A 94,961-nucleotide genomic window follows, 5' to 3' on the forward strand; every position below is an offset into this window, starting at 1 on the left:
CGGCCAGAACTTCTGATATGGGGTATTCATCCCGATTGTAGCGGCAAGTGTGACACTACAGATACAGAGAAGGAACCCAACAATTGTGAGTAATACTGTCTCAATATTGCTGATAGAACTTCCGACCCCAAGAGGGACGGTAACGCCCAGTAGTATCGGTACACTAACTGTGGTGCCAGCGAGAATAGTCCCCCGAACGAACTGGCGACCGGAAACCGACGTGAGTGTCATCGGTAGCGTCGGGTATTCGGAGCTAAGCAGTTCCAGTCCAAACGCAATCCCGATTCCGACAGCCACCACGAGCGCAAAGAGTAGCGGCGAGCTGGGCAGTATTTTGCCACTAGCCAGTATAGGGAGATAGACGATTGGGAGAATCAAAAGCATATATCCCGCGATCAACAGCCCTCTCGGAACGCGCCGTTCCTGAAGCCAGCGCTTTCGAGCAACGGTTAATACCGGTCGTGAGATATGTCCGACGAAGAGGTGTTCTGCTGCTCCTGATCCTACGAGCGACCGAGACTGATGGAGAGTCGCGGAATTAACAGGCACAGTGTTCCATACTCGCTTGGCGAGAGCAGTCGCTGTTATCGTCAGCACTGGTATACCGCCAACAAGCATGGCGATAGCACCTACCCCGCGAAAGAACTCTGCTTGTCCACCCGGTATACTTAGCAGGACGAAATCGACGAACCATGCCAATGGAAGATTAGCGAGAATGCTTATGGAGAGCTCAAGATCCATTAGTTCGCTTGCGATCGGCCACACGAACACGACGAAAATGGTCGCTACCAAGAAGATCCGTCGTTTATATCGTTGAAAGAAGATTGACCGACTGGTCACGTAATCGATAGCAAAGGAAAGGTTGATACTGATAACTACTGCGAGCGCAAGTAAGCCAGCCGCGGCGATGACGATCGAAAAGGCACTAGCCATCGATCGAGTGCTAAGACCGAATCCGATTGCGACGCCAAGTGTGGGTAATACGAACTTGGCTATCGCTGAACTGTAGACGAAAAGCACCACTCCAAGGAGGAGATCTCGTTCAGGGACTGTCATCAGCAGATGGTCTACGTGGATGTGTTCTAGTCGTTTAGAGGCTTCTCGTGTGAATTCAATAAGCAATGCGAGGGTGCTGATCGTTATGGCGATCCGTACTGTTTCAATCGGTAGCGTTGCACCTCCGGTATAAAGCTCATCTCCGAGACTATACGCTACGACTCCTCCCACGATCGAGAACACGGTAAGTCCAGCAACGAGAGCAGCTTGCCACGTCCGTGAGCGGTTGAGTTGCCGGCGACGACGAGTCCATTCGGCTTGTGTGATTTGTACACTGTGGTAAAATCTGCTATCGATATTCATATTATTTGTTCTACTATATACAATATTGCTCACAGAGTAGAGTACCCACCTTCTGTGGCAAGATACACTGCTCCGACGCCGCTAAGCATGATCCCAAAAAAGAGGCTTTTGACCATCCAACAATTCCGAGACCAATCCACGCGATACTTCGCAACAGTTCTTCCCGTATGATACGCCGTGGTTGTAGTTTCATATTTACAGGTCAATCAAGTATTGCTGCTGATAAAGCAACGTTGAGAATTTTGCGTCCGAATGGTAGAATTTTGCGGGCAGAAAACGCACTTTGTGTCCGCAAAGGTAGGATTTTAGGCTCTTCCGGAGCAATTTTTCGTCTTATTGAGCGACTCAAGGAACTTGATTAAGATTCTTCTATCGGCTCGAGATACGCGCGCCGTATTCAGAACTTAGTTCTTATCAAAGTTGGAGGATTTAAACGGATCCTCTCTGTGGATTATTGTCGCGTATGTCTCAGTGATTGACATTACCGTTCTCTGGTACTGTTTGTGGGCTCAGATACCGTTGACACTCCAATCACGATATAGTCCCTTCTCTGGGACAGCGACTTCAGGCCAGTAACTCACAGACCCATCTCCCCAATCCGAAACGTCCATATCTCCCTGATGAATTATCGACAACAGATGTCACTCCCTCCACGAATCTCTGAGCAATTGCCGGAAAACAGGAGGGTGAATACGAAGCTCACGCAACGGCACGTTATTGAGAGGATGTATCAGTCCGATCGGCCATTCTTTTCACTACAGCAGATTCAACAGCAGATCAAACCAGATGTCTCAAAGGTTACACTCCGTAATCGGTTGAACGAACTGGAAGAACGCGGAGTTATCGCAACAGAAACGCTTGCTGACTCACTGACTCTATATTATATCAACCATCCGGAGTCAGAATGGCCGCTCTCACCAGAAGGAAAGCAGGCACTGAACCAGGAGTCGGCCGAGACAAGGAATCCACTCCGTGAATTCCTACAACATCCACAAGTCCACCTGATCTTTCGTGAAGAGTTTCTACGGAGTATTGCGTGGGCCGGACTCGGTTTATTTGGTTGGGCTATACTAGTCAGCACATCCGATCAGTTGTCAGCAACCGTCTGGACGGTAGTCGGCCTCCCAATTCTCACGTGGGCATCTCTTACAGTCGGAATGATTGTGGTTCGGCTGATAACTGGCAATAACCTACAAATTCAGTCTACAGAGGGACTACATATCAGTTTGCTTAGTGGTGTTGTGTTAGGTGGTTTCTGCGCCGTATTTTTGATCTTCGTACTGGAGTGGTCACCTCTGTTGACGAGTGGAATGTATCTTTTCCTCACGATCACCTATTTTGTCTTTTACAACCGGGTGAGTACTGGTCGTTAGATTACTTGTTCAAGATTGTGAACGGTACACGCAAGAGCGAGTTCACAGAACTGCTTCCACCAGCGTCGTGGACGGAAAAACGCCCCCTCAACAAGCCGGAGCAACCGAGACTTTGGGAGGATTTGGCTTTGTTGAAATCCTCAGCAGCTGATAGTTTTTCACCCCAACCGCTCAGTACGTACTCTCGATCGCTCACTATATTGAATCTATTTTGTCTTTGAAACCGTAGATGATTATAACCGCACATGTTGAGAGTGTGACTGTACTAATCATTGACCAAGCAAACATTTCATCAGGATTATTTCCCAATAAAGCGCCTACAGTAACCACAACGATTAGAATCGCTATTGTCCCAATACCGCCAACTACACGAACAAATAAATCTTCATTCATATCTGGTCTGCCTGTTGAGCGAATTCTATTCTCTTGTGTATATCTCCTTCGCCGTTCAATTCGCACTCTTCAGCGACCGGCTGTTTCAGACAATAATGTATCTAAAGAATAGGATTTTAACAGAGCCATTCTCGAACATCAGACAACTCTTGTGGGCCTTGTTCCGCGCCCCCCTCATTTGGAGAGATGTCATGAACACTTTCTGTCGTTCGCAACTTAACACCGGCGGCACTCGCTAGTACAAGGGGTAACGAGCGATTGTGAGTCGGAGGGGCTCGAGCAGCATCGCCCGGCTATCCTACGGGGGACCGTCGCCGATCGATCGCCCGGTTCAACACACAGCAGTTTCACGGGTAACCCGACGGCGATCCGTTGTAGAGGGCCCCTGCGCAACCCTTTCGATAGCGAGTACGGCCCGCCAGATCAGTATATCAATTCGCCGGAAATGAATTTTCGAGTGCGACTATCCGTTGGGTCCTCGAAAATCACGTCGGTCGAAGCGACCTCCGTGATACCGTCATAGAGCAGTACCGCGACACGATCCGCAACCCGCCGTGCCTGATGCATGTCGTGTGTCGCCACGACGACCCCGATCCCCCGGTTTCGGGCCTCGGAGATCGCCTCCTCGATGACGGCGGTGTTTCGTGGATCCAGGTCCGAAGTCGGCTCGTCGAGCAGTAACATGTCCGGATCGTAGGCTAGTGCACGGGCGAACGACACCCGCTGAGCCTCGCCACCCGAAAGTGACTCACTGTGTTGATTCATTTTCTCGGTCAACCCGACGATGTCGAGGGAAGTACGTACCGCGTCAGCAGTTCCATTCGAACGAACGATCGAGTGGAGTTCACTTCGAAGCCTATCGGACCACGATCTCCTGATTCGGAGTCCGTATTCGACGTTTCGGGCGACCGAAGCGTCGAAGAGGCTCGCCTCTTGGAAGACCATCCCGATACGCCGTCGCAAGGAGAGGCGTTCTGTTTGATCGACTGCCCACACGTCCCTGCCGTCAAAGACGACGGATCCATCGTCCGGTTCGAGCGATAGCGCCAGCATGCGCAACAGCGTCGTCTTTCCGACGCCCGATGGTCCGATTATCGCGACAACTTCCCCGGTTTCGATGTCGATGGATAGGTCTCGAAAGACCTGTTCGCCTTCGTACGACTTCGACACCGTCATCGTGCGGAGCATCAGCGATGCACCCCCCGGTCGCCGAACCGGACGACGATCGCGTTGACGGCCAACACGAGTACGACCAGGACGCCCCCAAGGATCATTGCAGTCTCGTAGCGCCCCTGACGGGCTTCGAGTTGGATGGCCGTGGTCAGCGTCCGGGTCTTCGAGATACCCTCGGCACTCGTGATGTTTCCCCCGACGATGAGGACGGAGCCGACCTCGCTGATTGCGCGACCAAACCCGGCCAAGATCGCCGTCGCGATCCCGTATCGGGCTTCCTTGAGAACGACCAGCGCCACGTCGGTGCGCGTCCCACCGAGGACGCGGGCGGCGTCGCGAACGCTCTCGTTTACGCCACTGATAGCAGCGAGTGTGATCGCCGTGATCGGCGGCGTCGCGAGTACGAACTGCGACATGATCATGGCCTCCTTGGTGAAAATGAGCTCCAACGAGCCCAGTGGTCCTTGATTGGAGACGGCGAACAACACGACGAGACCGACGACCACGCTGGGAAAACCCATCCCCGTATTGATGATCGATTTCACCAGCTGCTTGCCACGGAACTCGGTAAGGCCCATCACGACGGCGACCGGTACGCTGAACAGCGTACTCAGCGCGACGGCAATGAGGCTCACGTACAGGGAGACGTACACGACACTCCAGACGTAGCCGTCCCTGAACGGGAGGTCGAGAATCGCCGGCAGCAGTTGTGCGATCTGTTCGAGTGGCACGGTTATCCCCCGGATGGGCCGTTACGCCACTCCTCCGGAACGTACTGTTGGAAGTTTGGGTCATCGGAGACCGCTTCGGGGAAGAACAACTGTTCTTCGTTGATCCGATAGCTCGAGATGGCCGTTTGCGCTTCCGGACCGGTGATCCACCCGATGTATGCCATCGCGAGATCGTAGTTCGCGTTGTCGTGTACGCCGGGGTTGACCGCCATGATTCCGTACGGGTTCGCGAGGAGCTCCGGCCCGCCCTCGATGGGACCCTGAACGTGGATCACGAGGTCGAGCTCCGAGCGCTGAGAGATGAATGTCCCGCGGTCCGAGAGCGTGTACCCGGCCCGCTGGTTGGCGTTGTTCAGCGCTTCCCCCATTCCGGTCCCCGTCTCCTGATACCAGTCCCCACCCGGATCGGTTCCTGCGGTCTCCCACAGATTGAGTTCCTTCGTGTGAGTTCCGGAGTTGTCCCCCCGCGAGACGAACGTCGTTTCGGCCTCGGCTATAGCCGTAAGTGCCTCCGTCGCCGAACCCATCCCCTGAGTACCCGCCGGATCGCTCTCGGGACCCACGATGACGAAGTCGTTGAACATGATACTGCGACGGTTGATCCCGTACCCGTTTCGAATGAACTCGTCCTCGAGGCCTCGGGCGTGGACGATTACGACATCGGCATCACCGTTACGAGCCGACTTGAGAGCCGCACCCGTTCCCTGTGCGATCGCATCGACCGAGACGCCGTACATTTCCTCGAAGTCGGGGTGAATCTCGTCGAGCAGCCCAGTATCGTACGTGCTCGTCGTCGTCGTGAGCGTGAGGGTTTCACCGGTGATTCCCGGCTGTTCCCCGCTCGAAGCCTCGTTGCCACCACCGAACCGGACACACCCTGCGGTGCTTGCGAGTGCTCCCGCACCCATCGCCGTGACGAACTCCCGGCGTTGTATCGACATAGAAACACCGTTGAACTGATACTAAATATACCTTCCGCAACGGAATCAACTGATAACAGTTACGCGGGACGGTGGGTCGACGTCCGTTCGTCACCGTCGAGTAGTTCCGATAGGGTTGGTTTTACACGATCGCGATCCACTATCGAAACGAGCGAGTGCCCACAATTAGTTACGCCGACTTCGCTGGTTGGATCCGGCTGTGCGAACATACTATATATATACGCGAACACCATCCAGTGGATGGACGAAACGAGGGGGAAAGCGCGAGCAGCGATCATCGTCGACGGTACCGAGTTCGACGCACGCGACCGCGCACTCTTGGAATCGATTCATCGCACCGGCTCCGTCGCCCAGGCGACCTCGGAGCTCGGTCGCTCGCGCGCTCGGTCTCTCGCTCGAATCGAAACGCTCGAAACGGCGTTCGGCACGCTCGTCGAACGCCGACGCGGCGGGAGCGGTGGCGGCGGAAGTCGCCTCACCGATAACGGTCTTTCGATACTGGACCAGTACGACCGCCTGGCGATCACGCTCGAAGCCGCGGCCCGCGTACCGGAGACCGTCCTCGACGGCATCGTCACGTCACTCGACGGCGAGTTGGCGACCGTCGATACTGACGTGGGCGCGATCAGGGGACTCCACGACGGGATCGGTGTCGGTGATGGGGTACAACTCCGAATCGGTGCGGATGCGATCACGGTCCACGGCAGCGAGACGACTCCCGACCCGGACGTAACGAGCGCCCGAAACCGATGTTCGGGCCGCATCGTCGGGATCGACCGCGGTGAAACGGTACAAACGGTGTACGTAGATATCGGTGGAATCGACGTACCGGTGCTCGTCACGGAGACGAGCGTGTCCACGCTCGGACTGCGAGACGGGTTGCAGGTCGCGATCACCTGGAAGGCGACGGCGACGCGACTCGTTCGCCGGGCGAGCTAGCAAACGTCACGGCGACCGATCCGTTACGGAACCTACAAGATTGACGGCAGGTCACGCTTACGTATGTCGGTTTCTTTCGACCGAGCCGGGGTCATCGCGGGGTTCTGGGCCGGGCTACCGGTCGCCGTCGGCGTCGGTGGGTACGGGATCGCGTTCGGCGTCATCGCTCGACAGTCGGGGCTCTCCGTCGCGGAGGCGACGCTCATGAGCGCTGTCGTCTTGGCCGGGGCGTCACAACTCATCGCGGTCGAGCTGTGGGGCTCGCCGCTGCCGATCGTCGCCATCCTCGTCACGACGCTCATCGTCAACTTGCGCTACGTGTTGATGGGTGCGTCCCTCCGACCGTGGTTCAGACACCTTTCGGGTGGCCGTGCGTACGGGAGCGTATTTTTCATCACTGATGAGACGTGGGCGCTCTCGATCGCGGATCTCCGAAGCGGCGCGGGGCGCGGGGCGTTCTTGTTGGGCGCCGGTCTCGCCCTCTGGTCGCTGTGGGTGGCGACCACGGCCGTGGGTGCGGCTGTCGGGAGCGCAATCGCCGATCCCGAACGTTTCGGGTTAGATTTCGTGCTGACGGCGATCTTCATCGTCCTGGCGGTCGGACTCTGGCGCGGCCGCGAGGATATCACACCGTGGGCGCTCGCGGCCGCGCTCGCGCTCGTCGGTGTGGAATTCCTTCCCGGAAATTGGTACATCATCCTCGGAGGGGTCGCGGGGAGTCTCGCGGCGGTGATCCGACGTGATTGAACTCGATGGCCTCGTCGTCGCCGTCATTCTCGGGATGGGCGTCGTGACCTACGCCACGAAGGCGGGCGGGCTCTGGCTACTCGGAATAATAGACGTTCGCGAACGGACCGAGGTAGCTCTCGAAGCGCTACCGGGGGCGATTATCGTCGCCATCGTCGCACCGGAACTCGCCGCCGGTGGGCCAGCTGAGTGGACGGCCGGGGCAGTCGCCGCCGTCGTTGCCGTACGGACGAAAAATCTCCTCGTCGCACTTGGTGCGGCAATCGGAGTCGTCGTGCTACTTCGCGGCTTCTGACTGGCCGTGGTGTCACTCGCGGTCGACGCCCCCGTCAGCCATCGTTCGTTCCCCGCGCGGGAACCACGCGAGTTCGTGTTCAGCGTCGAGGCTCACGAAGACCGGATCCTCGTGTGACACCTTGTCCGCGTGGTTGTGCATACAGCCGACGACGTCCCCGGTGTCGATCTCGACGCGATAGAGCACGGTCGGTCCGAGATACCGGCGGTGGACGACCTCACCGTTCGCGGCTTCGGGGTCGACGCGGCGCGCGCGAACGTCGTCCGGCCGGACCATCAGGTCGATCTCCGAGCCGTGGTAGGCGTCCGTGAGCCCGTGGACGCGGTCAAGCGGCACACAGCCGACACCCGTCTCGACGCAGTCCTCTTTGACGTGCCCCGCGACGAACGACGCGTGTCCGAGGAACCCGGCGACGAATCTCGACTCGGGCTGTTGAAACACCTCCTCTGGCGTTCCGACCTGTTCGAGGTTGCCTTCGCTCATCACCGCGACGCGGTCCGATATCGACATCGCCTCCTCTTGATCGTGCGTGACGGACACTGCGGTGACGCCGGCCTCCTTCAGGATTTCGCGGACTTCCTCGCGCATTTCGACTCTGAGGTCGATGTCGAGATTCGAGAACGGTTCATCGAGGAGGAGGAGGCGTGGTTCGGGCGCCAGCGATCGAGCGAGTGCAACCCGCTGTTGTTGACCGCCGGAGAGCTCGTCGGGGGATTTAGTACCGTGATCGGAGAGGCCGACGAGTTCGAGAAGGTTCTCGACCCGCTCGTCGCGTTCGGCATCGGGCCACTCCTGTATCCCGAAGGCGATGTTTTCGCGGGCCGAGAGGTGTGGAAAGAGTGCGAACTCCTGAAAAACGACGCCGACGTCACGCCGCTCGGCCGGCACGAAATCGCGTCCGGTGACGGTCTCCTCATCGAGTCGAACGGCGCCACTGTCGGGGCGTTCGAGCCCCGCGATCAATCGGAGCGTCGTCGTCTTGCCGCACCCGGACGGTCCGAGAAGCGTCAGCAGTTCACCCTCATGGACGGCCAACGAGAGATCGCGGATCACGTTTGTCCCGTCGTAGGATTTATCGATCGAATCTAGTTCGAGGACGGTCTGTGACTCCGGTTCGGTCTCGCCAGCCGAAGCGCTCCCGGTGACCTCTCCCATCTGCGGGCTTCGCTGTTGAAGTTCACTGGACACCGCGCCCACCTCCGCGGATCCGATCCGACGCAGCTGCGATCATTAGTTCCCATTCGTTTAGGTAGGCCAAAAACCCTTCCGTTCGATCCCGGCTTCAGGCATCCGATCGACGAGTCCGAACGTTTACTGTGCCGCCGTATGAGTCAGCATCCATGCCAGACGTAGCAGTCATCGGTGCGTCGATGACGAAGTTCGGCCAGCGGGACGCGTGGATTCGCGAACTGCTCGCCGAGGCCGGTCAGGAGTGTCTCGACGACGCAGGCGTCGATCCAGACGAAATCGAGCACCTCTACGTGTCGAACATGGCCAGCGGCGAGTTCGAGGGACAAACTGGCGTTCCGAACGCACTCGCCCACGATCTCGCGGCGATACCCGCCTATACGCAGCGTATCGATCAGACCTCGTCGTCCGGCGGGGCCGGCATCTACGCCGCGTGGCAATCGGTCGCGAGCGGTACTTCGGAGATGACGCTTTTGATCGGTGGCGAGAAGATGACACACCGGACCACGAGCGAGTCGACCGACGTTATCGCATCGCTTACCCATCCCGTCGAGTACAAACAGGGCGTAACGTTGCCGTCGTTCGCCGGTCTCACGGCTCGGCTGTACCTCGATCAGTTCGACGCGCCGAGGGAGAGTTTGGCGAAGGTCGCGGTGAAAAACCACGCAAACGGCGTTCGAAACCCCCACGCGCAGTTTCGAAAGGAGATCGACGTCGAAACCGCGATGGAGGCCCCGATGATCGCGGATCCACTTCGGTTGTACGATTTTTGCCCGATAACCGACGGCTCAGCCGCGCTGCTGTTCTGTCCCGCTGAGATGGCGAGGTCGTACGCCGACGAGTACGCCGTCATCTCGGGGATCGGAGGCGCGACGGATACCCACGTCGTCCACGAACGCGTCGATCCGACGACGATGGGCGGCGTGGTCGACTCCGGCCGACGGGCGTACGAAATGGCCGGGAAGGACCCCGACGACATCGACGTGGCGGAACTCCACGACATGTTTACGATCCTCGAATTCCTGCAGATGGAGGGACTCGATTTTGCCTCGAAGGGGGAAGCGTGGAAGGAGATCGAGGCGGGGACGACGACCATCGACGGCGAATTCCCGATCAACACCTCCGGCGGTCTCAAATCGAAGGGCCACCCGCTCGGCGCGTCGGGCGTCGCACAGGGCTACGAGATTTACAAACAGGTCATCGGCGATGCGGGTCCGAGGCAGGTCGACGCCGACGTCGGATTGGCCTGCAACGTGGGCGGATTCGGAAACTGTGTGACCACCGTGATTATCGAGGGGCGACGATGACCATGGAAGCGTACCGCTATGAGGACGGCTCGATCACCTATCCCGGCCATCCGCGCGGCCCGAACGGAGACGAACCGGTCGACACCGTCGACTTGAGCGAGTACACTGCGGAGATCGTCACTTGGACGACCTCACACGCGACGCCGCCAGGCGTTCGAGAGCCGAACCACCTCGCGATCGTCGAGTTCGAGATCGAGGGCCAGGCGGTTCGGGCGCTGTGTCAACTTACCACGGGAGACGTTGCGGTCGGTGACGAGGTGCGGCCCGTCTACTGCCAGGAGTTGCGGGACCCCGACGCCGGTATCCGGGAGCCGGCGAGTCAATCCTGGGACGGATACCGGTTCGAGCCGGTCGAGTAGGCGATCGATTACGGCTCCTTGGGCGGACCGTCGTTCTCCGAATCGGAATCCTCATCGACCGAGCGTTTTATCGACGCCAACTCCTCGTCGACGTCGATCTCGACGTGATCCGGGTCGGACCCCCCTCGTGTGTTCGCGGAATTATCGCCCGCTTCGTCGACTGGGGCCGAGTCACCGCCCGCGTCGGTGGCTTCGGCCAGTCGAGCGTCGACCTCGGATCGGAGGTCGCGCGCTTCGGCGAGCAGTCGCTGAAGTTCGGGATTCGACGGCTCGCCGCGTGCGGCCGATTGGAACTCCACGAGCGCGTCGTCGAGTCGGCGGAGCGTTTCGCGGCTCGTCTCGGCGAGTCGATCACGCCCGCCGAGCGGCGATCGAGAACTCGTCTCTCCCGAGACCGCATCCATTGGTCTCCCGTCGACGACGCGGAGGACCGCGGCCAAAAGCTCCAACGACCGGATCGCCGCTTCCAACAGCGCGATTGTCGCCGGAATCGTGTGATGTTCGGTAAACCGGAGGAGTTCGGTCGGCGTCGGCGGACGGGGGAGTCCAGGCGGGCGATCGCCTCTCGGCCCGTTCACCAGCTCCGCCCGGAGCGATTCGAGGGTGTCGGAGAGTTCGGTCGTTGCCTCGGTCAGATCGCGCTCGCGCTCGTCCATGGTTACGTTGAGGGCCGGACGGTGAAAACGGTACGGTCGCCCGATCCGAAGCGTGTTTAGGCTGACCGAAAACGTTTAGACCGGACATCCCCGAGACTGGACCAATGAGCGCTATCGACGCGAACGAGGCGATCGGGCTCCGTGTTCACGCGACCTCGCCCGACCGAACGGTTTTCACCGAACCGGACAACTGCGACGGGTGGATCTCGACTGATCTCACCGTCGACGTTCGACGATAACTACAACAGCCGCTTTTTCATTAGTTTGTTGCCGACTCGAGCACCAGCGTGTCGTCTTCGAGGTAGTGTTCGAGGTGGTGTGCGTGTTCCTCGACGACTTCGAGCGTATCTCTGAGTAGCTCTTCGGTCGTGTAGTCCCCGAGTTGATTTGCCAATCCGATGTGATCTCTGAGCGATTCGATAATGACGCCGAAGGCCTCGACGTCGTTCTCGAGGGAAGTGCGAACCCCGTAGACTTCCTCACCCTCTGGCTCGATCGGAGCGTGTTCCTCGAACGTCGCGCCGCCGGAGAGCGGCACGCCCCCGATTGCCTGTGCGCGTTCAGCGATCGCGTCCGCGTCCTCCTCGAGATCCTCGGCCACATCGCCGAGGTACTCGTGGACGTCGAGGAACTCCGCGCCTTCGACGTTCCAGTGGTGCTTTTTGATCTGGTGATACAACACGTACGTCGCGGCGAGGTCCGTGTTCAACGCGTCTACCAGTTGCTCCGCTTTGTCGGGATCGATTTTGAGGGCGGTTTCTTCCACGCTCCCGGCTCGACGGCGAATGGTCTCTTGGGTGCTCATACAGGCAGTACTTCGGCGTGTACCGTATTAAAGCTTCCCAATTAAGGAAATTATACTTTCTATCCGAGAAATTTTTTTGGTTATATTGGAGTCCATCCGCCGAGCTCCGTCCGATCGAACGGGCCCCTGCTGCCGGTTCGCACGCGCGAGTCCGTTCATAAGCGCTTTTATGCGGTGGTGCAGTACGGTGGTGTACAGCCTACGCGGGGTTGTGATGCTCCTAGCCAGACAGGACTTACGCACCGACTCGGTGCGAAGAACCGGCGTTCGAACGAGTCGGTTCGACGGCGGGGGAGCGCGAGCCCGCGCGTAGGAGGAGTCAACAATGTCAGTATACGTAGATTTCGACGTGCCGGCCGATCTCGAGGACGATGCCATCGAGGCCCTCGAAGTCGCCCGGGACACCGGCTCGGTAAAGAAAGGAACGAACGAAACGACGAAAGCGGTCGAGCGCGGCAACGCCGAGCTCGTCTTCATCGCCGAGGACGTCAGTCCCGAGGAGGTCGTCATGCACCTCCCCGAGATCGCGACCGAAAAGGACGTACCGTACGTCTTCGTGGGGACGCAAGACGACATCGGCCATGCAGCTGGCCTGCAGGTCGGCAGCGCTGCTGCCGCTATCGTCGACGCCGGCGATGCGAGCGACGACGTCGAGTCCATCGCCGAGAAACTCGAGGAACTCCGGTAGGTGACGTAGTATGAGTGCTGAAAACGAAGGGGACGGCGCAACCCCTGCCGAAGTGATCGAGATCGTCGGCAAGACCGGCATGCACGGCGAAGCCATGCAGGTCAAGTGCCGGATCAAGGAGGGCGAAAATCAGGGGCGAATCATCGCTCGCAACGTCCTCGGACCGGTCCGCGTCGGCGACGTGCTACAGCTGCGTGAGACGGCCCGTGAAGCCGATTCCATCGGAGGACAATAATGGTTCAAAAACGCACCTGCGACTACAGCGGTCAAGAAATCGAGCCCGGAACCGGCACGATGTACGTCAAAAACGACGGCACCGTACTCTGGTTCGCCGACTCGAAGTGCGAGAAGAACTACCTATTGGGTCGAGAGCCCCGCGAACTCGAGTGGATCGGTGACGACGAGACGGTCGTCGCCGAGGAGGACGAGACCGACGTCGAGGCCGACGAGGCTGAAGAAGAGACCGAGGTTAAAGCGGATACCGAGGAGGTTGACGCGGACGCCGAAGAAGCCGATGAAGAAGCGGACGCCGAAGAAACCGACGCCGAAGAAACCGATGAAGAAGCGGACGCCGAAGAAACCGACGCCGAAGAAACCGACGAAGAGGAGGTCGAAGTCTAGATGGCCGACATCGAACGCACCTTCGTCATGGTCAAGCCCGACGGCGTCCAGCGTGCACTCATCGGTGACATCGTCTCGCGGTTCGAAGACCGCGGACTGAAACTCGTCGCCGGTAGATTCATGAAGATCGACAACGAGTTGGCTCGCGAACACTACGCCGAGCACGTCGACAAGCCATTTTTTGACGATCTCGCTGATTTCATCACGTCCGGCCCGGTCTTCGCGATGGTCTGGGAGGGTCAAGACGCTGTCGCACAGGTCCGCACGATGATGGGCGAGACGGATCCCGCAGAGTCCGCACCGGGGACGATTCGGGGCGACTTCGGCCTCGACCTCGGCCGCAACGTCATCCACGGATCGGACACCGAGGAAGGCTCGGCCGAGCGCGAGATCGGGCTGTTCTTCGGCGAGCATGAACTGCTCGATTACGAGCGGATCGACGAAGCCTGGCTGTACGAGTAGCGTTCGTCACTCGCTGAGGCTCATCTGCGGTATTTTTATCCGTCTGTGTCGTAGTGGTGGGTATGCTCTGGAACGTCCTCGCAGTCGTCTACGGCGCGTTCGTCGCGCTTTTTCCCGAACGTACGCTCGAGTATTTGACCAGGATCGTTCTGGTCGGGTACGAAAACCCGGAGGAACTCGAACCAAGCGAGTGGTACGTCTCGCTCACCCGAATCGACGGTCTTCTTCTGGCCGCTGCGGGACTCCTCGCGATCGCGTTCGAACGCGGCTGCTCGAAACGCCAACGCACATCGGACGACGACACCGAACGGTAACGGCGAGTGGAGAACGGAAAGCTAGCCTCTTACCGACGATCACACCGCGTTCCGCGAACCGATCACTCGCCGGCGTAGCCGACCGTGATGTCGCCGGCGTCGAGTCCCTCTTCGACTTCGCGGGCCGCCGTGACCATGTTCTCCATCTTCCGGTAGGCGATCTCCCGTGGCAACAACTTCACGCCACAGTCGGGTGAGACGGTGAGTCGCTCCGGCGGGACGATCTCGAAACCCCTGTTGATATTCTGCTTGATCTCTTCGACGGTCTCGACTTCGGTCGTGTGCACGTCGACGACGCCCAACGCGAGATCCTTCTCGAACGCCGGTTCTTTGAACACATCCAGTTGCTCGTAGTCGCCGTTCGCGAGTTCGAGGTCGTACTCGTGGACCGGCATGTCGAGGATCTCGGGGTAGATGCGCGAGTAATCGCCGTAACAGACGTGCAGACCGAGCCTGACGTTCTCGGGGACGCCGTGGGCGATGTGTTCGAGACACTCCCCGACGATGGCGTGATCGTCGGGCGTGGTCGCGAGAGCCGGTTCGTCGATCTGGATATAGCGTGCGCCCGCAGCGACGAGGGCTTCGATCTCCTCGTTGACCAGCCCGGCGAGTTCGTAGGCGAGTTCCTCCTCGTTCTCGTAGTGCTCGTTGAACGACCACGATGCGAGCGTGTAGGGTCCAGTGATCGGCACCTTCACCGGACGGTCGGTGACGCCCGTCGTGAACTCGAACTCGTCGACGAGCCACGGCTCGGTGTAAGCGACCTCGTCCGCAACGGAGGGTTTATCGAAGTAGTTGTGTCCCCAGACCTTGACCGGGCCGTTGAACTCGTAGCCCTCGATCCGGTGGGCGAAGTACTCGACCATCTCGTTTCGTCGCATCTCCCCATCGACGACGGCGTCGAGACCGGCGCGAACGTGCTCTTCGGTGATGAGCCGCGCCGCGTCGTCCATCGCCTCCTCGAGATCGGTGTCGTCGAACTCGCGGTTCTCCTCCTCGGCGAGTTCTTTCGCGCGGTTGAGCCACTTCGGTTTAGGGTAGGACCCGACGACGGTCGTCAACAGGAAGTGTTCTGTCGGGTGGTCGGCCGGACGGAACTGTTCGCGGGTGTTCGGGAGTTCGCGGTTCATCGGGACACCTCCGCGGGCGCGGCGGCGAGCGCATCGAGTTTCGCCTCGGCCTTGTTCGTCGGCAGGTAGAACAGTTCAGTGTTCGACGTCGCGTAGACCGTGTCGAACTCAGCGACGGGAATTTGCGATTCGACCCACTCGATCCGCTCTGCGATCTCCTCGGGACGCTCGACGAGCGTGTTCTGACCGTCGACGACCCCGAGCGCGACGTCGTCTTTCGTGCCGTACTCTTGGATGTTGTAGATGCTCCCTTGGTGGTCGGAGACGAAATCGAATCCGATCGCGTCGATGTCCGCGTCCATGAGGTGCGCGTAGGGTTTCTCCGGGATCGACCCCCAGTAGGTGTGGACGACCACGTCGGCGTCGGCCGCGGCCGCGACGGTATCGATCGCATCGCTCACGCGCTCGTCTTCACCGTCCCCGGGTGGATCCGTGACGAGGGACGGTTCGAGGAGAAACAGCGCCTCGACTGTCGGGAACGCGTCGATCTCCGCGGCGAGGAACTCGGCGACCGCGTCGAGGAACGCTTGCTCGTCGTCGTAGTGCTCGTCGGTCGCGAGTTCGGCGAGCGAGTAGGGTCCGGGGAGGACGGCCTGCGTCACGTCCGAAACGGCGTCGAGTTCGGCCGCCACGTCGCCGTCCGGCGTCAGCTCCCCCCGAACCACCGGCTCGCGGTAGAAGTTGTTGTTGTCGTAGTACCGAACGATGCCCCGGGTTTCCACGTTGTCGTGAACGCAAAGCGGATGGGCGAGCATGTCGTCCCACCGAAGCTGCCCCTCGCCGATCAGATCCAATCCTGCCTCGAGTTGTCGACCGACGGCCTCGTTTCGGGCACGGTCGTAGGCCTCGACGATGTCTTCCGTCTCGTCGCCGGAGATCAGGTCGTCCTTTTGATGTCCTTTGAGGTTCGAGAGTTCGTCCTTCGCCCAATCCGGAAGCGGATACAAACCGGGTGTCGTAGAGAGTACCTCCGTCATTACTCGCGGCTACGAGATGACGGTGTTTAATATTTCCTACTCAGGTATTCTCGAAGGTAATATCCAGGACGACAAGGCGTTCGAAAGGGAACGATTCCCCGGTGATTTCCTCGGCTCTCAGCCCCGCACTTTCGGCGAGTTCGACGACAGCCTCGATATCGGTCAGCGTGGAAACGAGCAAGTACACGTGGCCGTTCGGACGCAGAACTCGGCCGACATCCGCGAGGAACGGCCGAATTACTCGGCGGCCGTCCTCACCGCCCGACAGTGCGTATTCGAGCGGATCGTCCCACTCCTCTTCGGGTGGCGTCGGCAGATACGGCGGGTTGAACACCACCACGTCGAAGCTATCGGCGGCGAACGGATCCGTCAGGTTCGATCGTATCACGTCGATCCCCGCTGCGTTTGCGCTCACACACGCCTCCGGGTTGATGTCACAGCCGACGACCTCCGCATCGGTCTCCGAGGCGATCCGCGACGCCACGACTCCCGATCCGATCCCAACCTCGAGAACCCGCTCATCCTCGATTCGCTCAAGTGCGGTCTCCGCGAGCAATCGAGAATCTTCCGCCGGCTCGTAGACGGTCGTCATCCCGCGCCGTTCGGCAAGTCTCATCGGACCGCGTCCTCGTCGGCGGGAGGGTTCGTGATCGACTCGTCGACATCGTCTCGAACTTGCTCGACGTCCTCTTCGACCGGCTCCGAGACCTCCGCGCCGGCTCCCCGATACGGTCGGATCGCGGCTTCGCGCTCGTCCTGCGAATCGATGGATTTCCCATCGGCGATTCGGAGGCCACCGAGTTCTTCACGCCCCGTCAGTTCGCGTTGCGGGAACGGGATCTTGATATTCTCCGACTCGAAAGCGTCTTTGACCGCTTCTATCACCGCGTTTTGGGCCCGCCACTTCTGTTGAATCGACGGGGTCGTGATCCAATACCGGAGTCGTAACACGACCGACGAGTCCGCGAACTCCTGTCTGATGACGTCGGGCGGCGGCTGTGCGGCGACCTCTTCGACCCGTTCCATCGCTCCGACGGCGACACGGGCGGCCCTGCTGATGTCCGTCCCATAATCGATACCGACGACGGTCTCCACTCGGAGCCGGTTCGTTTTCGAGTAATTAACGACCTCGTTTTCGGTTATCATGTCGTTCGGGACCATGACGTGTTCCTCGTTGAACGTTCGGATCTGGATGTTGTACACCGTGATGTTCGTAACGATTCCTTCACGATCCTCGATGCGGATCCAATCGCCGACCTCGAACGGTCGCGAAAAGAGGATGACGAACCCCGAGAGGATCCCAGAGAGAGTCTTTCTGGCCGCGAATCCGAGGACGATACCCAACACACCGGCTCCGAGGAAGATGTTGGTAACGGGGATCCCCCACAGCGCGATCACGAACGCCAGCGTCGGAATGAGAATCGTGATTTGGACGGCGTGATGGGCGAGTTCGCGTTGATGTGGGGTGATCGCGACGCGACCCGAACCGTACTTTATGGAGCGTTTCGTCAGCCGTGTTACGGTGATCGCCACCGCGAACACGATGAACGTCACGAGGGCTTTGATACCCTCTTCCGGTGTGATCGATAGGAATCCGAGCGCTTCGATAACTTCACCGGAGATGCGCCAAACCGCGACGAGAAAACCGCTGATGAGAATCGCGAACGTCGTCACCAAAATCGACTGTACGGCCTCGACGGCGTCCGAGTTGTACTCCTCTTTTAGTTGTCGACCGACGCGATAGATCAGAACCATCGAGAGCGCGAAGATGACGATCGCACCGATCGTCGCCGCGTACCTCGCTCTCATCGATCCGAACGCAGACTGGATCGCGTGAATAGATTGCCAGTACCACGGGAGCTGTAGCGTACCGTTCATCGCAGTAGTCTGCGTGGAGGATCTTCGCTACGTCGACCAGTACGGCCGTCCTGACGATCGGTCACGAATCGACCTCCGTTACCAACCGGGCCAGTCGCGCGAACTCGCTCGGTGGGACGTTTCCCGCCCGTTTTCGCATTAGCTCTTCGCCCGCCGCGTCGATCAGCGCGTCCGAATTCTCGATTCCGGAGATGTGGACGGTGTTTCGGATCGCGTTTCGCATCGTCTTTCGGCGCTGGGTAAACACCGCCCGTACGAGCGCCATGAATCTGTCGTCGTCAGGTACTTCATAGTCGGGGGCGCGCGGTATCGCAAGAACCACCGCACTCTCGACTGCGGGCGGTGGTGAGAACGCTTCCTTCGGGACCGGCTCGACGATTTCGATATCGGCGTAATGGCCGGCCGTCACGGACAAGCGGCCATACTCGTCGGTTCCCGGGGCCGCAGCCATCCGCTCTGCGAACTCCTTTTGAAACATCAACACGAGCGGTCGCCCCTCGGGAAGCAATCTGAAGGCGATCTCGGATGAAACGCCGTAAGGGAGATTCGAGACCGAGGCGGTGAACGATGGCAGATCGACGTCGAGTGTATCACCTTCGATAATGTGTAGACGTTCCTTGGCGATCTCCTCGTCGAACTCCTCGCGCAAGAACCCTGCGAGCGTTGGGTCGCGTTCGACGACGGTAACGCGGTCCGCGACGGTGAGTAATCGATCGGTGAGCGCACCGGTCCCGCCACCGATCTCCAGCACGTGACTCGTGTCGGTCCCGTCCGGGAGATATCCCGCAAGCCGATCGAGCACCCGATCGTCGACGAGGAAATGCTGGTCACGCTCCGGGTCGCCGCGAACACCCGCTCGGACGATGAGCGCATCGGGATCGCGCATATCGACTGCATAACGGCCGCCCCGGTATATCCTTCGCGTTTTCGAGTGACTCACTCCGATTCGCGGCGGGCGAAGATCCGATATTTGAGGTCTTCCTCGCGTAGCTCTTCCAAGATACGCTCTGCCAGCACGCCCCTCGGATCGTGAAGCCCGGACACCCGCGCTCTGATATCCTCGAAGCTCTCGAAGGGACCACGCTTGCGGGCGTCGAGAATATTATTTCGAAGCTTCTTACCGATACCCGGTAGCAGGTTCAGGACGTGAAGTCTCGTCGTGACCGGCTGAGCGTCGTTGTAAAAATCGACGAACCGGCGCTCGTCAGCGTCGATGATCTCGTCGATCGCGTACTCCAGTTCGGATGTCGCGGTGCTCGAGAGGTCATCGTACGATACCGATCGGATGTGCGTGACGTTTTCGCCCGGTGGTTCGATTTCGATCCGGTCACCTATGTTGACCCCGGCGTCGTCAGTCAGGGCCGCTTCGACGAGCCGAAAGTCGGTTTCCCCGACCGCGAACGCGACCGGTGATCGCTCGTACTGTGGCCGGTCGTCGTCCGGTCTCCCCCTGGGAAGAAAATCCAACACGACCGCGGACCGTGGTGCGGCGTCGTCTCCATCGTCGCTCATATGTCTCCGTACGGGGAGACGCTATTTAAAATACTGGCAGATAGCCGACGGCCGGCTCGTCGGCGCGCGTTCTCGAAAATCAACAGTTCGGTCACCGAAAGCATCGAGTACCCGCTTTCGTCGGTCGAAACACCGCTCGAACCTGGCGAACCAGTTAGGCGTACTTTGCGACGACGTCGAGGATCTCGTCGAGTTCGTCGCCGGACAGCGTATATCGACCCTGCGCAAAGACCGTCCGGAGTTCGTCGCGATCTTGCGGGAGGAGGTCCGTAATTTTATACGCGGTGGCTTCGTCGACTTTCTCGACTTCGAGAAGCTCCTCGACGAGTTCTCGCGATTCCTCCGCCTCGAGTACGGAAAACCGGTTGACGTGCTCGATCGCTCGTGCAAGCTCGTAGCGCATCTCCCGATCCTCGTCGAGCGCTCGGTCGGCCTCGACCTCCGCGAGTAGCTCTTTGGCCTCCGGCGTCGTGAGATACTCCTCCCCGAGAACTTGTTTGAAGATCGTCATGCCTGCTGGCGTCGGAGGTGAGCCGGGGCGGCGATCAGCGTCTTCGTCACGCCACCGTCTTTGATTTCGACTTTGAACGCTCGGCCCTGCTTGCCGACGACCGTTCCGGTCCGTCCGTTGAATCGAGGGTGGAACTGCCCCTTCGGAACGGAGGGGTCCAGCTTCAGGTGAACCCTCTCGTCGTTTTCGAACTGCTCGATCGATCGCTGTGGCGGGGACGCGCCACGGTCGCGCGCGTCGTTTTTCAGTTTGTTGCGGGTCGCTTGTCGGGGTCCGTTCGAACTAGGCATTCTTGTGCCCGTCTAAACGGGTCCGACACATAAAGGGTGCGTTCCGACCGCGTCAGTTTTCCGCACGTCTCGTCGAAATCTCGTCTCCGTCCCGGTGAAGTCGATGGGGTTAAATCCGGCCGACTTCGTCGACCCCAACGCTCTCGACGCCTTCGACGCCAGCGAACGCCTCCTCGACTGTGTCCGTTCCCCCCGCTTCGTCGGGAATGACGACGGTCGGAAACAGCGCGATCAGGCCAAACGCGACGTCCTCGCGGTCGACGCGGCTGATCTTCGCGCCCTCGGGGAGGGAGTTCTCGAGGCGCTCTTGGAGGTCGTCCAGGTCGACCTCGGGGCTTTGCGGCATTACTTTCATCTTGGCGGCGACTTTTCCCATGATTATGGACCCGTGAACCCGCAGTCGGGGCACTCGTAGAGGTTGCTCTGTTTGCGACACTTCGAACAGCGGTAGATCAGCGTTCCACACTCCGGGCAATCGAATCTCGCCGCCGACGTTCCGGAGATATTGATCCCACAGGAGATACAGGTGTGTTCCCTGCGTTCCTCGGATTTACTACTCATACATCGTCGTGCGTCGGCGCGACATTTAACCCTTATCAAGCATACCGGTGGAGACTTCTCGGTTCGTCTCGTAGGTCGGACATGAAAACGGTTCGAGAGACGATTCGCGCGCTCCGGGCCGAAGCCGCTGTCACCAACGAACGACGGCTACTGGTACTCCACGGAGACCGTGATACCTGTTACAGGGAGGCGAGACGCGCCGTCGAATCGGTGGACTTCGAAGGGGCCGTGGCGAGCGTTTCCGATCGGGATATCGTTGGCGAGCGTATCGGCTACGATCGGACGGACGCGTTGCTCGGGACGACCTTTGATTGTATCGTGCTCGATTGCCACGATACGTGCCGACCGAACGCAATCGGGCGAACGACCGGGGTCGTCGATGGCGGCGGAATTCTCGTCCTTCTGTTTTCTCGCCTCTCGGAGTGGCCAACCACTCACGGCCGGTTCGATGAAACGCTCGCATCGCCACCGTTTTCCATCGAGGATGTCGACTCACGGTTCAAACGACGCATGATCGACACGCTACGCGCTCACAGGGGTATCGCGATCGTGGATGTCGATGCAGGGGTGCGAACGAAGCGAGGCCGTATCGATCAACCACCGCGTCGTCGATCCGCAAACATCGTTCCGCCAGTGGCGCACGCGTTTCCCGATCCGGTGTACGAAGCGTGTCGCAGCGCCGATCAACGAGACGCGGTCTACGCCTGTGAGCAGTTGACCGAGGACGGGGCAGCCGTCGTACTCGAAGCCGACCGCGGGCGCGGGAAGTCGAGCGCGGCTGGTCTTGCAGCGGCGGCGCTCGCTGCAGCCGGATACACGGTTCTCGTGACCGCCCCAAGCTACCGAAACGCCGCCGAACTCTTCGAACGTGCCGTCGAGACGCTACGGACACTGGATGCATTAATCAAGGATGGCAGAGATGGCCAAAGGACGCCGTACCTTCGGACAGATACGGGTGGGATACGGTTCCGAACCCCTTCTGAGGCGGTCGTCGAATCCGCCGATATCCTGATCGTCGACGAAGCTGCCGCACTCTCGGTCGGGCGGCTCGAAGCGCTCGTTTCCGTGGCCCCGAGCGCGTGCTTTGCCACGACCGTCCGGGGATATGAGGGTTCCGGGCGCGGATTCGACATCCGGTTTCGAAGCGAACTCCAAGCGGTCCGCAACGTTACTGAGTGCGTTCTCTCCGAGCCGATACGGTACGCCGCTGCCGATCCGATCGAAGTGTGGCTGTTCCGCGCGCTGTTGTTGGATTCGACCCCACCGCCGGAGGAACTGGTTGCGGACTCGATAACCGACGACGTAACCTACGAGCGAATAGAACAGGACGCTCTGGCTGTCGATGACAATCTCCTTCGAGAGGTGTTCGGGCTCCTCGTGTATGCACACTACCGGACACAACCAGACGATCTCGCTCGATTGCTCGACGCGCCGAACGTTGCGGTCAGGGCGTTTTTGCGCGACGGCCATCCGGTTTCGGTTGCACTCTTGGCTCGCGAGGGCGGACTCGATGACGAAACCCGACTGACAGCCTACGAGGGGGACCGAATTCGCGGAAACTTGATCCCGGATCTGTTGACGAGTCAACTCCGGGATCCCGAGGCGGGAATCCCCGTCGGATTTCGCGTGTTACGCATCGCGACGCATCACGCTGTTCGGTCCGAGGGGTTCGGGTCGAGACTGCTCGCAGAGATCGAAGCTGAGTTCGCGTCGGATCGATCAGTGATGTCCGATGACGACCCGGATCACGATCGGTTCGGCACGATCGATTATTTGGGCGTGAGCTACGGCGCAACCCCGGAACTGTGTTCGTTTTGGGCGACGAACGACTACCGGACGGTACACCTCTCGTCAACCAGAAACGAAGCGAGCGGCGAACACTCGGCCGTAATGCTTCGTCCGATCTCCGAACTCGGGCGTGTGCTCACGGAGCGACACACCGCGTGGTTCTATCGGCGGATTCCGGACGTCCTTTCGGGCGCCCTCTCCTCTCTCGATCCGGATATCGTCCGCGGTGCGTTCGAATCCGTCGACATCGACACCCGACCCGAACTAAACGATTTCGAGTGGCGGCTCGTTGCGAGTTCGGCCTACGGTCCCGGACAGTACGAGACGGCCCCTGGTCCGTTTCGACGACTCGCACTCCGGGCGCTCGTAGACGGAGCGCTCGAAGACCCCGACACGGAACGACTACTCGTGGTGAAGGTGCTTCAAAACCGAACGTGGGAGGAGTCCGCCTCGATATTGGAATTCGTCTCGAAACGCGCGTGCATGCGCGCCATCGGGAGCGCATTTCGACCGATCGTCGATCGATACGGTGAGGATGTCGCGCGGGCGGAAGCGGATCGGTACCGATCGGAGTCGGAACTACTGTGAAATCCGATCAGGGATGGGCGAAGTATGCGACGGACTCCCCGTCGTCGTGGCGATCGATGCGGGCGAACCCGACGCGCTCGAACTGTACGGTATCGCCGCTTGCATAGCTCGTGAGCCTAGGTTCGGCGTGGCCGAACTCGTCGCCCTCCATCGTCCGAAGCCGCAGCGGCGTGCCCTCTTCCGCTGGTACCCAGTGGATGACGTCTACGTCTCCTTCACGTACAATATCGATGCCATCGTCGGTGAATTCGAACGCATCGCCGCTGTATCTGACTGGCCCGAGGCCTTTCAGCCAGATCCGTTCACCCGTTTCGGGGAGATCATCGGTTTCGACTCTGACGGACGTTCCGACCGGTATTCGTCTCCGTCCGCGGTCATCGTGGTCGGGGTGGACGAGCGGTTCGGCGAGTTCCGGTGCACCGGAGACCGGGACCTCGACGCCGGCCCGAACGAAGAACAACCGATCGGAATCGTCGTCGATCAGTTCACGATTTTCCGCGTAGACCGAGGACATCGCGAGATCTACGTTCGACGTCGACGTCCCGAGTTGCACCATCGCCTTCACGATGGCATCGCCGCGGATCCCCCGACGCTTGAGACTCGCGACCGTCGGCGCACGGGGATCGTCCCACCCGTCGAGTTCACCCCTCGCTATGAGCTCCTTGATCGTCGAGGTGGACAGCGCCACGTCGTAGGCGTCGATCTGAACGTGCCCCCAGTGGATTACCTCCGGATACTCCCAATCGAAGTAGTCGTAGACGAACTGCTGGCGCTTCGCCGAGTCTTGGAGATCGATGCCGCGAATGATATGCGTGATCTCGAACTCGTGGTCGTCGATCCCAGACTGGAAGTCCAACATTGGCCAACAGCGATACTCGGCGGCTTCCGGCCGCGGATGGGGCGTATCGACCATCCGAAACGCGACCCAATCGCGTAGCGCGGGGTTTTTGTGTTCGATGTCGGTTCGAACGCGGAGTACCATCTCTCCTGATTCGTACTCCCCATCGACCATCGCCTCGAACTCGTCGTGCGTCGTCTCGGTGTCCTTCTCGCGGTGGGGGCATGGCTCACCGGCGTTCTTGCGCTCCGAAAAGGATGCACCGTCACAGCTGCAGGTGTAGGCACCTCCCTCGTCGATGAGGTTCCTGGCGTGGTCGTAGTACAGTTCGACACGATCGGATGCTTTGGCCGTTTCGTCGGGTTCGAACCCGAGATACTCGATCGCATCCAGTATCTCCCCGTACGCGTCGGTGTCGGGGCGTTTCGTCTCCGGATCTGTGTCGTCGAATCGACATAGCATCCACCCGTCGTACTGTTCTTTGTACGTCCCGATGACCGCGGGCATTCGAGCGCTTCCGAGATGCCACGGGCCGTTCGGGTTTGGCGCGAGCCGCATCCGTATCTCCTCGTACGATTCGACGTTGGGGAGATCGGGAAGCGGTCGATCTTCTCCCTCCTCGTTCTCGGTATCGAGCTCCTCCAACAGTTCCGGGGCGAGCGTGTCGAGTCGGTCACGCATTTCGGCGGTCGAAAGCGTGTTCACCCTGTCGATGACGGGCGCGACGATCCCCGGAATCTCGTCACCGTGAGGTCTGAAATCCGGATTCTCACCCATCATCGGGCCCATGATCGCACCGACCTGTGCGTCGCTATCGTGTTTGAGCGCGTTGAACAGCGCAGCCGTCTCGGCCTCGCGCTCGATGCGTTCGCGGAGGTCTTTGTCCATCAGCCGCGACTACTGAGGGAAGCACCAAAACCTCGCGGATTTAGCCGTGCTCGGGACATGGCGAACAGGTGGATCGCGGAGAGACGCATTCGACAACGGTGATCCACGCTAGCTCGGACCGACTGTCGGTCTCTGGCTACGTCACGGGGGGTCTGTCCCCGTGTTCGTATTTAAATCCGGGTATCGGCGAGCGCTCGCCCGTCAGTAGCCTCGTTCGACGAGGAAATCCGCGATCTCTTCGAGGAGATCACGGGATTCGTTGTCCGGGAGTACCGCCAGCCGTTCCTTTCCGCTTTTGATGAGATCCATCGCGAGCGCTCGGGCGAAGTCGATGCTTCCAGCGGCTTCGAGCCGTTCGACGGCCGCTTCTATCTCGGCTTCGCTCGGGTCGTCCGGAACGAGCGACTCGGGATCGATCCCCCGATCACGAGCGTGAAGGGTGATCACCGTTCGCTTTCCTTCGATCAGATCGGAGCCACGCTGCTTTCCGAGCTTGTCGCTCGGGACCGTCAAATCTAGCAGATCGTCCTGTATTTGGAACGCGCGACCGATATCGAGACCGTATCCGTGGAGTTCGTCGATGGTTTCTTGCTCGCACCCCAGTAGAATCGCTGGGATCGCCGCCGCCGCCGCGTAAAGTACTGCGGTTTTGAACTCGATCATCTCGAGATACTCTTCGGTCGTGACGTCGGTACGTGTCTCGAACTCCACGTCGAGCGCTTGCCCCTCACAAATTTCCGTACAGGTGGTCGCCAATTCGCCGAGCGCGGTGACGCTTCGATCCGAAGGGGCACCGGTCTCAAGGATATACTCGAACGCTTTCGAATAGAGCGTATCGCCGGCGAGAATAGCTGTTTCGAGGTCGTATTCTCGATGAACGGCCGGGACGCCGCGCCGGAGATCGTCGTCGTCCATGATGTCGTCGTGGATCAGCGTGAACGATTGGATGACTTCGATCGCCACCGCCGCCGAGAGGATATCGATGGACTCGCTATGCGGGGTCGGAAACGCCCGATAGTCGTCCGCTGGCGATTTCGTGTCAGAGACCGATTCAGCGACCAACAGCAGGACCGCCGGTCGCAGACGTTTTCCGCCAGCGTCAAGCAGATACCGCGACGCCGAATACAGTCGCTCGGGCTTTCGTATCGGGAGCTGTTCGACTATCGCATCGTTGACAATCGCTCTGCGAGCTTCGATAGCCGACTCGACGCGTTCTGAGGTCGTCATTCCGTGAGCTGAATCGTGTTCCCGTTTTGGGTGACGTGGAGATCGGTGCCGAGGCGGTAGCCCTCGTTGCCTACCAGATCGACGTACGGCGAGAACCCTTTCATATCTTGGTGAGCGGGGATAATGTTCTTGGGCTGGAGGGCATCGAGCATCTGGTAGTGACCCTCGGAGTTCAGGTGCCCGGAGACGTGGATGTCGTCGTATATCCGAGCGCCCTGCATCCCGAGTAGCTTCTCGGCCTGGTACCGCTGGCCCTCGTTGGTCGGCTCTGGAATGACCCGCGCGGAGAAAATGACTTTGTCGCCGTTATCCAGTTCGTACGGCGTCTCCCCGCGGGCCATCCGCGTCAACATCGCCCGGGGTTCGCCCTGGTGGCCGGTGACGACGGGGAGGTAATCTTCTTTCCCCTCGTTCATGATCCGCTTGAACGTCCTATCGACCGATTTTCGGTGTCCGTACATCCCCAGATCGCTGGGGAAGTCGATGAAGTCGAGCCGTTCGGCCGTTCCGGAGTACTTCTCCATCGATCGACCGAGGAGGACGGGCTGTCGGCCGATGTCCTCCGCGAACTCGACGAGCGACTTCACGCGGGCGATGTGGCTCGAAAAGGTGGTCGCGACGATGCCGCCGTCGTAGTCCTCGAGTGAGTACAGCACGTCCTTAAGCTGTGCGCGCGCGACGGATTCGGAGGGTGTCTTCCCCTTCTTTCCGGCGTTCGTACAGTCCTCGATGTAACACAGGACGCCCTCACGGCCGATCTCTCGGAACCGCTTCATATCGATCGGATCGCCGATGACCGGGTTGTGATCCATCCGTTTGTCGAGGCCGTAGACGACGGCCCCCTCCGGAGTGTGCAAGACCGGATTGATCGCGTCGATGATGGAGTGGGTGACGTTGACGAACTCGAGTTCGCACTTTTCGCCGATCGGCATCGTCTCGCCGGGATCCATCTTGATCAGATCGTTTTGGACGCCGAACTTCTCCTCGCTTTGGATCTGTTGTTTGGTCAACTCGATCGTGAACGGTGTCGCGACGACCGGCGCGTTGTATCGGTGCGCCAGTTTGGAGATCGCTCCGATGTGGTCGAGGTGACCGTGTGTCGGCACGATCGCTTGGACGTCTCCCTCGATGTCGGACATGACCCGGTCGTCCGGGATCGCGCCCATGTCGATGAGGTCGAGACTGTGCATCCGTTCGGTTTCGACGTTGTCGTGAATGAGGACCTTCGACAGGTTCAGCCCCATATCGAAAATAACGACGTCGTCTCCCGCACGAACGGCCGTCATCTGTCGACCGACTTCTTCGTATCCGCCAATTGTTGCGATTTCTACTTCCATTGTTTATCCTCCGAGAGGCCGCTCACCGCTCAGCCACTGAGCGACCGGCGATATACACGGCCGTCTGTGACGGACGCGACACCGATCGGATCGGTGCGCCGACGGTCGGAACCGGAAAGGCGTGCGGTCGATCGAACCATCCCGCCTCGCCCACCCGGCCGTCTCCCGTCCGCAACTGCCGGTCGCCCGTTCGAGTCCGGGGCGACCGTCGCTCGGTTATCAGTGACTTCGATGGCTGGGGTTAAAAAGTGCGTGGGTCAAAGATTAGGGCGCCATCGGGACGAGAACGGCGATGGGGCCGAAGATCCCCGATCCCCCCATAACGGGCCGGATTTCGGTATCCCGTCTCGCGGATACCGGATCGGCTTCGGTACCGTCCGCGATGAGAAAGAGGCCCGCGTTCGAATGTCAATCATCTGCCTCCTCTCGTATTTGATAGGCGCGCTCACCGAACTCCAGGCTCTCGATTCGCGTCGCCGTTCCGCGAACATACACTTGATCTCCGGGGTGAATGATCCGCTAGCGGTACTTTCTGTCGCCCGTCTTGGCTCCCTACTCGAGCGCCGATAACAGCGATCCGCTCGCCTCGCCGGGCGTCGAATCGAGTTCGACGAACCGCCGCACCTGTGGCGGTGGCTCCTCGTGTATCCCGACCTCGATTGTTTCACGCTCGGCCGTGTGTTCGATGTTGGCCCCGTCAGAATCGACGCGGACGCTATCCGCTCGGTCATCGACCGAAAGCCGCACGCCCAGCGCACCGCACCTGTGAGTCCGCTACGAGGAGTGTTTTCCAGACGTGTTCCACCCCTCGATCACCCACTCGGTGAACAGCCACTCCGCCTCCGGGAACGGTGTTATCATCGCTCCATCATCGATCGGTTCCGCTGTCCGGTACACTTCTCTCGCCCCGGGTGTCACCGCGAGCGCATCGGTCGTCTCGCGTACCGTGATTGTCTGCCGTTCGCGTCGCCGCGTCAATCCCGATCGTGCGACGAATCCGCCGTTCGCGGCGATTCCGGCGAGGAACCACACCGCGCGCATACCGTACTGCCGTCGGATCGACACGCCGACCACTCCACTTCGAACTGTGCCCTCTTCGGCGTACCGCCTCCGATCGGCAGGTGGGAGAAACGTCCGAACGTGGATTAGAGAGCAGCGGCCGACCTCGCAACGTCTCGGCCACGATCTCCGGATGAACGGGCCGCCCTCGTTTAATCGCTCCAACGAGTTCTCAGAGAGGACGTGTGCGTTCTATCATCCGATTTTCGTCCCCGGATCGCCCCCAGCGGCGAACGATTCGAGCCCGTGGATATCGAACACGTACGCCGGCGCATCGAGGGACAGGAGCTCGCGGACTTTGCCAGCCATCCCACCCGTAACGTCCGTCGCATCGCTTTCACCCACGGCACCCGCGACGTCCTCGAACGACTCGATCCGATCAAGAACGTTCCCGTCAGCGTCGTAGACGCCTGGGACCGACGAACAAACGCCGACGCGGTCGGCATCCAGCCCAGCCGATAGCCTGACGACCAATTCGTCTCCCGAGATTATCGTTGCGCCGATTCCCTCGTGTGTAACCGTATCGCCGTGAAGAACGGGGACGAACCCCTCGCCAATCATCGCCGCTTCGGGATGCGTTTCCAACTGCAACGATCCGTTCGATCGTCGATGCGCCGCAGAGAACGGGTGGACCGGAACCGCCGAAACGCCCGCGTCAGCGAGCGCGTCGACGACGATTCCGTTCAGTCGCTTCATCGCGCCGTGAATCGCTCGAACCGCGTCGTCGTCGCGGGTCCCTTCGGTCGTCGATACGCCATGTGTCGCGGCGTGATGGTGACCGAAGCTTCCCCCGCCGTGAACGAGTATGACACGGTCCGGGATCGTCGCCACTGCCGCCGCAGCTCGTTCGAGCGCGGCTCTGTCGACCGTTTCGGGCCGATCCTTTTCGGTAATAACGCTCCCCCCGAGTTTGAGAACGGTCGTCATCGTTCGCGCCGAACCCCATCGGTGTCGAGTTCTGCTCGGAACGCGTTCTCACAGCCGGGCGTATACTCCAAGGCGGTGTGCGTCTGCTCGGTCCGGTCGAGGGCGACTATGCAGCCGCCCCCGCCCGACCCCGTCAACTTCGCGCCGAGTGCATTCGCCTCACGAGCCGCCCAGACCATGGCATCGAGCGACCGTGCGGAGACGCCGAGCGCCGACAGCAGACCATGATTGAAGTTCATCAGTCGACCGATCTCCTCGACGTCGCCCTCGTTGAGTGCGATCTCACCAGATCGCACGATGTCACCGATCGATTCGACGGTATCGGCGGCGAAGCCGTACGTCTGCTTCAGCTTTCGGACTCCGGCTACGAGCTTCCCGGTATCGCCGGTGTTGCCGTCGTACCCGACGACGAACGGAAGCGTCGGGACATCATCGATTCGTCGGCAATCGTCACCCTGAACACGAACTGCTCCGCCCATGGCAGAGCAGAACGTATCGGCTCGCGACGCCTGTCCGTCCTGTACGTCGTATTCGACGCGATAGGCTCGATCCGCGATCGTTTCGGCCTCCAACCCGACGCCGAGTTCGCGCGCCGCCGCATCGATGCCGGCGACGACGACCGCGGCCGAGGACCCGAGGCCGGCTCCCAGCGGAATGTCACTTTCGACGGTGACGTCGAACCCGACGCCGACCTCGCCTGCGGCGTCGAGCGCTTGCTCAATCGCGCCATCGATGTATCCCATCGCGGCCTCGACGAGCGGCGTCGGAACGTCGACGTCCGGTCGACTATCCGATTCACCACCCCATGTGACGGTGAATCCGTCGAGCGTGAGGTCCCTGGCTTGGACCCGACGCTGATCGTCATCCCGCCGTTCGACCGTTACTCTCGCGCGCCGTGCTATCGCACACGGGACGGCCGGTTCGCCGTAAACGACGGCGTGTTCGCCGAACAGATAGACTTTGCCCGGTGCGCTCGACGTGGTCATATCCGGTGGTTACGCGGACGGATAAAAAGCGTATCCGAACGGGCGGGACGTTGAACGGGCCGTCGATCCATCGACGCCCGCCCGACACACAGCAACGCACAAGCCGCTTGCGAACACAAGTAGACCCGTGACAGCCGACCTGTGCCGCCACGTCAACGCCCTCATTTCGGACCTCGTAGCCGAGTACGGCGAGATCGACCTCGTCGGCCGGCGAGTCGAGTGCAGCTACGAGGAGTACGACGGACTACTCGATTCGTTCGAATCGTTCGGGGTCGTCGGTGGGGCCGGCGTTCGGATCGTCCGGGATGGGCGGGTGTTGTTGGTGCGGTACGAACACGCCGAGGGGTGGATCGATCCCGGCGATGGGAGACGTCCCGGGGAATCGTACGTCGAGTGTGCCAAACGGGGCGTCGAAGAGACCACTGGCCTTGAGGCGAGCATCGACGGACTCGCACAGATTCAGCTCGTGTACCTCGACGATTCGACCGGTCGGCCGCCGATTCCAAACCCGTACGTCTCGTTCTTCGGATCAGTCGTCGACGATGCCGTGTCCCCCGGTGACTCTGCCGTCGCGGTCAGGTGGGCCGACGAGCTACCGGCGGAGCTGGCCTACGACGAACTCGCGGAGCTCCGACTCGACGGATGACGCAGAAAAGACGCAGAAAGCCAGCGAATTAAGGTTCCGTCTCGAAATCGTCGAGCGCGTATGTCGGCTCCGCCCCACGGCGATCCAGTGTCTCGTTGGCGAGCAGCCAGTAAACGACGCTGAGCGCCTTTCGACCCTTGTTGTTCGTCGGAATCACGAGGTCGACGTTCGACGTCGTGTTGTTCGAGTCACACATCGCGATAACCGGGATACCGACGGTGATCGCTTCCTTGACCGCTTGGGAGTCACCGATCGGGTCGGTGACGACGACGACGTCGGGTTCGATGTAGCCGTCGTAGTCGGGGTTGGTGAGCGTTCCGGGGATGAATCGTCCGGTGCGCGCTCGTGCGCCGACCGCGTCGGCGAACTTCTCGGCCGGGAACCGGCCGTACTGGCGCGAGGACGCGACCAGAATCTGCTCCGGATTGTAGTTCGCGAGGAACGACGCGGCCGTCCGGATGCGTTTGTCCGTCTGGGAGACGTCCAACACGTACAGCCCGTCCGTCCGGACCCGGTGGATGAACCGGTTCATCGACTTCGTCTTCTGTTGGGTCCCGATGTGCACTCCGGCCGCGAGGTAATCCTCCACCGGGATGAGGAGGTCCGCCTCATCGTCCGGCATGACGTCCTCGTCGAGGACCGGTTCCTCGTCGACCGCGTCCTCCGTTTCGACCTCGGGGTCAGTTTCAGCCGCGTCGGACGCCTCGCTGGCGTCGTCGTCGGCGGTCGGTTCGTCCGCTGTGGAATCGGCTTCCGATTCTTCGAGTTCCCCGTCGAGCTCGTCTTCGAGCTCGTCGAGTTCCTCGTCGAGTTCGGAGGCGTCGTATCCCTCTTCGTTATCGCTCATGCGTTTGCCTCGATTCTTATGAGTTCGTTCAGCTTTGCAGTTCGCTCGCCGCCGACCGTCCCCGTCTTGATGAACGGGGCGTCGGTGGCGACGGCGAGGTGTGCGATCGTCGTATCCTCGGTCTCACCGCTCCGATGCGATACGACCGGATCGTAGCCGTTTCGAACCGCCAGCTCGATCGCGTCGAACGCGTCCGAGAGCGTCCCGATCTGGTTCGGCTTGATGAGGATGCTGTTGGCCGCGTTCGATTCGATCCCGCGCTCCAATCGCTCGGTGTTCGTCACGAACAGGTCGTCGCCGCAAATAAGCGTTCGCGAGCCTACCCGCTCGGTCAGTTCGGCGAACCCGTCGTAATCGTCTTCGTCGAGCGGGTCCTCGACGTACACGAGTCCATACTCGTCGACCAACTCGGCGATGTAGTCTATCTGTTCGTCGGGCGCCTTCGTTTCGTCACCGTAGCGGTAGACGCCATCTTCGTAGAGTTCGGCACCGGCCACGTCGAGACCGAATCCGATCTCGAAACCGACCTCGTCGGCGACCGTCTCGACGGCTTCCTCCATGATCTCGAACGCCGTCGCGTCGTCGATCGACGGTGCCCACGCGCCTTCGTCACCTTTCGCGGCCGGAACGCCTCGATCGGCGAGGATCTCGCTCACTTCGCTGTGAATCTGCGCGTTCGCGAAGACGGCATCGGCCACCGATGGCGCGCCGACGGGGGCCGCGAGGAACTCCTGGATGTGCGTCGCATCCACGGCGTGCTCGCCGCCGCCGATGACGTTCCCGAGGGGGACCGGAAAGTCCCGACCGCGGAACGCGCCGCCGAGATGCTGATACAGGGGCGCGCCGAGCACGTCGGCCGCGGCTTTCGCTGCGGCCATCGAGATCGCGACCGCGCTGTTGGCACCGATCTCGGAGAAATCGCCGGTTCCGTCGGCCGCACGAAGGGCGTTATCGACGCCACGTTGATCCCCGGCGTAGACCTGCCCTTCGAGCCGTGGCACGGCGATCTCCCGTGCAGTCGCGATCGATTCGGACGCCGGCCGCTCGATCGCCTCGTACTCGCCGGTCGACGCTCCCGAGGGTGCGGCACCGCGGCCGAATCCACCGCTTTCCGTTCGTATCTCCGCCTCAACCGTCGGATTTCCGCGACTGTCGAGGATCCGCCGTAGCCGAACTTCGGTGATGAGCGTCATTTCTTTCCTCGGCGAACCGTGAACGGAAGCGCGTCCGCGTCGTACTCCTCCGCCGCGACGAGAATCGGTTCTGTCTGGTTGGTTTCGATGAGTACCGGCGCGCCGTAGGACACCTGGAGGGCTCTCGCTCCGAGAATCCGTGCCTTCTCGTATCGGTTCGTTCCTCTCATTGGTAGGGGGAGACGATGTCGACGAGGTCTTTGTGCGAGACGAGCATCCGGCGGCAGCAGGCTCGATCGACGCCGAGTTCGTCGAGGACTTCGGCGGGATCATCGTCCCCCTCGCGCGTGCGCTCTTTGAACTCGTCCCAATGCTCGCCGACGACGTTACCACACGTGAAACACCGTACCGGTACCATCATGCGTGCATCACCTCAGCGGTAGGATTTCTGGTAGCGTGCCCGTGCGCCGGGGCCGCCCCACTTTTTTGGTTCGGACTGGCGCACGTCGTTGACGAGCAGCGAGCGGTCGAAGGACATGAACGCGTCCCGAAGCTCGGCGTCGTTCGTGTGTTCGACGAGGCCGCGGGCGATCGCCGTTCTGACGGCGTCTGCCTGTCCCGCGAAGCCGCCACCGGAGACGATGACGTCGATGTCGACGCCGTTGCGGAGCTCTTCCTCCGCGACGCGAAACGGTTCGAGCATCTTCAGCCGCGTCTGTTCGGGGTCGACGAGTTCGACCGGTTCGGAGTTGATCCGGACGCGACCGATCCCTTCCGAAACCGTCGCGCGTGCGACGGCCGTCTTCTTCTTTCCTGATGTGTTTGTTACCATGTGACGTTAGCACCCAGTTTCTCGCCGATTTCACCGAGCGAGATGAATTTGATGTTCGACAGTCGGTCGAGGGAGGTCCCTTCGAGGACGGTCGGTTCGATATCGTCGTACGGGTTGCCGAGATAAATCCGTACGTTCTCGAAGGCCTCTCGCCCTCGCGTCGTCTTGTACGGCAACATACCGCGAACTGCGCGTTTGAACAGTCGATCCGGTCGTCGGGGGTAGTGCGGCCCCCGGTCAGATCCGACCTCGTTGCGCTTTCGGTACACCGACATGATGTCGTCAGCGTTACCGGTGATGACGGCGTCCTCGGCGTTGATAACCGCGACGCGCTCGCCATCGAGCGCGAGTTCGGCAACCTGGGAGGCGGTGCGGCCGAGGATACAGTTGCGGGCGTCGATAACGACGTCCGCGTCGAATTCCGCGTAACTCATCGAATCACCCGCACGTTGGAACCGTCGGGGTTGTTTTCGAGTGCCTGTTCGAGTTCGATTGCTTCGCCTACCTGTTCGATCTTCGTCTGGGCCGTCGACGAGAAGTCGACGGCTGCGATGGTGACTCCCTTTCGGAGTGCACCGGACCCGAGCACCTTGCCGGGCACGATCACGGTCTCGTCTTCCTGTGCGTACCGCTCGATGCGGCCCAAGTTGACTTCCGCGTGCGTGCGCCGTGGCTTTTCGAGGCGCTCGGCGACATCGCTCCAGACCTCGCCACCGCCGTTTCGGGCGGTCGACTTCAGGTCGGCGATGAGACTGGATAGCCTCGGGTTCGTCTTGCTACTCATCGTTATTACTCCTGAGAAATGGATGCAGGGAGCAGGATTTGAACCTGCGGACCTCTACAGGACAGCGCCCTGAACGCTGCGCCGTTGGCCTGACTTGGCTATCCCTGCACGCAGTGATACGTTCTGTACCCCCAGTGAAACCCCTTTCGATCGCTACGGCTCCAGTACGCGCGGCTGCGCCGCCGTCCCGGCCCGAATCGATCGTCGTTGTTGGGATGAGGGGGTACATCTGTTAGGTTATAGTTGAACCGCGTCTTCGAGCTCGTCCGCTCGAATTCGAAGCGTTTCGACCGCTTTCAGCACGAGTTCGTCGATGGACATCGAGCCGTCGGTCTCGGCGTCGAACACGAACGCGTTCGGCACGTCTTCAACGGTGACCTCCTTCCCGGGGTATCGCTGGCTGAGATCGTTGTCGAACGACTCCGTCTCGATGAGTTCGCCGTCCTCCTCGATGACACCGCGGATGATCTGCGGGTCGTCGTCCTCGTAGTCGCCCTTTTCGGCACCGATCTCGACTCGCTGGAGGTGCCGGTAGCCGACGGCGACGCCACCTTGATATTTGGCGTGGTCTTTTCCGTATCCGAGTCCCGCATCGGCTTCGAGTTCAAGCCGTTGGCCCTCTTTGAGTTCGATGATCGGGACGTTCACGTCCGCCGGCTGTACCTGATCGTCGCTGGAGACCAAATCGCCCGAGTACGCCGTCGCCGGACCCTCGACGTCGATCGCGAGCGTCACGATGTCGTCGGGTTCGTAATCGTCCGGCGTCGTCAGCGGTATCAGACCGAGCCGAAGCGCGATCTGTTCGTCGAACATCACCGAGGAATTCTCGATGACTCGGACGGTGTCGACCGAAAGCGTGGGCACGTCCGCGATCATCGCTCGGCGGATGCCGTTGGCGAACGCGGGCGTCACGCCCCGAACGAGGAACGTCGCGCTCCGTTCGTTGCGCTCGATGAACGTTACCTCATACTCGTCAGTCATGTTAGAATCCGGCGTTTTTCGGGGCCCGAGTACCGTCGTGCGGGGTCGGTGTTACGTCCTCGATCCGACCGATCTCGAGGCCGGCGCGGGCCAGGGCACGGATCGTCGCCTGTGCGCCCGGCCCTGGGTTCTTTTGTAGGTTGCCGCCGGGGCCGCGGACGCGGACGTGGACGCCGTCGATACCGGCGTCTTGGACTTCGCCGGCGACGACCTCAGCCATCTGCATCGCCGCGTACGGCGACGCTTCGTCACGGTTTTGTTTCACGACGGTGCCACCGGACGATTTGACGATCGTCTCGGCACCGGTTAGGTCCGTTACGGTGATGATCGTGTTGTTAAACGAGGCATACACGTGTGCGATGCCCCAGGTGGTTTCGTCTGCCATTGTTATTGTCCCTCCGCGCGTTCCGGGTGGAGATCGTCGGCGAGCGGGCTCGTCTCGTCGAACTCGATGAGGTTTTCCTCGGCGACCTCGACCTTGTACGACGGTGCGCCCACGCGAGCGCCGTCGACGGTGATGTGTCCGTGGACGATGAACTGTCGAGCCTGATTCGGCGTGTTTCCGAGTCCCTTTCGGTATGCGACCGTCTGAAGCCGTCGTTCGAGGATGTCCGTCTCGTCGAGCGAAAGGACGTCGTCGAGGCTGTCGCCTTCGTCGAGAACGCCGATGCGCTTCAGACGCGTGAGGAACTCCAGTCCCGCGTCCTCGGCGACGTCGGTGTCACCCTGCGCTTCACCGATGAGGCGGCGGGCCTCGCGCCGGTAATCACGGAGCTCGGACTGTGCGCGCCAAAGCTCCTCTTTGTTGGCGAGCCCGTACCGCGAGAGGAGATCACCCTCCTCGGCGATTCGTTCTCCCTGGAACGGGTGGTTCGGCGTCTCGTAGAATTTGGTGTTGCTTCCGAGTGCCATTATTCGTCCTCGGCCTCCTGCTCAGCCTGCTCCTCTTTGATCGCCTCGATGTTGACGCCGATCGTTCCCTCGGTCCGGCCGGTGGATTTGGTTCGCTGTCCGCGAACCTTCTGGCCGCGCTGGTGACGAACGCCCTTGTAGGAGTCGATCATCTGCATGCGGTTGATATCCTGTCGGCGGCTCATCTGGAGATCGTTGCCGACCTCGTGGGTGGTCTCGCCAGTAAAGAAGTCGCGCTGGTGGTTAGCGAGCCACTCGGGGACTTCGTCGGCGTACCCCTCGACGAGGCTGACGATCTCGTCGATCTTCTCCTCATCGAGCGCACCGAGTACGTCGCGGCGGTCGACGTTCGCTTTGTTCGAGATAATGCGAGCGACGCGTCGACCGATGCCGTTCATATCGGTCAACGCTCGCTCGACGCTTTTCGTCCCGTCGAGGTCGGTTCGGCCGATTCTGACGAAGTACTGGATCTCTTCGCCGTCATCGTCCGCGTTGGGTTCTTCCGTGCTCATGTGTGGTTGGGTTAGCGTCGTGGCGGGGATTTGAACCCCGGAGGCTTACGCCACAGAGTTAGCAACCCTGCGCCTTGGGCCAGGCTTGGCTACCACGACTCGCGTCCGCGTATCTTCGCCCTCCCGGACTCGGGGCCGGTGCCCCTACATCTATTGCATCCATCGATACCCGACCGCGGTACTTAAACTGTACGAAAGCGTCGCCCCGTGTCAGCCGCCCACGTAGCCGCTAGAGCGGTGCTACTCGAATCGCCGAGCCCTGTCCGGCAGCCCCCCACGGGCTCTGATCTCTAAGATGTTTTGTGCGTTCCGATAGATCTCCTCTGACGTCGTCTCCTCGTCGGGACCGCACGGGTCGGAGACCCGATGGAGAATCGCCGCTAGCTGTTCGCTCTCGGAACTGTCTCCCCGAACGTCCGCTGCGATCGAACGAACGAGTGCTGTGGTCTTCGGATCGGGAACGATCCCCGCCGAATCGTCCGTTATCGACCGCCGTCGGACGCCATACGGCGCTTGACGATCCCCTGCATATCCGCCGTCGTTTCGACGAACTCGCGGAACGATTCGGCCGTGCCGCCCTCCTCTTCGAGAACGATTGGGCGACCGGTGTCGCCGCCTTTGCGGACCGCGGGATCTAGGGGAAGTCGGCCAAGGAAGGGCATGTCGACGTCCTCGGCGAACGCTTCGCCACCGCCGCTGCCGAAGATGTCGTGTTCGCCGCCGCAGTCCGGACAGACGAACCCGGACATGTTCTCGACGATGCCCAACACGGGCGTCTCGTGTTCGCCGAACATCCGGAGCCCTTTCCGAGCGTCGTCCAACGCCACCTCCTGCGGCGTCGTCACGATGACTGCCCCCGAGACCGGTACCGATTGCAGGAGCGTCAGCTGGGTATCGCCGGTCCCCGGTGGGAGGTCGACGACCATGTAATCGAGCGCCCCCCACTCGACGTCCTCCCACAACTGGGTCAAAACCTTGTGAACCATCGGCCCTCGCCAGATGACCGGGTCGTCCTCGCCGAGGAGGAAGTCCATGCTCATGAGCTTCATGCCATGTTTTTCGGGGGGGATGATAGTCTCCTCACGAGTCGCCTTCGGCCGAGCATCGGATTCGACCATCCGAGGGACGTTCGGCCCGTACACGTCCGCGTCGAACAGGCCAACGCGGGCACCCATCGCCGAGAGACCGGCAGCGAGGTTCACCGCGACGGTCGATTTCCCCACGCCGCCCTTTCCGGACGCGACCGCGACGATGTTCTCGACGTCGGGGAGGATCTGCTGGTCCGAGGAGAGCCCAGTATCGACGCTCGCGGAGAGGTCTATTCCGTATGCAGTATCGGCCAGGGCGTCCCGAACGTCGCCGGCGAGCGCAGTCTCGGCGGGCGAGTACGGCGCACCGAGCGCCAGATCGATCGCGATAGTTTCGTCGCCGAGCCGTACGTCGTTGATCAAGCCGAGCGACACGATGTCGTCGCCGAGCGCGGGGTCCTCGATTCCCGACAGCCGATCGAGAATCTCGTGTTCTTCCATACGTCAGGTAGGTTCGCAGCGGCCGATAAGGATTGTGGCCTCGCGACGCAGCCCACGATGCAATCTCCGATATGTAACCACAAATGGTTTCAAAAGCACCGTTTTCGTCGTCGATTTTAAGCACCCACACTCGTACATCCAGGTATGCTCGAAGACGGGTTCGGTCGCGAGGTCTCGGGTGTCAGGATCTCGCTCACCGACCGGTGTAATTTCGATTGCGTCTACTGCCACAACGAGGGGCTCGGTGACACGCGTGGCCCGATGGAACCGGCCGAGAACGAGATGTCGACCGACGATGTCGTCAGGTTTCTCGAGGTCGCGGCCGAGTTCGGCGTCGAGAAGGCGAAATTCACCGGGGGTGAACCGATGCTTCGCGACGACCTCGAGGAGATCATTCGGCGAACGCCCGACGGTATCGAAACGTCGCTAACGACGAACGGAACGTTCCTGCCCGAGCGCGCCGAGGCGCTCGTCGACGCCGGTCTCGAACGCGTCAACGTTTCTCAAGACGCACTCTCGCCGAAAGCGTTCCGGGAAGTAACGAAGAGCGCCGCCTACGACGACGTTCTCGCCGGTATCGACGCCGCCCTCGAAGCTGGACTCACGCCGGTCAAACTCAACATGGTCGTGTTCGAACACACCGCCGGATACGTTCCGGAGATGGTCGATCACGTCGCCGAGAACGAGGGATTACAACTCCAACTCATCGAGTATATGCCCGAACTCGCCGGTCGACCCGAGTGGGCGATCGAGATCGACCGCGTTCACGGGTGGCTCGAAGAGCAGGCGGATCGGATCGAGCGCCGCGAGATGCACGGACGGCGTCGATACTACGTCGGGGAGGACGACTCGACAGTTCCGGGCGGCATGGTCGAAATCGTCGACCCCGTGGGCAATCCGGATTTCTGTGCGAACTGCCATCGCGTTCGCGTCACACACGAGGGGTATCTCAAGGGCTGTCTCAACCGTAACGACGACCTCAAGAGCATGGGCGAAATGACGAAAGCGGAGATCCGTGAGACGTTCGAAGCCACCGTCGACGAGCGAGTGCCGTACTACGGCGAGTACATGATTCGCGACGAGGACGGCGAGTGGACGTTCAACGAAAAGTACCTGGATCGGATCGAGGTCTAACCGGTTCGAAGGCGAGACCTGAGATTACTCGTACGTTAGCGTGTAGCCGCCGTCCCACAGCAGATCGCCACCGTTGAGGTGTTTACCGTGTTTCGAAAAGCCGAAGACGAAGAGGTTCGCGACTTCGGCGGGCGTCATCATCTCCTTGGTTCTGGCCTGTCCGAGCATGACGTTCTCTACGACCTCGCGCTCGGAGATCCCGCGCTCTTCGGCCGTGTCCTCGATTTGATTCAACATTAGCGGCGTCAGCACGTAGCCTGCACTGACCGAGAAGCTCCGAAGCGTTCCCTCCCCCTCGGCGGCGATAGCTCGGGTCAGTCCGTTCAAACCGTGTTTCGCGGTGATGTACGCCGCTTTGTCTTTCGTCGCGTACCGGCCGTGGATCGACGACATGTTCGCGATCGCACCGACGCCGTCGTCTGTCTCTCGGATGCGTGGCATGGCGAACTTCGCGGTCATGAACGGCGCTCGAAGCATCACGTCCAACAGCCGGTCGTACTGTTCGGCCGGGAACTCGGGGATAGAGGCGATGTGTTGCATCCCGGCGATGTTCGCGACGTATCGGAGGTCCCCTGCCTCGGCGGCGGTCTCGACCATCGCTTCCACCTCGACGTCGTCTGTGAGATCAGTCGTGATCGGCCGTAACTCGCCAGCGACGTCCACGGTCGAGGCGAGGTCGACCGTTTCGCCGAGTCCTTCATGATCCACGTCGGCACCGACCACGGTGAGTCCGTTGGCGGCGAGAGCGATGGCCGTTGCCCGCCCGATTCCCGACGCGGCCCCGGTGACGATGGCCACGGTCTCTGCGGTGAACCTGGGATCGTCGAGCAACAGGACATCGTCGATCCTCTGCTCCGGTGCGGTCAATTCGAACGCGTCAGCGGATGCACCCATGTGTGACACATCCGAACGAGGGGTAAAACAGTATGTGGTATTCAGTCACCCGGTACTCTGGGTTCACCGAGATCTTCGAGCGCCCAGATCACGATTCTCGCCTCCACGACGTCACGGGTTTCGACCAGCGGATCCTCACGCTCGTATCTGTCGAGCACCGTCTCGGCGTCGTCGAGACAGTCGGCCTCCAGTGGTCGCTGGTCGGGTTCCGCCCGATTGGCGTTCAGAAACGCTTCGAAGTCTTCACGGAGAACGAACGATGCTCTCCCGGCGTTACACCGTGGAAGGGGACTCATAGCCGTTTCGAGAACGAGGTCGCGAACCGTCTTCCAATCGTCTTGACAAAAGTACAGCGAGACGGTTCCCTCGATGTCACGCCACGCGATCGGTTCGGCGTGTTTCAACAGCTGGATCGCCCGCGGCGGGATCTCGATCCAGTGGGCTGTTTCGGTGTGGCCACAGAGACAACACGGCTTCTCCGTACGCCCAGTAAACATACCTCCTCCTACGGGCACCGTGGGCTTGGGTGTGTTGCACCCGGCAGCTTCAGTCCGAGCCACGGATGGGTATTTATTCGCGGACCTCCTACCGAATCACATGTCGGACGCCCAACAACAGGTCGAATCCGCCTGTCCGGTCGTCGAGTCGATGGAGCAGATCGGCTCGAAGTGGCGGCTACTCGTTCTCCACGATCTTCAGGACGGCGAAAAACGGTTCAACGAGATCAAGCGCTCGACGAGCGCGAACTCCCGGACGCTCTCGCGTGTACTCGACGATCTCGGAGAGACGGGGTTCGTCGAACGCCGCCTGGAAGAGGACGCCCCCGTTGCGACGTACTACTCGCTTACGCCCAAGGGGCGATCGCTGTGTCCGGTCTTCGACGAGATCGAAGCGTGGGCCAATAGCTGGCTCGACGGATTTTAAAAGGGTGGACGACTCAGCCGTGTCGCTCCGGATAGGCCGATGTCAAAAGCGCCGGGTCGTCGAGTAACCGATCTCTGACCGGATCGATCACCTCGGATATCGCCGCCGCCGCGGCAGGTTTGAGATCCGCCGGGTGGAGTTCACCGGAGACGAAATCCGATTCCAGCGCGTCGTAGTCGTCGTATTCGAGGTCGTCGCCGTACTCTTCGGGCCGTTCGATGACGAACTCGGTCCCACGTTCCTCGAAGATCGGGAACACGAGGTATCGGAGGTACTCGAGAACGCCGTTTTCCTCCGTTTCACCCGCGGGACAGTACGCGCCCTCTATCTTCTCGGCCACGTCGTCGTCGGTGTCGGTGAGGTTGATTTTCGAACCAGCCTCCGAGGCCGACATCTTTCCACCAGAGAGCCCCGACAGGAGCGGTGCGAACACGCAGGTGGGCTTGTCGTAGCCGTGGTCCGGGAGCTGTTCGCGCGCGAGCATGTAGATTCCTCGCTGGTCGATGCCGCCGTAGGCGATATCGGCGTCGAGGGCGGCGACGTCGAGAGCCTGCATGAGCGTGTAGACGAGGCCACCGAGTTTCGGGTTGTCCGACTGGCGGACGACCTCGCTACCGGCGCGCTGTGCGCGTGAGAGCGTCGTCTCGGCCAACATCCGATAGAGATTCATCGTGTACGGTTCTTCGAGTTGGAACTCCGTCCCTCGAACGAACGAGACGCCGTCCGGGTCGGCTCCCGCCGCGGCGATCATCGACTCGATAGCCGTCTGGTAGTACTCGGATCGAGCGTCCAGCAGTTCGAAGGGGCTTTTCGCGTCGTCGAGGTGGGCGTGGAGATCGGCGATGAGTACCGTCACGTCGATCCCGGTGTCGATGAAATCGGCCAGCTTTCGCATCGTGGTGAAGTGGCCGATATGCATCTCGCCGGTCGGGGCGTAGCCGATGTACGCGGTCGGGTCGGCCTCTTCCTCGAACAGCGCCGCTATCTCGGCTTCCTCGATTACCTCCTGGGTGAACCGTGTGACCAGCTCGGTCCGTTCGGCCGTGTCCATGGGCGTGGTTCCGCGAGACGGCCGATAAAACGTTCGGGTGACCGGAGCTCTGTCGAATGTTGACAGGGACTGTCTGTATCGGCGGTTCGTACCTTCCGATGTTACTCAACCGCCTCATGAACGTGGGGACGATGGCCGGGTACGCGGAATTCACGCGTCTCCCGTCCCCGTAGCCCTCCGTTCTCGGAAGCGGTGGACTCCCCGTTTTCGGCGGACTCTCGGGCATCACGGGCGTGGTTCCGTCGGTCAGCGTCGAGCGCTCGCCCTCTTTTTGCTCGTCTCTGCGATCACGATGTACGACTTCTGGAACACGGAGGGCGAGGACGAACAGAACGAGATGACCTCGTTCTTGAAGAACGTCTTCGGGGGCGGTGGTGTCACGGTGTTCCTCGCGCTTGCCGGGGTAGCGTGGCCGTACGCGTTCGACGTCGGTCTGTAAGCACGTCGTTCCGCTGCCTCGACGGTCGCCACCGGCTCTACCGACGATGAACGAACGAGCAGTTATAATAGGGTCGGTGGTAGAGACTTAGATATGACTTACACGTGCAGACACTGTAAACGGACGTTCACGAACGAACTCCAGTACGAACTGCATCGCGACACCTGTTCGTCCGATGCACTCATCTGCGAGCGCTGTGGCGAACAGTTTCCCGAGCGACGGGCTACCCGGGATGGGTGGCATTATACCTGTCCAAATGACGACTGCGAGGGGTCAGGGATTGGAGACGATCTCCACGCCGTACACGACTTCAGCGTTGCCACGCGAACGCGGTGAGACCGCTCGTTACCACACCGGCTCGGCACTTCGGCATAGCTTTTTGTCATCGCATGCCGTCGCCCTGCCATGGAGTATACTACGCTCGGTTCGACCGGTATCAACGTCTCCAAGATCTGTCTCGGCTGCATGAGCTTCGGCGATCCGGAGTGGCGCGAGTGGGTCCAAGACGAGAGGTTCGGCCACGAACTTGTAGAGCGCGCGCTCGATCTCGGGATCAACTTCTTCGACACCGCGAACATGTACTCCCGCGGGGAAAGCGAGCGAATCCTCGGCGATGCACTCGAGGGACATCGCGAGGGGGCCGTGGTCGCGACGAAACTGTTCTTCCGAATGCGCGACGACGACCCGAACTCGGGGGGACTCTCCCGGAAAACGATCGAGCAGGAGCTCGCCGCATCGCTCGACCGTCTCGGGACGGATACCGTCGACCTCTATCAGATCCACCGCTGGGACTACAAGACGCCGATCGAAACGACGCTCCGGGCGATGACGGACATCGTCCGACGGGGACGGGTTCGACACGTCGGCGCCTCCTCGATGTGGGCACACCAACTCGCCGAATCGCTGACGGTGAGCGACGAGTTCGGCCTCGAACGGTTCGCGACGATGCAAAACCACTACAACCTCGTCTACCGCGAGGAGGAGCGGGAGATGCTCCCGCTGTGCGACCGCGAGGGACTCGGCGTGATCCCGTGGAGCCCGATGGCCCGCGGCTACCTCACCCGCCCTCACGACGAGTACCTGTCCACGAAGCGCGGCGAAACCGACGAACTCGCACACGGTCACCCCTACGCTGAGAACGGTGGCAAAGAGATCAACGAGCGCGTCGACGAACTCGCGGCTGAAAAGGGCGTTTCGATGGCACAGATCGCCCTCTCGTGGCTGCTGCACAAAGAGTGGGTTGACGCGCCGATCATCGGGGCCTCGAAGATCGAACACCTCGAAGACGCCGTCGAAGCGCTCGAGATCGACCTCTCCGATAGCGATCTTGAGTACCTCGAAGAGCCGTACGAACCGGTGGCGGTCTCCGGGCACAAATGACGCCGTTCGGTAGGCAATAAAACAGAGCGCAGCTGTTATCTCTCGGCTGTAAACTACCCGACCCTACTTCGCTCACCCTATACGGGGTTCGCTCGTTGAGGGTAGGGCTTTAAGTTGGACTCCCGGCAATCAGTCCCCAGCAATAGGCTGGTGACTCTTGCCGTTCAACATCCCACCATTCACACGCACGTCTACTGGTGCGTCTCCGCCCCCCGACGTGGGCGAGGAACGGAGTCTGTGTGTCCGCTTTCGAGCGTACCGGAGCCCGATATTCTTCGCCGCGTTGTAGTCCGCGTTGACCTCGTAGCCACATTTTTGACAACAGAACCATTCGCCGGTACGGTTCGCGCAGTGAAGGACCTGTCGAGCCGATTCGTGGAGGTCGTCGCGGCGCTCGTCGGGAACACTGAGTTTGACCGGCGCGGTTCGAAGCACCTCCATGTTTCAGGCTACTACCGGATGGTAATTATACCTCTGGGAGTCGGGTAGCTACCATCGTGCGGTTGAGTCGTCCTTCGTCGGTTTCTTCTCCGACCTACTCGCTCGCTACACTCGCTCGTTGAGGTCGGAGGCTCCACCTCGAATTATGCTGAATTCGGCAGTCGCCGACCGAACGGTCTCGAACTCCGGTTCGCTGTATGCGATAAATCGGACATCGGACAGGGATGACGGCTCGTGATCGGCGATGGTTTCACCGATGATGTGTGCACCGTCTTCGAGATCGAAACCCGCGACGCCACAGCCGAGCGCCGGGATCACGAGCGAGCGACATCCTCGTTCGTCCGCAGCCGCGAGGGCGTTTTTTGTCGCGTCACGAATGCTCTCGGCTGTGGCTTGTCCGTCCCCGTAATGTGGCATGGCGGCGGCGTGGATCACGTGGTTCGCATCGAGCCCGTACGCGTCGGTGACCACGACCTCGCCGAGATCGATCGGCCCCTTCGAGATCGCCTCCTCGTTGAGTCCGCGCTCGGCGGCCCGGCGGAGCGCGCCAGCGACTCCCGATCCCATTCTGAGGCTGGTCCCGGCAGCGTTGACGAGCGTATCGGCGGACTGTTCGGCGATGTCACCTCGAACGACGCTGAAGTACATACCGGAGACGACGGCCACTACGAGTATAAATTGTGTGAGTTAATACCAATCCCCCGTGTCGGTTTGGACACGGCCTACTATATACGTCGCGCCCTCATTGCTCGACGATGGACGATACGAACGGCGACCGGACGACGACGGACTGGTCCGGTACCGATCTCAGGCCGGCGATCCGTCGCGTCGAATCGGACCTCCCTCCCGACCATTCGACACCCGACATCGAAGCGCTCACTGGGGATCCACAGCGATTGGAACCGGCCGTACAGGGCGTGTGGGCGATCCAATCCGCCGTATCAGCAACGATACTCGGAATCATCGCCGCGGTCGTCTTCTCCGTCCTCTCTCCGGGCGGTGCCTGGGTCGGTGGCGTCGTCTTCGCGCTCGCGTTCGTACTCGGCGTCGTCTTCGCAGTGCTCCGATACCGCGTCTGGATGTACCAGGTCCGATCGGACTCGCTGTATCTCAAGCGTGGCGTTCTCACCCGCGTCAACACGGTCGCCCCGTACGTCCGAATCCAACACGTCGATACCCGCCGTGGGCCGCTCGAACGAACCTTCGGACTCGCGACGACGGTCGTCTACACTGCGGGGTCCCGTGGCGCTGACGTATCGATACCCGGACTGACGCCCGAACGAGCGGACGACCTCCAGACCCGGCTGAAACACCTCGCGATCGCCGCGGAGGGCGAAGACGCAGTCTAATGAAACTCGATTCGCTATCGATCCCGATCCGGGCGGGCGAATCCGTCGTCAGGTTGGCGTGGATTCTCATCTTTATTCTCATCGGCTCCCCGGCACTCGGCGGTGCGTCCGGGTTCGCGGCGATCACCATCGGGTGGTTCGTCATCGCGCTGGCATATCAACTCGTCTACTACCAGCGATTCGAGTACGAACTGAGCGACGAAACGCTCGATATCGCCTCGGGCGTGGTTTCGCGGCGGAATCGAGAGATTCCACTCGGACGCGTCCAGAACGTCGACATCAGCCGCAACGTCGTTCAGCGCGCACTCGGGGTCGCTCAGATCAACCTCGAAACGGCCGGCGGATCCTCCACGGAAGCCTCACTCCGATACGTGAGTTTCGAAGAGGCGAAGCGACTCCAATCGGAGATCGGTCAACGCAAACGGGGACGTGCGTCCACTGAACCGACCGAAACGGCTACCGAACGGGAACTGTTCGCAGTCACGCGAAAGGAACTCGTCCTCCTCGGTATCGTCGGGATCGATCTCCGCCTATTGTCGATCGTGACCGTCATTCTCCCCGTTATCTCTCCATCCCTTCGCGAGCGGTTCGCAGACCCGCTCGTCGGACTCGCGGTGACGGCCCCCCTCGCGGCCGCCGCGATCGTCGCGATCACTGCTCTGATAAGTGGATTCTTCGCGCTCACGAGCTACCACGGCTTTCGACTCGCGAGACAGAACGACGAACTCCTCTACGAGCGCGGGCTCTTCCAGCGGTTCAGCGGGACGATCCCACTCGAGAAGGTTCAGACGCTGACGATTTCGGAGAACCTGATCGCTCGTCGGCTCCGATACGCTTCACTGGCGGTCGAGACCGCCGGATACGCACCGAACGACGAGGGATCACAGTCGGCGGTTCCGCTGGCGGATCGCCGTCGCGTGTTCGATCTCGCGCGATCGATCGAGGCGTTCGACGAAATAGCGTTCGAACGTCCACCGAAACGCGCGCGAGAGCGGTATGTCGTCAGATACGGCATCGTGGCATCGATCGCGGTCTTGGCCTCGTTCACGGCTGACAGGTACACCGGACTCACCTTCGCGTGGTACGTCACACTCGCGCTCTTGCCGCTCGCAGTCGTCGCCGCTCATCTGAAGTGGTCGAATCTCGGTTACGACGTCCAGTCCGAGTACATCGTTCTTCGGGAAGGGTTTTGGACCCGCACGATAACGATCGTACCCTACTACCGCGTCCAGACTGTGTTGGACTCTCAGACGATCTTCCAACGCGGTCGACGGCTCTCCTCACTCGTGGTCGATACCGCGGGTTCCAGCGGTCTCACGAGCAGACCCCCCCGCGCGCTCGATATCGACGAAACTCGGGCCGCAGAACTCCGCGAGACCGTCGCCGATCGCCTCCAAGAGACTGTGCGTCGACGCCGAAGCCAACGACGTAGAGAGCGGCTTCGGTCGATGGAAGCCGCCCTCTCCGATATTTCTGGAGAGCCGGCCTGACCGACGCTTCCGCACACGGGATTTCGTCCAAGCCGATCGGGCACATCACCCACCGCCATCGAACGCGAAGCGGGGTCTTAACACGTCTCGACACCTACGCCCGGCATGGAATACGAGGGCGTGGTGTTGGACCTCGACGGAACTGTCTATCGCGGCGACGAACTCCTCCCCGGCGTCGAGGAGTCCATCGAACGATTTCGATCGGCGGGTGTTCGGACGATCTTCTTTTCGAATAATCCGACGAAGTCCCCGGCCGCTTACGTCGAGCGACTTTCCCGTCTCGGAATCGAGACCGATCCGGAGAACGTGCTCTCCGCAGGAACCGTGACGACTCAATACCTCGTCGCAGAGCACGGGGACGATCCGGTCTTTCTGATCGGCGATGAAGGACTCGAGGAACAGTTTACCGACGCCGGGATCGAACTAGTCTCCGAGGCCACTGATACGGACGTACTGGTCGTCTCGTGGGCTCGGGATTTCAGCTACGGAGATATGCTGGCCGGCTACCGTGCGCTCGAAGACGGTGCGACGTTCTACGGAACGGATCCGGACCGGGTGATTCCCACGGCAGGGGGGATGGCGCCCGGTTCCGGGGCGATCATCAACGCCGTCGGCGGTACGATCGGGCGAGAGCCGAAGAGAATACTGGGTAAACCGTCCGTCGAGGCACAGCGCGCCGCGCTCGAGGCACTCGACGTGCCCCCCGAACGTTGCGTCGTCGTCGGTGACCGGTTGAACACCGATATCGAACTCGGTGAGAGGGCCGGGATGACGACCGTCCTCGTTCGAACGGGCGTCTCGTCGGACGGAGACGTGGACAAAACGGACACCAATCCGGATTATATTCTCGATTCTCTCGCAGACGTTCCGGACGCGCTCGGGATCGATAGCGCGTAAAAAGCGCTCCTCAGATGATCTCCATTTCCGTGAGCCGCTCGGGGAGATACGTATCCGTCACGAAATCCAATCCGCGCGAGGCGAGCGCCTGCTGTTCGGCCTTCTTACCGATCTCGAGCTGTAGCTCGATCTGTTCTACCCAGTAATCGTCCTGGAAACGCGGATCGTCCAACTCACTCTGGAGCGCGTTGATATCCGAGTCGCTGAGCGGATCGGTCGGGAGATCGTAGTTGACGATATCCTCGGGTTGGATCCCGATGTATTCCGCCGTCGGCGTCGCCAAGTACTCCGAGAGGTGTGCCGATTTGATCGATCCGTACGCGACCGACGCGAAGATCCGGTAGGACCACGGGTCGCCGTCACAGAAGACGACTACCGGTAAGTCCAGTTCGTCGTTGAGGCGTCGCGTGATTCGTCGGGTCGCTCGGGCCGGCTGTCCCTTGAGGTGAACGACGATGACGTTGTACTCCTCGTCGAATCCGTTCTCGACGAGGCGATCCCGCATGCCGCCGGTCTCGACGCAGAGGACGAAATCCGCGTCGTGATCGAGGAACTCGATCGTGTCCGGATTGTTCGGAATCTGGTAGCCACCTTCTCCGACATCCTCCTGACAGTGAATCTCGCGTTCACCTCGTCGGGTTTGCTCGCGGATGTACAGCGGGCCCATGATCGTCGCGCCGGACTCCTCCGGACGCATGTGAAAGTCCTCGCGGGTGACTTCGCTCACGATCTCGAGATCCTCGACGAGCTGGTTCGACTCGTCCTGGTCGGAAAACTGTGCGCGTTCTTCGTCCCACGACTCCGAGAGGTAGTAGAGTTCACGAAGCGTCGAGGATCGATCCTGATCGAGCTGTTCGGCGAGGAAATCGATCGTGTAGATCGCCTTCAGGAGCTTCTGTGCGCCCCGAACGCTGTTCGCAGACCGGGTCGAGGTTCGGTCGCCGTACACCCACACGTCTTTGTCCTCGTCGAAGACGATGTTGCTCTTCGTCCGGGTCGGAATCTCCATCGCCGGAACGTTCCCCTCTGCGAACTGATCGTAAAACTCGCTGGCCAGATGGATGAGTCGGTCGCGGGCAGGTTCGTCCTTCACGTTGGTGTTTGATTCGGTGCTCATGTTATGCGTTGATCGTGAGTTTGTCCGCTTCGATGCCATCGACGGAGATGTCGAACTCAGTGTCGTCGTCGACCTCGTATTCGAGCGTCACCGTCGTACCGCTTTCGACGCGCGGAGACCACTTCAGGAACCACTCGCCGTCCATTTCGACGACGGTCGCGTCGTCCGGGTCACCGGGGTCGGTCGAGACGATCTCGGTCACGTCCGGCGAGACGCTCGTCCCGCGGTAATTGTGGATCGACAGTCGAACCGTCGTCCCCTCCACCGTTCGCTCGACGAGGACGTTGTTCATGATCCGTGCCAGCGAGTCGCCGACGTTGAGCGGTTCTCGTCCGGTCACCTCCGAGAGTTTCTCGGCCATCTCGGGGAGGATTTCTGCGATGACGTTCTGCTTGCGCCGTCGCTTTTCGAGCGATCGCTGCTTTTTGAGGTGGGACTGGAGCGTCCGTCCGGCTTCCTGAAGCGCGAGTCGGAGTTCGTCCTCGATCTCGGGGATGTTCGCGACCGCGTCCTTCGATTCGCTGGTGAACGGAACGCTCGTCGAGGCGACGTGGACCATGATGACCGCCGGTCCGTTCGGCATCCCGCTTCCGCCCGGTTGGTCGAGCCCGTAGTTACGCCAGTTGACGTTCTTCAGGACATCGACGGTCGCACAGGCACCGCGCTGATACACGAGCGGGACACGGTTCGCGAACCGGAGTACTTCGGCGCCTCCATCGGCTTCGATGTCGCCGCCGTAGGCGATCCCGACCTCGACGACGAACGGATCGCCGCCGTGGACTGACGCATCACGAGTCACTGACGTGTAAAATTCGGCTTCGTACTCCTTGCGCAGGCCAGCGAGAACGAGCTCCTCGGAGATCGGCGCGAGGCAATCCGTCGGCGGGGCGAGGATGTCCGTCTCGCGCATCGCCTCGAGGAGACGAGCCGCGATGTCACGATCGTCCGCGGTCCGCTTCACCTTCGGTGGGTCGTCAGGGACGGTCACCGAGAAGTCCCAGACCGCTTCGACGACGTTTCGCCGCGCCGTCTCGCCGAACGTCGCATCGTCGTACTCTTCGGTTGCGTCCGCGGCTCGATCGACGAACTCACCGAGTCGGTCGCGAGTCACTCGGTTTCGGATATCTTCCTGTCCGTTGAACTTATCGGCCAGCCGGCTCGCGAGCCCTTCGACCGCCGCATCGTCTTTCCGACTCGTTGTCGCCTCGTCGACGAACTGATAACAGTCCGCGGCTCGATCGGTGACGATCTCTCCCCAAGCGGCGTCGATCGCGTTCTCTCTGACAGTCGCCCCGAACGTCTCGTCGAACTCGGATTCGATCCCGTCCGCTAGGTCGTTCACCATTTCGACGAGTTCGGCGTGGGCGATTCGCTCCCGGTCACCGAGAGAATCGGTGATCCGCTCGGCGATCGCGGCCGTCGCCGACGCGCTCTTGTTCGCGACCGATGCAGAAACGGCCGATCGGACGTCGGCTTCCTCGTGTGCTCGCGGCGGCTGCCATGCGATCTCCCGACCGAACTGCCTGTCCCGGAAATGATCGAGGACGCTGCCGGCCGTTTTCGCCCCGACGCGCGTGAACTCCTCCTGAAGGAATCCCGAGAGCGAGTACGACTCAGTTCCGTCGAGCATCTTCAACAGCGTACCGAGCTCGACGCCGTGTGGATGCGGTCTGATCTCCTCGGTTTCCGGCGGGAGTTCGTCGGTCGCTCGCTCGAATTTGAACGACTCGTCCGGCTCGTGAAACTCGATTCTGGCGTGCGGGTTGACGACGGCAGTGTACTTGATGTAGTTGTGGAGTTGCCGTCTGGCACGCATGTTGCCTTCCATCTCCACCTCGATCCGCGTTCCGTGCGGCCGCTCCCACGTCGCCTCAGATTCGACCTCGATTTCGGGTTCGTTGGTATCCGTATCGATCGTGAGTTCGAAATAGCGAGCGCCGTCACCGTTTTCGGTCTTCGAGGTTATCTTGGCCGGCTTCCCGGAAGTCAACTGCGAGTATAGAACGGCGGCCGAGATCCCGATTCCCTGCTGACCACGGGTCTGTGCGCGAGTGTGAAATCGAGAGCCGTACAACAATTTTCCGAAGACTTTGGGGACCTGCTCTTTCGTGATTCCGGGACCGTTATCTTCCACGACGAGGCGATAGTAGCCGCCGACCTCCTCGATTTCGACGTAGATGTCCGGGAGGATACCGGCCTCTTCGGTTGCGTCGAGGGCGTTGTCTACGGCCTCCTTGACAGCGGTGACGAGCGCCTTCGCCCCGCTGTCGAAGCCGAGCATCTGTTTGTTCTTCTCGAAGAACTCGGCGATGGAGATGGAGCGCTGGCTCTCGGCGAGCTCCTCGGCAATGGATTCACCGCCGCCCTCCCCGAGTTGCGACTGAAACGAGGTCATCTATCGGGAGGTAAACCCCCCGGAACGTAAAACCCCGTCGAGACCGCGGTGAAAGTGAACGGTCGGCCCTCGATCGTCCGGCTATCGCTTCTCGGGGTCCTCCCCTACTGGCGTCGGTCCCGACGTGTATCCGCCTGAGTGCGTTTTAGCCCTCCGCACGCGCCGCACTTTTTTAGAGACGAACGCCGGAGACCCCTCCACGTCTCGTGTCCCTCGCGGAGCCCGATGCGGTAAGCCGGGCGAACGAGTCACACCACCGGTACGGTGAAAACGACGAAGGCAGCACAGACGAGGAGCCCCGAAACGTTCGCCGCCCCACGGCGACGCCTGCGAAGACGTACGCGAACGTTAGATGACCGAAAGCACGATCGCCGTCACGAGGGGGTCGTTGCCCGCCGTCATTTGGGCGTCGTAGTCGATCCAGCGTCCGTAGCTTCTGAGCAGTCGTCTTTCGAACGCCGAGTCGGGGCCGTTCACGTGGCCGCTGATCGCACGGTCGATCGAACCGGCGTCGAGACCGCCCGGAGATCCGACGCCGCGTACGTCACGCCTGCGATCCCCGTCGAAACAAACAGGAGCGATCCGCCAGTTGCGGTGAATACGTTGAAAAACGCATACACGTCGAGATCCGCCTAGATCAGTATCGGCCGGACCCTTTCGTTCTCAGTGTATCGGCGGACTCGTTGCCGAGCTCTTTGCGCCGTTCGACCCGGTGCTCGAAGGCGGTCTATGACTCCTCGCGAACCACCGAAAGCGCGTCCTCACTTCCGGTTTTGTACTCTCTGCGGCCGCGGTCCATAGCCGACGTACTCCCGGAGAACGTTCGAATATCTCCTACGCCTGAACCGCTCGAATGGCGTCGATACATACGAACAGACAGCGCTTTTGCCCGACGGTTCTCACGCCGTCCCCCGCTTGGCGGGCCGTCGGTGGTTTCTCGGATCACAGCTGTTCTGGTACCGTTAGGAAATATAAATCGACGGTCGAGACGAGCTACCGTGTGTAATCGTCGGTCGAAATGACTCTGTCGCCGTGTTTGCTCGCGCGCGTGCGGGGGATTTATACGAACTGGGTTGCAAGCTCCGTCAGGTATCAGATGTCTCAGGATAGCGAATACAGCGCCGGGCAGATACAGGTACTGGAAGGGTTAGAAGCCGTCCAGAAGCGTCCGGCGATGTACATCGGATCAACGGACGCTCGCGGCCTTCACCACCTCGTCTATGAAGTCGTCGATAACTCGATCGACGAGGCGCTCGCCGGGTACTGTGACACCATCGAGGTCGTAATAAACGACGACGGATCAGTGACCGTCGTCGATGACGGTCGCGGGATCCCCGTCGACACGCACACCGAGTACGATCGTCCCGCGGTCGAAGTCATCATGACCGTCCTCCACGCTGGTGGGAAGTTCGACAGCAAATCCTACCAAGTGTCCGGAGGACTCCACGGCGTCGGCGTTTCGGTCGTCAACGCGCTCTCGGCCTCGCTGGACGTCGAGATCAAACGCGACGGTGCGGTCTGGCGACACCGGTTCGATCACGGTGAGCCCCAGGGTGATCTCGAACGGGTTCGGGATATGGGATCCGACGAGGAAACGGGAACCCAGATCCGGTTTCTGCCCGACGGTGAAATATTCGAGACGACCGAGTTCGATTACTCGACGCTCGAATCGCGGCTCAGAGAGCTCGCCTTTCTCAACCCAGGCGTCGAGATCACGCTTCGAGACGATCGAATCGAGGACGGGCCGGAGTCGGTATTCGAGTACGAAGGCGGGATCCGAGAGTTCGTCGCCTATCTTAACGAGACGCGGGACGTTCTCCACCGCGACATCATCTATTTCGACGACGAGGCCGACGACATCCGCGTCGAGGTCGCCATGCAGGCGACGGCGGGCGTTCAGGGCTCGATACACGCGTTTGCAAACAATATCAACACCCGAGAGGGCGGTACTCACCTCACCGGGTTCAAGACGGCGCTCACCCGCGTGATAAACGATTACGCGACCACGAACCAGATGCTATCGGATCTCGACGGAACGTTAAAAGGTGAGGATATCCGTGAGGGACTGACCGCCGTTATTTCGATCAAACACCCTGATCCGCAGTTCGAGGGGCAGACGAAGACGAAACTCGGGAACAGCGAGGTTCGCGGTATCGTCGAGAGTGCCCTTCACGAGGAGCTCGCGACGTATCTAGAGGAGCATCCGGACACGGCCGAATCGATCATTTCCAAGGCCGTCGAGGCGGCGAAGGCGAGAAAAGCCGCAAAAAAGGCCGAAGAGTTGACGCGCCGAAAATCGGCGTTGGAATCGACCTCACTGCCCGGAAAGCTCGCGGACTGTCGGACCCGAGATCCCGAGGAGGCGGAACTGTTCGTCGTGGAGGGTGACAGTGCCGGTGGAAGCGCAAAACAGGGCCGAAATCCGGAGTTTCAGGCGATTCTCCCGATCCGAGGGAAGATACTGAACGTCGAGAAACACCGGCTCGACCGTATCCTCGAGAACAATGAAATCAGGAATCTGATCACCGCGATCGGCACCGGGATCGGCGAGGAGTTCGACATAGAAGAGGCGCGGTACCACAAGATCATCCTGTTTTGTGACGCGGACGTCGACGGCGCGCACATCCGCACTCTGCTGTTGACGTTCCTTTACCGACACATGACGCCGCTCATCGAAGCCGGGTACGTCTACGCCGCCCAGCCACCGCTCTACCGGATTCGATACAAGGGCGAGACCTACGACGCGATGACCGAGGCCGAGCGAGAACGGATCGTCGAAGAGGTCTGTGGCGGTAATCCGACGCAAGTACAGCGATTCAAGGGACTGGGTGAGATGAATCCCGAACAGCTCTGGGAGACGACGATGAACCCCGAAAAGCGGATTCTCAAGCGGATCACCATCGAGGATGCGGCGGCGGCCGATCGCATGTTCAGCGTATTGATGGGTGACGCCGTCGGGCCGCGAAAACAGTTCATCAAAGAGCACGCCGAAGAGGCGGAGTGGATCGACATATGAGTTCGGACGTACCGGAGACGCCGGACGTGCCCGCGGATCGAGTCGAACCCGTCCGCATCGAGGACGAGATGGAGCAATCGTACATCGATTACGCGATGAGCGTCATCGTCGGGCGCGCGCTACCGGACGCCCGCGACGGCCTCAAGCCCGTCCAGCGGCGCATCCTCTATGCGATGCACGAGATGGGCGTCACCTCGCGGTCGGGTCACCGGAAGTCTTCCTCGATCGTCGGTGACACGATGGGTAACTACCACCCGCACGGCGACTCCGCGATCTACGATGCGCTCGCTCGGATGGCGCAGGATTTCTCGCTGCGGTATCCACTCGTCGACGGCCAAGGGAACTTCGGATCGGTAGACGGTGACCCGCCGGCCGCGATGCGATATACGGAGGCCCGAATGGCCCCGATCGCCGAGGAACTGCTCGCGGATATCGACAAGGACACCGTCGATTTCGAGGGGAACTACGACGACCGGCTGACCGAACCGGCGGTGTTGCCGGCAGCGATACCGAACTTGCTAGTCAACGGCGCGTCGGGTATCGCCGTCGGAATGTCGACGAACCTCCCGCCACACAATCTCGGCGAGGTGATCGACGCCGCGGTTCACGTCATCGATCACCCCGACTGTTCGGTCGCAGATCTCATCGACACGCCCGAATCGGACGGATATATCGAGGGACCTGACTTTCCCTCGGCGGCGAAGATCGTCAACCGCGAGGGGCTGTGGAACGCGTACACCGAGGGTCGCGGACGGCTCCGGATCCGTGCGGAGATGGAGACGGAGTACTCCGAGACGGGCGGAGATCGGATCGTCATCACCGAACTCCCCTATCAGGAGAACAAGGCGCGGCGTATCGAGCGAATCGCCGACGACGTGCAAAACGAGAAGATCGATGGGATCCGCGACATCCGCGACGAATCCGACCGCAACGGCATCCGCGTCGTCATCGAGTGCAAGCGGAGCGCGAACGCCGACGTGGTGCGAAACCAACTGCTCGAACACCACCTCGAACGCACGTTTTCGGTCATTTCGCTCGCGCTCGTCGACGGCCAACCTCGCGTTTTGAACCTCAAGGAACTCCTCGAGGAGTTCGTCGAGCACCGTCGCGAGGTCGTCAGACGGCGTTCGCAGTTCCAACTCGACGAGGCCGAGGATCGAGCCCACATACTCGAGGGGCGGCTCGTCGCGCTGGACGACGTCGACGGCGTCGTCGAACTGATACGCGACAGTGAGGACCGGGATGCGGCGATGGGCGCCCTCCGGACCGAATACGAACTCTCCGAGGCCCAGGCCGAACACGTCGTTCGAATGCAACTCGGATCGCTCACCTCGATGGAGGCCGGCGAAATCGAGGCCGAGTACGAGGACGTACAAGCCGAGATTCGGCGCCTCGAGACCATCCTCAACAACGAGAGCGAACTCCTCGAGGTAATCAAGGACGAACTACGCGACATTCGATCGGAGTACGCCGACGGGCGTCGAACCGAGATCATCGAGGACGCCGGATCCGTGACCCGAGAGGATCTCATCGCCGAAGAGCAAGTCGTCGTCGCGGTTTCCGAGGAAGATTACGTCAAACGGATGTCTCTCGCCGATTTCGAGCCACAACACCGCGGCGGCAAGGGTATCATCGGCTCGCGGCCGAAGGAAGGCGATCGCATTTCGGCGGTGTTCACCGCGTCCACACACGACTATCTGCTCTGTTTTACCAACCAGGGGCAGGTCTATCGGCTGAAAGTGTTCGAACTCCCGGAGATGGGCCGGACCGCGCGCGGCACATCGGCAATCAATATACTCGACCTCAACGACGATGAGGACATAACCGCCGTCGTCAACACTGACGACGTCGACGAGGGCTATCTCGCCATGGCGACGCGAAACGGGTACGTCAAACGAACCGCCGTCTCCGCGTTCGAGAACGTCCACTCCGGCGGGATCAGAGCGCTCAGGCTGGAAGACGACGATTCGCTCGTCGATGTCGAAGTGACGCCCGGCGACGGCGATCTCCTGCTCGGTACCCGAGAGGGGATGACGATCCGGTTTGCGGAGTCCGACGCGCGACCGATGGGTCGATCCGCACGCGGCGTCAACGGGATCGATCTCGAAGGCGACGATCAGGTCGCCGGACTCGTCGCGGCCACGGCGGACGACGAGCGTCACCTACTGACCGTGACGAAAAACGGCTACGGAAAGCGGACGCCTCTCTCCGAGTACAGGCGACAATCGCGTTACGGAAAAGGGCTCATCGACATCAAAACGGACGCCCGAAACGGTTCCGTCTGCGCCATCAACGCCGTCTCGGGGGGGGACGGACTCGTGATCATGACCGAAGCCGGCCAGATCATGCGCACCTACGTCGGGGAAGTCTCACAGATCGGGCGAAACACGAAGGGCGTCGTCGTCATGCGTCTCGACGAGGACGACCGGGTGGCCGGTGTCGACGTCGTTCCCAACGTTGAGAGTGAGGGCGAAGGCGAAGGTGAAGTGATAGACGAGCGTGTAGACGTAGACGAATCCGCGTAGCTTCCCGGCACCCTTCATCCGCGTCGTTCACTCCGATTTTCGTTCCAGTATCTCGATAGGATCACCGACCGAGATCCGTTGGTTCGCAGATTCTCCCGGGATGTGCGTGTTCACCATAAGCCGAAACGGATGATCGAACCGATCGCACGCGGTCCACGGCGGCAACGTCTCCCTGCGTCGGCGGATGAACGTCTCACGAAAGTCGGGCGTCTCGGCGCCGGTGTCTGGATCGCGCCCCGGCACGACACACCGTTGACACGGGTGGACGCCGTCGACGACGGCGTCGCCGATCCGGAACGACACCGAGGACCCCTCGTCCGTGAATAGGTTGTCCTCCCAAAACGGCGGGACGCCACCGACCTCGAGGTTCGCCCGAAATCGTCGACGGGCGGAATCGGTCGTGATATCGAACCACGCCGCGACCTCGCGAAGCGTTGCCGTCGAGATGACGGTCGGTCCGTGTCGCTTCCGATCGTCGTGTTGTCCGACGTCGTCGCGGCGAACGCTCACCGGGCGGCCGAAGTGATCCGACAGCCACTCGTTCAACTCGACGTGTACGTCCGCTTCGCTCGCACCCGCAGTCCCGTCGTAGAGGTCGAATCGTCGGCCTGCCGTCGGTCCCTCGGACTGCGCTCGAAGGGTTACCGCCGGTCCCCCCTCGTCGGTGCCGTGATACTCCGATCGTATTCGATGGACTGCGTCGGTCTTCTTTCCGTTCATGTAGTCGCCGGTTCCGGTGACGTCGGCTATCGAAGGATCGTAGGGCGTCGCCGGTGGCCGGTCGACGATCGCCCAGCGTCGATCGCCCGCGAGGGCTCCATCCGTCACGAGCGTCGTGCGTTCGAGCCGATCGGCGTCCAAGGACTTGATCGGAAAGCGTAGAATCGTTGTGAGGTACGGATCCGCCTCCTCCGGGTCGGAGATCTCGTGGGTACCGTGCCACTCCGGAACGGTCATACCGACCACTCGGGATGCGCACGGAAAAAGAGGAGTGATAACGGTTTTTGTGTTCGCGGCGATAATGGAGATATATGAGTGGCGATCCCTCAGACGAGAGGCTCCAAGAGCTCCGTGAAAAAAAGATGGAACAGCTCAAAGAACAGCAGGGCGGCGGGGAGGACGCCGAGGCCGCGGAAGCCCAACGCCAACAGGCCGAGGCGCAAAAGAAGGCGATCCTTCGAAAAGCCCTGACCGACGGCGCGAGAAAACGGCTCAACACGGTCCAGATGTCGAAACCGCAGTTCGGCGAGCAGGTCGAACAACAGATCGTTTCCCTGGCCCAAAGCGGACGTCTCAGCGGGAAGATCGACGAGGAGAAGATGAAACAGTTGCTCCAAGAGATGAAACCCGAATCGAAGAGCTTCGACATCCAGCGTAGGTAATGGAGTGTGGACTGCTGTTCAGCGCCGGAAAGGATTCCTCGCTCTCCGCGCTGTTGTTGGAGAACTTCTACGACGTGAAGCTCGTGACGGCGCACTTCGGTATCACCGACGATTGGCAGTACGCCCGAGACACGGCAGAGGCGCTCGGATTCCCCTTCGAGCGCATCCAACTGTCCGACGGAATCGCAACCGATGTGACCGCTCGCATGCGGGAGGACGGATTCCCTCGCTCCGGCATTCAGAGCGTCCACGAGGCTGCGCTGGAGGCAGCCGCCGCGGAGTACGACGTCGTCGCTGACGGAACGCGGCGGGACGATCGCGTTCCGACGATTTCGCGAGCCGTCGCACAGAGTCTGGAAGACCGCTACGGCGTCGATTACATCGCCCCTCTCTCCGGATTCGGCCGCGGGGCGATCGACCGGCTGGTCGAGGAACATCTGATCGTCGAATCGGGAGCGAGCGAGACGGTGCAAAAGGGGGATTACGAGACCGAACTCCGAGCTCGCATCGAGTCGCGGTGGGGGCGTGACGCCGTCGAAGAGATCTTCCCCGACCACGAACAGACGCGCGTCATCGGGCGAACCTGAAGGGGGAGACGGATCCCGATCGGCGCACAGCTTTTTGTCATGGCGTGTCGTACCACGCGAGTATGAAGTTCGCTATCGTCGGCTACGGTCGCGTCGGGGCTCGGACGGCCGATATTCTCTCGACCGAGGGGCACGAGGTGGTCATCGTCGAAGTGGACGAACCGAAGGCACAGACTGCCGCAGACGAGGGGCACACAGTCGTGAAGGGGAACGGCGAAGATGAGCGGGTGCTCGACCGGATCGGCCTCGACGACACGGATGCGATCGCCGCGCTGACGAGCGATCTGAACGTCAACTTCACAGCCTGTATGATCGCTGCCGGCCACGACTGTCGGACGGTCCTTCGTATCGACGAGGACTATCGCGAGGAAATTTATCAAAAGTACGCTGCGGATGTCGACGAGGTCGTCTACCCGGAGCGAATGGGCGCCGCTGGCGCGAAAACCGCGCTCCTCGGTGGGGACCTGAACGTGCTCGGCGATCTCACGGAGCATCTCACGGCGACGAGTCTCGAGATACCGGAGGGATCGCCCGTCGTCGGTCGACGGGTCGTCGAACTCGACTTACCGGGACGGACTCGAGTGTATGCCCACGGTCGCCGACGGGAACCGATGACGATTCCGTTGCCACAAACGGCGATCGAATCGGGGGACCGTATCGCGCTCATCGCCGAACAGGCCTCTCTCGACGACGTCAGGTCCGTGTTACACGGATAGGGGAACAATATATCGGTTGACACGTATCCGCAACGTTCGGATTATCTACGCTCGGACTCGTTACGAGCCACGCAGACAAACGTCTCGGTTCGTGATTCGGCGCGATCGAGGACGAAGCCGCCGTCGCTGAGCGCGGAGATCGCGTGTCCCAGATCGTGTCGTGAATCGAGCGGCGGGCCGTCGGTCCCGTATCCCTCGCGCGCCCAGTCGACGATGACGACTCGGCCACCCGGTCGCAGGATGCGCGCGATCTCCGAGATGGCTTCGGCCCCGGAGAACTCGTGGTACGTCATCGTGGTGAAAACGCTGTCGAGTGCGTCGTCTTCGAACGGCAGGTCGTCGATCGGCGCGGTGACGGTTTGGACGTTCTCGGGGATCCCGTTCTCTGCGTAGATATCGTGCATTTCCGGTTGGATATCGACGGCGTAGACGGTGCCCACGTGGTCCGCGACGAAGTCGGTGTAAAACCCCGTTCCGCTGCCGAGATCCGCGACCTCGTCGTCCGGACTCGGGGACAAAAACGAGAACAGTTCCTCGTTGGAACACCAGCGATACCGGCTCACGTCCTCGAGTCGATCGGCACGATCCGGATCGAACGTGTGAAATCCCATACGATGCGTTCGGGATTGCGTGTAATAACGCTGGCTGGTCGCCGACGACTTCGCGGGCCGACGGTGCTCCGTCGTTTACTTCCACGGACGGTCGATTCGCCCCCGCCGGCCGTCGAGAACGGCGAACCGCCCGCTGCGTCGATCTTCGAGCCAGTAGAGTAGCCGTTCGGCCCACTGTAGCTTACGCGCTTTTTCAGGTCCGACGGATGGATCGTCGAACGACCAGCCCGGAAAGACGAGCCGATCCGCTCCGCAGGTGTCGGCGAGAAACGCCGCCCGATCGCCGTCGGTGAATCCCCCCGGATTACAGACGGGTGGACACGGGGCCGCCTGCGTCGTCGGGAGCACTGTCCCGAATCGGAACGTCGGAACGTTCCGTTCGAGTTCGGACTGATTATCGCCGTGAGCGTGCACGGCAACCGGTACCCCATCGTAGGATAACTGCCGCGCTGTCTCGGGGTTTTTGTCCAAGTCGGTCACCATGCAGTCGATCGCGATACCGGCGTCGAGACAGACATCGGCGGCCACCGAGGCAGCGACGACGCGATCGGCCCGTCTCGCGAGGTCCAACTCGTCCGCGAGCGTCGGTCCGCCGCCGCAGATCGCCACGGTTCCATTCAGTTCGATATCTTCGATCGAGAGTGGGGTCGCCTTCGAAACGATCTCGAATAACCGATCGCGCGCACGCTCATCATCCGCTCGATCGTACCCGAAGTCGTCGAGGATCGCTTCGTAAGCCGGTTTCCACTCGTCGTATAGCATGGCCACTATCGGACGTAAAGACTGGGCCCGAAGCACACCAAGGTACCCCTACCCAGATGTGCCCTCCGGGCTTCCAACCGGGTCTTTCGGGGCATCTGGCATAAGCTTTCTTGTACCGTGAGCCGTTTGTCAGTCATTCGTCAGACACCACGAGATCCTCGTAAACACTCGATACAGCGTCGACGGCCGGTTTAGGCCCGCCCCGAATCGCCGCGTGAAGCGTTTCGTATTCCGTGATAGTTCCGATGAGTAACAACTCTTCGCCATGGTAGACACCCATCTCTATCCGCTCGGCTGCGCCCTCGAGAAACGTCGCTGATGGGTTCGGAAGGGTAAGTTCCACCACGTGTGGTACGACCGCAGCCTCGTCGGTCGCGTCGTCGATCCGGCGTTTGTGTCGGGCGAACTCCCGATCAGTCGTGATATCAAGTTCCTCGACGCCGAGCTCGACGTCTCGACTCCTGTCGCGTGTGAACTCGTGACCGATCAGCGCCGCATCGCGCGTCTCGGCGACGTCGTGGGTTCGGACGATGTGGGCACCGCGCTCGACGGCCATCGAGGTCGCCGCGAGCGAGACCGGAAGCGCTCGGTCGGTCTCCCGTCCGGCGACCTCGCGGAGAAAATTTTTCCGGTTGATCGATACGAGTATCGGGCGACCATAGCCGCGAAACTCCCGGAGTCGATCGAGCGTCTCCCTGTCGTCGTCCGTGGTCTTCGCCTCCGACCAGCCACCGAAGGCCGGGTCAAGAATCGTCTTGTCGGTGAATCCGTTTCGGGCGAGGGCGTCGTAAATGTCGTCGACGTTCTCTATCGCACCGGGGCGTTCGAGGTCCGGCGGAGAGGCCATCTTCGAGACGGCGGCGTCGTACTCCGCGCAAACGACGGGCATCTCCGGATCTGCGAACCCGCAGATGTCGTTGACCATGTCGAAGCCGGCGTCGAGGGCGGCCTCCGCGACCTCGTGATATCGGGTTTCTATGGACCAGACCGCGTCCCCGGACGTCGATTCGAGCGTTTGAATCGCGGTCTCGAGTCGATCGAGTTCCCCCTCCGCCGAGAGCACCTCGAAGCGTTTGTTCGCCGATTCGAGCCCGACGTCGACGATGTCCGCCCCCTCGTCGATCAGCGCCTCATCGACGTATGCCGCGGCTTCCCCCGGATCGTCGAAGACACTCGGATCGTAGGGTGACTCCTCCGAGACGTTCAACACGCCCATTATTCGAGGTGGATACTCGTCGCCGATTTTCAGCCCTGCGGCGTCGACCGTTCGCATACACTCGTTTATGGGGGCGTCGGGATAAAATCGACCGATACCGGAACCGTTCGGTTAGAAGACGAACGCTCTTATACGATTCGACCGCGTACGATGGAACCGATGCCGGACATCGCCGTCGCCGTCGTCGGAGCGGAAACCCCCGGTAACGTCGGCACTATCGCCCGCTCTATGAAGAACTTCGGGCTCTCGGAACTGTACCTCGTCGATCCGCCCAAACTCGATCGCGAGGGTGAAGCCTACGCGTTCGCCGGTCACGCCAGAGCAGACGTGCTCCCGAACGCTACGACCGTAGAGTTTGACCACCTCGTCGAGAACTTTTACACCGTTGCCTGCACCGCGACGACCAATCAGGACGCGAGAAAGCACGTCCGCTATCCGTTTTTGAAACCCGAAGCGCTGTCGGACGAGCTCGGTGGGGTCGATGCCGATGTGTGTATCGTGTTCGGACGCGAGAGCGTCGGGCTGTCGAACGAGGAACTCGCACGATTGGACCGCGTCTGCTCTATCCCGGCGAGCGGTTCGTACCCGGTGTTGAATCTCGCACAGGCCGCGACGATCGTGCTCTACGAACTCCGCGCGCTGACCGTCGAGGAGACCCAACATCCGCCGAACGCACACGAACGCGCGGCCGAGCGCGAACTCGAAGGGCTCTATGGGGCGTTCTCGGAGTACCTGCACGACGTCGGACATCCTGACGAGAAAATCCCGAAAACGGAGCGTCTGTTCCGACGGCTGATATCCCGTGCGCATCCAACGGGCCGTGAGGCGCGGACGATGCGGGGCGTCCTGCGTCGCGGAGCGATGCGAGCGAGCGGTGAGATTCCGCGACGGGAGGATAACGACGATCGGTGAGGACGGCAGCGAACTGTTTTCACGGCGGGCGACACAGCTACCGCATGCACGTTTCGGTGAACGCCGCCACGAGCGTCGACGGAAAGCTCTCATCGCGACGGCGCGAACAGATCTCGATAAGCGGTGATGGCGACTTCGCGAGGGTCGACCGGCTCAGGGCGGAAGCCGACGCCATCGCGGTCGGCATCGGCACCGTCTCGGCCGACGATCCATCGCTCATCAGACACGACGAATCACACCGCGAGTCGGTTCGCGGTTCGGAGGCGTCCTCGCCTGCGCGCATCGTCGTCGATTCCTCCTGTCGCACGCCCCTCGACTCGGCGATCGTAGCGGGCGATCCCGATACGTGCGTATTGACGAGCGAAGCCGCGGCTGAATCACGGAGAACGGCGCTCAGAAACGCCGGAGTGACTCTCATCGTCGCGGGTGAACGGCGAGTCGATCTCCCGGAAGCGTTCGCGACTCTCGAAGACCGTGGGATCCACCGTGTGATGGTCGAAGGGGGCGGAGAACTGATATTCTCGCTGTTCGAAGCCGAACTTGTCGATGAGTTGACAGTATACGTCGGTAACACGGTCATCGGCGGTCGGGACGCGCCGACGCTCGCCGACGGTGAGGGGTTCGTTGACGGGTTCCCCGAACTCGAATTGACATCGGTCGACCGACTCGATTCGGGCGTCGTCCTCGCTTGGGACGTGCTGTAACGGCTATCGACGTTCGTTCAGTGCTGGTGGCCGGTTAGCTCCGCGTAGGTCGCACCGAAGCGGTCCTCGAACAGTTCCATGGTGAGTTCCTCGATCGAGCGATACCGCTCCGTGTCGCCGCCTTCAGCGTGGTGGACCGTCGCATGAATCCGCTGGGCGCACGAAAAGAGCGCGAGATCACCGACGATCTCGGGGTCGGTTTCGTCGTCCTCCCGCATCAACTCCAGCATCTCCGCAGGGAGTGTGACTTCGTCTTCCTCGCCGTCGCCTTCTATCCGAAGTGTGACCGTATCATCTGCCATACGACGAGTTTCGGACGCCGACGGAAGGCCCTTGCGGTGTATGGCGCGACGGCGACCGCGGCGACACGTCGATGTCGAAGCGGTTGCTCGATCAGTCGTCGTCCGCCGCGGCGGCGTCGACCGAGGCGTCCTTCGCGCGTTCGAGATCCTCGAGATAGCTATCGGCATCGATCGCGGCCTTACAGCCCATCCCGCCGGCCGTGATTGCCTGCTGGTAGTGGTGATCCACCACGTCGCCCGCGCCGAAGATACCCTCCACGGCCGTCCTGGTTTGGCCGCCCCCATCGCCGCCGACCGTCTCCATGTAGCCGGTGTCGTCCATCTCGACGCCGGTACCTTTTAGATACTCGGTGTTCGGCGTGTGGCCGATCGCCATGAACACCGCACCGACGGCCATCTCGAAGCGCTCGGTATCGGCGTCGTCGAGTTTCTCGGTCGGATGTCCGTCCGGGTGTCGCGCCAGCGTTACGCCCTCGATTCCGTCCTCCGGTGAGCCGCGTATCTCGAGTAGTTCGGTGTTCGTGAGGACCTCGATGCGACCCTCGGATTCGAGTTCGCGGATTCGGTCGATCCAGTAGTCCTCCGCCCGGAACTCCTCTCGCCGGTGGACGATATAGACGGTGTCGGCAAATTTGGTGAGAAACGCCGCTTCCTCACAGGCCGCATCGCCGCCCCCGACCACGACCATATCCTCGTCCCTGAAGAACGCTCCATCACAGGTCGCACACGTGGAGACGCCGTAGCCCATGAGTTCGTCCTCGCCCGGGACGCCCAGCGTTCGGGCCGATGCGCCAGAAGCCACGATGAGCGCGTCCGCAGTATAAATCGTCCCGTCCCGCAGTTCGACCCGGTGGGGCGTTCCCGGTTCGACGTCGGCGATGACCCCGTGGTCGATCTCGGCACCGAACCGCTCGGCCTGCGATTTCATGTTGTTTACGAGTTCCGGACCGCCGATTCCGTCCGGGAACCCCGGATAGTTAGCGACGTCGGTCGTCAGGGTCAGTTGACCGCCCGGTTCGGGGCCCTCGAGCACGAGCGGTTCGTTGTTCGATCGCGCGGCGTAGATGGCCGCGGTCAGTCCCGCGATCCCGGATCCGGCGACGATCAGTCGACGGTGTTCGGCCTCGTCAGTCATGTCTCGTGGTAGCCGGGCGGCGGGTATGTAGCTTATGTTGTTTCGACTCTTCTCCCGGTTCGGTCACGATCCGGCCAGCATGAACACCGCAAGCGCAGCGACGAGAACGAACGAGCTTCCGAGGAGAATACCGAGAACTGCGAGTTGCCCCATCGCGCGGTCGTCGTCGAGAAACGGCGCCTCGGTTTCGTTGCGGGAAAATGATGCGATCATAGATATCGGATCGGAGGGGTCGTACATCACACTCACGATCGTTTCAGCGATGGATTCACTGCGAAAGACCATTTCGAAGCGTCCGAATCGCCAGGATTCCGGTGTCTCGATCCGTCGGACACTCGATCGGCTCCGCGGTTCCTCGTTCGAACACGAGCGCGACTTCGCTAGAGGTCAGCCAGTATCCAACGATTACCGCCGCGCCCAGTCCCACTAATACCCCGCTGAACAGGAGAACGACGCCGAGCAAGTCACTGGCCCACCCGAGCGTTCGAACGATCGTCTCGAGCCCGCCAATCCCCGGCGCATCGGGTACCGTAACGAGGTCCGCCGGAGAGATCATCAAAAGGACTACGCCGACCCCCAGCGCCGCGAGCGCGTACAGTCCCCCGATAGGTACGTACCTGAGGAGCGATCGGCCACCGGATCGACGGAGAGAGATCCCCGTGACGTTCTGTCGTTGCGTCCGAACGATCGCGGGATCCCGACCGGGATGATAGCTGAGAAACGCCCGGTCGGTGAGTGTGATCCAGCCTGGGGATAACGTCGCAGTGGTGATCGGCGTCTCATCCGGCGGGAGACAGTCGGTTGGTTCCGGGTCATCTGGATCGATGTCAATCCGACGTATGATCCCGGGATTCGGGACCGAGCGCTGGCTCATCGCTCCGACCTTTTACGCCGGTCGAAAAGTAGCCTCGGTCGATTTCGCGTCCCGAAGCGGCGTCTACAACTCCTTCGAGAGGTGTGCAGCGATCTCGTGGGCTCCCTCTGCAGCGGCCAAATCCGGGCGGTCCGCTCGGGTGGTCTCAACGTCGCGCTGCAGTTCGTCGGTGAGTCTGCGTTCGATCTCCTCTGTAATCCCCGGTAGAGACGCCATTCCACCGGTCAACACGATCGGCTGATCGAGTGCGAGCTGATAGACTTTCATGTAGCTGTTCGCCAGGTCGGGGAGAAAGCTGTTTGCCACTTCGTCGACGACCTCGTCGACGTACTCGTCACAGGCGTCCATCACGCTGTGTTCGATCGTGAACTCGTGTGAGCCGCCCCCGGGCTGTTGGATCACGTCGGTGAACGGGTCGAAACCCTCGAAGTCGGCGTGTTCCTCTTTGTACTCTCGAGCCGTCGTGAGATCGATGTTCACACGGCCCTGCGTCTCCTCCTCGACGTAGTTCGCGATCCGTCGATCGACTTCGTTCCCCGTGATCGAGCCGGTCGAAAGCGGGACGAGCTGTTCGCCGCGCCGGTAGGCGCATACTTCGAGGTTCGTCGATCCCATGTTGACCGTCACGAATATATCGTCGATCGCACCGAGACCGTTCTCGAACGCGGGGAGCGCACCACAGAGGGACTCGGGATAGCTCCGGACGAGTTCCTCGCCGATGTGACTTCCTTCGACTACAGCTTCGAGATTCGCCAGTCCAGCGTCGTTGTCGATCGTCGGAATCGCGTAGACGACGGCGCTGTTCTCGGGGATGTCGTTCGATTTTAGCAGTTCGGTGAAGAACGTCGCCGCGGATCCCGCGCTCTCCTCGTCCTCCGGGAGCCCCGACCGGAGCATGAACTCGACCGTGTCGGGATACTCGGTTGCGGCTTCCTCGCCGTAGAGAATCCGCTCTTCGCCCGTGAGAACGTCCTCGTAGGTCGCGAGACAGGTGAGGGTTCGGACGGTCTCGGGTCCCTCACCGTCGGGCGAGGGGTAGACGATAACCGTTCGCGTACTGCCGAGTTTGACACCGACCGGAACGACGGTGTCGTCCGATCCCGTCGCGTCCGCGTCGGCTTGGTCGTCGGTGTCCGCTGCGTCGCCCGCCCCGTCCTCGGTATCGCTCATATACCCGACCATCGACCGACGGTATAAAATAAGCTTCCCCCGCGTCCGGCGTTCGTTCCGGCGTTAGTCGCTCCGTTTTTGGATTTCTTCGCGCAGCAGTTCCGAAACGACTTCACCGTCGGCTTTCCCTCGAAGCGCGCCCATGCACTCGCCCATGAGTCCCGAGAACGCAGCCATCCCCTCGGATTCGACCTGTGATTCGTTGCGCTCGATCACCTCGACGATCGTTCGTCGAACTTCCTCGCGGTCGACGCCGGACAACCCGGCGGCTTCGATCGCATCCGTAGCCGAGAGCGCCGGATCCTCGGCGAGTTCGGTCAACACGGGGTCGATCCCCTCGTTCGCCAACTCGCCCGCTTCGACGAGTCCGAGAACCGAGAGGAGGTCGTCCTCGGTCAGGTTCCTGACGGGAACGTCGTCGCGCCGCAACTCGGTCAACGTCGATTCAAGCGTACTCGCGGCCGTCGTCGGGTCGACGCCGCGCTCTACGGCCGCCTCGAACGTCGGCATGTGACGGCCGTACGCGACCTGGCGTGCGAGCCCCATATCGAGACCGAACTCCGCCCGGTAGCGCTCGACCTTTTCGGTCAAAAGTTCCGGCACTTCGAGATCGGACGGATCCGGCTCGACGGCCGGCACGTCCGTCTCGGGGTACATCCGTGCCGCACCGGGAAGCGGGCGGAGGTAGCGCGACGTCCCGTCGTCGTTTGCCCCTCTCGTTTCCTCGGGGACGCCGTCAATCGCAGTTTCGGCCCGGTCGACGACCGCATCGATCGATCGTCTTGCAGTGGCCTCATCGTCGGCCACGAGTGCGACTGCGTCGTCGTCACCAGCGTCGATCGCCTCCCGAAGGGCGTCGACTTCGGATCCACTGACCCCGTAGGCCGGCAGTTCGTCCGTGTGGAAGATACCGCCCGCGCCGTGGCGCTTGGCGTGATCGGAGAACTCCGTTCCCAGGCGTCGATCGGGCTGGATCTCTCGGCCAACGAGGCCGTCGAACCCGTCCAATCTGACGGCGAACACCGTTTCGGCCCCCGAGATCACGCCGCTTTCGGTCTCGCCGAAGACGTTCGTGACCTCTGTCGGTTCGGAGACCGTCGCATCGCGGGCCTGTAGTTCGTCCGCGATGTCGAGCAGTTCGACCTGTCTTCCCACTTCACCAGCGACGAGATCGTCGATGTCGTCGAGGCTCTGGACGCCCTTCATCTCGACGCGTGCCCCCTCTTCGATCGAAACGTTGACGTCCTGTCTGATGGTTCCGAGACCGCGTTTTACTCTCCCAGTCGAGCGCAGCAGCATGCCGATCCGTTCGGCCGCCTCGCGCGCCTGTCCCGGCGATCGGATGTCGGGTTTCGTCCCGATTTCGACGAGCGGAATCCCGAGGCGGTCCAACCCGTACGTCACGGCGTCGTCGCGCTGTTCGATCCGGGCCGCGGATTCCTCCTCTAGGAGCATATCGGCGATCCCGACGGCTCCGTCTTCGGTTTCGATCTCGCCGTCGGTGGCGACGAGCGTCGAGCGCTGAAACCCGGATGTGTTCGAACCGTCGACGACGATCTTTCGCATCACGTGGGCGCTGTCGACGACGCTGCAGTCCATAAGTGCCGCGATCTCCAGGGCCGTCTCCAACGCCTCACGGTCGAGTTTCCCCGGCGGTTCGTCGTCCTCTTCGACGAGACAGGTCGTATCGAACGCGAGGTACTCGAACTCCCGATCGACGCGGGACTCCTCGAGTGCCGCTTCGTCGAGTTCTCCGAGTTCGGATTTCGTCGGATGGAGGTATCTGGTGAAGCAGCGAACCGATTCGTCGGGATCGCGCCGCTCGGTTGGACAGCTACAGAAGAGTTTGCTCGCCGTATCGAGCTGTTGGTGGATCTCCAACCCGGCTACAAGCCCTAGATCCGCGTAATCGTAGGTCATTACCTGTCGGTGCGGTACGGACCGTCAAAAAAGACACCATCCAGCCGGGCGGCCCTCGATCACCGATCGGGTCGTGGTTACTAGAAGTCGCCGTGCTCTAAGGCAGCCCGAAGAACCATCCCGAGCGCGAGGTGCTGTCGTGCCGCAGCTGCGACGTTCGATCGGGCGGATTCGGCGTCTTGGAGGTTGTATTCCTTCGTCTTGACGAGTTCGCGCTGTTCGAGCACGCCCGCATCACAGAGGTCGTGAAGTCGGGGGTACACCGTGCCCGGACTGAGGATCGTATCGAACTCCTGTGCGAGATCGTCGAGCAGTTGTTTGCCGTGCGTATCGGCTGTGCGAAGCGCGACGAGCGAGAGCAGCAGTTCGTCGAGTGAGGATTTGACGTGTGTTTCGTCGAAGGAGAACGATTCGGTGCCGAAAAGCGACGATTCCACTTCGGAGACGACCTCCGATACCGCCGTTCCGGGTTCGTCGGTCTGTCCGGTCCCGTTCAGTTCCGCGCGGAGCTGTGAGACGGTGATCGATTGGCCGCTGTCTTCGGAGCCGATCTGGGTTGGTGACGTCATCTTCGTCATTACTTCTCCGAATGCGCTATACCCATATAATGGGAATTTAGCGTTTTCAGGCTCGGAACAAGGGCCACTAAATTTATATATAATGACCATTATTCGGAGACAATCTCACAAACAAGACTGTCTTGATACCGTGAACGTACCGCGGTAGAGTCGTTCAGTCGTCGCCGAGGATGACGCGTTCGGTCATCGCACGGGGATCGAGGACTTCGTCAGCCTCGGTTTCGGTGAGGTAGCCGCCTTCGATCGCGACCTCTCGGACCGTCTTGCCCTCGGCGAGCGCCTGTTTCGCCACCTTGGAGGCTTTGTCGTAGCCGATAGCCGGATTGAGCGCCGTCGCGAGCGCCATCGACTGATCAACCTGTTTTTTACAGTGGTCGACGTTCGCTTCGAGTTTGCCGACGAACCGTTCGCCGAACGTCTCCGCGCTGTTGGCGATGAGATTGGCGCTTTCGAGGAAGTTGTGGGCGAGGACCGGTTTATACAGGTTCAGATCGATTTCACCGCGGGCGGCACCACCCGCAACCGCCGCGTCGTTTCCGATCACCTGTTTGTGAACTTGGTTGACCGACTCGGCGACCACGGGATTGATTTTGCCGGGCATGATCGAACTCCCGGGTTGATTTTCGGGCTGTTCGATCTCGCCGAGGCCGTTTCGCGGCCCCGAAGCCAACAGTCGGAGATCGTTCGCGATCTTGTTCATCGAACCGGCGACCGTTCGGAGGGCACCGTGGCCCTCGCTCATCGCGTCGTGTGCGGCCTGCGCTTCGAAGTGGTTATCGGCCTCTTTGAAGGCGAGACCGGTCTCATCGGCGATGTTCTCAGAAGCGAGTTCGGGGAACTCTGGGTGGGTGTTGAGTCCGGTTCCGACTGCCGTGCCGCCGAGCGCGAGTTCGCCGAGTCGCTCACGGGTCGCTTCGAGGCGATCGATCCCCTTTTCGATTTGGGTCCGGTAGCCGCCGAACTCCTGACCGAGACGGACTGGTGTGGCGTCTTGGAGGTGAGTTCTCCCCGTTTTCACCACGTCGTCGAACTCTCCCTCTTTGGCGCCCAACTCCGATGCGAGTACTTCCAGCGCGGGGATGACGTCCTTCTCGACGGCTTCGAGTGCGGCGACGTGCATCGCCGTCGGGATCACGTCATTGCTCGATTGACCGTAGTTGACGTGGTCGTTGGGATGGATCTCGCGGGTTCCGATCTCACCGCCGTAGATCTCCGTCGCGCGGTTCGCGATCACCTCGTTGGCGTTCATGTTCGAGGACGTACCGGACCCAGTCTGGAAGACGTCGACCGGGAACTGATCGTCGAGTTCGCCGTCGATGACCTCGCTGGCCGCTTCGGCGATAGCCTCGGCTTTGTCCTCTTCGAGCACCCCGAGTTCGAGGTTCGCTTCGGCTGCCGCCTTCTTTACGATACCGAGTGCACGAATGAAACGCCGTCCGAGGGTGATTCCCGAAATCGGGAAGTTCTCGACCGCCCGTTGGGTCTGTGCGCCCCAGTAAGCGCCCGCCGGAACGTTCATTTCGCCTAGACTATCGCGTTCGATCCGGTAATCCGCGTCGTCGTCCGTCATGGGTGCACCCTCACACGCGGATACGTAAAGGGCATCGAAACTTCGCTCGTAGAACCGATCTTCTCACTCGGTAAGATTCAACATCGGCTGTTATGGGCGACGGTAGTGTTCTGTATCCCGATGCCCGAAGAAGAACTCTTCAAAACCGAAGGACAGCACACGAGAGCCGAGATCGCAACGATGCTGAGTGCCGCCGCAGAGGAGATCGAATCCGGAACCGTCGAACTCGAGGATGCGGGCGAGACGGAGCGGGTGAGTATTCCGGACCAGCCGCTCTTTGAGGTCGAACTCGAACGGCTTACCGACTCGGAAACCGGCGAGATGCGGTACGAGCTCGAATACGAGATCAGGTGGACTGAAGCAAGCGACGAAACAGAGGCCGATGGCAGTCGGTAGTCGCACTCAGTATCGCGTTGCCGCCCGTTAGGCGTCCGGTATCCGGGTCGTAAGCTCCAGTGCGTGAATGTCCGTCGTCATTGCGTCACCCAGCGCGTCGTACACCAGTTGGTGTTGCTCGACGAGCGAGAGCCCGTCGAAGGCAGGCGAAATAACCGTCGCGCGCAGGTGGTCGTCGTCGTGATCGCCGCGGGCGCGCTCGACGGTCGCTTCGCACGATTCGAGCGCCCCTTGGATACGGGCTTCGACTTCCTCGGGAGTCATACACGGCGTTCAGGTCGCCGGAACCAAAAACCCGCCGGGAAGCGCCGAACGACATCGGTCATTAACTCCAGCGATCGAGCCCGGTCTGTGCGAGCGAATCCTCGATCCGTTCGAAGCCCCTCGAAACCTCGTCGGCCGGTATCTCCCACTGCTCTGTGACGTACTGACGTGCGGCCCCAATATCGGGGTCGATGTGGGTGTCGTATTCGTAGTCGTCAGTAACTGTCGGATTCAAAAACATCGCTCGGATCCGGTCGGCATGTGGTATCGATTCATTACGGGCTTCGAGAGCCCCCGACAGATCGCCGTGTTCGCGGATCAGTTTCACCGCGGTCTTTGGTCCAATGCCCGGAATGCCCTCGTTGAAATCCGTTCCCATCAGGATGGCGGCGTCGACGAGCCCTTCCCACGTCAGATCGAGCGATTCGAGCGTCCGTTCGAAATCCATGCACTCGGGGTCGCCGCTGCTCGTTAACCCCCGAAGCGTGTACGGCGCGCCCAAAAGAAGCGTGTCGTAGTCCTCCGAACCGGCGTACTCGACATCACCGTATCGAGCCATGTAAGCCGCCTGTGCCTCTCCCTCAGCCGGCGCCTCCACGATCGGCACGTCGAGCAGGTCGAGCAGCTCCCGAGTCGTCTCCTGGATCGTCTTCGTGAGGCGCTGCGTTCGCGATTCGAGCGTCGATATTTCGGCGGCGTCCGCTCCACCGGATCGTGCGGCTTCGAGTTCCTTCTCGTACCGCTCTCGCTGTTCGCGCCGGCTCTCGACTTCGTCGGTCTTCAGGTCCGCGACGCCGCCGTCGAAGACGAATATGGGCGTCACGTCCGCCTCGAAGAACTTCGGAAGACCCTGAACGACGCCGATGAGGTTTGCGACTTCGACACCGGCGGCGGTCGTGTAGACCGAACTCGACGTGAACCGGACAGTCGTCGTCAGGTACCGGTACAGCCAGTTGTGAGCGTCGATCGCCACGATCGAACCGCCGAGTTCGGCCAACGGTTTCGGTTCGATGAGCGCCAGCTGTCTGAGATCCGCATTACCCATTGCCCGGCGTTGGGGCCGCCGGGGTTTGAATCCGCCGGACCGGACACGCGGTGGGGGGGCGGACAGTCCGGTGGTCGGTTCGATCCGTTTCGAGCGGCGAAACGCCGCCCGAATTACACCAAAGTGAGGTATGCATCTATGTGGTAGGTGGTCTATGTTCGCGCAGTCCCTCGATCGGAACCGATGGTCGGACACGCCGTCAGCGCCCGATTTTCCGGTCTAACCGGCAGCCCGCGGCGTCGGTACGGTATGAGGTCCGCTCAGGACACGGTAACGAACGCCAGAGAACGACACACCGACAACACTAGCGTGATTCACGTGACTCGTTCAGTACAGAGACCACCGCAGACACAACAACGGAGCGCCGATCGCTGATGATCGGTGTCCCACGTCGAGCGTTTTTCGCGACGCTACTGGTGACCTCCGGGATCGCTTTCGCCATCGGCGGATTGACCTTGTGGTTCGTACTGGTCCGTCCCCAAACGACGGAACTAAACCAAGTCGTGTTGGGTATCATCGTCCACGTGCTGTTCGGATACATCGTCGCGATGGCCGGCATTAGCCTCGCCAGTACTGATCTCCCGCTAACCCAGTACGTCATCGCCACCAAGTGGTGTTTCGGCGGCGCGACGTTCATGAGTGTACTGGCCATTTGGCGGTCGATTCCCGAGGTCCGATCGGGGGCCGCCCCACTTGGCGTCCTGAACGAACTCATCATCATCGGCTCCGTCGGCGCGGCGGCGGGAGTGCTCGTCGGGATGAACAGGGGTCAAGCGGTCCGAAATCGGGAACTGATCGCGGAGAAGGAAGACCGAGAGGAGACGCTCGTGTTCTTATTGCGCCTGCTGGAACACGATATCGGAAACCATCTCTTGGCCATCTCGAACCACGCTCGCGCGATCAGACCGTCGACCTTCGATCCGTCCCCGACGCCCTCGGAGGCGATCGAAGAGCGAGCGGCAAACATCGACCGACTACTCGAGACGGCGAACGTCGTCCTCGAATCCGAGACCGGAGACGCCGACTTCGACCGCGTCGATCTCTCGTCGGTCCTCCGCGACCAGATCGCCGTCGTCAGCGCCGACGCACCTGACGTGGAGATGTGCGTAGAGCTCGACGATCGCCTGTACATCGAATCGGATCGGTTCGTCGGCGATGTCTTCAGAAATTTACTCGAGAACGCCGTCGTTCACAACCCCGCGGACGATCTGGAGATATCCGTCGTCGGGACGGTCGTTGACGAGGCAGTAGAGATCGAAATCGCCGACAATGGGCGCGGAATCCCGGATGGCGTTCGAGACGGCCTCTTCGATCCCGGTGTCCGGGGCAACGCGAGTTCCGGAGACGGCATCGGCCTGTATCTCGTCCGGAAACTCGTCAAAAGCTACGGCGGCAGTGTCTCGGTGTCCGAACGCTCGTCCGGCGGAACGCGGTTTCGATTAGGGTTTCCCCACGCACCTGACGAAGGCCGCGCCTCGTGACCACTGTTCGAAACGTTACAACGCGTTGGAGACGTCCGGGAACAGCGAGTCGAGGTCCGGATCGGGGTCAATTCGTTCGAACGACCGGCCATCCTTCGAGACCACGTCGGCCGCCTCCAGATGCTCGAGGTGAGCGAAGGCTTCACCCGGTCCGTGGAGGATGTGGATCGACGAGAGCGAGCCGAACAGTTCGGCACTGACTTCCCACGGCGTTGCTGGCCCGGATTCGAGCACGGACAGCACCCGTTCGGTCCGTTCGCGGTGATGGATGACGATATCCGCCGCCCGCCCGCTCGGATCGATGATCGGCCCCCGGTGGCCGGGCCACGCGCGCGTGTACCCGCGATCGATGATCGCTACGAGCGTCTCGAGATACGCTTCGAGCGAGCCCTCGACACGCGTGTCGGCGCCACCGACGTTCGGCGTATAGTACGGTAACAGCGCGTCACCGCTGAACACCTCCTCGCCGTCTCGGCCGTCGAAAGCATACCCCACGAGTCCGGCCGCGTGCCCGGGCATGTGAACCGCTTCGAGTACGGTCGAGCCGAGATCAACCGTCCGCCCTTCGGTAAGCGCAGTCACATCGGGAGCCTCTCCACGGATATCGGTCGTCGAATCCAGAAACGAGAGCAGTTCTTCCTGCTTTCGATCTGGCATCCCCCACTCGTCAATAACCCGCCGCATGCGGTCGGACTCTTCGGCGACCGCGTCGGGATGGTGGGCGATCAAGGGTGCGTCCGCCTCGTGGGCGAAGACCCGACACCCGCTTTCGGCCTGTATCTCGCCGGCTAACCCCGCATGATCCGCGTGGTGGTGCGTCAGAAGTATCCGTTCGATGTCCGCAAATGTCAATCCATACTGATCGAGTCCATCGCGTAGTTCACGGCGCGTCTCTTCGATGGAGACGCCGGTATCGATGAGCGTCGTCGTAGCATCGGGTTCCAATCCGAGCACGTAACTGCTGTTTTTCCCCTCGAACGCCGTGTTTCCGAGCGATAGGACACCGAGTTCGAATTCGAGGCCCGGATCGCTCACGCCTCGACCCCCCGGTGACGGAGCGTTTTAACCGACCCGCCGGATATGTCGACGGGGGTCTCACAAGCGACAGCGGGGTAGAGGGTTGAGCGAGTGTCTGCAGTATTCATGCGTATACCCAAAGGGGGCACGCCGACGAAACAAAACTTTTCGCGTGCCGGTGGACCGACCGATTTCACGGTCGCGTTGTGACTCCTGGTCACGAGCTACCCTCGATCAATCGCTCGGCTGCCCGCATTATCGTCCCACCAGCGCGAAAGAGACGGTGCCTCTCGACGCGAGGGGCAATTAGCTCTCCTTCCTGTACGCCCGGACTATCGACCCGCCGTACGCCGCAGTTAGCCGATCCGGGTGGCTACGCCTTTCGTTTGCCGGTAGTCGCTATTTAAAAGCTCGTCGAGCCGATCGATGAGTGCCGTCTCGTCTCCGGGTTCCCACGCTGTTGGTTCCCGGACGGGGACGACGAGAAAGCCGCGTCCTCTGATCTCCGAGGCGTGCAGTTCGGTCGAATCGGCGGGAAACGATCGGGCCTGTGTAGTGAACTCGGTAAGCACGTACGAGAGTGCCTCGTCGCCGACCGGAAGGAGGATGTGAGCGTTCAACGCACGGATTTCGGCGTCGATGTACCGTTCGAGATCCTCGGGATCCCCGGGAGACATTCGGAGATACGAGAGATAACAGTTATTCAGTTCCGGTGTATCGCTGTACGGTTCGGCGGCGAAGCCGACGGCGTGTAGGACGGATTGAAGCCGTTCACCGGCGAGCGACCGGGTGAACGGAACGGCGGTTTCCCTCCCGCCGTGGGTGCCAGCGTCGAAACCGATGACGTGAAAATCAGCGTTTGCGTCCCCGTAGCCGTACACTGCCGGTTCTCCGGGGGCGCGCATGCCGAACGGGTTCGAAACGCGATCCGTTACTCGCTCCACACCATCCGGTAGGCGTGGGGGTAATAAAAACAGCGCGAATCTCAGACGGCGTTATTCGACGGCGACGGCGCCGTACATCCCCTGAGCTCGGTGGGGGACGCAAACGTACAGTGCGGCACCTTCCTCCTCGAACGTCTGCTCGAAGGTGAACCCTTCCTCGTCGGTTCGCTCGCTCTCGAAGTCGAAGTCGGTGTCGCCTTCGGAGACGACATTGTGGCCGCCGCCTTCGCCAGTCCACTCCCAGACGACCGTCGTACCGACGTCGACCGTGATGCCCGCCGGGGAGAACGCGAACCCGTCGCCGGCACCGACGTCGACCGTGACCTCGTCTTCACCGGTCATGTCCTCCATGCCCTCATAGGTGTTGGCGTCGTTTTCGCTGAGGAACGCGTCAGCGCGGCCCGAGGGGCCGTCGCCACCGCCGTTGCCACCGCCGTTGCCGTTGCCGTTGCCGTTACCGTTACCGTTGCCGTTACCGTTGCCGCCACCGTTACCAGAACATCCCGCGAGGGCACCGGTCGCCGCGGCAGCAGCTGTACCGAGTACGAATCGACGTCGGCTGAACTCTTTCATATACAGGCCGAAAGTATGTGCTGGTGATACATAAACACCCGTTGAGTCATGTCAACGACTCTCTTTGAATTCCGCTGAATAAACGTTAGAAACCTCCTAACTACGAAAAATTATCATATAGTCTTTTTGTTATGCAGTTCCTTCTTCGACTGTCAAATGGCGATGATAAGATGCGGTCGGACGTCGAGAAGCGATTCGTGTAATGGATCATACAAAACCTTCGCGAAGCGATCCCGTTCCAGTTGGAGGAAGGTGCACCAGCCGCGATTTGAACCGCAACCAGACGTGCTCGCACACTTCGTTCGCCGCGCGCGACCGGGAGAGGTATAAATCGACGACGAGGCGTATAGACGCCACTCAGGTTCGTTCGAGTCGGTATGCGCCGGCCTGGATTGTGAACCACGGTCGCTCGCTACGCTTGCTCTCTGATTCAAATCCCTCTCGGCGATTTCACTCACTTCGTTCGAGTCGGTATGCGCCGGCCGGGATTTGAACCCGGGCCATGAGCTTGGAAGGCTCAGGTCCTACCACTAGACCACCGGCGCTCGTACACTCGCTTCGGGGCCGGCCGATCCGACGGATCGACACAGCGCCGTTGCGCAATAGGCCGTACCACCACGCCGTATAAGGGTCTTTTCGTTCCTCGCGGTGTATGATAAAACTGTACTTCCGGCGTCTGGCGAACATTTAAATAAGACATCTATGTGGACCCGACGACAGCGTAGCAGTTCCCGCTCGAAACGAACGAGTCGATGACGTCGAGATCGCTCGCGTCGAGGTCGGCGTCGAACTCCGCGGGCGCGTAAATGTGATAGAATCGTGGGACGGTCTCCCCGTCGGGCAAGGTCCAATCGACCTCGGTATCGAAGCCCAGATCCGCGTTGGGTTCCGTCTCGAAGCGGCGGTGTGCGGTGCTCCAGGCGCTGACGAGCGCGGCGCCGTCGGGGGCCAACACGCGCGCGAGTTCGGTCAGACTCCGCCGTCGGAGTCGCTGATTCGGAAGGTGATGAAGCGTCGCGACGTAGATCGCAATTCCGACCGTACCGTCCGCGATCGGCAGGGAAGCTGCGTCGCCTTCGACGAAGATCGCATGTGGAGCCCTTTCGCGGGCGATCGAGAGTAGCTCTCGGCTCGCATCGAGACCGATGACTCGGTCGGCGTGGTCGGCGAGTAGTTCGGTGTGGCGGCCGTTGCCACAGCCGATATCGAGGCCGATTGCCGCGTGACGGCCGGTACAGAAGGATTCGACCTCCGGCCAGGGGTACTCCCGCGTCGTCGCGAAGTGGGCGGCGATCCGATCGTATGTGGCGCGCACGTCCGACCGATCGTTCATGCCAGCCGTTTCGGAGCCACTGACAAGAGGGCGACGATACGTACCGGGAGCAGTCGAATCGTCGCATACCGGGTAACCACGCGTCATCATGGTGACCTCGTCGGACGGGACGGCGAGACTTCGTCGACTGGTGCGACGCTCCCTATCAGGCCAAAAGCGCCAGCACGACGTACGTAATAGAGAGCATGATCGCCGCGTGTTTCAACCCGTCCTCGATCGCGCCACTGCCCATCACGCCCGCAACGAGGCCCGAAAGGCCCGATTGGATCAACGCGGTGTGGAAAAACGCGAGACGGTAGGCGTCTCGATCGGTGCCGCCAAAGCCGGCGATCGGCATCGCACTCGCGCCTTCCCCGAGAGCACTCATGTCGGGGAGACTCGGTATCAGGACGAACTCCAGTGCCGCGATAACGACGAGAAAAACGAGAAACGAGACGTAGACGACGACGAGGTACGTGAACATCTCCTGCGCTCGCTGACGGCGGAGTTGGAGGTCGGAGCGAGCCTGCTCTGCGGCGATACGGAGGACCGGCCCGATCTCGTTCGATGCGTGCATCGCGTTCGTGATGAGCGTGACGACGCGGGTGATCGACGGAGTCCGGACGCGCGATTCGAAGCGCAACAGCGCGCGTTCGGCCGTCGCACCCCACCGTACGTCGCGCCAGATCCGATCGACTTCCGCGTCGAGCGCTCCGATATCGCTGCGTCGGACGCGGTCCAACGAGGAGACGATCGAAGTACCGGATTCGTTGAGGCTTGCCAGACGCTCCAACAGATCGGGAAGGGCAGCTTCAAGTCGTCGGAGGCGCCGCTTGCTGTATTCGTACACGATAGCGAACGTACCGATAAGCGCGATGGCCGCCTGAACGAGCAGGTCGTCGAGCATTCTACCGTCGATCGTTCCGTCGACGACCACCGCGGGGAGACGAATCGCAGTCGCGATGAGGACGATCGGAATCGTCACGTACAACACGAGATGCGGCCGAGCAACCAGCGACTCAAGCGGAGAGCCGAGCGTCTCGCGAACGGAGCGGAGCCGTCGGTATGAGTTCAACCGACCGTGGTTTATCTGTGATTCGGAGCGAGTGTAGCCGCCGTCGGTTTCGATCGTGCGAACGTGAGACGATCCGGACCCGGTGTCGACTCGATTTCGAGGATCTCCCGAGGTACGGAGCGGTCGAGTAACATCGAGGAGGTACGCGAGAAAGAGTACGTTCGCCGCTGGAATGACGACGTAGGTGAGAACGCGGATAATTCTTAGCGTATCGCCGGCTGTAAGCCCGATTATCAACAGAATCGTGACGAGAAACAGCATTCCGGCAACGATGACGGTCACGTAGACCTCGGCCGTCGTCGCGAGAACGTTGAGGATCTCCGCCTGTTGGTCCTCGGCTTCCTCGCGGTGTCGCTCGTACTGTTTGCGGAGGAATTCCGAGACGTTGCCGCCGCTTTGTAACACACTCGAGAGGTTCTCGGTGAACGTCCCGAACTGTTCGGAGGGCGTGTCCTCCGAGAGATTCTGGACGGCCGTGACGAGGTCGACGTTGAACAGGTCGATGTTTCGGACGGCGACTGTCACTTCCGACGCGCTCTCGCCGAACACACGTTCGTTGGCCGAAATCGTCCGAAGGACGCCCGGAAACGACATCCCACCGCGAGTGAGCGCGTACGTAAACGCGATCATTCGGGGCAGTCCGGCTTCGATCCGGCGCCGGCGAGCGTCGGCGCGAATCGACGGGATTCGCCATCGGAGCGCCCGCGCCGCGCTCCCTGCTACACCTCCGGCGAGTGCGGCGAACGCCAGTATCAACGCGATTTCTCGCCCCTCGAGTGCGGCCGTATCGGGTCGACCACCCAGCCCCGAGAGCAGATCGCCGCCCACTCGGAGGGTCGGTTCGATACTGACGATGGCCGTCCCGACGTAGATGCCGACGATCGAACCGCAAATGCCGACCGCCCACGCGTACAGGGACGTCGTCGCCGCGTACTCTCTGTATGGGGTTCCGATAGAGGCCGATCTGAGTTGGCGCCCTCGCCCGATATCGTCTGACGTGCGGTCGCCGAACGCGGCGAACGCCACTCGTGCGAACCACGCGCCGACCCGCTCGTTGAACGCCGCCGCGACGAGCACTGATAGAACGACGAGAACGAGCGCGAGCGGGAGCAATCGGAGCATTCACTCGCCTCGAGTATCGGTTCCGCCGGATGTTATCTCGTTGCCCTGCGACTGCTCCGAAGGTGGGGCAGGGTGAGCATCCTCGATCCGCTCCATCACCTCGTCGGGGGCGGCGTAGTATCTGTTTACCATCGCGGTAAACTGCTGGTACTGGGATATGTCCCGATCCTGAAGGAATTCGAGGAACTGCCGCCGTCGTCTGAGTTCCCGGAGGAGTTCGGACTTCGACCAACCGCGCTCGGCTCTGATCTCCTGAGTGAGGGTTTCGGTTCCTTCCTCGAAACGGTCCGCCGACGAGTCCCATCGATACGCATCCGTGTAGTCGAGCTCGCCGGTCCGCTGGTCGATCCCCTCGATCTCGGCGATCGTTTCCGCGCGCCGGATGCGCTCGTTGCCGAACCGAGCGAGCGTCTGGACACAGAGGATATCGAGCGACTGGACCATCGGACGCGGAACGTTGATCGGCTCGTTTTCGAGTCGGTTGATGACCGTCTGGACGGAGTCGGCGTGCATCGTCGACAGGGTCGTATGGCCCGTGTTCATGGCCTGAAACAGCGTCATCGCTTCCTCCCCACGGACCTCCCCGACGATGATGTACTCGGGACGATGGCGCAGCGCCGATCGAAGGAGGTCGTACATCGTCACGTTGGCGGCTTCGTTCAGTCGCTCCCGAGTCACACAGGACAACCAGTTGTCGTGGTGCAGCGACAGTTCGCGGGTATCCTCGATGGTGATCAGTTTCGATCGCGGCGGAATGAACATCGAGATGGCGTTCATCGAGGTCGTCTTCCCCGACGCCGTCCCGCCGGCGAAAACGATGTTCTTGTTGTGCTCGATCGCGAGCCACAGATACGCCATCTGATCGAGCGAGTAGGTCCCGACGTCGAGCAAGTCGATCGGCGTGAACGGTTCGTCGCTGTATTTCCGAACGGTAAAGGCCGACCCATGTGGTGTCACCTCCTCGCCGAGCGCCAATTCGGCGCGGGAGCCGTCCCGGAGCGTCGTCTCGACGATCGGGTTGCCGACCGAGATGTGCCTTCTGGCCTGCTGGGCCATTCGAACGATGTAGTTGTCGAGTTCGGTTCGCTCGAACGAGATGTTCGTCTCGATGTCTTGGTACGTCTCGTGGTAGGCGTACAGCGGGATCCCGTAGCCATCACACGAGATGTCTTCGATGTGCGGATCGTACATCAGCGGGTCAAGCCTACCGAACCCCTGAAACTCCCTGTGTAGGTAGTAGTACAGCCGGTAGAAGCCCGCCGGATCGACGTCGACGCCGTATCGTCCGAGTCGGTCTCGAAGTTCGGCTTTGAGCACTTCGTGGGACTCACCCGCCCGGGGCGTGTACAGGAGCGATTCCCGAACGTCGTCGTACAGCGTCTCCAAGAGGTCGCGCTCGAATCGATCGAGTTCGGGTTCGACGACGCGATAGAGATACTGGTTCGCCTCGTCGTCGTGGATGATGACGGCGTAAGAAAACGGCGCGTTTAGCCAGTACCGTTCGATCTCGCGACCGTCGAACGAGCGGTCGTCCACGATCCGTCCGTGATCGATCGGCCGATACGGCGTGTCAGGGACCGTCGAACCGCGGAGCGACTCGAGGGAGCGAACGAGTCGCTCTCGAATCGACCGAGTGTCACTGTCGCGTCCGGGATCCGACGATTCCTGTCCGTTCATCGGCTGGGTCACCGGACCGTATGCGAGCCGACGAAATAAAGGTCCGCCGTGTTCGGCCGAGTGTAGTCGGTGACGAACGCGTTACTCGACTCGTCGATCGGACCGGCCGAGACGTAGCCGAGGATCCTGACGAGGGCGTTACGTTGATGCGTCCAGCGCCCCTACCCGGTAGCAAGCAGGAATGCGGCGAGATTACTTCACTTTGAGCACGAGGGGCGGGACCGCCGACGCGTCGGAACAGCCAGTTATACGCGTCACCTACGGCGGTCCGATCTCGGAACTAGAATCGCGACTCGATCCCATGGATCGGTCGCTCGACGACGACGGGATCGACGTCACCTATCGGCTACGGGAATCGGCCGGGGCGGACGCGATGGGCGTGTTTGCCGTCACGGATCGCGTCACGGGCGAGTACATCCTCGAACTCGATGTCGAAGCGGGAGAAATCTTCGCCGTCACTGCAGCGGCATCCGATGGGAGCGAGCGCGACGGCAACGGTCGCTACCGACTCGTCATCGAAAGCGACGACGGCACACCGATGGCGACGTACGAGAGATCGACGCTGTTGGTTTACGGCGTGGACGGCGGGATACTCCGCGATCGAAGCCTCATCCCGAGCGGCGTCGAAATATAGCTCGGCGAGCCTTCACGCGCCGAACTCGGATTCCGTCACCCGAACCACGAGCGTATCGGTCACGTCGTGTAGATCGTACTCCGGCAGTTCCGGCCCCGTTCTGGTCACGTACATCGGTTCGCGAAGCCGTCCATCGTCGATGCCGAAGACCTTGAGGAACCGTCCGGAATCGGTGTGATCGAGTTCGTCGTCACGGATGGCGCTCGCGAGCGCACGCGAAAGCCACTCCCCGTCGCTCACCGATGGTTCGAAGACTAACGCTTCGCTGACGAACCGAATCAGGTACCAGTTGAGATCGTTCAACAGCGCGACGGCCGCGCCGAGAGAAACCGTCTCCAGCGAAATCGAATTTTCGTAGGGCGTCGCGAGGTTGTACGTCGCGAGCGCGTCCCGTGACGTCTCGCGGCTGACGAGTTCGTACCGAAGTTCGACGTCGTCGTCACCGACGAGACACACTCGCGTCATGGATCGACATACGTACCGACGAAAAAAGCGGTTTCGTTCGCTCGATCAGAACGTCGTCAGTTCGCCGGCGATCACACGCTCGGTGATTCCGGTCACGTTTTCGAGTTCCGAGTCGATGATCCTCTCCACTTCGTCTTCGATGTCGCCGACGTCGATGCCGTCTTCGGTCACGAGGCTCGCGTCGGCGACGTGTGGGCGGTCGATCGGTTGTCCGATCTGTGAAAGCAGTCGAATCCGGGCTTCGCGAATCCCGTCGACCTCCGAGACGACGGTTCGAGCGATCTCCGTCGAGAGCAGATTATAGATCTTTCCGATGTGGTTGACCGGGTTCTTTCCCGAGGTAGCTTCCATCGACATCGAACGGTTCGGCGTGATGAGACCGTTCGCGCGGTTCCCGCGGCCGACGGACCCGTCGTCACCCTGCTCGGCGCTCGTTCCCGTCGTGGTCAGGTAGATCGAACCCTCCTCGTAGTTGTCGGCGGTGTTGACGTGTACTCGAACGTCGCGATCGGTGTATTCGGCTGTCAGCGTCTCGACGAACGTCCTAACGTCGTCGATCGTCTCGGCGTACTCGTCGATATCCTCGACGTATCGGTCGACGACTGCGACCGCGACGGTCACGTCGATCGTGTCGGATTCGCGTTTGCCCATCACCTTGATATCCTGGCCGACGGCCGGATTCTCGTCGCTGAATCGACCGTTGAGCTGCTTTTCGGTTTCGAGGACGATCCGTTCGGTCTCGGTCAAAGGCGCGTGCCCGACGCCGAACGACGTGTCGTTCGACATCGGGATCTGCTTGCCGTCCTCGCCGAAGACCTCCTGGAGATCCCCCGAACCCTCTCCGATTTTCACGTCGACGACGATGTCGGTACCGTAATCGATGAACGGGAACTGTTCGCGGATGTACTCACGCGCGGCGCGAAGCGCGATAGTTTCGGCCGGGATCTTCGTCCCCTTGTACTCCTTGGTCGCTCGCCCCGTGATGAGAAGATAGATCGGATCGATGATCTCGCCGCCGCCGAACGCGGGGGCGGAACGACCGGCGACGAGTTGCGACTCGTCCGTGTTGTAGTGGAGGACCTTCCCGACCCGATCGATGTACTCGCGCGCGAGGGCCTGCGAAACGTGCTCTGCGATCCCATCGCACAGGGAGTCCGGATGGCCGAGCCCCTTTCGCTCGACGATCTCGACGTCCTGGGCTTCGACCGCGCGGCCGACGACTGGCTCGACGCGGATGTTTCGGTCAGTCATTGCTTCCCCTTATTTTCGATCGGTTCTATAACTTACGGAAACCATACTCCAACAATAGATTACTGCCACGCATTTATTCCGCGTCGAGGAGGAGTCCGAGGTACGATCGACGGATGCCCTGATCGGGGTCGAGATCCAACCGCTCGAGCAGTTCGACCGCTCCCTCGCGTGCGGGGTCTATTTTCTCAGCCTCGGTTTCCACTTCGATGAACTCACCGAGCCCCGTGACCGAATCGAGCGTTACCGTATACTCGCCACAGCGGAACCGTTCTCGGGTCTTTTCGACCGTCGCAGCGGGGTCGAAGCCGACGGATTCGAGGATCGCCGCCATGATCTCCTCGTCGCCGACACTAGTTTCCAGTTCCTCGCGAGTCTTCGAATCGGCGTCGACGAGCGGGCCTTTGTAAGTGAGCTTCGCTTTTTTCTCCGAATCGGTGGTCTCACGACGGATCCGAAGTGCCTCGTCCGTTTCGGCAAAGTTTCTTGTTAGATGATTGTAATATGTATCGACCTGCGTGACTGTCCCCACCGGCTTCGCGTCGATCGTCGCGAGGCGCTCGCGTAGGTCTTGATGTTCGACGCGGAGCTTCAGTTCTACCTCGTACATGCACAATCCGACGGTACAGGGCTTCAAAAGTGCCGTGACTTCGGCCGTTTCGAAACGTGATTGTTAAGGGTGCGACGACTGTCGTGGGGAGTATGAGCGATGAACCCGATGAGATCGAGGAGACCGAAGCGGTAGCCGAAACCGAAGCGGTAGCCGAAACCGAAGAGGAAGAATCAGTCGATGAACCCGAAGACGAAGGGCTTCAGGACGGCGATTTCATCCGCATCGCCTACACCGCTCGAACCGTCGACGACGACCAACTTGTCGACACGACCGACGAGGAAGTCGCCGAGGAGGAAGGCGTCGGCGATCAGGGCGAGTTCAGTCCTCGCGTTATCGTGTTGGGTGAAGGCCACCTCTTTCCCGCCGTCGAGGACGACATTCGCGGAAAGGAGATCGGCGACGAGGGCAGCGTCGTCGTCAGCGCCGAGGAAGCGTTCGGCACCTACGACGAGTCCGAGGTCCGAACCGTCTCCGCCGACAAGATCGGCGAGGACGATCGCTATCCCGGTGCCCGAATTCAGATCGACGGCCAGCAGGGTGTCCTCGAGACGATTATTGGCGGCCGCGCTCGCGTGGATTTCAACCACCCACTCGCAGGCGAAGACATCGAGTACGAGTACGAACTGCTGGAAGCGGTCGACGAAGACCTCGAACAGGCTCGTGGCCTGCTGAACATGTTCCTCGATCTCGACCTGGATATGTGGATCGAAGACGACGAGGTCGAAGAGACGCGCGTCGAGGAGCCCGACGCGGTCGACGAGGACAGCGACGCCGAACCCGAGACGATCACCGAGACCGTCGAAAAGCACACCCTCTACATCGAATCGACGCCGCAGCTGTCGATGAACCAGCAGTGGATGATGCAGAAACAACAGATCGCCCAACAGCTCATCGACCTCACCGACATCGATCGAATCCTGATCCAAGAGATCCTCGACGGTGCCGGCATGGGAATGGGCATGGGCGGCATGTTCGGCGGTATGGGCGGCGGCGACGTCGACATCGAGGAGGCACTCGAGGAGGCCGACATCGACGCCGACGAGATCGCAGAAGACCTCGAATAGAATCGACATACCCCGATATTTTCGCCGATACCGACAACGAGCGAAGCGTGAGCCACATTGCCGGACGGAACGCGTATTCACCGAACCGAACACCGATGATGCAGGCCGAACACCACCCGACGCATGGCCGCGTGTGTGCACAAAAGTCGAGCGGGTATCGCGGCTGAGTGCCGATGCCTCAGCGGTCCACAGCAGGATCGAGGTCTCGCTGAAATTCGTCGAACGGCTCGAGATCGTCCGGTAGTTCGTACTCGATCCGCCGGTCGGCGCGGCCATCCGGGTGATCGCCGTCGAGTGGATTGGCGACGTCCTCCCACCCGGGCTTGATGCGAACGCTCTGGGCGGGTTGACCCACGACGACGTGGTGGGCGGGAACGTCCGATTGGACGACGCTTCGCGCGCCGACGATCGCGTTCTCGCCGACCTTACAGCCGGCACGAATCATCGCGTCGAACGTGACGCGCGCATCGTCCTCGATGATGGTGTGGTAGTTGTCGACGGCGGTCTGGTCGACAATATCGTGATCGTGGCTGTAGATGTGGGCCCCGTCTGAGATCGACACGCGGTCCCCGATGGTTAACACGCCACGGTCGTCGAGGTGCGCTTCGTCGTGGACGACGACGTTATCACCGATCGAAATGTTGTGCCCGTACGTGAAGGTGATTCCCTTGAAGAACCGGCAGCCGTCGCCGCACTCGGCGAAGAGGTGATCCGCGAGCATCCGCCGGAATCTGAGCGCGAATTCGACGTTGTCCGCCATCGGCGTGGCGTCGAACTGTCGCCAGAGCCACTGGAGGTGTTTCGATTGCTTGAACGCGGTCTCGTCCTTTTCGGCGTAGTACTCGCTTTCGAGCGTGGCCTTGCAGGGGTCGTATCCCTGTAGTCGAACCCGCTCGGCTGCCGAGACCTCCTCGCCCGCTTGCCATCGCTCGTAGGCCTTTCGGTCACCGTGGAGGTCGACCAGGACGTCCTCGACGACGGCGCAGGTGTCTTCGTCACTCGACAGCCGGGTATCGACCTCGGAGATGAACGCCCCGAGTCCTTCCTCGGCGGCGGCCGGCAGCGAGACGTGACGCTTCGTCATATCTCTCCCGAGGACTGCGTGGTTGTTATGAATTGCTGTTGTGCAGGGCGTGCACGACCGGCCATACGGATCGGACAACCGATGTGGTTCCGCCAGCGCGGTTCCGATGTCGTGGGACGAACCACGAGCGATAAGTGGGACAACCCCCAAAGACGACGTATGAATTATCGAACGCTCGGAACGTCCGGGGTCGAGGTTTCGGAGATCGGTTTCGGCGCGTGGGTCGTTGGCAGCGACTGGTGGGGCGACAGAACCGACGAGGAAGCGATCGAGATGGTCCAGTACGCGATCGATCGGGGGATCACGTACTTCGACACAGGCGACGTGTACGGCCACGGTGCCTCGGAGGAACTCATCGGGCGCGCGCTCGACGACGTTCGCGACGAGGTGACCGTCGCGACGAAGATCGGCTACGACTTCTACAACAATCCACAGGCCGGACACGGGGAGTTGCCGAAGGAGATGGGCCGCGAGTACCTCGAGGAGGCGTTCGAGAAATCGCTCGACAGACTGGGGCTCGAACGGATCGACGTGCTCCAGTTGCACAACGCGAACGTCGACGAGGTCGACACCGAGGTGCTGGCGTTTCTCGACGATCTCGAATCCGAGGGGCGGATCGACGCCGTCGGCTGGGCACTCGGCCCGTCGATCGGCTGGCTCGCGGAGGGTGACATGGCGATCGAAGAGGAGTTCGATTCCGTCCAACTGGTCTGGAACGCCTTCGAGCAGGAGGTCGGCAACCACTTCCTCGAAACGATAGAGCGAACCGAATCGACGACAAGTCTGATTCCCCGCGTGCCGCACTCCTCGGGACTGCTGAACGAGCAGGTCAGACCGGAAACGGAACTCGGAGAGGGAGACCACCGCGCCTACCGCCCGGACGAGTGGTACGAGACGGGCTGGGAGAAGCTCGAAACACTCCGATTCTTGGAACGCGACGGCGAGCGGAGCATGGCACAGGCTGCGCTGCAGTGGCTTTTGTACCACGATTCGGTCGCAACGGTGACCCCGACGTTCCGGACGCGCGAGGACATCGACGAGTGGGCAGCGGCGAGCGACGTCCCGGCGCTCTCAGACGACGAGTACGAGCGTGTTCAGGGGCTGTACGCGGATAACTTCGGGATCGATCGAAACGACGGGATGGAAGCACTCCGTTCGTCCGTTGGCGGCGAGGACATCAACGCCGCGGGGCTGGACAAGCAGTCCGCCGGCCTCTAAGCGCGTCGAGTGTCGCCTACCCGCTCTTTTCCCGATGTTTTTATTCACCCGTCGCTGACCTCTGGATAATGGGACGCATTCGGATCGTCTGGGGAACCGCGGGCGGGCCTACGGCGATGGCCTCATACGACGCCGCGCTCGCGGCCGCGAACGTTCACAACTACAACCTCGTCTCCGTTTCGTCGGTGATCCCGGCGAACGCGGAGATCGAGGTCGTCGGCGAGGCGCCCGATCTCGGGCCCCCTGGCGAACGGCTGACCGTCGTCGAGGGACGAGCGACCGTTCCACCGGAACGCGCGGAGCCAGCGGTCGCCGGTCTCGGCTGGGCACGCGAACGGGACGGTCCGGGCATTTTCTATGAGGCGTCGGGGAACGATCCGGACGCGGTTCGGAGTCGGATCGACGCTGGACTCGCCGCTGGCAAGGAACTTAGAGCGTGGGCGTTCGACGACGAGGAGCGTAGGACCGTCGTAGCCGAACCCAGTCCAAATGGGTATACGTCGGCGATCGCGCTCGCGGTGTACGGTGAGAGTACGCCGATCCTGTAGGTGTGTGTGCCATTAACTGACAATTGTTCCGACGGGTTTTTATTCACTTCCCCTGTAAGCGGAGTCGTTCAATGCACGGGAACACGCCATACGCCGGCTCGCCGACGGCCGACTCCAAGCCGACCCCCGAGCGTCGTCGAACGCTCAGACGGGAACTTGCGAGTGTCGCGGCGTCGACGCGGGAGTTGCTCTCCGATGAATTCATTGTCGGTGGCGAGATCTCCGACGGCGACGACGGCTCCCTCAGAGCCACCATCGCAGTACGCCCACCGGTCGGGTCCGTCATTTCGGCAGGAATCGACCCCGACGCGACCGACGACGCGGACGTCGACACCCTCGCGCGCGATCTCGCCGCCGGTGCGGTCTTCGAAGCGAAACACGCCGCCAGAGACACCCACAGCTCCGCGAGCTGATCCCCTCGTCACGAGGGCAGCGTTACAGAACGCCTTTGTGCACGCCACGGAAACCGGGTAGCGTGAGCGTCGCCGAGGAGCGCATCGATCGGTTGACCGAACTGGCGCGGGAGGCGTCCCGCTCGGGCGACTCGGATCTCGCCAAGCGCTACGTCCGTCGAGCCAGGCGGATCGCCGAACGTAATCGGATCCCTCTCCCCCGACGGTTCAAACGATTTACGTGTGCCCGATGTGATGCGTACCTCATCCCGGGACGGAACGCCCGCGTTCGTACCAAGGACGGCCACGTCGTCGTGACCTGCGACTGCGGTGAACACGCGCGATACCCGTATTGATCGCACCGGGTCTGATCAATCACGTGGCCGTGTGAATGTGTCAGATTTTTATGACCGCACTTCGAACACGGAGTATGTCGCCGCGAGAATTTAAACGCAGGATACATGATCTCGACCCGACCGTCTGGGTGGGGAAATCGGGGCTTGACCCGGTTGCTGACGAGTTATCGGATCAGTTGGCCGACACGGACCTCGTGAAAGTGAAGTTCCTCCGGTCGTCCCGCGGAGGGGCGACGACCGAGGCCCTCGCGGGGGATCTCGCCGACAGGGTCGGTGCCGAACTCGTCGATACGCGCGGTCACACGGCCGTGTATACCCGATGATCGCGTTACAAAACGGCGTCGGTACGTGGCTTGGCGAACTGCTCCAATCGGTCGGCTTACCGCCGGAGGTCGCTGCACCGGTCGGGGAGACGATCATCGGCGTGGCGCTCTTTTTGATCGCGTTCATCGTGCTGTACCTGATCGGTAAGCGTGGAATCCTTCCGCTTCTTAACCGAGTTTTGGATTCGCGAAATCTAGATCGTCACGCACAGACGCCGATCCGGAAGGTCGTGTGGATCCTCTATTTGTTCGTTGGAATCACGATCGCCTTCGGGATCGCAGGTTACAACGGGTTCCTCCGGTCGCTTGCGACGATCGCCGCGGCCGCGACGCTCGCGATCGGATTCGCCATGCAGGACGTGTTGAAGAACTTCGTTGCGGGGGTCTTCATTTTCACCGAGCGCCCGTTCAAAATCGGCGACTGGATCGAGTGGGACGACAACGTCGGCGTCGTTGAGGACATCAGCCTCCGCATCACGCGTGTCCGGACGTTCGACAACGAACTGTTGACCGTTCCGAACTTCCAACTCACGGACAACGTGGTGAAGAATCCGGTCGACGCGAAAAAACTTCGACTCAAGTTCGTTTTCGGTATCGGCTACGACGACGACATCGAGGCCGCGACGAACATCATTCTGGAGGAAGCAAGGGACCATCCGGGGATCATGGACGATCCAGAGCCGTCCGTTCGGCTGACCGAACTCGGCGACTCCTCCGTCGGTCTCCAGTCGAGAATCTGGATCAATGATCCGTCGCGAGCCGACTTCGTGAGGACTCGCGCCGAGTACGTCCAGCGCGTCAAAGAGCAATTCGACGCCGAAGGGATCGATATCCCGTACCCGCATCGAACGCTCACCGGTGGGATCGGGGTCGCCGACGGTCCGGTAGCCGGCGAGTAACGCGGGTTTTCGCCTCTTTCCATTAGTTTTCCCTCACGATCTGTCCGTTTGATCGCTCGACAGCACCGGATATGGAGACGAAAGAGCCTTATGTCCGACTCGTCTACCATCAGGTGGACTAGGTCGGGCGGTTAGGCCCCGCTCACAACCCGCGCTATGGTCTTTAGCGGGGACCGAAGCCGGGGGACGTCCGGACCAACCGGTACGGGCCCCGCAAGCTAACGTCGAAGCCTCGTCCTACGAGGGCAGCGGTCCGTGCGCCGGCGTCTGCAGGGACGTTCGGGCACGGTTAACCGCGGGTAATCCGTCAGGCACGGAAGTGAGCAGCGGGCCCGCGGACAGCTGTCGCCCGTAGGGTCGCGGGGTGGAGGAGGCACGCGGGACTCCCCGTATCGAGCGGTCCGGGCACACCCCGGGTCCACCATTCATTCGGACTCCGCGTTCCGAGCCACGCTGCTCGAGTTCGAAATCCCGACCGCAAGGCACACAACCGACCGAAGCCAACCGAGCGGTATGGGACTCGGAGGCGCGACCAGAAAGCTCCAGAAGGTCGCAGACATGGGCGAAGAACTGTACAGCCGGATCAGCGAACTCCGCGAGCAGATGCTCGAGGTGCACGAGACGGTCAAAGAGACCGACAAACGCGTTGCTGCGCTAGAAAACAAAGTCGACGGTCAGACCGCGATCATCGAAGCGCTCGCTGAATCCGAGGGGATCGATGTCGACGAACTCCTCACAGAAACCGCGATCGAGGAGGCCGAACCCCCAGAACCGAAAGGTAGCGACGAAGCGAGCGACGAGACGTCCGATTCGATCCTGGACGCCGAATCTCCCCCCGACGAGGCCTGATCCCCTCCGGCGACCCACTCGACCGAACTTACCCCATCAGTCGTTGGTATTCGACCTTGAGACATCGGTCTTCGACGTACCGTTTGCCGGCCGCCTCGACGCGCTCGCCGGCCCCACGATCGCGGATGCCGAGTTGGGTCCAGACGAATTTTATGTCGTCGCGTTCGATCGCTTCGTCGACGATCCCCGCAACTTCCTCGCTCGGCCGGAAGATATCGACGATGTCGATCTCCTCGCCCACCTCCGAGATGGAATCGTACGGTTCGACGCCGAATATTTCGTCTGCGTACGGGTTGACCGGGATGATCTCGTACCCGTGATCGCGCATGAACTTCGGGATCGCGTGGGCTTCCTTGTGCGGTGTCGCCGAGCAGCCGACGACAGCGATCGTTTCGAGTTCGAGAATCTCCCGCAGTTCGTCGTCACTTGTGACAGGCATACCGGAGGCTACACCACGGAGGCATAAAAATCCGTATCGGATCTCCCGGCGGCGATCTCTGATCACCGCGACGATCTCAAATCACCAGGCCGATCCGTCCAATTACGAAGGCGACCGCCGCGAGAAACATGGAGGCTTTCAACAACGATTGTCCGGCTGTCGGGTCAGTGAACGATCGGTACATTCCTGCCAGCAACCCCATAACCGTCGGAAGCAAGACGACGAGATACGGGATCCCGAACGTGTTCAGTAGATATGGTACGGGGCTGACAAGAATAGCAAACCCGACGAACGCGGCTGCGACGAACAACGCGCTCCGCTCACCGACGGCGATCGGCAGCGTGTTCAACCCCTCTTCTCGATCGCCTTCGATGTCTTCGACGTCTTTGACGATCTCTCTCGCCATCGTCGCGCTCGCCGCGAGAACGAAGAGGATGAGCACGGTTCTGAGATCGCCGCCGACTGCAGCGCCACCGTAGAGGAACGTGCTTCCGGTGAGATACGCCACCAACGCGTTTCCGATACCCGGTAACCCTTTAAATAACTCCGTGTAGACGATCAAGGCGGCGAGATTTATCACCGCGATCGCGATCGCCGCCAGCGGGAGCTGGAGGGTTAACCCGACCGCGACGGCGAAGAGTGCGACGCTAAATCCGAGCGCGACGTTCGCCGGGACGTCTCCACGCGGAATCGGACGGTTCGGTTGGTTGATCGCATCGATCTCCCGGTCGAAGTAATCGTTGATCGCGTTCCCACCCCCGGTCGCGGCGACCGTTGCGAGGACGGCCACTGAGGCGAGGATCGGCTTGTGTAATTCCCCCGCGACGAACGCGCCGATGAACGTCAACCCACCCGCCGCGATGGCGTTCCCCGGCCGCATCAGCTCGATCGCCCCGCGGGCCAGTTTCATACCCGGCTCGTCCCCGCCCGGAGTTATAAGTACCGCGACTCGATTTCGAGCGCAAACCAAGGGACTTAAGCGGTGGTGGTGGATACGGATTAGTACGGGCGCTTAGCTCAGTCTGGACAGAGTGCTTGGCTTCGGACCAAGATGTCGCGGGTTCAAATCCTGCAGCGCCCATCACGCTGCGTGACAGTTTGGATATAACAGACGGCGCGGACTTCCTTTTAAAGAAGCCGCTGAAGCAGCGATAGATTCCGTCACGTTCCATGACGCGGGTCGTCGCTGGCATGCGATTCGCAAGATACAAACTGCGCGCACAGCTCATAAAACTAGGGCAAGCAGAAGCAGTCTGCGATAGATTCTTACAAACCGAACATAAAACTCAGTCAAGATGGTGTCGGTGGACCAATGGGATCTTCACACGAGTCACACCGACTGGATCGATACCGGTGGGACCCCGCTGACGCCGGTACTCCACTTGCGGTTCGGTGGTCACAGTGAGGA

The 94,961-nt window shown here is 61.2% G+C and carries 109 protein-coding genes, 4 tRNA genes, 1 other RNA gene and 1 pseudogene; 41 read left to right on the forward strand and 74 right to left on the reverse strand.

Annotated elements, in window-relative coordinates; all coding sequences use genetic code 11:
- The 5 genes from R6U53_RS00320 to R6U53_RS00340 form a co-directional block, all read right to left on the reverse strand.
- On the reverse strand, positions 1-1,239 hold a 1,239-nt coding region (locus R6U53_RS00320), incomplete at its 3' end, for a hypothetical protein (RefSeq protein WP_410320388.1).
- A 1,688-nt stretch (positions 1,240-2,927) separates the two neighbouring features.
- A complete protein-coding gene (locus tag R6U53_RS00325) occupies positions 2,928-3,125 on the reverse strand; it encodes a hypothetical protein (protein WP_410320389.1) in 198 nt (65 codons plus the stop codon).
- Between the two features lie 423 nt (positions 3,126-3,548).
- On the reverse strand, positions 3,549-4,313 hold the full coding sequence (locus tag R6U53_RS00330) for a phosphate ABC transporter ATP-binding protein (RefSeq protein ID WP_410320390.1): 765 nt from the start codon (positions 4,311-4,313) through the stop codon (positions 3,549-3,551).
- Positions 4,313-5,029, reverse strand: a complete 717-nt coding sequence (locus tag R6U53_RS00335; protein WP_410320391.1) for an ABC transporter permease — start codon at positions 5,027-5,029, stop codon at positions 4,313-4,315. Before R6U53_RS00335 ends, R6U53_RS00330 begins: the two co-directional genes overlap by 1 nt.
- A gap of 2 nt (positions 5,030-5,031) precedes the next feature.
- Positions 5,032-5,970 carry a substrate-binding domain-containing protein gene (locus R6U53_RS00340; RefSeq protein ID WP_410320392.1) on the reverse strand — a complete coding sequence of 313 codons (939 nt, stop codon included), beginning with the start codon at positions 5,968-5,970 and terminating at the stop codon, positions 5,032-5,034.
- 240 nt (positions 5,971-6,210) lie between these two features.
- Here R6U53_RS00340 and R6U53_RS00345 point away from each other — a divergent pair, with 240 nt between their 5' ends.
- From R6U53_RS00345 to R6U53_RS00355, 3 genes are all read left to right on the forward strand, one after another.
- Positions 6,211-6,909, forward strand: a complete 699-nt coding sequence (locus R6U53_RS00345) for a TOBE domain-containing protein (protein ID WP_410320393.1) — start codon at positions 6,211-6,213, stop codon at positions 6,907-6,909.
- A gap of 63 nt (positions 6,910-6,972) precedes the next feature.
- Positions 6,973-7,656, forward strand: a complete 684-nt coding sequence (locus R6U53_RS00350) for an AzlC family ABC transporter permease (protein ID WP_410320394.1) — start codon at positions 6,973-6,975, stop codon at positions 7,654-7,656.
- Positions 7,649-7,951: an AzlD family protein gene (locus tag R6U53_RS00355; protein WP_410320395.1), complete on the forward strand. Its 303-nt coding sequence runs from the start codon at positions 7,649-7,651 to the stop codon at positions 7,949-7,951. The genes R6U53_RS00350 and R6U53_RS00355 overlap by 8 nt, the downstream gene beginning before the upstream one ends.
- Positions 7,952-7,963: 12 nt before the next feature.
- Here the strand turns inward: R6U53_RS00355 and R6U53_RS00360 are convergent, their stop codons facing one another.
- Positions 7,964-9,106: an ABC transporter ATP-binding protein gene (locus R6U53_RS00360; protein WP_410320492.1), complete on the reverse strand. Its 1,143-nt coding sequence runs from the start codon at positions 9,104-9,106 to the stop codon at positions 7,964-7,966.
- A 185-nt stretch (positions 9,107-9,291) separates the two neighbouring features.
- Between R6U53_RS00360 and R6U53_RS00365 the strand changes: the two genes are divergently transcribed.
- On the forward strand, positions 9,292-10,446 hold the full coding sequence (locus R6U53_RS00365; RefSeq protein ID WP_410320396.1) for a thiolase C-terminal domain-containing protein: 1,155 nt from the start codon (positions 9,292-9,294) through the stop codon (positions 10,444-10,446).
- Entirely contained in the window at positions 10,443-10,805 is a 363-nt protein-coding gene (locus R6U53_RS00370; protein WP_410320397.1) for an OB-fold domain-containing protein, read from the forward strand. The genes R6U53_RS00365 and R6U53_RS00370 overlap by 4 nt, the downstream gene beginning before the upstream one ends.
- An 8-nt stretch (positions 10,806-10,813) precedes the next feature.
- Here R6U53_RS00370 and R6U53_RS00375 read toward each other — a convergent pair whose 3' ends face one another.
- The gene (locus R6U53_RS00375) at positions 10,814-11,461 is read right to left on the reverse strand and encodes a hypothetical protein (protein ID WP_410320398.1); all 648 of its coding nucleotides are present in this window, start codon (positions 11,459-11,461) and stop codon (positions 10,814-10,816) included.
- A gap of 104 nt (positions 11,462-11,565) precedes the next feature.
- On the opposite strand from R6U53_RS00375, the gene R6U53_RS00380 reads away from it, so the two are divergent.
- On the forward strand, positions 11,566-11,700 hold the full coding sequence (locus tag R6U53_RS00380) for a hypothetical protein (protein WP_410320399.1): 135 nt from the start codon (positions 11,566-11,568) through the stop codon (positions 11,698-11,700).
- Positions 11,701-11,720: 20 nt separating this feature from the next.
- On the opposite strand, the gene dpsA is transcribed toward R6U53_RS00380, so the two are convergent.
- A complete protein-coding gene (gene dpsA / locus R6U53_RS00385; RefSeq protein ID WP_410320400.1) occupies positions 11,721-12,266 on the reverse strand; it encodes a DNA starvation/stationary phase protection protein DpsA in 546 nt (181 codons plus the stop codon).
- Between the two features lie 325 nt (positions 12,267-12,591).
- On the opposite strand from dpsA, the gene rpl7ae reads away from it, so the two are divergent.
- The 5 genes from rpl7ae to R6U53_RS00410 all read left to right on the forward strand — a co-directional run bounded on the left by rpl7ae (position 12,592) and on the right by R6U53_RS00410 (position 14,351).
- A complete protein-coding gene (gene rpl7ae / locus R6U53_RS00390) occupies positions 12,592-12,954 on the forward strand; it encodes a 50S ribosomal protein L7Ae (RefSeq protein ID WP_410320401.1) in 363 nt (120 codons plus the stop codon).
- A 10-nt stretch (positions 12,955-12,964) separates the two neighbouring features.
- Positions 12,965-13,189 (forward strand): 30S ribosomal protein S28e, encoded by a 225-nt coding sequence (locus R6U53_RS00395; RefSeq protein ID WP_410320402.1) that lies wholly within the window; start codon positions 12,965-12,967, stop codon positions 13,187-13,189.
- Complete coding sequence (locus tag R6U53_RS00400; RefSeq protein ID WP_410320403.1) at positions 13,189-13,575, forward strand: 50S ribosomal protein L24e; 387 nt, start codon at positions 13,189-13,191, stop codon at positions 13,573-13,575. Before R6U53_RS00395 ends, R6U53_RS00400 begins: the two co-directional genes overlap by 1 nt.
- Entirely contained in the window at positions 13,576-14,037 is a 462-nt protein-coding gene (gene ndk / locus R6U53_RS00405) for a nucleoside-diphosphate kinase (RefSeq protein WP_410320404.1), read from the forward strand.
- Positions 14,038-14,099: 62 nt separating this feature from the next.
- Complete coding sequence (locus tag R6U53_RS00410; protein ID WP_410320405.1) at positions 14,100-14,351, forward strand: hypothetical protein; 252 nt, start codon at positions 14,100-14,102, stop codon at positions 14,349-14,351.
- Positions 14,352-14,413: 62 nt separating this feature from the next.
- Here R6U53_RS00410 and R6U53_RS00415 read toward each other — a convergent pair whose 3' ends face one another.
- The 10 genes from R6U53_RS00415 to R6U53_RS00460 form a co-directional block, all read right to left on the reverse strand.
- On the reverse strand, positions 14,414-15,481 hold the full coding sequence (locus tag R6U53_RS00415) for a methionine synthase (protein ID WP_410320406.1): 1,068 nt from the start codon (positions 15,479-15,481) through the stop codon (positions 14,414-14,416).
- Entirely contained in the window at positions 15,478-16,458 is a 981-nt protein-coding gene (locus tag R6U53_RS00420) for a 5-methyltetrahydropteroyltriglutamate--homocysteine methyltransferase (RefSeq protein WP_410320407.1), read from the reverse strand. The genes R6U53_RS00415 and R6U53_RS00420 overlap by 4 nt, the downstream gene beginning before the upstream one ends.
- 40 nt (positions 16,459-16,498) lie before the next feature.
- On the reverse strand, positions 16,499-17,074 hold the full coding sequence (locus R6U53_RS00425; protein WP_410320408.1) for a HemK2/MTQ2 family protein methyltransferase: 576 nt from the start codon (positions 17,072-17,074) through the stop codon (positions 16,499-16,501).
- Complete coding sequence (locus tag R6U53_RS00430) at positions 17,071-18,267, reverse strand: mechanosensitive ion channel family protein (RefSeq protein ID WP_410320409.1); 1,197 nt, start codon at positions 18,265-18,267, stop codon at positions 17,071-17,073. Before R6U53_RS00430 ends, R6U53_RS00425 begins: the two co-directional genes overlap by 4 nt.
- A gap of 130 nt (positions 18,268-18,397) precedes the next feature.
- A complete protein-coding gene (locus R6U53_RS00435; RefSeq protein ID WP_410320410.1) occupies positions 18,398-19,222 on the reverse strand; it encodes a 16S ribosomal RNA methyltransferase A in 825 nt (274 codons plus the stop codon).
- Positions 19,223-19,272: 50 nt separating this feature from the next.
- The gene (locus tag R6U53_RS00440; RefSeq protein ID WP_410320411.1) at positions 19,273-19,848 is read right to left on the reverse strand and encodes a DUF655 domain-containing protein; all 576 of its coding nucleotides are present in this window, start codon (positions 19,846-19,848) and stop codon (positions 19,273-19,275) included.
- Positions 19,849-20,002: 154 nt separating this feature from the next.
- Complete coding sequence (locus R6U53_RS00445; RefSeq protein WP_410320412.1) at positions 20,003-20,359, reverse strand: RNA polymerase Rpb4 family protein; 357 nt, start codon at positions 20,357-20,359, stop codon at positions 20,003-20,005.
- Positions 20,356-20,649 (reverse strand): 50S ribosomal protein L21e, encoded by a 294-nt coding sequence (locus R6U53_RS00450; RefSeq protein ID WP_410320413.1) that lies wholly within the window; start codon positions 20,647-20,649, stop codon positions 20,356-20,358. The genes R6U53_RS00445 and R6U53_RS00450 overlap by 4 nt, the downstream gene beginning before the upstream one ends.
- 109 nt (positions 20,650-20,758) lie before the next feature.
- The gene (locus R6U53_RS00455) at positions 20,759-21,025 is read right to left on the reverse strand and encodes an elongation factor 1-beta (protein ID WP_410320414.1); all 267 of its coding nucleotides are present in this window, start codon (positions 21,023-21,025) and stop codon (positions 20,759-20,761) included.
- A gap of 2 nt (positions 21,026-21,027) precedes the next feature.
- Positions 21,028-21,210: an HVO_2753 family zinc finger protein gene (locus R6U53_RS00460; protein WP_410320415.1), complete on the reverse strand. Its 183-nt coding sequence runs from the start codon at positions 21,208-21,210 to the stop codon at positions 21,028-21,030.
- A gap of 81 nt (positions 21,211-21,291) precedes the next feature.
- Here R6U53_RS00460 and tmcA point away from each other — a divergent pair, with 81 nt between their 5' ends.
- On the forward strand, positions 21,292-23,586 hold the full coding sequence (tmcA, locus tag R6U53_RS00465) for a tRNA(Met) cytidine acetyltransferase TmcA (protein ID WP_410320416.1): 2,295 nt from the start codon (positions 21,292-21,294) through the stop codon (positions 23,584-23,586).
- A 7-nt stretch (positions 23,587-23,593) separates the two neighbouring features.
- Here tmcA and R6U53_RS00470 read toward each other — a convergent pair whose 3' ends face one another.
- The 7 genes from R6U53_RS00470 to mvk form a co-directional block, all read right to left on the reverse strand.
- Positions 23,594-25,312: a glutamate--tRNA ligase gene (locus R6U53_RS00470; protein WP_410320417.1), complete on the reverse strand. Its 1,719-nt coding sequence runs from the start codon at positions 25,310-25,312 to the stop codon at positions 23,594-23,596.
- A 201-nt stretch (positions 25,313-25,513) separates the two neighbouring features.
- The gene (gene idsA3 / locus R6U53_RS00475) at positions 25,514-26,539 is read right to left on the reverse strand and encodes a geranylfarnesyl diphosphate synthase (RefSeq protein WP_410320418.1); all 1,026 of its coding nucleotides are present in this window, start codon (positions 26,537-26,539) and stop codon (positions 25,514-25,516) included.
- The gene (locus tag R6U53_RS00480) at positions 26,536-27,876 is read right to left on the reverse strand and encodes an RNase J family beta-CASP ribonuclease (RefSeq protein WP_410320419.1); all 1,341 of its coding nucleotides are present in this window, start codon (positions 27,874-27,876) and stop codon (positions 26,536-26,538) included. Before R6U53_RS00480 ends, idsA3 begins: the two co-directional genes overlap by 4 nt.
- A 552-nt stretch (positions 27,877-28,428) precedes the next feature.
- Positions 28,429-28,623 (reverse strand): hypothetical protein, encoded by a 195-nt coding sequence (locus R6U53_RS00485; RefSeq protein WP_410320420.1) that lies wholly within the window; start codon positions 28,621-28,623, stop codon positions 28,429-28,431.
- 27 nt (positions 28,624-28,650) lie between these two features.
- Entirely contained in the window at positions 28,651-28,917 is a 267-nt protein-coding gene (locus tag R6U53_RS00490) for a hypothetical protein (protein WP_410320421.1), read from the reverse strand.
- 213 nt (positions 28,918-29,130) lie between these two features.
- A complete protein-coding gene (locus R6U53_RS00495) occupies positions 29,131-29,862 on the reverse strand; it encodes an isopentenyl phosphate kinase (RefSeq protein ID WP_410320422.1) in 732 nt (243 codons plus the stop codon).
- Positions 29,859-30,848 carry a mevalonate kinase gene (mvk, locus tag R6U53_RS00500; protein ID WP_410320423.1) on the reverse strand — a complete coding sequence of 330 codons (990 nt, stop codon included), beginning with the start codon at positions 30,846-30,848 and terminating at the stop codon, positions 29,859-29,861. The genes R6U53_RS00495 and mvk overlap by 4 nt, the downstream gene beginning before the upstream one ends.
- Before the next feature lie 127 nt (positions 30,849-30,975).
- Here mvk and R6U53_RS00505 point away from each other — a divergent pair, with 127 nt between their 5' ends.
- Positions 30,976-31,494 (forward strand): NUDIX domain-containing protein, encoded by a 519-nt coding sequence (locus R6U53_RS00505; protein WP_410320424.1) that lies wholly within the window; start codon positions 30,976-30,978, stop codon positions 31,492-31,494.
- A gap of 28 nt (positions 31,495-31,522) precedes the next feature.
- On the opposite strand, the gene rpsB is transcribed toward R6U53_RS00505, so the two are convergent.
- The 14 genes from rpsB to R6U53_RS00575 form a co-directional block, all read right to left on the reverse strand.
- Positions 31,523-32,341, reverse strand: a complete 819-nt coding sequence (rpsB, locus tag R6U53_RS00510; protein WP_410320425.1) for a 30S ribosomal protein S2 — start codon at positions 32,339-32,341, stop codon at positions 31,523-31,525.
- The gene (gene eno / locus R6U53_RS00515) at positions 32,338-33,534 is read right to left on the reverse strand and encodes a phosphopyruvate hydratase (RefSeq protein WP_410320426.1); all 1,197 of its coding nucleotides are present in this window, start codon (positions 33,532-33,534) and stop codon (positions 32,338-32,340) included. The genes rpsB and eno overlap by 4 nt, the downstream gene beginning before the upstream one ends.
- Positions 33,531-33,704 carry a DNA-directed RNA polymerase subunit K gene (locus tag R6U53_RS00520; RefSeq protein ID WP_410320427.1) on the reverse strand — a complete coding sequence of 58 codons (174 nt, stop codon included), beginning with the start codon at positions 33,702-33,704 and terminating at the stop codon, positions 33,531-33,533. Before R6U53_RS00520 ends, eno begins: the two co-directional genes overlap by 4 nt.
- Positions 33,701-33,895, reverse strand: coding sequence for a DNA-directed RNA polymerase subunit N (locus R6U53_RS00525; protein ID WP_410320428.1), 195 nt, complete (start codon positions 33,893-33,895; stop codon positions 33,701-33,703). The genes R6U53_RS00520 and R6U53_RS00525 overlap by 4 nt, the downstream gene beginning before the upstream one ends.
- 12 nt (positions 33,896-33,907) lie before the next feature.
- Positions 33,908-34,306: a 30S ribosomal protein S9 gene (locus R6U53_RS00530; RefSeq protein WP_410320429.1), complete on the reverse strand. Its 399-nt coding sequence runs from the start codon at positions 34,304-34,306 to the stop codon at positions 33,908-33,910.
- Positions 34,300-34,740, reverse strand: a complete 441-nt coding sequence (locus R6U53_RS00535; RefSeq protein WP_410320430.1) for a 50S ribosomal protein L13 — start codon at positions 34,738-34,740, stop codon at positions 34,300-34,302. Before R6U53_RS00535 ends, R6U53_RS00530 begins: the two co-directional genes overlap by 7 nt.
- On the reverse strand, positions 34,737-35,090 hold the full coding sequence (locus R6U53_RS00540) for a 50S ribosomal protein L18e (RefSeq protein ID WP_310674706.1): 354 nt from the start codon (positions 35,088-35,090) through the stop codon (positions 34,737-34,739). The genes R6U53_RS00535 and R6U53_RS00540 overlap by 4 nt, the downstream gene beginning before the upstream one ends.
- A gap of 23 nt (positions 35,091-35,113) precedes the next feature.
- Positions 35,114-35,198 (reverse strand) — tRNA-Leu (locus tag R6U53_RS00545).
- 129 nt (positions 35,199-35,327) lie between these two features.
- Entirely contained in the window at positions 35,328-36,071 is a 744-nt protein-coding gene (locus R6U53_RS00550; protein ID WP_410320431.1) for a DNA-directed RNA polymerase subunit D, read from the reverse strand.
- A 1-nt stretch (position 36,072) separates the two neighbouring features.
- Entirely contained in the window at positions 36,073-36,456 is a 384-nt protein-coding gene (locus R6U53_RS00555) for a 30S ribosomal protein S11 (protein WP_137275057.1), read from the reverse strand.
- A 2-nt stretch (positions 36,457-36,458) separates the two neighbouring features.
- Positions 36,459-36,983: a 30S ribosomal protein S4 gene (locus R6U53_RS00560; RefSeq protein ID WP_410320432.1), complete on the reverse strand. Its 525-nt coding sequence runs from the start codon at positions 36,981-36,983 to the stop codon at positions 36,459-36,461.
- The gene (locus tag R6U53_RS00565) at positions 36,983-37,495 is read right to left on the reverse strand and encodes a 30S ribosomal protein S13 (protein WP_410320433.1); all 513 of its coding nucleotides are present in this window, start codon (positions 37,493-37,495) and stop codon (positions 36,983-36,985) included. Before R6U53_RS00565 ends, R6U53_RS00560 begins: the two co-directional genes overlap by 1 nt.
- A gap of 15 nt (positions 37,496-37,510) precedes the next feature.
- Positions 37,511-37,594, reverse strand: a tRNA-Ser gene (locus R6U53_RS00570).
- A 383-nt stretch (positions 37,595-37,977) separates the two neighbouring features.
- Complete coding sequence (locus tag R6U53_RS00575) at positions 37,978-39,024, reverse strand: Mrp/NBP35 family ATP-binding protein (RefSeq protein WP_410320434.1); 1,047 nt, start codon at positions 39,022-39,024, stop codon at positions 37,978-37,980.
- 144 nt (positions 39,025-39,168) lie between these two features.
- Here R6U53_RS00575 and moaA point away from each other — a divergent pair, with 144 nt between their 5' ends.
- Entirely contained in the window at positions 39,169-40,158 is a 990-nt protein-coding gene (gene moaA / locus R6U53_RS00580; protein WP_410320435.1) for a GTP 3',8-cyclase MoaA, read from the forward strand.
- 24 nt (positions 40,159-40,182) lie between these two features.
- On the opposite strand, the gene R6U53_RS00585 is transcribed toward moaA, so the two are convergent.
- Positions 40,183-41,052, reverse strand: a complete 870-nt coding sequence (locus R6U53_RS00585) for an SDR family oxidoreductase (protein ID WP_410320436.1) — start codon at positions 41,050-41,052, stop codon at positions 40,183-40,185.
- 41 nt (positions 41,053-41,093) lie between these two features.
- Complete coding sequence (locus R6U53_RS00590) at positions 41,094-41,549, reverse strand: hypothetical protein (RefSeq protein ID WP_410320437.1); 456 nt, start codon at positions 41,547-41,549, stop codon at positions 41,094-41,096.
- Positions 41,550-41,649: 100 nt separating this feature from the next.
- On the opposite strand from R6U53_RS00590, the gene R6U53_RS00595 reads away from it, so the two are divergent.
- Complete coding sequence (locus tag R6U53_RS00595; protein WP_410320438.1) at positions 41,650-41,976, forward strand: winged helix-turn-helix transcriptional regulator; 327 nt, start codon at positions 41,650-41,652, stop codon at positions 41,974-41,976.
- A 13-nt stretch (positions 41,977-41,989) separates the two neighbouring features.
- Here R6U53_RS00595 and R6U53_RS00600 read toward each other — a convergent pair whose 3' ends face one another.
- Positions 41,990-43,027 (reverse strand): tyrosine--tRNA ligase, encoded by a 1,038-nt coding sequence (locus R6U53_RS00600; RefSeq protein ID WP_410320439.1) that lies wholly within the window; start codon positions 43,025-43,027, stop codon positions 41,990-41,992.
- Positions 43,028-43,298: 271 nt separating this feature from the next.
- Between R6U53_RS00600 and R6U53_RS00605 the strand changes: the two genes are divergently transcribed.
- The 3 genes from R6U53_RS00605 to R6U53_RS00615 all read left to right on the forward strand — a co-directional run bounded on the left by R6U53_RS00605 (position 43,299) and on the right by R6U53_RS00615 (position 44,846).
- On the forward strand, positions 43,299-43,466 hold the full coding sequence (locus tag R6U53_RS00605; RefSeq protein ID WP_410320440.1) for a hypothetical protein: 168 nt from the start codon (positions 43,299-43,301) through the stop codon (positions 43,464-43,466).
- Positions 43,467-43,559: 93 nt separating this feature from the next.
- Entirely contained in the window at positions 43,560-43,802 is a 243-nt protein-coding gene (locus R6U53_RS00610; protein ID WP_410320441.1) for a transcriptional regulator, read from the forward strand.
- Between the two features lie 69 nt (positions 43,803-43,871).
- Positions 43,872-44,846 carry an aldo/keto reductase gene (locus tag R6U53_RS00615; protein ID WP_410320442.1) on the forward strand — a complete coding sequence of 325 codons (975 nt, stop codon included), beginning with the start codon at positions 43,872-43,874 and terminating at the stop codon, positions 44,844-44,846.
- Between the two features lie 129 nt (positions 44,847-44,975).
- On the opposite strand, the pseudogene R6U53_RS00620 reads toward R6U53_RS00615, so the two are convergent.
- Together R6U53_RS00620 and R6U53_RS00625 are read right to left on the reverse strand one after the other, a co-directional pair.
- Positions 44,976-45,200 (reverse strand): annotated as a pseudogene (locus R6U53_RS00620) (zinc ribbon domain-containing protein); the annotation flags it as partial.
- 192 nt (positions 45,201-45,392) lie between these two features.
- Positions 45,393-45,935, reverse strand: a complete 543-nt coding sequence (locus R6U53_RS00625; RefSeq protein WP_410320443.1) for a macro domain-containing protein — start codon at positions 45,933-45,935, stop codon at positions 45,393-45,395.
- A 107-nt stretch (positions 45,936-46,042) separates the two neighbouring features.
- Here R6U53_RS00625 and R6U53_RS00630 point away from each other — a divergent pair, with 107 nt between their 5' ends.
- The 3 genes from R6U53_RS00630 to R6U53_RS00640 all read left to right on the forward strand — a co-directional run bounded on the left by R6U53_RS00630 (position 46,043) and on the right by R6U53_RS00640 (position 49,023).
- Positions 46,043-46,636 (forward strand): PH domain-containing protein, encoded by a 594-nt coding sequence (locus R6U53_RS00630; protein WP_410320444.1) that lies wholly within the window; start codon positions 46,043-46,045, stop codon positions 46,634-46,636.
- On the forward strand, positions 46,636-48,126 hold the full coding sequence (locus tag R6U53_RS00635) for a PH domain-containing protein (RefSeq protein ID WP_410320445.1): 1,491 nt from the start codon (positions 46,636-46,638) through the stop codon (positions 48,124-48,126). Before R6U53_RS00630 ends, R6U53_RS00635 begins: the two co-directional genes overlap by 1 nt.
- A gap of 105 nt (positions 48,127-48,231) precedes the next feature.
- Positions 48,232-49,023, forward strand: coding sequence for an HAD-IIA family hydrolase (locus tag R6U53_RS00640; RefSeq protein WP_410320446.1), 792 nt, complete (start codon positions 48,232-48,234; stop codon positions 49,021-49,023).
- A gap of 10 nt (positions 49,024-49,033) precedes the next feature.
- Here R6U53_RS00640 and R6U53_RS00645 read toward each other — a convergent pair whose 3' ends face one another.
- The 3 genes from R6U53_RS00645 to R6U53_RS00655 form a co-directional block, all read right to left on the reverse strand.
- On the reverse strand, positions 49,034-50,140 hold the full coding sequence (locus R6U53_RS00645; protein WP_410320447.1) for a DNA topoisomerase IV subunit A: 1,107 nt from the start codon (positions 50,138-50,140) through the stop codon (positions 49,034-49,036).
- A gap of 1 nt (position 50,141) precedes the next feature.
- Positions 50,142-52,535: a DNA topoisomerase VI subunit B gene (locus R6U53_RS00650; protein WP_410320448.1), complete on the reverse strand. Its 2,394-nt coding sequence runs from the start codon at positions 52,533-52,535 to the stop codon at positions 50,142-50,144.
- A 348-nt stretch (positions 52,536-52,883) separates the two neighbouring features.
- On the reverse strand, positions 52,884-53,012 hold the full coding sequence (locus tag R6U53_RS00655; RefSeq protein ID WP_410320449.1) for a hypothetical protein: 129 nt from the start codon (positions 53,010-53,012) through the stop codon (positions 52,884-52,886).
- Positions 53,013-53,631: 619 nt separating this feature from the next.
- Between R6U53_RS00655 and gyrB the strand changes: the two genes are divergently transcribed.
- Both gyrB and gyrA read left to right on the forward strand, forming a co-directional pair.
- On the forward strand, positions 53,632-55,551 hold the full coding sequence (gene gyrB, locus R6U53_RS00660) for a DNA topoisomerase (ATP-hydrolyzing) subunit B (RefSeq protein WP_410320450.1): 1,920 nt from the start codon (positions 53,632-53,634) through the stop codon (positions 55,549-55,551).
- Positions 55,548-58,076 (forward strand): DNA gyrase subunit A, encoded by a 2,529-nt coding sequence (gene gyrA, locus R6U53_RS00665; protein ID WP_410320451.1) that lies wholly within the window; start codon positions 55,548-55,550, stop codon positions 58,074-58,076. Before gyrB ends, gyrA begins: the two co-directional genes overlap by 4 nt.
- Before the next feature lie 27 nt (positions 58,077-58,103).
- Here the strand turns inward: gyrA and R6U53_RS00670 are convergent, their stop codons facing one another.
- A complete protein-coding gene (locus R6U53_RS00670) occupies positions 58,104-59,033 on the reverse strand; it encodes an MOSC domain-containing protein (protein ID WP_410320452.1) in 930 nt (309 codons plus the stop codon).
- A 74-nt stretch (positions 59,034-59,107) separates the two neighbouring features.
- Between R6U53_RS00670 and R6U53_RS00675 the strand changes: the two genes are divergently transcribed.
- From R6U53_RS00675 to R6U53_RS00685, 3 genes are all read left to right on the forward strand, one after another.
- Positions 59,108-59,458 (forward strand): DNA-binding protein, encoded by a 351-nt coding sequence (locus tag R6U53_RS00675; RefSeq protein ID WP_410320453.1) that lies wholly within the window; start codon positions 59,108-59,110, stop codon positions 59,456-59,458.
- Positions 59,458-60,045 carry an alpha hydrolase gene (locus tag R6U53_RS00680; protein WP_410320454.1) on the forward strand — a complete coding sequence of 196 codons (588 nt, stop codon included), beginning with the start codon at positions 59,458-59,460 and terminating at the stop codon, positions 60,043-60,045. Before R6U53_RS00675 ends, R6U53_RS00680 begins: the two co-directional genes overlap by 1 nt.
- A gap of 62 nt (positions 60,046-60,107) precedes the next feature.
- Positions 60,108-60,761 (forward strand): potassium channel family protein, encoded by a 654-nt coding sequence (locus tag R6U53_RS00685; protein ID WP_410320455.1) that lies wholly within the window; start codon positions 60,108-60,110, stop codon positions 60,759-60,761.
- Between the two features lie 41 nt (positions 60,762-60,802).
- On the opposite strand, the gene R6U53_RS00690 is transcribed toward R6U53_RS00685, so the two are convergent.
- The 3 genes from R6U53_RS00690 to folP all read right to left on the reverse strand — a co-directional run bounded on the left by R6U53_RS00690 (position 60,803) and on the right by folP (position 63,407).
- Positions 60,803-61,372, reverse strand: a complete 570-nt coding sequence (locus R6U53_RS00690; RefSeq protein ID WP_410320456.1) for a class I SAM-dependent methyltransferase — start codon at positions 61,370-61,372, stop codon at positions 60,803-60,805.
- A gap of 75 nt (positions 61,373-61,447) precedes the next feature.
- Entirely contained in the window at positions 61,448-62,134 is a 687-nt protein-coding gene (locus R6U53_RS00695; RefSeq protein WP_410320457.1) for a 6-hydroxymethylpterin diphosphokinase MptE-like protein, read from the reverse strand.
- A 133-nt stretch (positions 62,135-62,267) separates the two neighbouring features.
- Positions 62,268-63,407: a dihydropteroate synthase gene (gene folP / locus R6U53_RS00700; protein WP_410320458.1), complete on the reverse strand. Its 1,140-nt coding sequence runs from the start codon at positions 63,405-63,407 to the stop codon at positions 62,268-62,270.
- A 102-nt stretch (positions 63,408-63,509) separates the two neighbouring features.
- Between folP and R6U53_RS00705 the strand changes: the two genes are divergently transcribed.
- Together R6U53_RS00705 and R6U53_RS00710 are read left to right on the forward strand one after the other, a co-directional pair.
- A complete protein-coding gene (locus tag R6U53_RS00705) occupies positions 63,510-64,262 on the forward strand; it encodes an RNA methyltransferase (RefSeq protein ID WP_410320493.1) in 753 nt (250 codons plus the stop codon).
- A 44-nt stretch (positions 64,263-64,306) separates the two neighbouring features.
- The gene (locus R6U53_RS00710; RefSeq protein WP_410320459.1) at positions 64,307-64,966 is read left to right on the forward strand and encodes a 2,5-diamino-6-(ribosylamino)-4(3H)-pyrimidinone 5'-phosphate reductase; all 660 of its coding nucleotides are present in this window, start codon (positions 64,307-64,309) and stop codon (positions 64,964-64,966) included.
- 17 nt (positions 64,967-64,983) lie between these two features.
- On the opposite strand, the gene R6U53_RS00715 is transcribed toward R6U53_RS00710, so the two are convergent.
- From R6U53_RS00715 to R6U53_RS00750, 8 genes are all read right to left on the reverse strand, one after another.
- Positions 64,984-65,268, reverse strand: a complete 285-nt coding sequence (locus R6U53_RS00715; RefSeq protein WP_410320460.1) for a hypothetical protein — start codon at positions 65,266-65,268, stop codon at positions 64,984-64,986.
- Between the two features lie 91 nt (positions 65,269-65,359).
- Complete coding sequence (locus R6U53_RS00720) at positions 65,360-66,403, reverse strand: NAD(P)/FAD-dependent oxidoreductase (protein WP_410320461.1); 1,044 nt, start codon at positions 66,401-66,403, stop codon at positions 65,360-65,362.
- Positions 66,404-66,466: 63 nt separating this feature from the next.
- Positions 66,467-66,616 carry a hypothetical protein gene (locus R6U53_RS00725; protein WP_410320462.1) on the reverse strand — a complete coding sequence of 50 codons (150 nt, stop codon included), beginning with the start codon at positions 66,614-66,616 and terminating at the stop codon, positions 66,467-66,469.
- A 55-nt stretch (positions 66,617-66,671) separates the two neighbouring features.
- Positions 66,672-67,277 (reverse strand): hypothetical protein, encoded by a 606-nt coding sequence (locus tag R6U53_RS00730; protein ID WP_410320463.1) that lies wholly within the window; start codon positions 67,275-67,277, stop codon positions 66,672-66,674.
- 63 nt (positions 67,278-67,340) lie between these two features.
- Positions 67,341-68,447: a hypothetical protein gene (locus tag R6U53_RS00735; RefSeq protein ID WP_410320464.1), complete on the reverse strand. Its 1,107-nt coding sequence runs from the start codon at positions 68,445-68,447 to the stop codon at positions 67,341-67,343.
- Between the two features lie 63 nt (positions 68,448-68,510).
- Complete coding sequence (gene gatE / locus R6U53_RS00740; RefSeq protein WP_410320465.1) at positions 68,511-70,367, reverse strand: Glu-tRNA(Gln) amidotransferase subunit GatE; 1,857 nt, start codon at positions 70,365-70,367, stop codon at positions 68,511-68,513.
- 80 nt (positions 70,368-70,447) lie between these two features.
- A complete protein-coding gene (locus tag R6U53_RS00745) occupies positions 70,448-70,945 on the reverse strand; it encodes a helix-turn-helix transcriptional regulator (RefSeq protein WP_410320466.1) in 498 nt (165 codons plus the stop codon).
- Between the two features lie 154 nt (positions 70,946-71,099).
- Complete coding sequence (locus R6U53_RS00750) at positions 71,100-72,515, reverse strand: class II fumarate hydratase (protein ID WP_410320467.1); 1,416 nt, start codon at positions 72,513-72,515, stop codon at positions 71,100-71,102.
- 120 nt (positions 72,516-72,635) lie between these two features.
- Between R6U53_RS00750 and R6U53_RS00755 the strand changes: the two genes are divergently transcribed.
- Positions 72,636-72,911, forward strand: coding sequence for an amphi-Trp domain-containing protein (locus tag R6U53_RS00755; RefSeq protein ID WP_410320468.1), 276 nt, complete (start codon positions 72,636-72,638; stop codon positions 72,909-72,911).
- Positions 72,912-72,938: 27 nt separating this feature from the next.
- Here R6U53_RS00755 and R6U53_RS00760 read toward each other — a convergent pair whose 3' ends face one another.
- Together R6U53_RS00760 and fen are read right to left on the reverse strand one after the other, a co-directional pair.
- Positions 72,939-73,175, reverse strand: a complete 237-nt coding sequence (locus tag R6U53_RS00760; protein WP_410320469.1) for a BolA/IbaG family iron-sulfur metabolism protein — start codon at positions 73,173-73,175, stop codon at positions 72,939-72,941.
- 61 nt (positions 73,176-73,236) lie between these two features.
- Positions 73,237-74,220, reverse strand: coding sequence for a flap endonuclease-1 (gene fen, locus R6U53_RS00765; protein WP_410320470.1), 984 nt, complete (start codon positions 74,218-74,220; stop codon positions 73,237-73,239).
- 374 nt (positions 74,221-74,594) lie between these two features.
- On the opposite strand from fen, the gene R6U53_RS00770 reads away from it, so the two are divergent.
- Positions 74,595-75,701: a sensor histidine kinase gene (locus R6U53_RS00770; RefSeq protein ID WP_410320471.1), complete on the forward strand. Its 1,107-nt coding sequence runs from the start codon at positions 74,595-74,597 to the stop codon at positions 75,699-75,701.
- A gap of 15 nt (positions 75,702-75,716) precedes the next feature.
- Here R6U53_RS00770 and R6U53_RS00775 read toward each other — a convergent pair whose 3' ends face one another.
- The 7 genes from R6U53_RS00775 to R6U53_RS00805 all read right to left on the reverse strand — a co-directional run bounded on the left by R6U53_RS00775 (position 75,717) and on the right by R6U53_RS00805 (position 83,421).
- Positions 75,717-76,736, reverse strand: coding sequence for an MBL fold metallo-hydrolase (locus R6U53_RS00775; protein ID WP_410320472.1), 1,020 nt, complete (start codon positions 76,734-76,736; stop codon positions 75,717-75,719).
- Between the two features lie 338 nt (positions 76,737-77,074).
- Positions 77,075-77,662, reverse strand: coding sequence for a uracil-DNA glycosylase family protein (locus tag R6U53_RS00780; protein ID WP_410320473.1), 588 nt, complete (start codon positions 77,660-77,662; stop codon positions 77,075-77,077).
- A 51-nt stretch (positions 77,663-77,713) separates the two neighbouring features.
- Positions 77,714-78,235, reverse strand: coding sequence for a halocyanin domain-containing protein (locus R6U53_RS00785; protein ID WP_410320474.1), 522 nt, complete (start codon positions 78,233-78,235; stop codon positions 77,714-77,716).
- Positions 78,236-78,709: 474 nt separating this feature from the next.
- Positions 78,710-78,780: transfer RNA gene (locus R6U53_RS00790), tRNA-Gly, on the reverse strand.
- Between the two features lie 155 nt (positions 78,781-78,935).
- Positions 78,936-79,568 carry a class I SAM-dependent methyltransferase gene (locus tag R6U53_RS00795; RefSeq protein WP_410320475.1) on the reverse strand — a complete coding sequence of 211 codons (633 nt, stop codon included), beginning with the start codon at positions 79,566-79,568 and terminating at the stop codon, positions 78,936-78,938.
- A 145-nt stretch (positions 79,569-79,713) separates the two neighbouring features.
- On the reverse strand, positions 79,714-81,744 hold the full coding sequence (locus R6U53_RS00800) for a type II secretion system F family protein (protein WP_410320476.1): 2,031 nt from the start codon (positions 81,742-81,744) through the stop codon (positions 79,714-79,716).
- On the reverse strand, positions 81,745-83,421 hold the full coding sequence (locus R6U53_RS00805; protein ID WP_410320494.1) for a type II/IV secretion system ATPase subunit: 1,677 nt from the start codon (positions 83,419-83,421) through the stop codon (positions 81,745-81,747).
- A 181-nt stretch (positions 83,422-83,602) separates the two neighbouring features.
- Here R6U53_RS00805 and R6U53_RS00810 point away from each other — a divergent pair, with 181 nt between their 5' ends.
- Positions 83,603-84,055: a DUF5793 family protein gene (locus tag R6U53_RS00810; RefSeq protein WP_410320477.1), complete on the forward strand. Its 453-nt coding sequence runs from the start codon at positions 83,603-83,605 to the stop codon at positions 84,053-84,055.
- A gap of 12 nt (positions 84,056-84,067) precedes the next feature.
- On the opposite strand, the gene R6U53_RS00815 is transcribed toward R6U53_RS00810, so the two are convergent.
- The 3 genes from R6U53_RS00815 to cyaB form a co-directional block, all read right to left on the reverse strand.
- Complete coding sequence (locus R6U53_RS00815) at positions 84,068-84,520, reverse strand: DUF5804 family protein (protein ID WP_410320478.1); 453 nt, start codon at positions 84,518-84,520, stop codon at positions 84,068-84,070.
- A 45-nt stretch (positions 84,521-84,565) separates the two neighbouring features.
- A complete protein-coding gene (locus tag R6U53_RS00820) occupies positions 84,566-85,771 on the reverse strand; it encodes a methionine adenosyltransferase (RefSeq protein ID WP_410320479.1) in 1,206 nt (401 codons plus the stop codon).
- 73 nt (positions 85,772-85,844) lie between these two features.
- A complete protein-coding gene (gene cyaB, locus R6U53_RS00825) occupies positions 85,845-86,378 on the reverse strand; it encodes a class IV adenylate cyclase (protein WP_410320480.1) in 534 nt (177 codons plus the stop codon).
- A 92-nt stretch (positions 86,379-86,470) separates the two neighbouring features.
- Between cyaB and R6U53_RS00830 the strand changes: the two genes are divergently transcribed.
- Positions 86,471-87,445, forward strand: a complete 975-nt coding sequence (locus tag R6U53_RS00830; protein ID WP_410320481.1) for a peptidylprolyl isomerase — start codon at positions 86,471-86,473, stop codon at positions 87,443-87,445.
- Between the two features lie 178 nt (positions 87,446-87,623).
- On the opposite strand, the gene R6U53_RS00835 is transcribed toward R6U53_RS00830, so the two are convergent.
- Entirely contained in the window at positions 87,624-88,529 is a 906-nt protein-coding gene (locus R6U53_RS00835) for an acyltransferase (RefSeq protein ID WP_410320482.1), read from the reverse strand.
- Positions 88,530-88,688: 159 nt separating this feature from the next.
- Between R6U53_RS00835 and R6U53_RS00840 the strand changes: the two genes are divergently transcribed.
- The 8 genes from R6U53_RS00840 (at position 88,689) to R6U53_RS00875 (ending at position 93,114) form a co-directional block, all read left to right on the forward strand.
- Entirely contained in the window at positions 88,689-89,747 is a 1,059-nt protein-coding gene (locus tag R6U53_RS00840) for an aldo/keto reductase (RefSeq protein ID WP_410320483.1), read from the forward strand.
- Positions 89,748-89,815: 68 nt separating this feature from the next.
- The gene (locus R6U53_RS00845; protein WP_410320484.1) at positions 89,816-90,295 is read left to right on the forward strand and encodes a pyruvoyl-dependent arginine decarboxylase; all 480 of its coding nucleotides are present in this window, start codon (positions 89,816-89,818) and stop codon (positions 90,293-90,295) included.
- 71 nt (positions 90,296-90,366) lie between these two features.
- Positions 90,367-90,708, forward strand: a complete 342-nt coding sequence (locus tag R6U53_RS00850) for a DUF5811 family protein (protein WP_410320485.1) — start codon at positions 90,367-90,369, stop codon at positions 90,706-90,708.
- A 62-nt stretch (positions 90,709-90,770) separates the two neighbouring features.
- The gene (locus tag R6U53_RS00855) at positions 90,771-91,043 is read left to right on the forward strand and encodes a ribonuclease P protein component 4 (protein ID WP_410320486.1); all 273 of its coding nucleotides are present in this window, start codon (positions 90,771-90,773) and stop codon (positions 91,041-91,043) included.
- A 74-nt stretch (positions 91,044-91,117) separates the two neighbouring features.
- Positions 91,118-91,366: a YhbY family RNA-binding protein gene (locus tag R6U53_RS00860; RefSeq protein WP_410320487.1), complete on the forward strand. Its 249-nt coding sequence runs from the start codon at positions 91,118-91,120 to the stop codon at positions 91,364-91,366.
- Positions 91,363-92,265: a mechanosensitive ion channel family protein gene (locus R6U53_RS00865; RefSeq protein ID WP_410320488.1), complete on the forward strand. Its 903-nt coding sequence runs from the start codon at positions 91,363-91,365 to the stop codon at positions 92,263-92,265. Before R6U53_RS00860 ends, R6U53_RS00865 begins: the two co-directional genes overlap by 4 nt.
- 111 nt (positions 92,266-92,376) lie before the next feature.
- Positions 92,377-92,689, forward strand: an RNA gene (gene ffs / locus R6U53_RS00870) — signal recognition particle sRNA.
- Between the two features lie 89 nt (positions 92,690-92,778).
- Positions 92,779-93,114, forward strand: a complete 336-nt coding sequence (locus R6U53_RS00875; protein ID WP_410320489.1) for a DUF5798 family protein — start codon at positions 92,779-92,781, stop codon at positions 93,112-93,114.
- Between the two features lie 28 nt (positions 93,115-93,142).
- Here R6U53_RS00875 and R6U53_RS00880 read toward each other — a convergent pair whose 3' ends face one another.
- Positions 93,143-93,553 carry a CoA-binding protein gene (locus R6U53_RS00880; RefSeq protein ID WP_410320490.1) on the reverse strand — a complete coding sequence of 137 codons (411 nt, stop codon included), beginning with the start codon at positions 93,551-93,553 and terminating at the stop codon, positions 93,143-93,145.
- A 76-nt stretch (positions 93,554-93,629) separates the two neighbouring features.
- Positions 93,630-94,463, reverse strand: coding sequence for a geranylgeranylglycerol-phosphate geranylgeranyltransferase (locus R6U53_RS00885; protein ID WP_410320491.1), 834 nt, complete (start codon positions 94,461-94,463; stop codon positions 93,630-93,632).
- Between the two features lie 96 nt (positions 94,464-94,559).
- Here R6U53_RS00885 and R6U53_RS00890 point away from each other — a divergent pair.
- Positions 94,560-94,634 (forward strand) — tRNA-Arg (locus R6U53_RS00890).
- The last annotated feature ends 327 nt before the right edge of the window (positions 94,635-94,961 follow it).

Origin of the sequence: Natronomonas sp. (assembly GCF_046483325.1) — an archaeon.
Classification (GTDB): domain Archaea; phylum Halobacteriota; class Halobacteria; order Halobacteriales; family Haloarculaceae; genus Natronomonas.

Bases quoted from the DNA above. Each gene is read 5' to 3' on its own strand.
- R6U53_RS00325 (WP_410320389.1), bottom strand. From the start codon at position 3,125: ATGAATGAAGATTTATTTGTTCGTGTAGTTGGCGGTATTGGGACAATA.
- R6U53_RS00330 (WP_410320390.1), bottom strand. From the start codon at position 4,313: ATGCTCCGCACGATGACGGTGTCGAAGTCGTACGAAGGCGAACAGGTC.
- R6U53_RS00340 (WP_410320392.1), bottom strand. From the start codon at position 5,970: ATGTCGATACAACGCCGGGAGTTCGTCACGGCGATGGGTGCGGGAGCA.
- R6U53_RS00345 (WP_410320393.1), top strand. From the start codon at position 6,211: ATGGACGAAACGAGGGGGAAAGCGCGAGCAGCGATCATCGTCGACGGT.
- R6U53_RS00350 (WP_410320394.1), top strand. From the start codon at position 6,973: ATGTCGGTTTCTTTCGACCGAGCCGGGGTCATCGCGGGGTTCTGGGCC.
- R6U53_RS00360 (WP_410320492.1), bottom strand. From the start codon at position 9,106: ATGGGAGAGGTCACCGGGAGCGCTTCGGCTGGCGAGACCGAACCGGAG.
- R6U53_RS00365 (WP_410320396.1), top strand. From the start codon at position 9,292: ATGCCAGACGTAGCAGTCATCGGTGCGTCGATGACGAAGTTCGGCCAG.
- R6U53_RS00370 (WP_410320397.1), top strand. From the start codon at position 10,443: ATGACCATGGAAGCGTACCGCTATGAGGACGGCTCGATCACCTATCCC.
- R6U53_RS00375 (WP_410320398.1), bottom strand. From the start codon at position 11,461: ATGGACGAGCGCGAGCGCGATCTGACCGAGGCAACGACCGAACTCTCC.
- R6U53_RS00380 (WP_410320399.1), top strand. From the start codon at position 11,566: ATGAGCGCTATCGACGCGAACGAGGCGATCGGGCTCCGTGTTCACGCG.
- dpsA (WP_410320400.1), bottom strand. From the start codon at position 12,266: ATGAGCACCCAAGAGACCATTCGCCGTCGAGCCGGGAGCGTGGAAGAA.
- rpl7ae (WP_410320401.1), top strand. From the start codon at position 12,592: ATGTCAGTATACGTAGATTTCGACGTGCCGGCCGATCTCGAGGACGAT.
- R6U53_RS00395 (WP_410320402.1), top strand. From the start codon at position 12,965: ATGAGTGCTGAAAACGAAGGGGACGGCGCAACCCCTGCCGAAGTGATC.
- R6U53_RS00400 (WP_410320403.1), top strand. From the start codon at position 13,189: ATGGTTCAAAAACGCACCTGCGACTACAGCGGTCAAGAAATCGAGCCC.
- ndk (WP_410320404.1), top strand. From the start codon at position 13,576: ATGGCCGACATCGAACGCACCTTCGTCATGGTCAAGCCCGACGGCGTC.
- R6U53_RS00410 (WP_410320405.1), top strand. From the start codon at position 14,100: ATGCTCTGGAACGTCCTCGCAGTCGTCTACGGCGCGTTCGTCGCGCTT.
- R6U53_RS00415 (WP_410320406.1), bottom strand. From the start codon at position 15,481: ATGAACCGCGAACTCCCGAACACCCGCGAACAGTTCCGTCCGGCCGAC.
- R6U53_RS00420 (WP_410320407.1), bottom strand. From the start codon at position 16,458: ATGACGGAGGTACTCTCTACGACACCCGGTTTGTATCCGCTTCCGGAT.
- R6U53_RS00425 (WP_410320408.1), bottom strand. From the start codon at position 17,074: ATGAGACTTGCCGAACGGCGCGGGATGACGACCGTCTACGAGCCGGCG.
- R6U53_RS00430 (WP_410320409.1), bottom strand. From the start codon at position 18,267: ATGAGAGCGAGGTACGCGGCGACGATCGGTGCGATCGTCATCTTCGCG.
- R6U53_RS00435 (WP_410320410.1), bottom strand. From the start codon at position 19,222: ATGCGCGATCCCGATGCGCTCATCGTCCGAGCGGGTGTTCGCGGCGAC.
- R6U53_RS00440 (WP_410320411.1), bottom strand. From the start codon at position 19,848: ATGAGCGACGATGGAGACGACGCCGCACCACGGTCCGCGGTCGTGTTG.
- R6U53_RS00445 (WP_410320412.1), bottom strand. From the start codon at position 20,359: ATGACGATCTTCAAACAAGTTCTCGGGGAGGAGTATCTCACGACGCCG.
- R6U53_RS00450 (WP_410320413.1), bottom strand. From the start codon at position 20,649: ATGCCTAGTTCGAACGGACCCCGACAAGCGACCCGCAACAAACTGAAA.
- R6U53_RS00455 (WP_410320414.1), bottom strand. From the start codon at position 21,025: ATGGGAAAAGTCGCCGCCAAGATGAAAGTAATGCCGCAAAGCCCCGAG.
- R6U53_RS00460 (WP_410320415.1), bottom strand. From the start codon at position 21,210: ATGAGTAGTAAATCCGAGGAACGCAGGGAACACACCTGTATCTCCTGT.
- tmcA (WP_410320416.1), top strand. From the start codon at position 21,292: ATGAAAACGGTTCGAGAGACGATTCGCGCGCTCCGGGCCGAAGCCGCT.
- R6U53_RS00470 (WP_410320417.1), bottom strand. From the start codon at position 25,312: ATGGACAAAGACCTCCGCGAACGCATCGAGCGCGAGGCCGAGACGGCT.
- idsA3 (WP_410320418.1), bottom strand. From the start codon at position 26,539: ATGACGACCTCAGAACGCGTCGAGTCGGCTATCGAAGCTCGCAGAGCG.
- R6U53_RS00480 (WP_410320419.1), bottom strand. From the start codon at position 27,876: ATGGAAGTAGAAATCGCAACAATTGGCGGATACGAAGAAGTCGGTCGA.
- R6U53_RS00490 (WP_410320421.1), bottom strand. From the start codon at position 28,917: ATGCGCGCGGTGTGGTTCCTCGCCGGAATCGCCGCGAACGGCGGATTC.
- R6U53_RS00495 (WP_410320422.1), bottom strand. From the start codon at position 29,862: ATGACGACCGTTCTCAAACTCGGGGGGAGCGTTATTACCGAAAAGGAT.
- mvk (WP_410320423.1), bottom strand. From the start codon at position 30,848: ATGACCACGTCGAGCGCACCGGGCAAAGTCTATCTGTTCGGCGAACAC.
- rpsB (WP_410320425.1), bottom strand. From the start codon at position 32,341: ATGAGCGATAACGAAGAGGGATACGACGCCTCCGAACTCGACGAGGAA.
- eno (WP_410320426.1), bottom strand. From the start codon at position 33,534: ATGACGCTCATCACCGAAGTTCGGCTACGGCGGATCCTCGACAGTCGC.
- R6U53_RS00520 (WP_410320427.1), bottom strand. From the start codon at position 33,704: ATGAGAGGAACGAACCGATACGAGAAGGCACGGATTCTCGGAGCGAGA.
- R6U53_RS00525 (WP_410320428.1), bottom strand. From the start codon at position 33,895: ATGATGGTACCGGTACGGTGTTTCACGTGTGGTAACGTCGTCGGCGAG.
- R6U53_RS00530 (WP_410320429.1), bottom strand. From the start codon at position 34,306: ATGGTAACAAACACATCAGGAAAGAAGAAGACGGCCGTCGCACGCGCG.
- R6U53_RS00535 (WP_410320430.1), bottom strand. From the start codon at position 34,740: ATGAGTTACGCGGAATTCGACGCGGACGTCGTTATCGACGCCCGCAAC.
- R6U53_RS00540 (WP_310674706.1), bottom strand. From the start codon at position 35,090: ATGAGTAGCAAGACGAACCCGAGGCTATCCAGTCTCATCGCCGACCTG.
- R6U53_RS00550 (WP_410320431.1), bottom strand. From the start codon at position 36,071: ATGACTGACGAGTATGAGGTAACGTTCATCGAGCGCAACGAACGGAGC.
- R6U53_RS00555 (WP_137275057.1), bottom strand. From the start codon at position 36,456: ATGGCAGACGAAACCACCTGGGGCATCGCACACGTGTATGCCTCGTTT.
- R6U53_RS00560 (WP_410320432.1), bottom strand. From the start codon at position 36,983: ATGGCACTCGGAAGCAACACCAAATTCTACGAGACGCCGAACCACCCG.
- R6U53_RS00565 (WP_410320433.1), bottom strand. From the start codon at position 37,495: ATGAGCACGGAAGAACCCAACGCGGACGATGACGGCGAAGAGATCCAG.
- R6U53_RS00575 (WP_410320434.1), bottom strand. From the start codon at position 39,024: ATGGAAGAACACGAGATTCTCGATCGGCTGTCGGGAATCGAGGACCCC.
- moaA (WP_410320435.1), top strand. From the start codon at position 39,169: ATGCTCGAAGACGGGTTCGGTCGCGAGGTCTCGGGTGTCAGGATCTCG.
- R6U53_RS00585 (WP_410320436.1), bottom strand. From the start codon at position 41,052: ATGGGTGCATCCGCTGACGCGTTCGAATTGACCGCACCGGAGCAGAGG.
- R6U53_RS00590 (WP_410320437.1), bottom strand. From the start codon at position 41,549: ATGTTTACTGGGCGTACGGAGAAGCCGTGTTGTCTCTGTGGCCACACC.
- R6U53_RS00595 (WP_410320438.1), top strand. From the start codon at position 41,650: ATGTCGGACGCCCAACAACAGGTCGAATCCGCCTGTCCGGTCGTCGAG.
- R6U53_RS00600 (WP_410320439.1), bottom strand. From the start codon at position 43,027: ATGGACACGGCCGAACGGACCGAGCTGGTCACACGGTTCACCCAGGAG.
- R6U53_RS00610 (WP_410320441.1), top strand. From the start codon at position 43,560: ATGACTTACACGTGCAGACACTGTAAACGGACGTTCACGAACGAACTC.
- R6U53_RS00615 (WP_410320442.1), top strand. From the start codon at position 43,872: ATGGAGTATACTACGCTCGGTTCGACCGGTATCAACGTCTCCAAGATC.
- R6U53_RS00625 (WP_410320443.1), bottom strand. From the start codon at position 45,935: ATGTACTTCAGCGTCGTTCGAGGTGACATCGCCGAACAGTCCGCCGAT.
- R6U53_RS00630 (WP_410320444.1), top strand. From the start codon at position 46,043: ATGGACGATACGAACGGCGACCGGACGACGACGGACTGGTCCGGTACC.
- R6U53_RS00635 (WP_410320445.1), top strand. From the start codon at position 46,636: ATGAAACTCGATTCGCTATCGATCCCGATCCGGGCGGGCGAATCCGTC.
- R6U53_RS00640 (WP_410320446.1), top strand. From the start codon at position 48,232: ATGGAATACGAGGGCGTGGTGTTGGACCTCGACGGAACTGTCTATCGC.
- R6U53_RS00645 (WP_410320447.1), bottom strand. From the start codon at position 50,140: ATGAGCACCGAATCAAACACCAACGTGAAGGACGAACCTGCCCGCGAC.
- R6U53_RS00650 (WP_410320448.1), bottom strand. From the start codon at position 52,535: ATGACCTCGTTTCAGTCGCAACTCGGGGAGGGCGGCGGTGAATCCATT.
- gyrB (WP_410320450.1), top strand. From the start codon at position 53,632: ATGTCTCAGGATAGCGAATACAGCGCCGGGCAGATACAGGTACTGGAA.
- gyrA (WP_410320451.1), top strand. From the start codon at position 55,548: ATGAGTTCGGACGTACCGGAGACGCCGGACGTGCCCGCGGATCGAGTC.
- R6U53_RS00670 (WP_410320452.1), bottom strand. From the start codon at position 59,033: ATGACCGTTCCGGAGTGGCACGGTACCCACGAGATCTCCGACCCGGAG.
- R6U53_RS00675 (WP_410320453.1), top strand. From the start codon at position 59,108: ATGAGTGGCGATCCCTCAGACGAGAGGCTCCAAGAGCTCCGTGAAAAA.
- R6U53_RS00680 (WP_410320454.1), top strand. From the start codon at position 59,458: ATGGAGTGTGGACTGCTGTTCAGCGCCGGAAAGGATTCCTCGCTCTCC.
- R6U53_RS00685 (WP_410320455.1), top strand. From the start codon at position 60,108: ATGAAGTTCGCTATCGTCGGCTACGGTCGCGTCGGGGCTCGGACGGCC.
- R6U53_RS00690 (WP_410320456.1), bottom strand. From the start codon at position 61,372: ATGGGATTTCACACGTTCGATCCGGATCGTGCCGATCGACTCGAGGAC.
- R6U53_RS00695 (WP_410320457.1), bottom strand. From the start codon at position 62,134: ATGCTATACGACGAGTGGAAACCGGCTTACGAAGCGATCCTCGACGAC.
- folP (WP_410320458.1), bottom strand. From the start codon at position 63,407: ATGCGAACGGTCGACGCCGCAGGGCTGAAAATCGGCGACGAGTATCCA.
- R6U53_RS00705 (WP_410320493.1), top strand. From the start codon at position 63,510: ATGCCGGACATCGCCGTCGCCGTCGTCGGAGCGGAAACCCCCGGTAAC.
- R6U53_RS00710 (WP_410320459.1), top strand. From the start codon at position 64,307: ATGCACGTTTCGGTGAACGCCGCCACGAGCGTCGACGGAAAGCTCTCA.
- R6U53_RS00715 (WP_410320460.1), bottom strand. From the start codon at position 65,268: ATGGCAGATGATACGGTCACACTTCGGATAGAAGGCGACGGCGAGGAA.
- R6U53_RS00720 (WP_410320461.1), bottom strand. From the start codon at position 66,403: ATGACTGACGAGGCCGAACACCGTCGACTGATCGTCGCCGGATCCGGG.
- R6U53_RS00725 (WP_410320462.1), bottom strand. From the start codon at position 66,616: ATGATCGCATCATTTTCCCGCAACGAAACCGAGGCGCCGTTTCTCGAC.
- R6U53_RS00730 (WP_410320463.1), bottom strand. From the start codon at position 67,277: ATGAGCCAGCGCTCGGTCCCGAATCCCGGGATCATACGTCGGATTGAC.
- R6U53_RS00735 (WP_410320464.1), bottom strand. From the start codon at position 68,447: ATGAGCGATACCGAGGACGGGGCGGGCGACGCAGCGGACACCGACGAC.
- gatE (WP_410320465.1), bottom strand. From the start codon at position 70,367: ATGACCTACGATTACGCGGATCTAGGGCTTGTAGCCGGGTTGGAGATC.
- R6U53_RS00745 (WP_410320466.1), bottom strand. From the start codon at position 70,945: ATGACGAAGATGACGTCACCAACCCAGATCGGCTCCGAAGACAGCGGC.
- R6U53_RS00750 (WP_410320467.1), bottom strand. From the start codon at position 72,515: ATGACGGACGACGACGCGGATTACCGGATCGAACGCGATAGTCTAGGC.
- R6U53_RS00755 (WP_410320468.1), top strand. From the start codon at position 72,636: ATGCCCGAAGAAGAACTCTTCAAAACCGAAGGACAGCACACGAGAGCC.
- R6U53_RS00760 (WP_410320469.1), bottom strand. From the start codon at position 73,175: ATGACTCCCGAGGAAGTCGAAGCCCGTATCCAAGGGGCGCTCGAATCG.
- fen (WP_410320470.1), bottom strand. From the start codon at position 74,220: ATGGGTAATGCGGATCTCAGACAGCTGGCGCTCATCGAACCGAAACCG.
- R6U53_RS00770 (WP_410320471.1), top strand. From the start codon at position 74,595: ATGATCGGTGTCCCACGTCGAGCGTTTTTCGCGACGCTACTGGTGACC.
- R6U53_RS00785 (WP_410320474.1), bottom strand. From the start codon at position 78,235: ATGAAAGAGTTCAGCCGACGTCGATTCGTACTCGGTACAGCTGCTGCC.
- R6U53_RS00795 (WP_410320475.1), bottom strand. From the start codon at position 79,568: ATGAACGATCGGTCGGACGTGCGCGCCACATACGATCGGATCGCCGCC.
- R6U53_RS00800 (WP_410320476.1), bottom strand. From the start codon at position 81,744: ATGCTCCGATTGCTCCCGCTCGCGCTCGTTCTCGTCGTTCTATCAGTG.
- R6U53_RS00805 (WP_410320494.1), bottom strand. From the start codon at position 83,421: ATGAACGGACAGGAATCGTCGGATCCCGGACGCGACAGTGACACTCGG.
- R6U53_RS00810 (WP_410320477.1), top strand. From the start codon at position 83,603: ATGCGGCGAGATTACTTCACTTTGAGCACGAGGGGCGGGACCGCCGAC.
- R6U53_RS00815 (WP_410320478.1), bottom strand. From the start codon at position 84,520: ATGACGCGAGTGTGTCTCGTCGGTGACGACGACGTCGAACTTCGGTAC.
- R6U53_RS00820 (WP_410320479.1), bottom strand. From the start codon at position 85,771: ATGACTGACCGAAACATCCGCGTCGAGCCAGTCGTCGGCCGCGCGGTC.
- cyaB (WP_410320480.1), bottom strand. From the start codon at position 86,378: ATGTACGAGGTAGAACTGAAGCTCCGCGTCGAACATCAAGACCTACGC.
- R6U53_RS00830 (WP_410320481.1), top strand. From the start codon at position 86,471: ATGAGCGATGAACCCGATGAGATCGAGGAGACCGAAGCGGTAGCCGAA.
- R6U53_RS00835 (WP_410320482.1), bottom strand. From the start codon at position 88,529: ATGACGAAGCGTCACGTCTCGCTGCCGGCCGCCGCCGAGGAAGGACTC.
- R6U53_RS00840 (WP_410320483.1), top strand. From the start codon at position 88,689: ATGAATTATCGAACGCTCGGAACGTCCGGGGTCGAGGTTTCGGAGATC.
- R6U53_RS00845 (WP_410320484.1), top strand. From the start codon at position 89,816: ATGGGACGCATTCGGATCGTCTGGGGAACCGCGGGCGGGCCTACGGCG.
- R6U53_RS00850 (WP_410320485.1), top strand. From the start codon at position 90,367: ATGCACGGGAACACGCCATACGCCGGCTCGCCGACGGCCGACTCCAAG.
- R6U53_RS00860 (WP_410320487.1), top strand. From the start codon at position 91,118: ATGTCGCCGCGAGAATTTAAACGCAGGATACATGATCTCGACCCGACC.
- R6U53_RS00865 (WP_410320488.1), top strand. From the start codon at position 91,363: ATGATCGCGTTACAAAACGGCGTCGGTACGTGGCTTGGCGAACTGCTC.
- R6U53_RS00875 (WP_410320489.1), top strand. From the start codon at position 92,779: ATGGGACTCGGAGGCGCGACCAGAAAGCTCCAGAAGGTCGCAGACATG.
- R6U53_RS00880 (WP_410320490.1), bottom strand. From the start codon at position 93,553: ATGCCTGTCACAAGTGACGACGAACTGCGGGAGATTCTCGAACTCGAA.
- R6U53_RS00885 (WP_410320491.1), bottom strand. From the start codon at position 94,463: ATGAAACTGGCCCGCGGGGCGATCGAGCTGATGCGGCCGGGGAACGCC.